This is a genomic window from Streptomyces sp. NPDC091387 (assembly GCF_044756945.1).
In the GTDB taxonomy this organism is placed as follows: domain Bacteria; phylum Actinomycetota; class Actinomycetes; order Streptomycetales; family Streptomycetaceae; genus Streptomyces.
The window spans coordinates 454,366-547,169 of the sequence record NZ_JBIVTZ010000003.1; the positions used below are offsets into that span (position 1 = coordinate 454,366).

The 92,804-nt window shown below is 71.6% G+C and carries 96 protein-coding genes, 1 pseudogene and 1 riboswitch (1 of these 98 running past the window's edge); of the genes and pseudogenes, 53 read left to right on the forward strand and 44 right to left on the reverse strand.

The window, feature by feature from the left end:
• From ACIQM0_RS08915 to ACIQM0_RS08940, 6 genes are all read left to right on the forward strand, one after another.
• On the forward strand, nucleotides 1–565 hold the 3' portion of the coding sequence (locus ACIQM0_RS08915; protein ID WP_401284843.1) for a DUF1349 domain-containing protein. 47 nt of this gene lie to the left of the window's left edge; only the last 565 of its 612 coding nucleotides appear in the window; its start codon lies beyond the left edge, outside the window; the stop codon is at nucleotides 563–565.
• Between the two features lie 155 nt (nucleotides 566–720).
• Complete coding sequence (locus ACIQM0_RS08920) at nucleotides 721–1,554, forward strand: NAD(P)H-binding protein (RefSeq protein ID WP_401284846.1); 834 nt, start codon at nucleotides 721–723, stop codon at nucleotides 1,552–1,554.
• Between the two features lie 177 nt (nucleotides 1,555–1,731).
• A complete protein-coding gene (locus ACIQM0_RS08925; RefSeq protein WP_401284849.1) occupies nucleotides 1,732–2,703 on the forward strand; it encodes a polysaccharide lyase family 1 protein in 972 nt (323 codons plus the stop codon).
• A gap of 132 nt (nucleotides 2,704–2,835) precedes the next feature.
• Nucleotides 2,836–3,327 (forward strand): GNAT family N-acetyltransferase, encoded by a 492-nt coding sequence (locus tag ACIQM0_RS08930; protein ID WP_401284852.1) that lies wholly within the window; start codon nucleotides 2,836–2,838, stop codon nucleotides 3,325–3,327.
• Nucleotides 3,328–3,452: 125 nt separating this feature from the next.
• On the forward strand, nucleotides 3,453–4,172 hold the full coding sequence (locus tag ACIQM0_RS08935) for a DsbA family oxidoreductase (protein WP_401284855.1): 720 nt from the start codon (nucleotides 3,453–3,455) through the stop codon (nucleotides 4,170–4,172).
• Between the two features lie 92 nt (nucleotides 4,173–4,264).
• Nucleotides 4,265–5,326 carry an aminotransferase class V-fold PLP-dependent enzyme gene (locus ACIQM0_RS08940; protein WP_401284858.1) on the forward strand — a complete coding sequence of 354 codons (1,062 nt, stop codon included), beginning with the start codon at nucleotides 4,265–4,267 and terminating at the stop codon, nucleotides 5,324–5,326.
• A 23-nt stretch (nucleotides 5,327–5,349) separates the two neighbouring features.
• Here the strand turns inward: ACIQM0_RS08940 and ACIQM0_RS08945 are convergent, their stop codons facing one another.
• Nucleotides 5,350–5,835: a MarR family winged helix-turn-helix transcriptional regulator gene (locus ACIQM0_RS08945; protein WP_401284861.1), complete on the reverse strand. Its 486-nt coding sequence runs from the start codon at nucleotides 5,833–5,835 to the stop codon at nucleotides 5,350–5,352.
• A 156-nt stretch (nucleotides 5,836–5,991) separates the two neighbouring features.
• On the opposite strand from ACIQM0_RS08945, the gene ACIQM0_RS08950 reads away from it, so the two are divergent.
• Complete coding sequence (locus ACIQM0_RS08950; RefSeq protein WP_401284864.1) at nucleotides 5,992–7,062, forward strand: alkene reductase; 1,071 nt, start codon at nucleotides 5,992–5,994, stop codon at nucleotides 7,060–7,062.
• A 223-nt stretch (nucleotides 7,063–7,285) separates the two neighbouring features.
• Here ACIQM0_RS08950 and ACIQM0_RS08955 read toward each other — a convergent pair whose 3' ends face one another.
• Nucleotides 7,286–7,642 carry a MerR family transcriptional regulator gene (locus tag ACIQM0_RS08955; RefSeq protein WP_401284866.1) on the reverse strand — a complete coding sequence of 119 codons (357 nt, stop codon included), beginning with the start codon at nucleotides 7,640–7,642 and terminating at the stop codon, nucleotides 7,286–7,288.
• A gap of 246 nt (nucleotides 7,643–7,888) precedes the next feature.
• On the opposite strand from ACIQM0_RS08955, the gene ACIQM0_RS08960 reads away from it, so the two are divergent.
• The gene (locus ACIQM0_RS08960) at nucleotides 7,889–8,794 is read left to right on the forward strand and encodes an NADP-dependent oxidoreductase (protein WP_401285115.1); all 906 of its coding nucleotides are present in this window, start codon (nucleotides 7,889–7,891) and stop codon (nucleotides 8,792–8,794) included.
• A 46-nt stretch (nucleotides 8,795–8,840) separates the two neighbouring features.
• Here ACIQM0_RS08960 and ACIQM0_RS08965 read toward each other — a convergent pair whose 3' ends face one another.
• The 4 genes from ACIQM0_RS08965 to ACIQM0_RS08980 form a co-directional block, all read right to left on the reverse strand.
• Nucleotides 8,841–9,866 (reverse strand): VOC family protein, encoded by a 1,026-nt coding sequence (locus ACIQM0_RS08965; RefSeq protein ID WP_401284869.1) that lies wholly within the window; start codon nucleotides 9,864–9,866, stop codon nucleotides 8,841–8,843.
• Nucleotides 9,867–9,960: 94 nt separating this feature from the next.
• On the reverse strand, nucleotides 9,961–10,170 hold the full coding sequence (locus ACIQM0_RS08970; RefSeq protein ID WP_401284872.1) for a DUF397 domain-containing protein: 210 nt from the start codon (nucleotides 10,168–10,170) through the stop codon (nucleotides 9,961–9,963).
• A gap of 211 nt (nucleotides 10,171–10,381) precedes the next feature.
• A complete protein-coding gene (locus tag ACIQM0_RS08975; protein WP_401284874.1) occupies nucleotides 10,382–10,591 on the reverse strand; it encodes a DUF397 domain-containing protein in 210 nt (69 codons plus the stop codon).
• On the reverse strand, nucleotides 10,588–11,430 hold the full coding sequence (locus tag ACIQM0_RS08980) for a DUF5753 domain-containing protein (protein WP_401285117.1): 843 nt from the start codon (nucleotides 11,428–11,430) through the stop codon (nucleotides 10,588–10,590). Before ACIQM0_RS08980 ends, ACIQM0_RS08975 begins: the two co-directional genes overlap by 4 nt.
• Nucleotides 11,431–11,522: 92 nt before the next feature.
• On the opposite strand from ACIQM0_RS08980, the gene ACIQM0_RS08985 reads away from it, so the two are divergent.
• Complete coding sequence (locus ACIQM0_RS08985) at nucleotides 11,523–11,780, forward strand: hypothetical protein (protein WP_401284877.1); 258 nt, start codon at nucleotides 11,523–11,525, stop codon at nucleotides 11,778–11,780.
• A 774-nt stretch (nucleotides 11,781–12,554) separates the two neighbouring features.
• Here the strand turns inward: ACIQM0_RS08985 and ACIQM0_RS08990 are convergent.
• From ACIQM0_RS08990 to ACIQM0_RS09000, 3 genes are all read right to left on the reverse strand, one after another.
• Nucleotides 12,555–12,989 carry a hypothetical protein gene (locus tag ACIQM0_RS08990; RefSeq protein WP_401284880.1) on the reverse strand — a complete coding sequence of 145 codons (435 nt, stop codon included), beginning with the start codon at nucleotides 12,987–12,989 and terminating at the stop codon, nucleotides 12,555–12,557.
• A gap of 123 nt (nucleotides 12,990–13,112) precedes the next feature.
• Entirely contained in the window at nucleotides 13,113–14,000 is an 888-nt protein-coding gene (locus tag ACIQM0_RS08995) for an oxidoreductase (RefSeq protein ID WP_401284884.1), read from the reverse strand.
• A complete protein-coding gene (locus ACIQM0_RS09000) occupies nucleotides 13,997–14,269 on the reverse strand; it encodes an Atu4866 domain-containing protein (RefSeq protein ID WP_401284887.1) in 273 nt (90 codons plus the stop codon). The genes ACIQM0_RS08995 and ACIQM0_RS09000 overlap by 4 nt, the downstream gene beginning before the upstream one ends.
• A gap of 128 nt (nucleotides 14,270–14,397) precedes the next feature.
• Between ACIQM0_RS09000 and ACIQM0_RS09005 the strand changes: the two genes are divergently transcribed.
• The 3 genes from ACIQM0_RS09005 (at nucleotide 14,398) to ACIQM0_RS09015 (ending at nucleotide 17,287) form a co-directional block, all read left to right on the forward strand.
• Nucleotides 14,398–15,240: a helix-turn-helix transcriptional regulator gene (locus ACIQM0_RS09005; RefSeq protein WP_363028396.1), complete on the forward strand. Its 843-nt coding sequence runs from the start codon at nucleotides 14,398–14,400 to the stop codon at nucleotides 15,238–15,240.
• Nucleotides 15,241–15,350: 110 nt separating this feature from the next.
• Complete coding sequence (locus ACIQM0_RS09010; RefSeq protein WP_401284890.1) at nucleotides 15,351–16,640, forward strand: MFS transporter; 1,290 nt, start codon at nucleotides 15,351–15,353, stop codon at nucleotides 16,638–16,640.
• Nucleotides 16,641–16,696: 56 nt separating this feature from the next.
• Nucleotides 16,697–17,287, forward strand: a complete 591-nt coding sequence (locus tag ACIQM0_RS09015; RefSeq protein WP_401284893.1) for a TetR/AcrR family transcriptional regulator — start codon at nucleotides 16,697–16,699, stop codon at nucleotides 17,285–17,287.
• A gap of 163 nt (nucleotides 17,288–17,450) precedes the next feature.
• On the opposite strand, the gene thpD is transcribed toward ACIQM0_RS09015, so the two are convergent.
• The 5 genes from thpD to ACIQM0_RS09040 form a co-directional block, all read right to left on the reverse strand.
• Nucleotides 17,451–18,344: an ectoine hydroxylase gene (gene thpD / locus ACIQM0_RS09020; RefSeq protein ID WP_401284896.1), complete on the reverse strand. Its 894-nt coding sequence runs from the start codon at nucleotides 18,342–18,344 to the stop codon at nucleotides 17,451–17,453.
• 6 nt (nucleotides 18,345–18,350) lie between these two features.
• Nucleotides 18,351–18,749, reverse strand: coding sequence for an ectoine synthase (locus tag ACIQM0_RS09025; protein ID WP_362961705.1), 399 nt, complete (start codon nucleotides 18,747–18,749; stop codon nucleotides 18,351–18,353).
• Between the two features lie 65 nt (nucleotides 18,750–18,814).
• Nucleotides 18,815–20,077, reverse strand: coding sequence for a diaminobutyrate--2-oxoglutarate transaminase (gene ectB, locus ACIQM0_RS09030; RefSeq protein ID WP_401284899.1), 1,263 nt, complete (start codon nucleotides 20,075–20,077; stop codon nucleotides 18,815–18,817).
• Nucleotides 20,078–20,162: 85 nt separating this feature from the next.
• The gene (gene ectA / locus ACIQM0_RS09035; RefSeq protein ID WP_363028386.1) at nucleotides 20,163–20,627 is read right to left on the reverse strand and encodes a diaminobutyrate acetyltransferase; all 465 of its coding nucleotides are present in this window, start codon (nucleotides 20,625–20,627) and stop codon (nucleotides 20,163–20,165) included.
• A 384-nt stretch (nucleotides 20,628–21,011) separates the two neighbouring features.
• Nucleotides 21,012–22,118 carry a pyridoxal-phosphate-dependent aminotransferase family protein gene (locus tag ACIQM0_RS09040; RefSeq protein ID WP_401284903.1) on the reverse strand — a complete coding sequence of 369 codons (1,107 nt, stop codon included), beginning with the start codon at nucleotides 22,116–22,118 and terminating at the stop codon, nucleotides 21,012–21,014.
• 115 nt (nucleotides 22,119–22,233) lie between these two features.
• Between ACIQM0_RS09040 and ACIQM0_RS09045 the strand changes: the two genes are divergently transcribed.
• Nucleotides 22,234–23,334, forward strand: coding sequence for an amidohydrolase family protein (locus tag ACIQM0_RS09045; protein ID WP_401284905.1), 1,101 nt, complete (start codon nucleotides 22,234–22,236; stop codon nucleotides 23,332–23,334).
• 343 nt (nucleotides 23,335–23,677) lie between these two features.
• Entirely contained in the window at nucleotides 23,678–24,718 is a 1,041-nt protein-coding gene (locus tag ACIQM0_RS09050) for an SCO1860 family LAETG-anchored protein (RefSeq protein WP_401284908.1), read from the forward strand.
• A 132-nt stretch (nucleotides 24,719–24,850) separates the two neighbouring features.
• On the opposite strand, the gene cobC is transcribed toward ACIQM0_RS09050, so the two are convergent.
• Together cobC and ACIQM0_RS09060 are read right to left on the reverse strand one after the other, a co-directional pair.
• The gene (gene cobC / locus ACIQM0_RS09055; protein WP_401284911.1) at nucleotides 24,851–25,945 is read right to left on the reverse strand and encodes an Rv2231c family pyridoxal phosphate-dependent protein CobC; all 1,095 of its coding nucleotides are present in this window, start codon (nucleotides 25,943–25,945) and stop codon (nucleotides 24,851–24,853) included.
• Between the two features lie 230 nt (nucleotides 25,946–26,175).
• Nucleotides 26,176–26,583, reverse strand: a pseudogene (locus ACIQM0_RS09060) (cobalamin biosynthesis protein); the annotation flags it as partial.
• 147 nt (nucleotides 26,584–26,730) lie between these two features.
• Between ACIQM0_RS09060 and ACIQM0_RS09065 the strand changes: the two are divergent.
• The gene (locus tag ACIQM0_RS09065) at nucleotides 26,731–27,453 is read left to right on the forward strand and encodes a ZIP family metal transporter (RefSeq protein WP_401284914.1); all 723 of its coding nucleotides are present in this window, start codon (nucleotides 26,731–26,733) and stop codon (nucleotides 27,451–27,453) included.
• A gap of 38 nt (nucleotides 27,454–27,491) precedes the next feature.
• On the opposite strand, the gene ACIQM0_RS09070 is transcribed toward ACIQM0_RS09065, so the two are convergent.
• From ACIQM0_RS09070 to ACIQM0_RS09100, 7 genes are all read right to left on the reverse strand, one after another.
• Nucleotides 27,492–28,859: a cobyrinate a,c-diamide synthase gene (locus ACIQM0_RS09070; protein ID WP_401284916.1), complete on the reverse strand. Its 1,368-nt coding sequence runs from the start codon at nucleotides 28,857–28,859 to the stop codon at nucleotides 27,492–27,494.
• Nucleotides 28,853–29,452 carry a cob(I)yrinic acid a,c-diamide adenosyltransferase gene (gene cobO / locus ACIQM0_RS09075; protein ID WP_401284919.1) on the reverse strand — a complete coding sequence of 200 codons (600 nt, stop codon included), beginning with the start codon at nucleotides 29,450–29,452 and terminating at the stop codon, nucleotides 28,853–28,855. Before cobO ends, ACIQM0_RS09070 begins: the two co-directional genes overlap by 7 nt.
• Nucleotides 29,452–31,488 (reverse strand): putative cobaltochelatase, encoded by a 2,037-nt coding sequence (locus tag ACIQM0_RS09080; RefSeq protein WP_401284921.1) that lies wholly within the window; start codon nucleotides 31,486–31,488, stop codon nucleotides 29,452–29,454. The genes cobO and ACIQM0_RS09080 overlap by 1 nt, the downstream gene beginning before the upstream one ends.
• Complete coding sequence (locus ACIQM0_RS09085; RefSeq protein ID WP_401284924.1) at nucleotides 31,485–33,095, reverse strand: cobyric acid synthase; 1,611 nt, start codon at nucleotides 33,093–33,095, stop codon at nucleotides 31,485–31,487. The genes ACIQM0_RS09080 and ACIQM0_RS09085 overlap by 4 nt, the downstream gene beginning before the upstream one ends.
• Nucleotides 33,092–34,105 (reverse strand): cobalamin biosynthesis protein, encoded by a 1,014-nt coding sequence (locus ACIQM0_RS09090; RefSeq protein WP_401284927.1) that lies wholly within the window; start codon nucleotides 34,103–34,105, stop codon nucleotides 33,092–33,094. Before ACIQM0_RS09090 ends, ACIQM0_RS09085 begins: the two co-directional genes overlap by 4 nt.
• A 144-nt stretch (nucleotides 34,106–34,249) precedes the next feature.
• Nucleotides 34,250–34,383: riboswitch (cobalamin riboswitch) on the reverse strand.
• Nucleotides 34,384–34,553: 170 nt separating this feature from the next.
• The gene (locus ACIQM0_RS09095) at nucleotides 34,554–34,787 is read right to left on the reverse strand and encodes a hypothetical protein (RefSeq protein ID WP_401284930.1); all 234 of its coding nucleotides are present in this window, start codon (nucleotides 34,785–34,787) and stop codon (nucleotides 34,554–34,556) included.
• A 12-nt stretch (nucleotides 34,788–34,799) separates the two neighbouring features.
• Nucleotides 34,800–36,077 (reverse strand): anion permease, encoded by a 1,278-nt coding sequence (locus ACIQM0_RS09100; RefSeq protein ID WP_401284933.1) that lies wholly within the window; start codon nucleotides 36,075–36,077, stop codon nucleotides 34,800–34,802.
• Between the two features lie 235 nt (nucleotides 36,078–36,312).
• Between ACIQM0_RS09100 and ACIQM0_RS09105 the strand changes: the two genes are divergently transcribed.
• From ACIQM0_RS09105 to ACIQM0_RS09115, 3 genes are all read left to right on the forward strand, one after another.
• Nucleotides 36,313–37,002: a class II aldolase/adducin family protein gene (locus ACIQM0_RS09105; protein WP_401284936.1), complete on the forward strand. Its 690-nt coding sequence runs from the start codon at nucleotides 36,313–36,315 to the stop codon at nucleotides 37,000–37,002.
• Between the two features lie 88 nt (nucleotides 37,003–37,090).
• Nucleotides 37,091–38,218 carry an alpha/beta hydrolase gene (locus ACIQM0_RS09110; protein WP_401284939.1) on the forward strand — a complete coding sequence of 376 codons (1,128 nt, stop codon included), beginning with the start codon at nucleotides 37,091–37,093 and terminating at the stop codon, nucleotides 38,216–38,218.
• A gap of 184 nt (nucleotides 38,219–38,402) precedes the next feature.
• Nucleotides 38,403–39,713 carry a hypothetical protein gene (locus ACIQM0_RS09115; RefSeq protein WP_401285120.1) on the forward strand — a complete coding sequence of 437 codons (1,311 nt, stop codon included), beginning with the start codon at nucleotides 38,403–38,405 and terminating at the stop codon, nucleotides 39,711–39,713.
• Between the two features lie 67 nt (nucleotides 39,714–39,780).
• Here ACIQM0_RS09115 and ACIQM0_RS09120 read toward each other — a convergent pair whose 3' ends face one another.
• Nucleotides 39,781–40,671 (reverse strand): neutral zinc metallopeptidase, encoded by an 891-nt coding sequence (locus ACIQM0_RS09120; RefSeq protein ID WP_401284942.1) that lies wholly within the window; start codon nucleotides 40,669–40,671, stop codon nucleotides 39,781–39,783.
• A 395-nt stretch (nucleotides 40,672–41,066) separates the two neighbouring features.
• Here ACIQM0_RS09120 and ACIQM0_RS09125 point away from each other — a divergent pair, with 395 nt between their 5' ends.
• The 3 genes from ACIQM0_RS09125 (at nucleotide 41,067) to ACIQM0_RS09135 (ending at nucleotide 44,173) form a co-directional block, all read left to right on the forward strand.
• Nucleotides 41,067–42,665: an ABC-F family ATP-binding cassette domain-containing protein gene (locus ACIQM0_RS09125; RefSeq protein WP_363028359.1), complete on the forward strand. Its 1,599-nt coding sequence runs from the start codon at nucleotides 41,067–41,069 to the stop codon at nucleotides 42,663–42,665.
• Between the two features lie 340 nt (nucleotides 42,666–43,005).
• Nucleotides 43,006–43,227, forward strand: a complete 222-nt coding sequence (locus ACIQM0_RS09130; protein ID WP_010987827.1) for a helix-turn-helix domain-containing protein — start codon at nucleotides 43,006–43,008, stop codon at nucleotides 43,225–43,227.
• Between the two features lie 154 nt (nucleotides 43,228–43,381).
• Nucleotides 43,382–44,173: an enoyl-CoA hydratase/isomerase family protein gene (locus ACIQM0_RS09135; RefSeq protein ID WP_363028357.1), complete on the forward strand. Its 792-nt coding sequence runs from the start codon at nucleotides 43,382–43,384 to the stop codon at nucleotides 44,171–44,173.
• Between the two features lie 118 nt (nucleotides 44,174–44,291).
• Here ACIQM0_RS09135 and ACIQM0_RS09140 read toward each other — a convergent pair whose 3' ends face one another.
• Nucleotides 44,292–45,026: a hypothetical protein gene (locus ACIQM0_RS09140; RefSeq protein ID WP_401284947.1), complete on the reverse strand. Its 735-nt coding sequence runs from the start codon at nucleotides 45,024–45,026 to the stop codon at nucleotides 44,292–44,294.
• A gap of 93 nt (nucleotides 45,027–45,119) precedes the next feature.
• On the opposite strand from ACIQM0_RS09140, the gene ACIQM0_RS09145 reads away from it, so the two are divergent.
• The 5 genes from ACIQM0_RS09145 to amaP are packed head-to-tail and all read left to right on the forward strand — an operon-like array spanning nucleotide 45,120 to nucleotide 47,467.
• Nucleotides 45,120–45,614 (forward strand): Asp23/Gls24 family envelope stress response protein, encoded by a 495-nt coding sequence (locus ACIQM0_RS09145; RefSeq protein ID WP_401284949.1) that lies wholly within the window; start codon nucleotides 45,120–45,122, stop codon nucleotides 45,612–45,614.
• Between the two features lie 32 nt (nucleotides 45,615–45,646).
• Nucleotides 45,647–45,838, forward strand: coding sequence for a hypothetical protein (locus tag ACIQM0_RS09150; protein ID WP_136330255.1), 192 nt, complete (start codon nucleotides 45,647–45,649; stop codon nucleotides 45,836–45,838).
• Nucleotides 45,839–45,843: 5 nt separating this feature from the next.
• Nucleotides 45,844–46,197 carry a hypothetical protein gene (locus ACIQM0_RS09155; RefSeq protein WP_401284953.1) on the forward strand — a complete coding sequence of 118 codons (354 nt, stop codon included), beginning with the start codon at nucleotides 45,844–45,846 and terminating at the stop codon, nucleotides 46,195–46,197.
• Complete coding sequence (locus ACIQM0_RS09160) at nucleotides 46,194–46,883, forward strand: DUF6286 domain-containing protein (RefSeq protein ID WP_401284956.1); 690 nt, start codon at nucleotides 46,194–46,196, stop codon at nucleotides 46,881–46,883. Before ACIQM0_RS09155 ends, ACIQM0_RS09160 begins: the two co-directional genes overlap by 4 nt.
• Nucleotides 46,880–47,467, forward strand: a complete 588-nt coding sequence (gene amaP / locus ACIQM0_RS09165) for an alkaline shock response membrane anchor protein AmaP (protein WP_401284959.1) — start codon at nucleotides 46,880–46,882, stop codon at nucleotides 47,465–47,467. Before ACIQM0_RS09160 ends, amaP begins: the two co-directional genes overlap by 4 nt.
• A 113-nt stretch (nucleotides 47,468–47,580) precedes the next feature.
• Here the strand turns inward: amaP and ACIQM0_RS09170 are convergent, their stop codons facing one another.
• From ACIQM0_RS09170 to ACIQM0_RS09195, 6 genes are all read right to left on the reverse strand, one after another.
• Nucleotides 47,581–48,336 carry an SDR family oxidoreductase gene (locus tag ACIQM0_RS09170; protein WP_401284961.1) on the reverse strand — a complete coding sequence of 252 codons (756 nt, stop codon included), beginning with the start codon at nucleotides 48,334–48,336 and terminating at the stop codon, nucleotides 47,581–47,583.
• Nucleotides 48,337–48,340: 4 nt separating this feature from the next.
• Nucleotides 48,341–50,152 (reverse strand): glycoside hydrolase family 15 protein, encoded by a 1,812-nt coding sequence (locus ACIQM0_RS09175; RefSeq protein ID WP_401284964.1) that lies wholly within the window; start codon nucleotides 50,150–50,152, stop codon nucleotides 48,341–48,343.
• Nucleotides 50,153–50,245: 93 nt separating this feature from the next.
• Nucleotides 50,246–51,061: an SURF1 family protein gene (locus tag ACIQM0_RS09180; RefSeq protein WP_401284967.1), complete on the reverse strand. Its 816-nt coding sequence runs from the start codon at nucleotides 51,059–51,061 to the stop codon at nucleotides 50,246–50,248.
• Between the two features lie 71 nt (nucleotides 51,062–51,132).
• The gene (locus ACIQM0_RS09185) at nucleotides 51,133–51,366 is read right to left on the reverse strand and encodes a hypothetical protein (RefSeq protein WP_363028340.1); all 234 of its coding nucleotides are present in this window, start codon (nucleotides 51,364–51,366) and stop codon (nucleotides 51,133–51,135) included.
• 64 nt (nucleotides 51,367–51,430) lie between these two features.
• A complete protein-coding gene (locus ACIQM0_RS09190; RefSeq protein WP_401284970.1) occupies nucleotides 51,431–52,438 on the reverse strand; it encodes a DEDDh family exonuclease in 1,008 nt (335 codons plus the stop codon).
• Between the two features lie 29 nt (nucleotides 52,439–52,467).
• Complete coding sequence (locus ACIQM0_RS09195) at nucleotides 52,468–53,136, reverse strand: TetR/AcrR family transcriptional regulator (RefSeq protein ID WP_401284972.1); 669 nt, start codon at nucleotides 53,134–53,136, stop codon at nucleotides 52,468–52,470.
• 125 nt (nucleotides 53,137–53,261) lie between these two features.
• Here ACIQM0_RS09195 and ACIQM0_RS09200 point away from each other — a divergent pair, with 125 nt between their 5' ends.
• The 8 genes from ACIQM0_RS09200 (at nucleotide 53,262) to ACIQM0_RS09235 (ending at nucleotide 61,135) form a co-directional block, all read left to right on the forward strand.
• The gene (locus tag ACIQM0_RS09200; protein ID WP_401284975.1) at nucleotides 53,262–54,062 is read left to right on the forward strand and encodes an acetoacetate decarboxylase family protein; all 801 of its coding nucleotides are present in this window, start codon (nucleotides 53,262–53,264) and stop codon (nucleotides 54,060–54,062) included.
• Nucleotides 54,059–54,943: an SDR family NAD(P)-dependent oxidoreductase gene (locus tag ACIQM0_RS09205; protein WP_401284978.1), complete on the forward strand. Its 885-nt coding sequence runs from the start codon at nucleotides 54,059–54,061 to the stop codon at nucleotides 54,941–54,943. Before ACIQM0_RS09200 ends, ACIQM0_RS09205 begins: the two co-directional genes overlap by 4 nt.
• 10 nt (nucleotides 54,944–54,953) lie before the next feature.
• Nucleotides 54,954–56,234, forward strand: a complete 1,281-nt coding sequence (locus ACIQM0_RS09210) for an amidohydrolase family protein (RefSeq protein WP_401284981.1) — start codon at nucleotides 54,954–54,956, stop codon at nucleotides 56,232–56,234.
• The gene (locus ACIQM0_RS09215) at nucleotides 56,231–57,499 is read left to right on the forward strand and encodes an amidohydrolase family protein (protein ID WP_401284984.1); all 1,269 of its coding nucleotides are present in this window, start codon (nucleotides 56,231–56,233) and stop codon (nucleotides 57,497–57,499) included. The genes ACIQM0_RS09210 and ACIQM0_RS09215 overlap by 4 nt, the downstream gene beginning before the upstream one ends.
• 25 nt (nucleotides 57,500–57,524) lie before the next feature.
• A complete protein-coding gene (locus tag ACIQM0_RS09220) occupies nucleotides 57,525–58,238 on the forward strand; it encodes a VIT family protein (RefSeq protein WP_401284986.1) in 714 nt (237 codons plus the stop codon).
• Nucleotides 58,239–58,469: 231 nt separating this feature from the next.
• Nucleotides 58,470–59,366, forward strand: a complete 897-nt coding sequence (locus tag ACIQM0_RS09225; protein WP_401284989.1) for a sterol desaturase family protein — start codon at nucleotides 58,470–58,472, stop codon at nucleotides 59,364–59,366.
• Nucleotides 59,363–60,070 carry a lysoplasmalogenase gene (locus tag ACIQM0_RS09230; RefSeq protein WP_401284992.1) on the forward strand — a complete coding sequence of 236 codons (708 nt, stop codon included), beginning with the start codon at nucleotides 59,363–59,365 and terminating at the stop codon, nucleotides 60,068–60,070. The genes ACIQM0_RS09225 and ACIQM0_RS09230 overlap by 4 nt, the downstream gene beginning before the upstream one ends.
• 21 nt (nucleotides 60,071–60,091) lie before the next feature.
• Entirely contained in the window at nucleotides 60,092–61,135 is a 1,044-nt protein-coding gene (locus ACIQM0_RS09235) for a zinc-dependent alcohol dehydrogenase family protein (protein ID WP_401284995.1), read from the forward strand.
• A gap of 282 nt (nucleotides 61,136–61,417) precedes the next feature.
• On the opposite strand, the gene ACIQM0_RS09240 is transcribed toward ACIQM0_RS09235, so the two are convergent.
• Nucleotides 61,418–62,953, reverse strand: coding sequence for a S8 family peptidase (locus tag ACIQM0_RS09240; protein WP_401284998.1), 1,536 nt, complete (start codon nucleotides 62,951–62,953; stop codon nucleotides 61,418–61,420).
• A gap of 290 nt (nucleotides 62,954–63,243) precedes the next feature.
• Here ACIQM0_RS09240 and ACIQM0_RS09245 point away from each other — a divergent pair, with 290 nt between their 5' ends.
• The 3 genes from ACIQM0_RS09245 (at nucleotide 63,244) to moaA (ending at nucleotide 66,418) form a co-directional block, all read left to right on the forward strand.
• The gene (locus ACIQM0_RS09245; RefSeq protein ID WP_363028317.1) at nucleotides 63,244–63,609 is read left to right on the forward strand and encodes a DUF485 domain-containing protein; all 366 of its coding nucleotides are present in this window, start codon (nucleotides 63,244–63,246) and stop codon (nucleotides 63,607–63,609) included.
• Complete coding sequence (locus tag ACIQM0_RS09250) at nucleotides 63,606–65,243, forward strand: cation acetate symporter (RefSeq protein ID WP_401285001.1); 1,638 nt, start codon at nucleotides 63,606–63,608, stop codon at nucleotides 65,241–65,243. The genes ACIQM0_RS09245 and ACIQM0_RS09250 overlap by 4 nt, the downstream gene beginning before the upstream one ends.
• 185 nt (nucleotides 65,244–65,428) lie before the next feature.
• Nucleotides 65,429–66,418: a GTP 3',8-cyclase MoaA gene (gene moaA / locus ACIQM0_RS09255; protein ID WP_363028313.1), complete on the forward strand. Its 990-nt coding sequence runs from the start codon at nucleotides 65,429–65,431 to the stop codon at nucleotides 66,416–66,418.
• A 6-nt stretch (nucleotides 66,419–66,424) separates the two neighbouring features.
• Here moaA and ACIQM0_RS09260 read toward each other — a convergent pair whose 3' ends face one another.
• Both ACIQM0_RS09260 and ACIQM0_RS09265 read right to left on the reverse strand, forming a co-directional pair.
• Entirely contained in the window at nucleotides 66,425–66,673 is a 249-nt protein-coding gene (locus ACIQM0_RS09260) for a hypothetical protein (protein ID WP_363028311.1), read from the reverse strand.
• Nucleotides 66,674–66,938: 265 nt separating this feature from the next.
• Nucleotides 66,939–67,313 (reverse strand): DUF3099 domain-containing protein, encoded by a 375-nt coding sequence (locus tag ACIQM0_RS09265; RefSeq protein ID WP_401285005.1) that lies wholly within the window; start codon nucleotides 67,311–67,313, stop codon nucleotides 66,939–66,941.
• 238 nt (nucleotides 67,314–67,551) lie between these two features.
• Here ACIQM0_RS09265 and ACIQM0_RS09270 point away from each other — a divergent pair, with 238 nt between their 5' ends.
• Complete coding sequence (locus ACIQM0_RS09270; protein ID WP_363028308.1) at nucleotides 67,552–67,830, forward strand: GlsB/YeaQ/YmgE family stress response membrane protein; 279 nt, start codon at nucleotides 67,552–67,554, stop codon at nucleotides 67,828–67,830.
• Nucleotides 67,831–67,905: 75 nt separating this feature from the next.
• On the opposite strand, the gene tyrS is transcribed toward ACIQM0_RS09270, so the two are convergent.
• The 3 genes from tyrS to ACIQM0_RS09285 form a co-directional block, all read right to left on the reverse strand.
• Entirely contained in the window at nucleotides 67,906–69,174 is a 1,269-nt protein-coding gene (gene tyrS, locus ACIQM0_RS09275; RefSeq protein ID WP_385041972.1) for a tyrosine--tRNA ligase, read from the reverse strand.
• 55 nt (nucleotides 69,175–69,229) lie between these two features.
• Nucleotides 69,230–70,624: a metallopeptidase TldD-related protein gene (locus ACIQM0_RS09280; protein ID WP_401285008.1), complete on the reverse strand. Its 1,395-nt coding sequence runs from the start codon at nucleotides 70,622–70,624 to the stop codon at nucleotides 69,230–69,232.
• 82 nt (nucleotides 70,625–70,706) lie between these two features.
• Entirely contained in the window at nucleotides 70,707–72,230 is a 1,524-nt protein-coding gene (locus ACIQM0_RS09285) for a TldD/PmbA family protein (protein WP_401285011.1), read from the reverse strand.
• Between the two features lie 238 nt (nucleotides 72,231–72,468).
• Here ACIQM0_RS09285 and fabG point away from each other — a divergent pair, with 238 nt between their 5' ends.
• The 3 genes from fabG (at nucleotide 72,469) to ACIQM0_RS09300 (ending at nucleotide 74,518) form a co-directional block, all read left to right on the forward strand.
• Entirely contained in the window at nucleotides 72,469–73,188 is a 720-nt protein-coding gene (fabG, locus tag ACIQM0_RS09290) for a 3-oxoacyl-[acyl-carrier-protein] reductase (RefSeq protein ID WP_401285014.1), read from the forward strand.
• Nucleotides 73,189–73,193: 5 nt separating this feature from the next.
• Nucleotides 73,194–73,961: an enoyl-ACP reductase FabI gene (gene fabI / locus ACIQM0_RS09295; RefSeq protein WP_363028298.1), complete on the forward strand. Its 768-nt coding sequence runs from the start codon at nucleotides 73,194–73,196 to the stop codon at nucleotides 73,959–73,961.
• A 170-nt stretch (nucleotides 73,962–74,131) separates the two neighbouring features.
• On the forward strand, nucleotides 74,132–74,518 hold the full coding sequence (locus ACIQM0_RS09300; protein ID WP_401285017.1) for a hypothetical protein: 387 nt from the start codon (nucleotides 74,132–74,134) through the stop codon (nucleotides 74,516–74,518).
• A 36-nt stretch (nucleotides 74,519–74,554) separates the two neighbouring features.
• On the opposite strand, the gene ACIQM0_RS09305 is transcribed toward ACIQM0_RS09300, so the two are convergent.
• The gene (locus tag ACIQM0_RS09305; protein ID WP_401285020.1) at nucleotides 74,555–75,229 is read right to left on the reverse strand and encodes a FadR/GntR family transcriptional regulator; all 675 of its coding nucleotides are present in this window, start codon (nucleotides 75,227–75,229) and stop codon (nucleotides 74,555–74,557) included.
• Nucleotides 75,230–75,349: 120 nt separating this feature from the next.
• On the opposite strand from ACIQM0_RS09305, the gene ACIQM0_RS09310 reads away from it, so the two are divergent.
• From ACIQM0_RS09310 to ACIQM0_RS09325, 4 genes are all read left to right on the forward strand, one after another.
• The gene (locus ACIQM0_RS09310) at nucleotides 75,350–76,636 is read left to right on the forward strand and encodes a CynX/NimT family MFS transporter (RefSeq protein ID WP_401285023.1); all 1,287 of its coding nucleotides are present in this window, start codon (nucleotides 75,350–75,352) and stop codon (nucleotides 76,634–76,636) included.
• A gap of 26 nt (nucleotides 76,637–76,662) precedes the next feature.
• The gene (locus ACIQM0_RS09315; protein ID WP_260147507.1) at nucleotides 76,663–76,773 is read left to right on the forward strand and encodes an SGM_5486 family transporter-associated protein; all 111 of its coding nucleotides are present in this window, start codon (nucleotides 76,663–76,665) and stop codon (nucleotides 76,771–76,773) included.
• Between the two features lie 153 nt (nucleotides 76,774–76,926).
• Nucleotides 76,927–77,133: a hypothetical protein gene (locus tag ACIQM0_RS09320; RefSeq protein WP_401285026.1), complete on the forward strand. Its 207-nt coding sequence runs from the start codon at nucleotides 76,927–76,929 to the stop codon at nucleotides 77,131–77,133.
• A 74-nt stretch (nucleotides 77,134–77,207) separates the two neighbouring features.
• Entirely contained in the window at nucleotides 77,208–77,726 is a 519-nt protein-coding gene (locus ACIQM0_RS09325; RefSeq protein WP_401285029.1) for a SixA phosphatase family protein, read from the forward strand.
• Between the two features lie 162 nt (nucleotides 77,727–77,888).
• On the opposite strand, the gene serB is transcribed toward ACIQM0_RS09325, so the two are convergent.
• Nucleotides 77,889–79,145: a phosphoserine phosphatase SerB gene (serB, locus tag ACIQM0_RS09330; RefSeq protein ID WP_385041782.1), complete on the reverse strand. Its 1,257-nt coding sequence runs from the start codon at nucleotides 79,143–79,145 to the stop codon at nucleotides 77,889–77,891.
• 288 nt (nucleotides 79,146–79,433) lie between these two features.
• Between serB and ACIQM0_RS09335 the strand changes: the two genes are divergently transcribed.
• Entirely contained in the window at nucleotides 79,434–82,034 is a 2,601-nt protein-coding gene (locus ACIQM0_RS09335; protein ID WP_401285032.1) for an FHA domain-containing protein, read from the forward strand.
• Nucleotides 82,035–82,127: 93 nt separating this feature from the next.
• On the opposite strand, the gene ACIQM0_RS09340 is transcribed toward ACIQM0_RS09335, so the two are convergent.
• Nucleotides 82,128–82,844, reverse strand: a complete 717-nt coding sequence (locus tag ACIQM0_RS09340; RefSeq protein WP_401285035.1) for a transglycosylase SLT domain-containing protein — start codon at nucleotides 82,842–82,844, stop codon at nucleotides 82,128–82,130.
• Between the two features lie 481 nt (nucleotides 82,845–83,325).
• Between ACIQM0_RS09340 and ACIQM0_RS09345 the strand changes: the two genes are divergently transcribed.
• Both ACIQM0_RS09345 and ACIQM0_RS09350 read left to right on the forward strand, forming a co-directional pair.
• Nucleotides 83,326–84,474: a GAF domain-containing sensor histidine kinase gene (locus ACIQM0_RS09345; RefSeq protein WP_401285038.1), complete on the forward strand. Its 1,149-nt coding sequence runs from the start codon at nucleotides 83,326–83,328 to the stop codon at nucleotides 84,472–84,474.
• Nucleotides 84,467–85,111 (forward strand): response regulator transcription factor, encoded by a 645-nt coding sequence (locus tag ACIQM0_RS09350; RefSeq protein WP_123469011.1) that lies wholly within the window; start codon nucleotides 84,467–84,469, stop codon nucleotides 85,109–85,111. The genes ACIQM0_RS09345 and ACIQM0_RS09350 overlap by 8 nt, the downstream gene beginning before the upstream one ends.
• Nucleotides 85,112–85,309: 198 nt before the next feature.
• On the opposite strand, the gene ACIQM0_RS09355 is transcribed toward ACIQM0_RS09350, so the two are convergent.
• Complete coding sequence (locus ACIQM0_RS09355) at nucleotides 85,310–86,089, reverse strand: hypothetical protein (protein WP_401285041.1); 780 nt, start codon at nucleotides 86,087–86,089, stop codon at nucleotides 85,310–85,312.
• Between the two features lie 200 nt (nucleotides 86,090–86,289).
• Between ACIQM0_RS09355 and ACIQM0_RS09360 the strand changes: the two genes are divergently transcribed.
• The 4 genes from ACIQM0_RS09360 (at nucleotide 86,290) to ACIQM0_RS09375 (ending at nucleotide 89,548) form a co-directional block, all read left to right on the forward strand.
• Nucleotides 86,290–87,087, forward strand: a complete 798-nt coding sequence (locus ACIQM0_RS09360; protein WP_401285044.1) for an ABC transporter ATP-binding protein — start codon at nucleotides 86,290–86,292, stop codon at nucleotides 87,085–87,087.
• A gap of 79 nt (nucleotides 87,088–87,166) precedes the next feature.
• On the forward strand, nucleotides 87,167–87,598 hold the full coding sequence (locus tag ACIQM0_RS09365) for an NfeD family protein (RefSeq protein ID WP_401285046.1): 432 nt from the start codon (nucleotides 87,167–87,169) through the stop codon (nucleotides 87,596–87,598).
• A gap of 154 nt (nucleotides 87,599–87,752) precedes the next feature.
• Complete coding sequence (locus tag ACIQM0_RS09370; protein WP_401285049.1) at nucleotides 87,753–88,718, forward strand: SPFH domain-containing protein; 966 nt, start codon at nucleotides 87,753–87,755, stop codon at nucleotides 88,716–88,718.
• Between the two features lie 62 nt (nucleotides 88,719–88,780).
• Complete coding sequence (locus ACIQM0_RS09375; RefSeq protein ID WP_401285051.1) at nucleotides 88,781–89,548, forward strand: sulfite exporter TauE/SafE family protein; 768 nt, start codon at nucleotides 88,781–88,783, stop codon at nucleotides 89,546–89,548.
• Nucleotides 89,549–89,609: 61 nt separating this feature from the next.
• On the opposite strand, the gene ACIQM0_RS09380 is transcribed toward ACIQM0_RS09375, so the two are convergent.
• The 3 genes from ACIQM0_RS09380 to ACIQM0_RS09390 all read right to left on the reverse strand — a co-directional run bounded on the left by ACIQM0_RS09380 (nucleotide 89,610) and on the right by ACIQM0_RS09390 (nucleotide 91,644).
• Complete coding sequence (locus tag ACIQM0_RS09380) at nucleotides 89,610–90,116, reverse strand: HNH endonuclease (RefSeq protein WP_401285053.1); 507 nt, start codon at nucleotides 90,114–90,116, stop codon at nucleotides 89,610–89,612.
• A gap of 137 nt (nucleotides 90,117–90,253) precedes the next feature.
• The gene (locus ACIQM0_RS09385; protein WP_385040529.1) at nucleotides 90,254–90,802 is read right to left on the reverse strand and encodes a YbhB/YbcL family Raf kinase inhibitor-like protein; all 549 of its coding nucleotides are present in this window, start codon (nucleotides 90,800–90,802) and stop codon (nucleotides 90,254–90,256) included.
• Nucleotides 90,803–90,861: 59 nt separating this feature from the next.
• Nucleotides 90,862–91,644, reverse strand: coding sequence for a sporulation protein (locus ACIQM0_RS09390; protein WP_123468992.1), 783 nt, complete (start codon nucleotides 91,642–91,644; stop codon nucleotides 90,862–90,864).
• A 73-nt stretch (nucleotides 91,645–91,717) separates the two neighbouring features.
• Between ACIQM0_RS09390 and ACIQM0_RS09395 the strand changes: the two genes are divergently transcribed.
• Complete coding sequence (locus ACIQM0_RS09395) at nucleotides 91,718–92,359, forward strand: DNA-3-methyladenine glycosylase (protein WP_401285056.1); 642 nt, start codon at nucleotides 91,718–91,720, stop codon at nucleotides 92,357–92,359.
• The last annotated feature ends 445 nt before the right edge of the window (nucleotides 92,360–92,804 follow it).

Here is a 92,804-nt window from a genome sequence, read left to right on the forward strand (position 1 = left end):
CCCGGCCACCGGGTGGAACTACGAGGACGGCACCCTGACCGCCCGCGCGGGCGCCCGGCAGGACCGCTTCGTCCCGCCGGGCGGCGCCGCCCTCGACTCCGAGAGCGACGCGCCCCGGCTGCTGGGCACCGCGCCGGAGGGCGACTTCCAGCTGATCGCCCGGGTGAGGGTCGGCTTCGCCGCCGCCTTCGACGCGGGGGTCCTCTACCTCCACGTCGGCGACCGCGAGTGGGCCAAGCTCTGCCTGGAGCTCTCCCCGGACCACCCCACCGTCTGCACCGTCGTCACCCGGGGCCACTCCGACGACGTCAACTCCTCCGTCGTGGACGGCGACAGCCACTGGCTGCGGCTGAGCCGTACCGGCAACGTCTTCGCCTGCCACGCCTCCGCCGACGGCGAGAAGTGGACCTTCGTCCGCGTCTTCGCCCTGGGCACCCCGGAGCAGGCGGCGGCCGCGTCCGTCGGCTTCCTGGTCCAGTCACCCACGGGGGAGGGGTGCGAGGCCTCCTTCGACCGGATCGTGTTCCGCCCGACGGGCCTCGACGACCTCCGCGACGGCAGCTGACCGAAGCCCCGCCGCGCGTACGCGCCGTGACGCCACTCGTCACGGCGCGTACGCGTGCGTCTGACGGGGCAGGGGCGAATGACGCCTTGACCTGAAGTCCGCTTGGGGTTCTAGCGTGTGGTCCGGTTCATCACCTGACGACGGGACACACACTCATGATCCTCGTGACCGGAGCCACCGGAAACATCGGCACCGCTCTGTTGAAGGAACTGCACGCACACGGCGCCGGTCCGCTCAGGGGGCTCACCCGTGACGCCTCACGGGTGACCTTCCCCGACGGGGTCCAGGCCGTGGAGGGCGACTTCACGGAGCCGGCGTCCCTGAAGCCCGCGCTGGAAGGGGTGCGCTCGATGTTCCTCGTGTCGCGCCTCGGCCCGGACGCCGACATCCTCGAAGCCGCCCGGCAGGCGGGTGTGGAGCACGTCGTGCTGGTGTCGTCGATCACCGTCCTGACCCACCCCCACCTCGGACCCGCCGGTGAGAACCTGGCGGTGGAGGAACTGCTCGGAGCGAGCGGCATGGCCTGGACGGTCCTGCGGCCGACGCAGTTCGCCTCCAACGCCCTCATGTGGGCGGCCTCCGTCCGCGGCCACGAGACCGTCCGCGCGCCGTACGCGGAGACCGCGCTGCCGACCATCCACCCCGCGGACATCGCCTCGGTGGCACGGGTGGCACTGACCGAGCCCGGTCACCGCGGCCGCGTGTACGCCCTGACCGGTCCGGAGCCGGTGAGCGCCCGCGGGCAGACCGAGGCCATCGCGGCCGTACTGGGCCGGGAGGTGCCCTTCGCCGAGATCAGCCGCGAGGAGGCCCACGCGCGGATGGCCGCCGTGTTCGGGGCCGAAGCCGCGGACGCGGTACTGGACGTCACCGGCGGAGACGTGAACGACGAGCTGCTCAGGGTGCGCGACACGGTCGCCCAGGTCACCGGAACACCGGCCCGCCCGTTCCGGCAGTGGGCCTCGGAGAACGCCGACGCCTTCCGCTGACCCGTCCGCCGGCCCCCTCCGCCGGCCCCGTCCGCGAAATTACGTCCCCGACCCGGCAACCCCCGGCTCCCCGGCGACGACAACAGGGAGACAGCGCCTCGCGAGCGGAGAGACCGCACCGCTCGCGAGCCGCCCAGCACCGCACCCTCCCGCACGTCGTCGTACCGAAGGGACATCATGCGCACCCACCTCCGCACCCGTAGCCGCAGTCTCACGGCCCTCGCCGCCGGAACAGTCGCCGTCGTCGCCGTCGCCCTGCTTCCGGGCTCCGCCGGAGCCGCCGAATCCTCCCCCGTGGGCTACGGGGCCGGCACGACCGGCGGCGGCAGCTCCGCCGCCGTGACCGTCACCAGCCTCGCCGCGTTCAAGACGGCCGTGACCGGCACCGCCGCCAAGACGGTCAAGGTCAGCGGCCTCATCTCACTGAGCGGCCAGGTCGACGTCGGGTCCAACACCACGGTGCTCGGCGTCGGTTCGTCCTCCGGGTTCACCGGTGGCGGGCTGCGGCTGAAGAACTCGACGAACATCGTGATCCGCAATCTCAACATCAGCAAGCCGGTGGCCCCCGCCGACGGGATCACCGTGCAGAAGTCCACCAAGGTGTGGATCGACCACAACACCTTCTCCGCCGACCGTGACCACGACAAGGACTACTACGACGGCCTGCTCGACATCACCCACGCCTCCGACCAGGTCACCGTCTCCTGGAACACCTTCAAGGACCACTACAAGGGCAGCCTGGTCGGCCACAGCGACAGCAACGCGAGCGAGGACACCGGCCACCTCCGTGTGACCTACCACCACAACTACTTCAACAACGTCAACTCCCGTATCCCCAGCCTCCGTTTCGGCACCGGGCACTTCTACGACAACTACGTCGTGGGCGCCTCGACAGCGGTGCACTCCCGGATGGGCGCGCAGATGCTGGTGGAGAACAACGTCTTCCGCAGCACCGGAGTCGCCATCACCACCATCCGTGACAGCGACAAGGACGGCTACGTCGTGGAGCGCGGCAACGACCTCGGCGGCGCGGCCACCGAGATCTCGCAGGTCGGCACGTTGACCCAGGTGCCGTACTCGTACACCGCGGAGCCGGCCTCCTCCGTCGTCTCCTCGGTGACCGGCGGGGCCGGCGCCGGCAAGATCTAGCCGATCAGCGGCGGAGGGCGCCCCCGCCCCGTCGGGGGTGCCCTCCGCCACTTCCGGCCATGCGGGCGGCCGTCCCTTCTGCACGGCGGACACGGCCGCAACCTCCGGACGGCCGGAGGCGTCCCCTTCACCATGATCAGAACCGCCACCCCCGCCGATCTCGACGCGATGGTCCACCTGCACACCGCGGCACGCGCCACCTACTACCGGGGCCACCTCCCGGAGGAGGAGTACATGGGCTCAGAGGAGGTCGGCCGCAGCCGGGAGGGCTGGGCGCGCGCCATCGACCGGGCCGAGTCCACCGTGCTCTGCGCCGAACGGGACGGTGTCCTCGCGGGCATCGCGGCCCACGCCGTGCGCGACGGCGTCATGCACCTCGCCCAGCTCCATGTGGCCCCGGCCCACTGGCGCCGGGGCATCGGGACGGAACTGCACGACGCGTGTGTGGCGGCCTGGCAGCGGGACGGCGTGGCGGAGGCCCGCCTGGAGGTCTTCGTCCACAACACCCGCGCCCAGTCGTTCTACGTGGCCCACGGCTGGGCCCCCGATCCGGCGCACCCCCGCGCGGGCACCCATCTGGTGCTGCGCCTGACGGTGCCGGCCGGCGCCCGCAGCGACGCGTAGGGGGCCCCGGCCGTCTCCCGGGCCCCGGGGGAATGACAGGGGTCCGGACACGCGTTCACCCGAGAGCGGAGGGTTCCTCCGTGCCGCGTCAGCGGCCGCCCGAGAGCCTGGAGAGAAGAAGAGTCATGCGCGTCGAGATCTGGAGCGACATCGCCTGCCCGTGGTGCTACATCGGCAAGGCCCGTTTCGAGAAGGGCCTGGCAGGGTTCGCCCACCGCGACGAGGTCGAGGTGGTGCACCGCTCCTTCGAGCTCGACCCCGGGCGCGCCAAGGGCGACACCGCGCAGGTCATCGACATGCTCGCGCAGAAGTACGGCCGTACCCCCGAGGAAGCCCGGTCCATGGAGGCGAACGTCGCGGCCAACGCGCACGCCGAAGGGCTCGGCTACCGCACCGAGGGGCGCGACCACGGCAGCACCTTCGACATCCACCGGCTGCTGCACCTGGCCAAGGCCCGCGGCAGGCAGGACGAGCTGCTGGACCTCGCCTACCGGGCGAACTTCGCCGAGGAGCGGTCCGTGTTCGACGGCGACGTGCTGATCGAGCTCGCCGTCGAGGCCGGTCTGGACGCCGACGAGGCGCGTGCGGTGCTCGCCGACCCGCAGGCGTACGCCGCCGAGGTGCGGGCCGACGAGCGGGAGGCGTCCGAGCTGGGTGCCGACGGGGTGCCGTTCTTCGTGCTGGACCGGCGGTACGGGATCTCCGGCGGCCAGCCCGCCGAGGTCTTCGCCCAGGCGCTGGAGCAGGCGTGGCAGGACCGCCCGCTGACCGCGATCGGCGGGGACGCGGCGGCGTGCGACGCCGACGGCGCGTGCGAGGTTCCGGCGACCGGCGGCAACGGCTGACCTCCGGCCACCCGCATACATAAGCATTGCTTGGGGTCACCCCTTAACTCTTGGTGATTGACTATGAGTCAAGGGGGCTTCAGGCTGGGCGCATGATGATCTCTTCGCTCAGTCGTGCGGTCGACGCCGAGTTCGCGCCGGAGACCGCCTACCTCAACACCTCCAGCTGCGGGCTGCTGCCCCGCCGCACCGTCGACGCGGTGAAGGCCCTCGCCGAGGAGAACGCCACCGGCCGCAGGGCCGGCGCGGGTGACGCGGAGGCGGTGGAGCGGGCCAGGGACGGATTCGCCCGGATCGCCGGTGTCGGCCCCGGCAGGGTCGCGGTCGGCAGCTCCGTCGCCGTCCATGTGGGCCTGATCGCCTGCTCGCTGCCGGCCGGGTCCGAAGTGCTCGTGCCCGAGGGGGAGTTCAGCTCGGTCACCAGCCCGTTCGCGGTCCGCGGTGACCTCAGGATGCGGTACGTCCCGCTGGCGGACCTCGCCGACGCGGTGCGCGCGCGGACCGCTCTCGTCGCCTTCTCCTCGGTGCAGTCCGCCGACGGCCGGCTCGCCGACCTGGAGGCGGTGCGGGCCGCTGCGGCCGCCCACGGCGCCCGTACGCTGCTGGACGCCACCCAGTCCGCGGGCTGGCTGCCCCTGGACGCGGGGACGTACGACTACACGGTCGCCGGCGGTTTCAAGTTCCTGCTCTGCCCCCGGGGCACGTCGTTCCTCACCGTCACCGAGGAGGCGCAGGGATCGCTGGCGCCGGTCTTCCCCGGCTGGGGCGCGGCGGCGGACGCGTGGAACAGCCTCTACGAACCGGTCCGGACCCTCGCCCCCGGCGCCCGCCGCTACGACGAAGCGCCCGCGTTCCTCCCGTACCACGGCGCCGAGCACTCCCTCGCGCTGCTGAACGAGATCGGCGTCGACGTCCTCCACGACCACGCCACCGGGCTCGCGGACCGGTTCCGGGCGGGGCTGACCGGGCTGGGGCACAAGCCGGTGCCGGGCACGACGGCCGTCGTCGCGGCGCCCGGACTCGGTGACCGGGCGGCGGACCTGGAGCGCGCCGGGGTGATGGTCTCCGACCGGGCCGGAAATCTGCGGGCGTCCTTCCACCTGTACAACACCGAGGCCGACGTGGACCGCGCGCTGGACGTGCTGTCCGGCTGACCCGCGCCGCGGGCGGGCGCGGGTCAGCGGTTCTCCGGGCAGTCCGCCGTCTCCCGGCAGAGGTTCTCCTCGACCTTGGCCAGCAGCCGGGCCAGCTCCTCCCGCTCGCCCCCGTCCAGGCCCGCGAGGGTGTGCTCCTCCAGATTCGTCCAGGCCCGCTCCACCTCGGAGAGCAGGGCGCAGCTGTTGTCGGTGGCCTCGACCAGGACGGCCCGGCGGTCGGCCGGGTCGGGGCTGCGGCGGACGTGCCCGGACTGCTCCAGGCGCTGGAGCATCTTGGTGACCGTGGACGGATCGAGATCGACGGCCTTGATCACCTCCGACTGGCGCACCGCGCCCGAGTCCCAGAGGTACATCATCAGGAACTCCTGGCCGGGGTAGAGGCCCGCGCTCTTGAGCAGCTTCCCCGCCGCGATCCGGTGGAGCCGCGCGAGCCGCGAGACGGCATGGCTGACCGGGCCGCCCCGGGCGGCGCTCGGTAGCTCGGTACAGGCGGGATCGGATGCCATCGGGACTCCTCGGGGTGGTGCGCGGCGGGCCCCGGGGCGGTCGCGCCGCGAGTGCCGGAGACGTCCTGGCAACATTACCTTGGTCGGCCAAGTAATGCGTTACAGTGGCACGCGTCGCAGATGCTTGGCCGACCACATAAATCTTGGGGGCTCTCCATGACCACCGCATTCGACCCGCTCGACCTGGCCGGCACGCAGCTCGCCAACCGCATCGCCCTGGCCCCGATGACCCGCAGCCGGGCGGGCGAGGGCGGCATACCGACGGAGCTGACCGCCGAGTACTACGCTCAGCGCGCCTCGGCCGGGCTCGTCATCACCGAGGGCGTCCAGCCCTCCGCCGTCGGGCAGGGCTACCCCAGCACCCCCGGGCTGCACAGCGACGCGCAGGTCGCCGGCTGGCGCAGGGTCACCGACGCCGTGCACGCCAGGGGCGGCACGATCTTCGCGCAGCTCATGCACACCGGCCGCATCGGCCACCCGGTCCTGCTGCCCGACGGGCTCACCCCGGTCGGCGCCTCCCCGGTCGCCGCGTCGGGCCAGGTCTACACGCAGGAGGGCCCGAAGGACTTCGTCACCCCGCGCGAGCTGACCGGCACCGAGATCCGGACCACGATCGCCGACTTCGTGACCGCCGCGCGCAACGCCGTGGACGCCGGGTTCGACGGCGTGGAGCTGCACGGCGCCAACGGCTACCTGATCCACCAGTTCCTGGCCCCCAACTCCAACCTGCGCACCGACGAATGGGGCGGCTCCGCGGAGGGCCGCATCCGGTTCGCGGCCGAGACCGTGCGCGCCGTCGCCGCCGAGATCGGAGCCGCGCGCACCGCGATCCGGATCTCGCCCGGAAACCCGTTCAACGACATCGACGAGCCCGCGCCGGAGGCCACCTACCGGGCACTGGTGCAGGCCATCGAACCGGTCGGGCTCGCCTATCTGCACATCGTCGAGGCCAAGACCGACGACCGGGCGCTGACCGCCACGCTGAGCAAGGAGTTCAACGGCACGCTCGTCCTCAACCCGGCGAGCGAGGGCCCGACCGGTCCCGAGGCGCTGGCCCTGGTCGAGGAGGGCGTGGCGTCGGTCATCTCGTACGGGGCGCTGTTCCTGGCCAACCCGGACCTGCCGGAGCGGCTGCGGGCCGGCGGCCCCTACAACCCCGCGGACCGGGCGACCTTCTACGGGGGCGACCACCGCGGCTACACGGACTACCCGGCACTGGGCGCGTGAGGACCGGACGGCGGCCGGCCGCCACGGCCGGCTGACCGGTGCGCAGGGCGAGTCGCGGCTGAGCTGACCGGTCCTGCGGTGTGCCGGCACCGTGGTCAGCCGCGGCCGGCCCTGCCCGGCGTGGCGGGAAGCGACGAACGCCGTTCCGGCGGCCTCCGGATACGCCTGGGGCTTCCCGGTAGATGCCGGACAGCTCGGGGCCCCGCCCCTCGCGACGCGTCGATCAGTCCTGCGCCACGGTCGCCGCGGTCACGTTCTCGATCACGCGGCCGAGCTTGGTCTTGGCCCGGGTCAGGTCCTGGATGCGTGCGGCGATGCGGTCGTGTTCGACGGTGAGCTGGTCGAGCATGGCGGGGGTCGCGACGCCGGTGCTCACGCACGGCAGGAGTTCGACGACGGTACGGCTCGAGAGGCCGGCCGCGAAGAGGTCCTGGATGAGCTGGACCCGCTCCAGGGCTTCGTCGGGATAGTCGCGCTGCCCGCCGGGCGTCCGCGCCGATTCCAGGAGCCGCTGTTCCTCGTAGTAGCGCAGGGCCCGCACGCTGACCCCTGACCGCCTGGCGAGCTGTCCGATGCGCATGACGCAGGACACTCCCTTCCCGCTCATACCTCACGTTCACGTCAGGTTCAGGCTAACAATGCCGGCTCGGGGGGCAGTCATGACCCCCGGGCTCACCCCCGCCCGCTCGGCAACCTCACTCATACGCGCCTGTCCTCTTCCGGCGGGCGGCAGTTGTGGCTTGCACCTCACGTCAACGTCAGGTTCTAGAGTGACGAGCGCCGGATGAACTCGTCATTCCGGCCCGTCGAAGTAAGGCAGACCATGATGCGCGCAGCCCGGTTCCACGAATACGGCGGAGTGGAGAATCTGGTGATCGAGCAGGCCCCCGACCCCCACCCCGGACCCGGTGAGATCCGTGTCCGCGTCGCGGCGGCCGGCGTCAATCCCATCGACTGGAAGCTGCGCGCCGGCGCCCTGCGCCAGCTGATTCCCCTGGAGCTGCCCGCCATTCCCGGGCGCGACGGCGCCGGTGTGGTCGACGAGATCGGCGACGGGGTGCAGGGGGTGGGCATCGGCGACCGCGTCTTCGGACTGGGCGGTGTCACCGGGGCGACCGCGGAGCTGCTCATCCTCTCGGCCTGGGCGCACACCCCCGCCGCGTGGAACGACGAGCAGGCCGCCGGTGCCGGTCTCGCGTCGGTGACCGCGATGGGTGGACTGAACGCGCTCGGCTCCCTCGCGGGGCGCACTCTCCTCGTCGAGGGCGCCGCCGGAGGCGTGGGCAGCGCGGCGGTCGAGATCGCGGTGGCGCAAGGTGCCACGGTGATCGGGACGGCCAGTGAGCGCAACCACGAGTTCCTCACCTCTCTCGGCGCCGTTCCCACCACCTACGGCCCCGGCCTCGCACAGCGCCTCGCCACCCTCGCTCCGCACGGCGTCGACGTCGTGCTCGACACCGCGGCCTCCGGCTCCCTGGACGACCTCGTCGCGATCGCGGGCGACCCGAAGCGCGTCGCGACGGTCGCCGACCACGCGGGCGGGCAGCGCCTGGGCGCGCATGTGGTCAACGCGGAGAACGATTCCGCTCTCCTGTCCGCGGCGGCGGAACTGGGCGGGCAAGGCCGCTACACACCCCGTATCGAACAGACCTACCCCCTGGAGCGGATCGCCGACGCCCACGCGCACGCCGAGCGCGGACGCACCCGAGGGAAGATCGTGATCTGCATCTGAACAGGCCGATCCGTGTCTGGACAGCCCACGTCCTGGCCCATGGCCGCTACGGCTGCGGGTTCTCCTCCAGCGGCGCCCCGTGCCACTTCCACGAGGTGACCCGCTCACGGCCCGGCAGATCCGCGCGGCCGGTGGACCACAGCAGTACGGTCCACCGGTCGCCGTCGTCCGGGGCGTCCGGGAAGAGCCGGGCCAGCACCCGGTCGCACAGCTCCGCGGGCGGCGTCCAGTCGACGCCGAGCCCCGCCGCGAGGTCATGGGTGTGCACCAGGGTCTCCACGATGCCCATCGCGGCGAATCCCTCCGCGTCGGAGATCCCGTAGCTGTGGTGAGCGCGGACCTCCGGGGCCGTCGAGCGGACCATCGCCGCCAGCATGGCCCCGGTGGCCTCCAGCGCCTGCAGGAGGCCCGCCGTACCGGCCGCCGGGTCGCCGAAGATCGCGTTGGCCGGTCCGCCCTCGCGGCGCACGGCCCAGTGGAACGGTACGTCCCGGTCCAACGGCGGTGACTGCGGCCCCAGTTGGCCCGCGTACGCGAAGAGGTCGTCGCTCAGATGCTCCACGGTCTCCCAGCAGGTCCAGGTGAGCGTCCCCGCCGGGGTGTGCCAACCCTCCGCCGGAGCCTCCTTGAGCACGGCCACCGCCAGCCGTACCGCAGAGGTCACGTCGTCCGCGGTGACCGGCAGCCGCGCCCCGGTCAGCAGCGCCCGCTCACGCGCACTGCACTCCACGCAGAACTCGTTGCCCTCCGGATCGGCCAGGGTCGCCCAGCCCCGCCCGTTGGGCCTGCGGTGATCCGCGACGAGCGTGGCACCGAGGGCGAGCAGCCGCTCGACCTCCTCGTCCCGGGTGCGGTCGTCCGGCTGGATGTCGAAGTGGAGGCGGTTCTTGGTGCTCTTCGGTTCGGGCACGGTGATGAACAGCAGCGCGGCACCGGGGGTCTCGACGAGGGCCTCGGGATCACCGGGGAAATCGTCGTCGGCGAGGGAGGCGCCCAGCACCTCGGCCCAGAACGTGGCGAGTTGGTAGGCGTTGCCGCAGTCGACGGTGACGTGATGTACGTGAGAAGTCATGGGCCACACTGTCGCCGGTGAGCGCCGCCGGGTCCAACGAGATACGCGGAGCCCCACCACGCGGTGCGTGACGGGCCTCCGCGCGCTCGGTTGTTCAGGCGGTGCCGAACTCTCCGGCCTTCACGCCCGCCACGAAGGAGGCGAACGCGTTGGCGGGGACGGTCAGCACGGGGCCGCTCGGGCGCTTGGAATCGCGGACGGGGACGGTGCCGGTTGCGTACGCGTTCGACGGGGCCCATTCGATACATGTGCCACCGTTGTCGCTGTAGCTGGACTTGACCCACTGGGGGGATTCGGTCGTCACGGTGTGCCCTTTCGTAGCTGCTTGAACATGGCCAGGGATGCCGTCTGGGAGGGCGATTCGGCTCTGTAGCTGATGCTAGGGCGCAAGCGCGGGCGCATGGATGCTGGTTTTCGGTCCAGTTGTCCTGGGGCCGGGCTGCGACGTGAGGGACTTCCGGGTGCAGCGGAGCCCCACCACGCGACGCATGACGGGGCTCCGCTGAACCGGTCGGTCAGACGGTGCCGAACTCTCCGGCCTTCACGCCCGCCACGAAGGAGGCGAACGCGTTGGCGGGGACGGCCAGCACGGGGCCGCTCAGATCCTTGGAGTCACGGACGGGAACCATGCCACGCGAGGTGGCGACGTTGGCGGCAACCTCGACGCAGGCGCCGCCGTTGTCGCTGTATGAAGACTTGAACCAGCGGGGGGAGTCGGTTGTCACGGTGTGCCCTTTCGTAACTGCTCGATCATGGCCACGGATGCCGCTTGCGAGAGCGCTTCAGCCTGCAACTGATGGTAGGCGGTCAACAGGGGCACCACGGAAGTGTTTTCCCGGTCGAGGTGGCCCTGCTGAGCGGACTCCGCGTACGACATGAGCTGGCGGTCCGAGAGCGTCAGGATGTACAGCGGCAGGTTGAACGGGCGGCGCTCCCCCATGCTGAACGGGGCGATCTGGAGCACGGTGTTCGGCAGCTCGGCGAATTCCACCAGCCGCGCCAACTGCGCTTCCATGACCGCTGATCCACCTACGGGGCGGCGGACGCAACTCTCGTCCAATACCACCAGGACAAGCGGCGGAGAGGACTTCCGTACGAGCGCGGCTTGCCGCTCCGCGACGAGGCTGACCCGCTCGTGCGCCTGCTCGGAGGTGATCGCCCTCCGCTTGACGGCGCTCTCGGCAAGGACTGTCGCGTACTCCGGGGTCTGGAGCAGACCGGGCAGGACGCCTACCTCGTACAGCCGGATCTCCGCTGCCCTGCCCTCGTATCCCACGTACTCCGGAAAGCCTTCCAGCAGACTGCCGTGCCGGATGTCCCGCCACTCGCGCTCGAAGGAATCAGCTGTTCCTTCGAGCCCCAGTGCGGCATCAACACCGATCGAGAACCTGCGGGTTGGCGGTTTACGACCATTCTCGACGCCGGAGACGTGCCGTCCGGTGTACCCGATCCGTCCACCGAGGTCGTCCTGCTTCCAGTCGCGTGCCTCTCGTGCCCTGCGTAACCGGGCACCGTACGCCGCTTCCGGTGACGCGTCCGGGTTCAACTCCTTGATGTTTACCAATGTGTTCTCCGTACCTGCCACGTTGAGTACCGCCCGACGTTAGGCCACGCTGGGCCGCCTTGGTAGTGGAACGGCTACGGAGAGGCACGATCGTGTGCACAGAAAACGTTTCTCTGAACGGACGACCTCACCACCTTCCCGCCCCCGGCGAACTCCTGGTGGACACCAGCCGTCAAGGCCGCGTGGGTGAGTTCCGAGGAGTCGCCGGCCCGTACTGGTCGCTGCGGCCGGTCTGCGGCGGGACCGAGTGGGAAGCCGAGCCCGAGCACGTGCGTCCCGCCGATGCCATAGAGCGGCTGCGAGCGGAGAACGCGCGGTGCAACGCGCGGAGCCGGGGTGAGGTGCTGTGAGCACTCCGGGCGGCACGGCCTACCTGGTGGAGGTCACGGCGACGGCCGGCGGGAGGGCGGTTTCGCTCGGCAGGGCGACCGTGGCGAACCGCCGGTTCGCGCTCCGGTGGCTTCGGCGACAGGCACATCGGCTCGCGGACGGGCCCGGCGCCCCCGATCTCACGCCTTGCGGCCAACGGGACGTCCGGCCGATCGGCTTTCGGAGTTCCGCCGCCCCGGACGGACTCCGGGCGTGGGCGCACGATCCGGACCAGCAGGAGCAGGCGATAGCGCGTCTGGAAGCCGGAGGGCCCGACGTGCTCACCGTGCTCGACCCCGCCGTCGGCCTGCTGGTGACGCTCGCCGGACGGCCGCTCCGGCCACGCCGCGCCGCAGACAGCCGGCCGCGCCACCACCAGCCCGTCACCGGCCGGGCCGGAATCGTCCACCTCAACGGGAGAACCCATGGTGATCCACTGCAACTCACCCGTCCGCCCGCCCTGGTTCCGGACCGCGCAAGCGCACTGCCGAGCGGAGACCGAGGAACTCCCCGACTGGCTCACCTGTGAACTCGGCAAGGGCCATGCCGGTGAGCACGCCGACTGCCTGGACAGCATGGGGCGCGGCACCTTTGACGTGTGGCTGCGCTGGAACGAGGGCGACTCCACCTACGTCTGCGCCGCGCCCTGCGAACAGGTGGATCCCACCATCGCCCCCCCGGCTGCGACAGGCGTGCTGGTTGTTCACCGGCCACGATCCCGGACACTCCTGGGAGTTCGAGGATCTCCCGCAGGACTAAGGGCTGTCCAGGCTGACCAGGATCTCCTCGGGTTCCGAGCCCCAGGGCCGCACCGGGAAGTCCTGGTACGTCAACCCGGTCAGCTCGCGCCCACCGGTCAGCGCGACCAGTAGCTCGTAGGTGTCGTTACCGGTCTCCCACACCACGATCGCGCAGCCGAGACGTGCCAGCACGCCGGACAGATGATCCAGCTGTCGGATCGGCACATCACCGCGGCGCAGAGTCGGGTCGGCCTCGGCCGCGTCGTGGACGACGCCGGTGTCGACGTCGGTCGGCTCCATCTCGAAGGCGCGTACCCGACCGGCCACGAACGCCGCCAGCTGGCCCGGGTGATCCTCACCGGTCCAGTCCATACTGAAGATCACACCGTCGACCAGGGCCCCTTGGGCCCGCTCGCCGGGGCTCAGGACCAGTTCTTCCAGCTCTGTCACGACGGTCACGCTATCAACCGAGGAGCGCGGGGGCCTGAGTCATTCGCGTATCCCCGGTCACCCCTGGGGACGCCGGGCCGGACAGCGCCTCGGCCCCCCGACTGCGACAGGCGTGCTGGTTGTTCACCGGCCACGAGCCCGGACACTCTGGGGAGTTCGAGGATCTCCCGCAGTCGGGAAGTCGGTGGAGAGCGTGAGGTCCTGCCAGGTGTCGAGGTCGTGGTCGACAGCTTCGCGGCCGGCGCGGACCAGGCGCAGCGCGTCGGAGCCGAGGACCAGGTGGGCGGGCGGATCGGGTGTGCCGAGGATGCGCAGGAGCGCCTCCGCGGCGCGGGCCGGGTCGCCGAGCTGGCGTCCGTCGGCCTTCTTGCGGGCAGCGCGGATGGGTTCGAAGACGTCGTCGTAGTCGGGGATGGTGCGCGGTGCGCGGGTCATCGAGCGCCCGGCCCAGTCGGTACGGAAGGAGCCCGGCTCGATGGCGGTGACATGGATGCCGAAGGCGGCGACTTCCTTGCCGATGGCTTCGAGGATGCCTTCGACCGCGTATTTGCTGCCGCAGTAGGCGGAGACGCCGGGGAAGCCGGCCAGGCCGCCCATGGAGGTGACGGCCAGGATGTGCCCGCGGCGCCGTTGGCGCATGAAGGGCAGGACGGCCTGGACGGTGGCTGCGGTGCCGAAGACGTTGACGTCGAACTGGGCGCGCAGGTCGGCGAGGGGAGTCTCCTCGAAGGTCCCTTCCAGGCCGTAGCCGGCGTTCGCGATCAGCACGTCGACGGGGCCGATGGCCTCCTCCACCTCGCCCGTCACGGCGAACACGGCTTCGTCGTCGGTCACGTCGAGGACGCGGGCGTGAGCGCGTTCCGGGTGAAGGGCGGTGAAGGCCGCCGCGTCGGTGCCGTTGCGGACGGTGCCGACGACGGTGTGGCCGGCCTCCAGGGCGGCGGTGGCGAAAGCGCGGCCGAGGCCGCCGCTGACGCCGGTGATCAGGACGGTCTTGGCTGTGTGGGTCACGCCTGGTCCTCCTTGTGCAGGACGAGGTGCTCGTGGAAGAGCACGCCGTCGCGGATGTCGCCGGTGGCGGTGAAGGCGGTGTCGTCGACGTAGTCGAGGTGGTTGCCGGTCACCGTGTAGCGGCCGGTGCAGGCGCTGGGGCGGTTGCCGCGGGCCTCGTCGTAGCGGCCGTCGGCGCGCAGTTCCTGGCGGATGTGTCCGTCCGCGGTCACCCACATACCGACCACGTCCGCCCGCTCACCGGCCGGGGCTTTTGGCTGCTGGCCCATCACGCTCTCCTTCGTCCGCAGGTGTCTTCGGACAAGCCTGTGCCGCGGCGGAGGGGGGAGCCAGGACAGGCTGTGCCTGGGTACGGCGCACCCAGGCACAGCACCGGGGGGCGGCATAGCCTGGACGGGTGACCCGCAACGATCTCGGAGACTTCCTGCGCGCCCACCGTGCCCGCCTGCGACCCGGTGACGTCGGCCTCGCCTCGTACGGCGCGCGCCGGGTGGCGGGGCTGCGACGGGAGGAGGTCGCCGTCCTGGCCGGAATGAACAGCGACTACTACGCCCGGCTGGAACAGGGCCGCGAGCGCGGCCCCTCCCCGCAGATCCTCGACGCGATCGGCCGCGCCCTACGCATGGACGACGCGGCGCGCGAACACCTGTACCGGCTGGCGGGCGTGGTACGGGACGACAACCGGGACCTGCCGAGGGAGGCGGTCGGTACACCGCTGAGGCAACTCCTCGACGGCTACACGAACGCCCCGGCGTTCGTCCTGAATCCGGCGAAGGACTTCCTCGCGGCCAACGCCCTGGCCGAAGCGCTGTTCTCCCCGTTCGAAGCGGTGGACAACCTCGCCCGCATGACGTTCCTCGACCCGGCGGCACGGGGATTCTTCACCCGCTGGGACAGATCGGCCGAGGCGGTCGTCGCCGGGCTGCGCCACGCCACGGGCCTCGGCCCCCACTACCCGCGTCTGTACGAGCTGATCGACACCCTGACCGGGGCGAGCGAGGACTTCGCCGCGCTCTGGGCCTCGCACACCGTCTACGGAAAGACCCAGGACGCCAAGGAACTCGACCACCCCGACGTCGGGCCGCTCTCGCTCACCTACCAGTCCTTCGATGTCCGCGGAGCGCCGGGACAGCTGCTGGTGATCTACCACGCCGAGCCGGACAGCGCCGACGCCCAGGCGCTCACCCTGCTCGGAAGCCTGCACGCCACCCGCCGCGGGGAGTCCGCCGGGGAGCGGTAGTCCCCGCGTCCCCGCCCGGGCACCTACCGCTTGACCTGAGTAGACCTGTCTGTCTAATCTGGTGCGCTATTGAACAGACAGGTCTACTCATACTTCGGACGGGAACGGTCATGACGAATCTCTCGGTCGTCCCGGCGTCCGGACCGGCGCGCACCTCGAACGCGCCCGTCGGCGCCCGAGCCGCGCGGGTTCGGCGGCTGCCGCCGAACGTGGCGCTGTACGTACTCGCCTCGATCACCATCTCGTTCCTGGCGGCCTCCAGCGCGCCGACCCCGCTCTACGCGGTCTACCAGGCCGAATGGGGCTTCGACCCGATCACCACCACCGCGGTCTTCGGCGTCTACGCGGTGGCCGTGCTGTTCGGGCTGCTCACCATGGGCAAGCTCTCCGACCACGTCGGCAGGCGGCCGGTGCTGCTGGCCGCGCTGGCGGCGCAGGCCGCCTCCATGGTCGTGTTCGCCACCGCCGACGGCGTGCCGGGACTGATGGTCGCCCGGATCGTCCAGGGACTGTCCACCGGCGCCGCGCTCGGCGCGATAGGGGCCGGGATGATGGACATCGACCGGCCGCGCGGCACGATCACCAACGCGGTCGTCCCCGGCATCGGCACGGCGACCGGCGCACTGGTCTCCGGCCTCGTCGTCCAGTTCCTGCCCGCCCCCACGCACCTGGTCTACCTCGGGCTGCTGGCGGTCTTCGTCCTCCAGGCCGTCGCCGTCGCGCTGATGGCGGAGACGGTGACCCGCAAGCCGGGGGCGCTGGCCAGCCTGGCGCCGGAGATCAAGCTGCCGCGCGCCGTACGCCGCCCGATGCTGGTGGCCGCGCCGGTGCTGTTCGCCGTCTGGGCGCTGGCCGGGCTGTACGGGTCGCTCGGCCCGTCCCTCGCGCGGCAGCTGACCGGTTCCAGGTCCGAAGTCCTCGGCGGGCTGAGCCTGTTCGTGCTCGCCGGGGTGGCTGTCGTCTCGGTGCTGGCCCTGCGGAAGGCGGCGACCCGGACGGTGATGCTCACCGGCATCCTCGCGCTGATCGCCGGGGTGGCCCTCACCCTCGTCTCGATCCGCGGATCCTCTCCCACCGGCTTCTTCGTCGGCACCGCCATCGCGGGCGTCGGCTTCGGCAGCGGGTTCCAGGGCGGCATCCGTACGGTGATGCCGCTGGCCCGGCCGCACGAGAGTTCCGGGGTGCTGTCGCTGCTCTTCGTGGTCTCCTACCTGGGCATGGGGGTGCCCGCCGTGATCGCCGGGTTCCTCGTCGTCCACGCGGGCGGACTGACCGCCACCGCACAGGAGTACGGCGTCGCCGTGATCGTCCTCGCGGCGTTCGCGCTGCTCGGGCTGGTGCGCGGCGGCCGGGACGCGGCGGTGGCCCTGCCGGGCGAGCGGGTCGGCGGCAACGCCTGAGGGTGGGTGCCGGCCGGGGCATAATGTAGACAGATCTGTCTGAAGGAGTGACCGTCATGGCGCGTGTCCGGAGCACCGCGAAGCCGTCGGCGCGTGAGCGCCTGCTCGCCTCCGCGAACGAGCTGTTCTACGCCGAGGGCGTGCAGAGCGTCGGGATCGACCGGGTCATCGAGCACGCGGGCGTGGCCAAGGCGTCGCTGTACAACACCTTCGGCGGCAAGGAGCAGCTCGTCCGGGCGTACCTCGACGCCCGGCACGCGGACACCGTCGACCGGATCACCCGGGCCGTCGCGGAGCGCGACACGCCCCGCGAGCAGATGCTGGCGGTCTTCGAGTCCCAGGGACGGCAGTTCGACCGGCCCGACTTCCGCGGCTGCGCCTTCATCCGCGCCGGCGCGGAGGCCGGCCCCGGCGGGATGGTCCAGGAAGCGGCGGACGCCTTCCGCCGCTGGATGCGCGAACTCTTCACCCGCCTCGCCGCCGAAGCCGGCGCCGCCGACCCCGACGCCCTGGGCCACCAGCTCCAACTCCTCTACGACGGCGCGGGCATCTCCGCCCTGATGGACCACGACTCCGCGGTGGCCGCGGCCTCCCGCGCGGCGGCGACCGCCCTGATCGCGGCGGCGACGGGCTCCGCCGAGGCATGAGCGGCGCCCGGCACGCACGCGGGCCGGGCGCCGCGAGCGTGCACCGCGCAGGCCGCTCGGCCGACGTCTGCACGCCGGTGTCCCGACGCGGCACCGCCACGGGACACGGCGGAGGGGGTGGGACGGCCTCACCGTCCCACCCCCTCCGCACCGCGGACCGGGCCTACTTCACCGGCGTGAAGTCCCGAGCCCCGATGAACTCCGGGCGGCGGATCGGAGCCGCGAAGGGCTCCTCGGCCTTGTTCTCCACGCTGTTGAACACGATGAAGACATTGCTGCGCGGATACGGGGTGATGTTGTCCCCGGAGCCGTGCATGCAGTTGCAGTCGAACCAGGTCGCCGAACCCGCCCGGCCCGTGAAGAGCTTGATGCCGTGCCGGTCGGCCATCTTCGTCAGCGCCTCGTCGGACGGGGTGCCCGCGTCCTGCATCTGGAGCGACTTCTTGTAGTTGTCCTTCGGTGTCTCGCCCGCACACCCGAGGAACGACTTGTGCGAGCCGGGCATGATCATCAGCCCGCCGTTGGTGTCGTAGTTCTCGGTCAGCGCGATCGAGACGGACACCGCCCGCATGTTCGGCAGACCGTCCTCTGCGTGCCAGGTCTCGAAGTCCGAGTGCCAGTAGAACCCGGAGGCACCGAAGCCCGGCTTGACGTTGATCCGGGACTGGTGGACGTACACGTCCGAACCCAGGAGCTGGCGGGCCCGGCCCACCACGCGCTCGTCGCTGACCAGCCGGGCGAACACCTCGCTGAGCCGGTGGACCTCGAAGACCGACCGTACGCTCTGCGACTTCGGCTCGATGACCGAGCGCTCGTCGGCGCGGACCGCCGGATCGGCGATCAGCCGCTCCAGCTCGGCGTGGTAGCCGGCCACTTCGTCCGGCGCGATCAGCTGGTCGACGGTGAGGAAACCGTCGCGCTCGAACCCCTGGAGGTCCTTCGCGGCGACCGGACCCGGTGCGCCGGGCGCGGACCAGATGACCGGGTCCTGGCGGGGAGTGGTCATCTCGGCGGCGCCGCGCGATGGGTACAGGTCGGCGCGTACATCAGCGGTCATGATGGTTCAGCCCTCCTCGGTCAGCAGCGGGTAGACACCGTTCTCGTCGTGGTCCTCCCGTCCGGTGACGGGGGGGTTGAAGACGCACACGCAACGGAAGTCCGTCTTGGGGCGCAGGGTGTGGTGCTCGTGCCCGTTCAACAGGTACATCGTGCCGGGGGCGATCCAGTGCTTCTCACCGGTGTCGTCGTTGGTGAGCTCTGCCTCGCCCTCCGTGCAGAGCACGGCCTCGATGTGGTTGGCGTACCACATCGACGTCTCCGTGCCCGCGTACAGCACGGTCTCGTGGAGCGAGAAGCCCACCTTCTCCTTGGCGAGCACGATGCGCTTGCTCTCCCAGGTGCCGGAGGCGGACTTCACATGCCGGTCGGTGTTCTCGACGTCACTGAACGATCGGACAATCACGGTGGGTCGGTGCCTTTCTCTCTGCAGCGGTGTATCTCGTCGGGCCCGCCCGGGGCGGCCCCGGGTCAGGCGGTCTCGCGGACGCAGCGGGCCAGCGTGCGCAGGCCCTCGTCCAGCTCCTCGGGGGTGATGGTCAGCGGCGGCAGCAGCTTGACGACCTCGCTCTTCGGACCGGAGGTCTCCAGCAGCAACCCCAGCTCGAACGCGCGGGCGCAGATGGCGGACGCGCGCTTCGGGTCGTTGAACTCCATGCCCCACACCAGTCCGCGGCCGCGGAACTGCGCGCTGTCGTGCTCGCCGCAGATCGCCAGGAGCGCCTGCTCGACCTGCTCGCCGCGGGCCAGCGTCTGCTTCTCCATCTGGCCGTCCGCCCAGTAGGCGTCGAGCGCGGCGGCGGCGGTGACGAACGCCGGGTTGTTGCCGCGGAAGGTGCCGTTGTGCTCGCCCGGCTCCCAGATGTCCAGCTCGGGCTTGAACAGGCAGAGCGACATGGGCATGCCGTAGCCGCTGATGGACTTCGACAGCGTCACGATGTCCGGCGTGATGCCGGCCTCCTCGAAGGAGAAGAAGCCGCCGGTCCGGCCGCAGCCCATCTGGATGTCGTCGACGATGAGCAGCATGTCCTGGCGGTGGCACAGCTCCTGGAGCGCACGGAGCCACTCGGCGCGGGCGACGTTGATGCCGCCCTCGCCCTGGACCGTCTCCACGATCACGGCGGCGGGCTTGTTGAGCCCGGAGCCCTGGTCGTCCAGCAGCCGCTCGAACCAGAGGAAGTCCGGAACGGTGCCGTCGAAGTAGTTGTCGAACGGCATCGGCGTGCCGTGCACCAGCGGGATACCGGCGCCGGCCCGCTTGAAGGCGTTGCCGGTGACGGCCAGCGAGCCGAGCGACATGCCGTGGAAGGCGTTGGTGAACGAGACCACGGACTCGCGGCCCTTCACCTTGCGGGCCAGCTTCAGCGCCGACTCGACGGCGTTGGTGCCCGTCGGGCCGGGGAACATCACCTTGTACGGCAGGTCGCGCGGCCGCAGGATGACGTTCTGGAAGGTCTCCAGGAAGGCCCGCTTGGCGGTGGTCGCCATGTCGAGGCCGTGCGTGATGCCGTCGCGCTCGATGTAGTCGATCAGCGCGCGTTTCAGCACCGGGTTGTTGTGGCCGTAGTTGAGCGAGCCGGCTCCGGCGAAGAAGTCGAGGTACGAGTGGCCGTCCTCGTCCGTCAGCCGGGCGCCCTGCGCGCGGTCGAACACGGCGGGCCAGCCGCGGCAGTAGCTACGTACCTCGGACTCCAGGGTCTCGAAGACACTGAGGGCGGGCGGGGTGATGGTCACAGCGGGTCTCCTGCGTGAGGGGGGTGTGACGGGCGGCGGTGAAGGGATCGCGACGGGTACGGCGCCCGTCGGCGAAAGTGCGCGCTCAGGCGTGGAACGGGCCTATGCGGTAGAGCACTTCCGGCAGATGAGTGCCCTCCGGGAACAGGCCGCCGTCGAAGAGCACCTCTTGTTCCAGTGCCACGTCGTGGCGCTGGGCGTAGGAGGTGAACAGGCGGTCCGATGCGGTGTTGTCCGGCGTGATGGTCGTCTCGACCGAGGCGAGGCCCTGGTCCGCGGCGACCCGTGCGGTCAGCTCGTCCAGCAGCTTCGCCGCCAGGCCGGTGCCGCGGTGGCCGTGGTCGACGGCCACCTGCCAGACGACGAGCGTCTCGGGGCGGTCTGGCCTGATGTACCCCGTCACGAAGGCGACCGGGCTGCCGGTCTCGTCGCGAGCGACCACGGAGGTCGCCGCGAAGTCACGACACCACAGCAGGTAACTGTACGAGGAGTTGAGGTCCAGAACCTTGGAGTCGCGGGCAATGCGCCAGATCGCGGCTCCGTCCTCCACTCGTGGGGTGTCGATAGTGATGAATTCGCTTCGGGCACGTGCAAAATCTGCTGGTGCGGCGGTCATGGGAATTGAATTTACCCAGCAAGTTTCGAAATTGCATCGAGGAAAGGGGTTGGGTGAAGAGCCTTGTTGTGCTATCACGCGGGTGCGCGCCCCAGCGCGAATCGCCTCCTCTTCCTCCCGATTTGACCGGCATTTATCCGGCAAAACGCCCTTGGTGTGGAGTCGGTCACAAGGTGGTAACTCTCGTGAGACATCACTGAATTGAGTGAGAAGGACCTGTGAAAACTGGGGTGTTTAGCCTTCGAAGGAGCGGGAAGAAGAATGTGGGGAGCTGCTCTCGATGAGGCAGCTCCCCACATTCTTGGATTGCGTCGGGATTTATTCGCTGGGCCAGGTTTCCGAAACCGTCTTGCGGGCAGCTTCGAAATTGACCTGCCGGCCCGCATCGGCCAGCGCCGCCCCCAGAGCCGCGAGCGAGGAGAGCACCGCGCCCCGCGTCGCATCCACCCCGTAGTGATTGACCCGGATCATCTCCCCGGACAGCGCCCCTCCGCCCGCGATCAGCGGCAGCGACGGGTCCGCGGCGAGCGCCCGTGCGACCAGACCCGCGGCGTCCACCCCCTCCGGGGTGCGCAGTGTGGTCGCCACCGGCGCCGCGTCCTTCGCCTCGCGCACGTACGGGGCCAGACCGCCGCCCAGCGCGAGCGCCCCGGCCCGGGTGGCCGCGGCCGCCGCGGAGTGACGGGCCATGAGGGCGTCCGGGCCCTCCGCCTCGATCCGCTCCACACAGGCCTCCAGCGCCAGCATCTCCAGCTGGGCCGGCGCGTGCGGCAGCGCCTTGCGGCCGCCGTCGATCCAGCGCTCCTTCCAGTCCAGCAGCGAGAGGTAGGAGCGGCGCGGGGCCTGCGGGTTGGCGGCGAGCCGCTCCCAGGCGCGGGCACTCACCGACACCGCGGACACCCCGGCCGGACCACCCATCGCCTTCTGCGCGCCGATCACGCACAGGTCGACGCCCCACGCGTCGGGCAGCAGCGGCTCCGCGCCCACGGAGGCGACGGCGTCCAGCATGAACAGCGCCCCGTGCGCGCGCACGACCTCGCCGATCTCCGCGACCGGGTTGGTGTTGCCGGTCGCCGCCTCCGCGTGGACCAGCGAGACGAAGTCGATCTCCGGGTGCGCGGCCAGCGCCTTGGCGACCTGGTCGGCGGTGACGGCCGTGTGGAAGGGCACCGCCAGGTCGATGACCTCGGCGCCGCAGTCCCGCAGCCAGTTGCCGAAGGTCTGCCCGTACGGACCCGTCACCACGTTCAGCGCGGTCGAACCGGGCCGGGCGCCGCCCCGGATGCAGCCTTCGAGGGGGAGCAGGGCCTCGCCCTGCATGATGACGACATCCTGCTCGGTGGCGAGGAGACCGGCCACCCGCCGCTCGACGGCCGCGAAATGCGCGGGGGTGAGCGGGGTGAGGTCGAGGAAGGGGTGCGTCACGGTGGTGCTCTCTTCGGGGTCGGATCGGTGTGCGGCCGGCCTGCGGACCGGGCCCGCACCGAGGGTACCCAGCACCTCGCGAACGGCCTTGCGGGTCCCTCGTACAGTGCTGTGCATGAGTGATCACGAGGCGCCGAGGGTGCTGCATGTGAAGGGGCGGGTGCTCGTCGGCCCCGACGAGGTCAGGGACGAGCTCTGGGCGGTCGACGGACGCGTCTCGTACGAGCGGCCCGCCGGTGCGGACGGGGCGGCGGTCCTCAGCGGATGGGCGCTGCCGGGTCTGGTCGACGCCCACTGCCACGTCGGGCTCGACCACCACGGGGCCGTCGACGCGGCGACCACGGAGAAGCAGGCCGTCGACGACCGGGAGGCCGGTGCGCTGCTCCTGCGGGACGCGGGTTCGCCCGCCGACACCCGGTGGATCGACGGCCGCGAGGACCTGCCGAAGATCATCAGGGCCGGCCGCCACATCGCCAGGACCCGGCGGTACACCAGGAACTACGCGTACGAGATCGAGCCGGACGAGCTGGTGGCGTACGTGGCGCAGGAAGCGCGCCGCGGCGACGGCTGGGTGAAGCTGGTCGGCGACTGGATCGACCGGGAGGTGGGCGACCTGACGGCGTGCTGGCCGCGCGAGGCGGTTGGGGCGGCCATCGCGGAGGCGCACCGGCTGGGCGCCCGGGTCACCGCGCACTGCTTCGCGGAGGACTCGCTGCGCGATCTCGTCGAGGCCGGGATCGACTGCGTCGAGCACGCGACGGGGCTGACCGAGGAGACGATCCCGCTCTTCGCGGAGCGCGGGGTCGCGATCGTCCCGACACTGGTCAATATCGCCACCTTCCCCTCGCTGGCGCAGGGCGGCGACGCCAAGTACCCGCGGTGGTCCGCCCATATGCGCCGGCTGCACGAGCGCCGCTACGACACGGTGGGCGCCGCCCATGACGCCGGTGTCCCCGTCTTCGTCGGCACCGACGCGGGCGGTGTGCTCGCCCACGGGCTGGTGGCCGACGAGGTCGCCGAGCTGGTGAAGGCGGGCATCCCGGCCCTGACCGCGCTGTCCGCCGCGACCTGGGGTGCCCGCGCGTGGCTCGGCAGGCCGGGACTGGAGGAGGGCGCTCCGGCCGACCTGGTGGTGTACGACGAGGACCCGCGGGCGGACGTGCGCGTGCTGGCCGCGCCCCGCAGGGTCGTGCTGAACGGGCGCGTGATCGGCTGACGGGCGGGCCCCGGGCTCGGACCGGCCCGGGTGTGCACCGTGTTGACCGGCAGTTACCGGGGGTCGGTCCGCTCGTTGAACATATCCGCGTGCGCGCCGGGCGGTCGCCTTCGAGCCGCCCACGCTCAGTGAAACGGGTGAAACGGGTGAACCCGAGGAACGCACGTGCCGAGATATTCGAATACAGACACGAAAAACCCCCTTTGGGGTGAACTCACCTCAGGTATCCGCCAGTTCACCCTCTGTGCGTAAAGATTCACGGAGTCGAGGCCACCGGTGCCCGCGATGTCCCCCATTGGACGGCGCCGGTGGCTCCAAAGTCTCTTGTGGGGGTTCCACCATCTTGAACAGCAACACCTTCCGCCTCGCCGCCCTGGCGATCGCCGCCGCTCCCGTCGCACTGCTGGTCGCCGTCCCCGCGCAGGCCGCCACCGCGACCACCGCCACGACCACCGGCGGCGGGAAGGCGAGCGCGGTAGTGCTCCGTACCGCACTCGACGTCTCGCTCCTGAACAAGTCGATCGAAGTGCCGCTCGCGGCCACGCTCAACGAGGTGCACGCCCCGGCCACCGCGAAGGAGACCGCGCTCAGCGTGCGGCTCGACGGTGTGGACGAAGGACAGCCGGTCCACGTGCTGCGTGCCGATGTCGCGACGGCGAACGCGACCGTCGACAAGCACCGTGCCGAGGGCTACACCAACATCGTGAAGGCCCGGCTCCACCTGCCCGGTCTGCCGCTGCTCCCACTGATCGAGGTCGAGCAGGTCACGTCCAAGGCGGTCTGCGAGGTGGGCCACAAGCCGGTCGCCGAGTCGGACGTGCTGGGGTACGTGAAGGTCCTCGGCCAGCGCGTCACCCTCACCGCCTCAGGCACCACCCAGGTCAAGGTGCCGGGTGTCGGCGAGGTGACGCTCGACCTGTCGAAGACGCACACCACCTCACGCACCGCGGCGGCCTCGGCACTTCAGCTGAAGGTCTCGGTGAACCCGCTCAAGCTGAACGTCGCCGACGTACAGGGCGAGGTCACCCTCGCCGAGGCCACCTGCGAGACGCCGAAGGCGCCCGCGCCGGGCGGCTCCACCGGCGGCTCGTCGGACGGCGGTTCCACGGACGGCGGCTCCAGCGACGGCGGTTCGACCGACGGCGGCGGCACCAGCGGCACCAGCGGTTCCGGCAGCTCCGGCAACGGGGGTTCCACAGCCGGCGGCTCCGGCGGCGATGTGAAGACGCAGACCGGCACCGGCAACGCACCCGCGGCCTCCGGCGCCGATCTCGCAGAGACGGGCTCCAGCTCCAGCACGCCTTACATCGCGGGCGGTGCGGCGCTGCTGCTGGCCGTCGGCGCCGGCGCGATGGTCGTGACCCGGCGTCGTGCGCGGGGCTGACGCGCGGGAGACCGTGTCAGGGCCCGAGGGGGCGGCCGGGGGGCCGTAGGGGGAACAGGGGGCGGGGAGCGGTGCTCCATGAGTGGAGCATCGCTCCCCGCCCCCGACGCGACACCGGACCGGGCGGGGCCGTCACCGGCTGACGGCGGTCAGCGCCTGGAGCGCCTGGTCGAGCACCTGGAGGAAGCGATTGGTCGTCGTACGGTCGCGCACGGCCAGCCGCAGCCAGTCGGTGCCGAGCCCCGGGAACGTATCGCCGCGCCGGGCCGCGAAGCCGAGCATCCGCATCCGCTCCCGTATCTCGGCCGCCCGCTCCAGCCGGACCAGGACGAACGAGCCCTCGGCCGGCTCCACCACGTGGATCTCGGTGAACTCGCGGAGCCCCGCGACCAGATGGCACCGGTCCACCGCGATGCGGTCCGCCGCGGCCGCCGCCTCGGCCAGCGCCCTCGGCTCCATGCACGCCTCCGCGGCCGTCAGCGCCGGTGACGACACCGGCCACAGCGGCTGCGCCTCCGCCAGCCTGCGCACGGTCTCCGGCGCGGCCGTGACGTAACCGATCCGCAGTCCGGCGAGCCCCCAGGTCTTGGTGAGGCTGCGCAGGACGACGAGCCCGGGGACGTCGGTGCGGCCGCACAGCGCCTCCCGCTCACCGGGCACCGCGTCCATGAACGCCTCGTCGACCACCAGGGTCCGCCCGGGGCGAGCCAGTTGCTCCAGCACGGCCGCGGGGTGCAGCACGGACGTCGGGTTGGTCGGATTGCCGACCACCACCAGATCCGCGTCGGCCGGAACGGCGGCCGGATCCAGCCGGAAGCCGTCCTCGGCCCGCAACAGCACCCGTCCCACCTCGTGCCCGGCCGCGCGCAGGGCGGCCTCGGGCTCGGTGAACTGGGGATGGACCACCACCGGCCGCCGGGCCGGCAGCGCGCGTGCGATCAGCACGAACGCCTCCGCCGCACCCGCGGTCAGCAGGACCCGCTCGGGCGGCAGCCCGTGGCGCGCGGCGACCGCCGCGAGCGCCGGGCGTCCGTCCGGGTAGGCGGAGAGCGCGCCCAGCGACGCGGCTATCCGCTCCTTCAGCCAGGCCGGTGGGGTACCGGCCCGTACGTTGACGGCGAGATCGGTCAGATCCCGGCCCCGTCCCCGTACCTCCGCGTCACCGTGATGCCGCAGATCGTGCGCGCCCGCGCCGGTTGCGTCGGGGCTCTCAATGGGAGTGTGCATGACCGCCATGGTGGGGGGTGGTGGTGATGGCCGTCGGCGTCAGGGTGGAAGCGCGGCTGGTGCGGCGGTCCCACCTTGTCCTCGAGGCCCGGCAGTGAGATCGGTACACGCGGGAGTCGCCGTTCATCCGCGGATCGCTCCTGACGGCCTCCCGGTGGCGCCGCCGGTGCAGAGGAAGTACGGCAGAACGACTATGCGCCCCGCACCCGGCTTCACGCAACGGTCCAGGCCCTGCCGTGCACCGGGCGCGGCAGGCGGGCCACCGCGCAGGTGACCATCGCCGCGCGCCCTTTGGGCTGCGACTTCCGTTTCGGCACCAGGAGTTCGCCGCCGGCGGCGAGCGCCGCGGCCTCCGCCACCGAGGGCGTGCCGACGGCGGCGAACGGCGCTCCGGACGGATGCGGCACCTCGACGCGGGCCAGCTCCTGGGCCGTATACGTGCGCAGCGGCACACCGAGCCGTGCGGCGGCGGCCACGATCCCCGGCTCCTCGGCCCTGGCGTCGACGGTCACCAACTCCGCGACGCCCGACGGCGAGAGCCCGGCCCCGGCCAGGGTGTCCCTGATCAGCCCGGACACCTCGTCCGCGGGCGCGCCCCTGGACGCGCCGACCCCGACGGCGAGCGAGGCGCCCTCCATCGGGCCCCCCACCGCGTCCGTCGCCAGCGTCACGGCCGCGGCGACTGTTTCGGTCATGGAGCGATCCTTTCTGGACGGGTGAGGGCGGGGCCTGACGGAGGGCGCCCTGAGATGCGGGCACCGGGGTCCATCGGCTAGCAAGAGCCCATGGCGGTGTTCGTCGCGCTCGGCGCGTTCCTGATGACCCTGGCCGGCGGCTGGGTCGCCCAGCGCGTCACCGACCGCCGCCACCTCGTGCTCGGCTTCGCCGGCGGACTGATGCTCGGCGTGGTCGGCCTGGACCTGCTGCCGGAGGCGATCGAGGCCGCCGGCGGCCTCGTCTTCGGCGTACCGGCGGCCCTGCTGCTGTTCGTCGGCGGCTTCCTGGCCGCCCACCTGGTGGAGCGGCTGCTCGCGGTACGCCAGGCCGCACACGGCGCGGGCGAGGAACGGGTGCCCCAGGTCGGGCTGACGGCGGCGGCGGCGATGGTCGGCCACAGCCTGATGGACGGCGTGGCGCTCGGCGCCGCCTTCCAGGTCGGCGGCGGCATGGGCGCGGCCGTCGCCCTCGCCGTCATCACCCACGACTTCGCGGACGGCTTCAACACGTACACGATCACCAGCCTGTACGGGAACGCCCGCCGCAAGGCCCTCACGATGCTCTACGCGGACGCGGCGGCGCCCGTCGTCGGCGCGGCGACGACGCTTCTGTTCACCCTTCCGGCGGAACTCCTCGGCTGCTATCTCGGCTTCTTCGGCGGAGCGCTGCTCTACCTCGCCGCCGCCGAGATCCTGCCCGAGGCGCACCACGACCACCCCGCCCGCTCCACGCTGCTCTGCACGGTCGCCGGAGTGGGCTTCATCTGGCTGGTCGTGGGCATCGCGGACTGACCTGCCCGCCGCTTCCCGCCCCGTGCGGTGCCCGGGGCTCATTCCGCGCACCGCTCGACGAACCGGCGGGCCGTACCGGGCGCGGAGGCCCAGTGCGTGTGCAGATAACTCGCGTGCACGCCCCGCCGCACGAACCCCTCCACGCGCCGCTCCGGCCGGTGCATGCCCCAGGCCGGCTCGTCCCCGGCGCCCGGCTCCAGCACGGTGCGGTGGAACTCGTGCCCGCGCATCCGCGTACCGGCCGCCGCGAGCACGTTGTCGGAGAGCGCCACGGCGTCCCGGTAACCGAGCGTCAGCCGCTGGGACATCCGGCCCTCGGCGTTCAGCACCCCGCACATGGGCAGCCCGTCGAGCGACCGCGCCAGATACAGCAGCCCCGCACACTCTGCGGCCACCGGTGCCCCGGACGCCGCGAGCTCCGCGACGGCCCCGCGCAACGGCTCGTTGGCGGACAGATCCGGCCCGTACACCTCGGGGAACCCGCCCCCGATGACCAGCCCCCGGGTCCCCTCGGGCAGCGCCTCGTCCCGCAACGGGTCGAACGGCACCACCTCGGCCCCGGCGGCGGTGAGCAGCTCACTGTGCTCGGCGTAGGAGAAGGTGAAGGCGGCCCCGGACGCGACAGCGACCCGTACCCCTCCCGCCCCCGGAACAGGCCCGCCGCGGGCGGCCACGGCCCCCGCCGCGTCCCACACCTCACTCGCCACGGACGGCGCGGACCGGGCCAGCGCCAGCAGCGCGTCCAGATCGCACCCCGCCAGCACCTGCTCCCGCATCGCCGCGACGGCGGCCACCGCGTCGCCCCGCCGCTCGGCCACCGGCACCAGCCCCAGGTGCCGCGACGGCACCGCCACCTGCTCGGCCCGCCGCAGCACCCCCATGACCGGCACCCCGGACTCGTCCAGGGCCTCGCGCAGCAACTCCTCGTGACGGTCGGAGCCGACCTTGTTCAGGATCACCCCGCCGATCCGCACCCGCGGGTCCCACGAGGCGAATCCGTGCACCAGCGCCGCCACCGACCGCGACTGCGACGACGCGTCCACGACCAGCACCACCGGCGCCCGCAGCAGCTTCGCGACGTGCGCGGTGGACGCGAGCTCGCCGAGCCCGGAGGCCCCGTCGTACAGCCCCATCACCCCTTCCACGACCGCCAGGTCACAGCCCCGCGCACCGTGCGCGAACAGCGGGGCGACCAGCTCCGGCCCGCACATGTACGCGTCGAGGTTGCGCCCCGGCCGCCCCGTCGCGAGGGTGTGGTAGCCCGGGTCGATGTAGTCGGGCCCGACCTTGTGCCCGGACACGGCGAGCCCCCGCCCGGCGAAGGCGGCCAGCAGACCCGTCGCGACGGTGGTCTTGCCGCTGCCGGACGACGGCGCGGCGATGACCAGGCGGGGAACCGTCACCACTCGATGCCCCTCTGGCCCTTCTGTCCGGCGTCCATCGGGTGCTTGACCTTTGACATGTCGGTCACCAGATCCGCCGCGTCCAGCAGCGCGGCGGGCGCGTTGCGCCCGGTGATCACCACGTGCTGCGAACCGGGCCGGTCGCGCAGCACCTCGACGACCTCGTCGGTGTCGACCCACCCCCAGTGCATCGGGTAGGCGAACTCGTCGAGCACGTACAGCCGGTGCGTCTCGGCGGCGAGATCACGCTTGACCTGCTCCCAGCCCTCGCGGGCCGCGGCCTCGTTGTCCAGCTGCTGGTCGCGCTGGACCCAGGACCAGCCCTCGCCCATCTTGTGCCAGACGACGGGCCCGCCCTCGTCGCTCGCGCCGAGGACCTTCAGCGCGTTCTCCTCGCCGACCTTCCACTTCGCCGACTTCACGAACTGGAAGACCCCGACCGGCCACCCCTGATTCCAGGCGCGCAGCGCCAGCCCGAAGGCCGCCGTCGACTTGCCCTTGCCGATACCGGTGTGCACCATCAGCAGCGGCCGGTTGCGGCGCTGCCGGGTGGTGAGTCCGTCGTCCGGCACACTGACCGGCTGTCCCTGCGGCATCAAGCAGCCCTCCTGCTGTTGTCCCGAACATCCTTGACCAGCCCGGCGATCGAGTCCGCCCGCAGCTCGTCGAGCGTGACGGCGGTGCCGCCCAGCTCGTCCGCGAGACTCACCGCGAGACCGAGCCGCACCGGACCCGACTCGCAGTCCACGACCACGGACGCCGTGCCCTCGATCTCGTGCAGCCGGGCGGCCCGCCAGGCCAGTGCCACCGGCTCCGGCCCCCCGGTGGCCCGCCCGTCGGTCACCACGACCAGCAGCGGCCGCCGCGACGGATCGCGCAGCCGCTCCACCCGCAGCACGTCATGGGCCTTCAGCAGCCCGGCGGCCAGCGGGGTGCGCCCACCGGTCGGCAGTGTCTCCAGCCGCGCGGCCGCCGCGTCCACCGACGAGGTGGGCGGCAGCACCACGGCCGCCTCCTTGCCCCGGAAGGTGATCAGACCGACCTTGTCCCGCCGCTGATAGGCATCCATCAGCAGGGAGAGGACCGCGCCCTTCACGGCGGCCATCCGCTGCCGGGCCGCCATCGACCCCGACGCGTCCACGACGAACAGCACGAGGTTCCCCTCGCGCCCCTCCCGCGTCGCCTGCCGCAGATCGTCCCGGCGCACCACCAGACCCGGCCCGGACCGGCCCCGCGCCCGCTGGTGCGGGGCGGCGGCCTGCACGGTGGCGGCCAGGTGCAGCTTGGTGAGCGCGCCCTTCGGACGCCGCGCACCGGTGGTACGCCCGTGCTCGGTACGCGCCCGGGAGCGCCGCCCCGCCGCGCCCTCGCCCAGGCCGGGCACGCTCAGCATCTTCGTCCGGAACGGCTCACCGGCCCGCACGGGCTGCTGCTCACCGCCCCCGCCCGGCCGGGGCTGCCCCGGTTCCTGCTCCCCGCCTTGCTCCCCGCCCTGCTCGGGCACGGATGGCGTGGGCGTGTCGTCGGCGCCGCCCTCGGGCCGCGGCGGCGTGTCGGGACCGTCGCCCCGCGGCGGCGGGCCGCCGCCACCGGGGCCGTCCGGGTCCGGATCGTCGTCCTCGCCGCTGTTCTGCTCCAGCGTGTCGTCGAGCTTGTCCTCATCGAGCCCCGGCGCGTCGAACGGATTGCGCCGGCGCCTGTGGGGGAGCGCGAGCAGGGCGGCCTGCCGGACGTCCTCGGCCAGCACATCGGTACGCCCCGCCCACGCGGCCAGCGCCGTGGCGGTCCGCGCCATCACGATGTCGGCCCGCATCCCGTCCACCTCGAAGGCCGCGCAGGTGGCCGCGATCTGCCGCAACGCCTTGTCACCGAGGCTCACTTCGGGCAGCAGTGCCCGCGCGTCGGCGATCCGGGCCCGCAACGCGCCCTCCTCTTCCGCCCACCGGGCGGCGAAGGCGGCCGGATCGTCGTCGTACGCGAGGCGCCGGCGCACCACCTCGACCCGCAGATCGGTCTCACGGGACGCGGCGACCTCGACGGTCAGCCCGAACCGGTCGAGCAACTGCGGCCGCAGCTCGCCCTCTTCGGGATTCATCGTCCCGACGAGCAGGAAGCGCGCGGCATGGCGTACGGAGACGCCCTCGCGCTCCACGTACGAGGCGCCCATGGCGGCCGCGTCCAGCAGCAGGTCCACCAGATGGTCGTGGAGGAGGTTGACCTCGTCCACGTACAGGATTCCGCGATGGGCGTCCGCGAGGAGCCCCGGCTCGAAGGCCTTCACGCCCTCGGCGAGCGCCCGTTCGATGTCGAGCGCCCCGACGAGCCGGTCCTCGGAGGCGCCGACGGGCAGCTCGACCGTCCGCGCCGCCCGCGACACGCCGGACGCGGACGCGTGGGGGCCGTCGGGACACGCCGGATCGGGTGACGCGGGGTCGCAGGAGAACCGGCACCCGGGGACGACGGAGACCTCAGGCATGAGCGCGGCCAGCGCGCGCACCGCGGTGGACTTGGCGGTGCCCTTCTCGCCACGCACCAGCACCCCGCCGACGGCCGGCGAGACGGCGTTGAGCAGCAGGCCGAGGCGGAGATCGTCCTGTCCGACGATGGCGGTGAAGGGGTACGGCGTACTCACAAGGCCTCCTTGGTGGCGGCGGGTTCCAGCGGTTCGGGCGCCGCGGGCGCTCCGGGGACGGTGCGTGCTGCGGGGACCGCGGGCGCTCCGGGCGGGATGAAGGGGAGTCCCGCCGGTGCGCCCGACTCGATGAGCCGCCACAGCGCGTCGGTGTCCGCGTGTTCTTCTATGAGGTCACCGAGGCGGTCGAGCTGCTCCTCGCGCAGCTCGGCGAAACAGGTGCCGGGGGCGGGCACGAAGCGGCGGCCGGCGGCCCGCGCGATCTCGGTCAGGAAGCGGCGGCGGAACGCGTCGCTCTCCAGGGAGCCGTGCCAGTGGGTGCCCCACACGGCGCCGGACCGGCAGCCGTCGAGGCGCTGCCCCTGTCCGTCGGTGAGGAACGGCTCGCCGCCCCGCACGTCCGCGACGCCGTGGTGGATCTCGTACCCCTCGACGGGGGCGCCGAGCGCCTCGCCGGCCGGCCGGGCGAGGGTCTTCTCGCGGGCGAACCGGACGCGTACGGGCAGCAGTCCGAGCGCGTCGACCCGTCCGGCGCGCGACTCCACCTCGTCCTCGATGTGTTCGCCGAGGATCTGGTAGCCGCCGCAGATGCCGAGGACCGGGCGGCCCTCCGCGGCGCGCCGCAGCAGCGCGTCGGCGAGCCCGCGCTCGCGCAGCCAGGCCAGCGCCTTCACGGTGCCGCGCGTGCCGGGCACGATGACGAGGTCGGCGTCGGACAGTTCCTCCGCGCGGTCCACGAACCGCACGACGACACCCGGTTCGGCGGCCAGCGCGTCGACATCGGTGAAGTTCGACATCAGGGGCACCGCGCACACCGCGACGCGCAGGACGTCCTCGCCGTGCGGCGGGGCGACGGCCGACTCCCGCACGGTGCCGCGCAGCGAGACCCGCAGCCCGTCCTCCTCGTCGATGCCGAGGCCGTGGGCGAACGGCAGCACCCCGTACGTCGGCCGTCCGGTGAGATCGCGCAGCATGTCCAGGCCGGGTTCGAGCAGCGACACGTCACCGCGGAACTTGTTGACCAGGTAGCCGGCGATCAGCGCCTGGTCCTCGGCGGCGAGCAGCGCCGTCGTACCGAAGAACGACGCGAAGACCCCGCCGCGGTCGATGTCGCCGACGACCACCACGGGGAAGCGCGCCGCCCGAGCGATGCCCATGTTCACGATGTCCGTGCGCCGCAGATTGATCTCGGCCGGACTGCCCGCCCCCTCGCAGATCACCGCGTCATACGTGCTCCGAAGCTGCTCCAGGCAGTCCACGACGGTGGACAGCAGCGCTTCCTGCCTGCCGCCGTGGTAGCCGCGGGCGCTCATCTCGCCGACCGCGCGCCCCATCAGGACGACCTGGCTGGAGCGGTCGCTGCCGGGCTTGAGCAGCACCGGGTTCATCAGCGCCGTCGGCTCCACCCGGGCCGCCTGGGCCTGCATGGCCTGGGCGCGGCCGATCTCGGCGCCCTCGCGGGTGACGAAGGAGTTCAGGGACATGTTCTGCGCCTTGAACGGCGCGACCTTCACGCCCCGGCGCACCAGCCAGCGGCAGATGCCCGCCGTGACGACGCTCTTGCCCGCGTCCGAGGTGGTCCCGGCGACCAGCAGCCCGCCGCTCATGTCGGTCTCCGTCCTGAGGTGCGCGTACCCGGGGCGTGCGGCCCCGAGCCGTGCGTCGAGGCGATCCGTCGTGCGGCCGCGGCCGCGCCCAGGCGGGCCGCCACGCTCACGCCGAGGGCCAGCGCACCGATCCGGCGCGACAGCCGTACGGCGCGTTCGATGTCCTCGGTCTCCACGGCCCGGCCCGTCTCCCCGTTGAGCACGGGGCGGTGCTCGACCCGGCCGCCGTAGGCGAGGGTGCCGCCCAGGCGGACGCCGAGGGCGCCCGCGAAGGAGGCCTCCACGGGGCCCGCGTTGGGGCTCGGGTGCTTGGCCGCATCCGCCCGCCAGGCCCGCAGCGCCCCCCGGGGCCGTCCGCCCGCGGCCACGGCGAGCAGCGCCGTCAGCCGGGCGCCCGGCCAGCCCGCGAGGTCGTCGAGGCGGGCCGAGGCCCAGCCGTAGCGCAGGTAGCGGGGCGACCTGTGGCCGACCATGGCGTCGAGGGTGTTGGCGGCCCGGAAGCCGACGAGTCCGGGGACCCCGCCCAGCGCACCCCAGACCAGGGCGCCGACCACGGCGTCCGAGGTGTTCTCGGCGACGGACTCCACCACGGCGCGGGCGATCTGCGGTCCGTCCAGGGACTGCGGGTCGCGGCCGCACAGGTGGGGCAGCCGCTCACGGGCCAGGGCGAGGTCCCCGGCGGCCAGGGCGTCCCCGATGGACCGGGCCTCGCGCCCCAGCGACGTACCGCCGACGACGGACCAGGTGGCGGCGGCGGTCAGGGCCACGGACGCGGCGGGACGGCGGCGCAGCGCGCGGGCGGCCAGCGCGGCACCCCCCGCGGCGCCTCCGGCGCAGACCAGGGTGTGCAGTGCGCCCCACCCGCGGTGGTCGCGCCACAGACGGCGTTCGACGTCTGCCGCGGCCCGCCCGAAGGCGGCGACCGGGTGTCCCCGGCGGGGATCACCGAGCAGCAGATCGCCGATCAGACCGGCCGTGGCGCCGTACGCGAAGATGCGATCGGCACGCACGGTTCAGCCGGCCGTCACGCCTCGAAGGACCTTCGTGCGGGCAACGGGTGGAAGGGGCGGCGCAGATACGGACGCACGGCGGCCGGGCATGGCGATATGTCCTCACTCAGGGTCCGCGCCCTGGTTCGACGTGACCGGCGACGAGAGTCTCCTGGCTCCCGGATCCGCAGTTCCCCCGGTCTTCCAGTCCACGTGGCGTGGACCGTGACTTCCGGTGGTGGGGGACTGCTCCCCGGTGACAGTGGCGGGACCGCGCCGGATTCGCACCGGCTTCCTCTGCTGTCGCCGTAATGGCTCCGGCAGTCCACCACGCTCCGCGAACGTCAGTCAACCTGCCGTTGACCTGCGACGGTGCAGTGTGCTGAGACCCACATCGGGCCGGACGCACACGAGGTGCGTCCGGCCCGATGAGCAGGAGCGGGAAGGGCCCCGCGGGGCCCTCCGGCCGTCAGGCGACGATCATGTAGATCCCGTAGGCCACGGCCGCCGCGCACAGCCCGAAGCAGACGTACGCGCCCGCGCGGGCCAGCATCAGGGACCCGCCGGCCTGCCCGCCCTGCGCGGCCGGTTCCGGCTGCCTGGAGAGGCCGACGATGCCCAGCGTGAAGAGGCCCACCAGGGCGACGGTGGCGACGAGAGAGACACCGAAGACGGTGCCGAGGGCTGCCCAGTCGATGTTCATGGGGATGTGTCCTTACACCGTGGCGGGTCGCGCCGGGTCGGCTACGGGTCCGGCCGGGGCCGGGATGGTGGTCTTGAGGTCCTGCTGCGCCTGGGCCGCGGTGGGCGGCGGGCTGACGGCCGCTATGGCGGCGGTGACGACGCCCGCGGGTTCGGCGTCCCCGGCAGTGCCGTTCCGGCCGCCGGGTGCGACGTCGTCCTGGCCGACCGGCTTGCGGCGCGACAGGACCCAGATCGCTCCGGAGCCCGCGACCAGCAGCACGGCGACGAGCACGACGCCCCAGGTGCCCTGCTGGGTGAGGAACTCCGCCCCCGCGCCGACCAGACCGGCGGCCGGCAGGGTCAGACCCCAGGCGACGAACATCCGGGTGGCGGTGGACCAGCGGACCACACCGCCCCGGCGGCCGAGGCCCGCGCCCATCACGGCGCCGGAGCAGGACTGGGTGGTGGAGAGGGAGAAGCCGAGGTGCGAGGAGGCCAGGATGACCGTCGCCGCACTGGTCTGGGCGGCGAAGCCCTGGGGCGGCCTGAGCTCGGTGAGGCCGCTGCCCATGGTGCGGATGATGCGCCAGCCGCCCAGGTAGGTGCCGAGCGCGATGGCCAGACCGGCGCTGACGATGACCCAGACCGGCGGGTTCGAACCGGGGGAGAGCACCCCGCCGGTGACCAGGGCGAGCGTGATGATGCCCATGGTCTTCTGTGCGTCGTTGGTGCCGTGGGCGAGGGAGACCAGCCCGGCGGAGGCGATCTGCCCGGCGCGGTAGCCCTTGGCGGTCGCCTTCTCCTGGGCGCCGTTACGGATCTTCCCGCCGATCCGGTACGTCAGCTTGGTGGCCAGGAACGCGGCCAGACCGGCGACGACCGGAGCGGCGACCGCGGGGAGCAGCACCTTGGTGACGACCGTGCCGCCGTCGACCGAAGACCAGCCCGCGGACATCACCGCGGCGCCGATCAGACCGCCGAAGAGGGCGTGGGAGGAGCTGGACGGGAGTCCGACCAGCCAGGTCAGCAGATTCCACAGGATGGCGCCGACGAGCGCCGCGAAGATGACCTCGGTTCTGAGGCCGTTCTCATTGATGATCCCGCCGGAGATCGTCTTGGCGACCTCCACCGACAGGAACGCGCCGACGAGGTTGAGAACGGCGGACATCGCCACCGCTGTCTTGGGTTTGAGTGCGCCGGTCGAGATGGTCGTGGCCATCGCGTTGGCGGTGTCGTGGAAACCGTTCGTGAAATCGAACACTAGAGCTGTCACGATCACAATCGCGAGCAGCAGCGTGATGTGTTCCATTTACCCAGGCAATCGTTCGACGTCAGTGGCACGTGGACCGTAGGCAACCTGGGTGAACGGAAGATGAACTGAACAGGGCGTTGTGGTGACTCCCATCGGAGGCCCGCCGCTCCACTTGGCCGTGCTCCGACAGCCCCGGACGGTCACGGGGCGGTGTGGGCCCCGAATCCGGCTCCGGACGATCTTCCGGGGCGGCCGAAAACATGGACCGCTCATCAGTGGAAAGGATCTTCGTATGAGCGATCAGCGGCGGGGCCCGGTCGAACAGGCCGGGGACATCGAACAGACCTGGGACGCGGTCGTCGCCACCGCCCGCAGGACGGCGGCCGACGGCCTGGTCGTCGGGACGTCGGGCAATGTGTCGGCACGGGTCGGCGGCACCGTCCTGGTCACCCCGAGCGGCGTGCCCTACGACCGGCTCCGCCCCCAGGACGCGGTCGGCGTCGACCTGGAGGGCAACCAGGTCCTCGGTGAGCTGGCCCCGACCAGCGAACTCCCGCTCCATCTCGCGGTCTACCGGAACACGGCGGCCGCCGCCGTCGTGCACACCCACGCGGTGCACGCCACGGCCGTCTCCACCCTGGTCGCGGAGGTCCCGCCGATCCATTACGCGGCCGCGCTGCTGGGCGGCCCCGTCCGGGTCGCCGCCTACGCCCGGTACGGGACCGACGAGCTGGCCGCGAACATGCTGACGGCCCTGCGGGACCGCACCGGCTGTCTGCTCGGCAACCACGGAACCGTCACCTACGGATCCACCCTCGACGAGGCGTACGACCGCACCGCCCAGCTCGAATGGCTCTGCCGCCTCTGGCTCGCCGCGAGCGCCGTCCCCGGCCGTTCCCCGGCCCTGCTCACCCCGGACCAGCTGGGCGACGTCCGGGAGGCGCTGAAGGGGTACGGGCAGCCGGACCGGGGCCGTCCGTGATTCATCCCGCGCCCCTCCGGACGGCGGGTCGCCACCGGACGGCCCCCGCCCGGTGGCCGACTCCGTGAGCGCCCAGGAGACTGAAGCCGTGCGCCCGGCCAAAGCGACGGCAGCAGTCGTCACCTCCCTCCTCGGCGCCGGTGCGGCAGCGGTCGCGGCCGGCCGGTACGCCGGCGACGTCGCCCTCCGGGCGCCGTCCGGACGTCCCTTCCCCGCCGACCGCAGACTCACCGTGCACGCGACGGCGGCGGGACAGGTCACCCTGACCCGGTCCTTCGCCGCGCTGCGGCCCGGCACCTACGGGCTGGTCGGTGACGGCGTCCACGCCGTCGTCGGCCCGGTGATCGACCAGGCCCACCAGGCCCCCGACACCGTCGTGCGCCGGCTGGAACGCGTCAACCGCGGCACCCTGCGCCCCGGGGCCAAGGTCCGCATGACACCCGAGCTGCACAGCGGCGACCCCACCACGGCCCTCGGCCTGGACCACCGCGAGGTCGAGATCACCGGCGAACTCGGCGCCCTTCCCGCCTGGTTCGTGCCCGCCCCCCGCGATACCTGGGTCATCACCGCGCACGGCATCGGCACCACCCGGGAACATCCCCTGAACCTGCTCGGCTTCCTGAACGGACAGCAGCTTCCGGTGCTCGATCTCGCCTACCGCGGCGACGCCGGCGCCCCGCGCTCCCCGGACGGCCTCAGCCACCTCGGCGAGTCCGAATGGCGTGACCTGGACGCGGCCATCCGCTTCGCCGTGCGCTACGGCGCCGAGCGGGTCGTGCTGCACGGCTGGTCCACCGGCGCCTCCATGGCCCTGCACGCCTCCGTCAACTCCGCGCTCCGGGACCGGATCTGCGGCCTCGTCCTCGACTCCCCGGTCATGGACTGGGCCACCACCCTGCGCGCCCTGGCCGTCGCCCGCGGGGTCCCCTCCGCCCTGCTGCCCCTCGCCGTCCGCGCCGCCCAGGGACAGACCGGACTGCACGGCGCCCGGCTCCTGGACACCTCGCTGCCCCGGACCCTGCACGTCCCCACGCTGATCTTCCACGGGCCCGACGACACCCTGGCGCCCTGGCAGCCCTCCCGGGCGCTCGCCGCCCGCCGCCCCGACCTGGTCGCCCTGCACCCCGTACCGCACGCTCCGCACGCGGCGATGTGGAATGCCGACCCGGCCCACTACGAAGAGACGCTGCGGCGCTTCCTCACGCCCCTGATGTGAGCTGATGTGCCGCTTCGGCCGGTTGGTCCCGGAGGTACGGACGCCCCGGGACACCGGTGATCCGGGTTCCGTTTGGGCTTTCGGGCTGTCAGAGGCAAGACTGCTCCCCGTGACGTCCCGTACCCCGCGCGACTCCAGGCTGCGACTTGTCCGCCCGCGACCCCTCGCCACCGCTCGCAAGGCCGTGATCACCCGGCGCACCAGGCCGGCGCCCCGCCCGCCCGAGGGCACCCCGCCCCGGGCGGAACTGGCCCGCCAGGCCAGGGCGGCCCTCGCCGACGCCGTGCGGATCGCCCGCTGGGCGGCCGGCGGCTCCCGCCCCGGCATCCCACCCCTGGCCGCCACAGCCCTCGAACGGGCCTCTTCGGAGCTGGAGTTGTCCCCGGCCCAGGTGCGCTCCGGCTGGGACCGTGCCAGGCTCGCCGGTCTCGTCGAACTGCACGGCGACACCGCACGGCCCGGCTGGCGGCTGCGCGCCTGGGACCGCGACGACTCCGCCGTGCTCCGCGGCTGGGTGGCGCTCTTCGACGCCTGGTCACTCGTCCACCCCGCGCCGCAGGACATCGAGTCCACCGCCGTCGCCGAGGCGGTCGAGGCCGTGCCCCAGGTGCTCTCCCTCCTCCAGCTCTCCGCGGGCCCGGTCACCGTGCCCGCACTCCTGGACCTCCTCGGCCAGCGCGTCGCCGAGCTCCACGAGGAGCGCTGCGAGGTGCCGTACGGGCCACAGGCGTTGCCCGCCCCCGCGGAGGAGGCCCCCGCCGCCCACCCGGAGGCCCTGTTCGCCCTCCTGCTGGACTGGGCCCTGGAGGGGCTGGCCGCAGTCGGGGCGCTCACCCTCGGCTCCGGGCACGCCACCCTCACCCCGCTCGGCAACTGGGCGGTCTGGGTCAAGCTGGAACAGATCTGCGTCGCCGCCCAGAGCCCGGCCGGGAACATCGAGCAGTCCGCCGCCGACATGCTGCTCGGCTGCGCCCGGCTCACCCCCGGACCGGCCCGTGCCGAGTACCGCGCCTGGCTGGCCGCCCGCCCCGTCGGCAGCGCCGTCGCCGAACTCCTCGGAGTGGCCAGGGGAGAGGACGCGCTGCTGCGCGGGCTGGCCTTCGAGGCGCTCCGCGTCGTCGGCGCACCCGCTGAGCCCGAGGTGCGCTCCGTCGTCGCCGACCCGTCGCTGCGCCCCTACGCGCTGCTCTGGCTCGCCGAGTACGACGGGGCCGACCCCGAGGACGCCCAGGAGGTCCTCAGCCGCGAGGAGGCCACCTGGCTCTGGGTCGACACCGCGGCGGCCGTCGCCGACCACGGCGAGACCGGACTGCTGGTCCGCCACCTCGACTCGGCCGTGCAGGGCAGCGTCCCGGCCCTGCTCGACGAGGTACGGGCCGTCGGCCATCCGCGCACCGTCCAGGTCCTGGTGGCGCTGGCCGCCGCACACCCCGACCCCGCGCTCGCCAAAGCCGTCCGCAAAGCGGCGTTCCAGGTGCACACCGGCGGAGCCTGACCGGGCGGCCCGGCCGGCCGGGGGAGACCCCGGACCGGGCCGGACCGCCCCCAGCCCGCCGCCCCCGTCAGCGGAAGGTGTCGCAGCCGGCCATGTCACCGCTGCGGAACCCGGTGGTGAACCACTGCCGGCGCTGCGCCGCCGAACCGTGCGTCCAGGACTCCGGGGTGACCCGGCCCCGGAACCTCTCCTGGATCCGGTCGTCCCCGACCGACGCGGCCGCGTCGAGCCCGTCCCGGATGTCCGCCCCGGTCAGCTCGGTGATCAGCGGCCGCCCCGTCGACCCGTCGGGCGTCGTCGTCGCGTGGTGCGCCCAGACCCCGGCGTAGCAGTCCGCCTGCAGCTCCATCCGTACCGCGTCGCTGTTCTCGCCGGTCCGCCCGTCCCGCGACCGGCCCGGCGTCCCCCTCTGGTGCTGCACGTGGTGTCCGTACTCGTGCGCCACGACATACGCCTGGGCGAACGGCCCGGCGCTCGGACCGAACTCCGTCCGCAGCTCGTCGTAGAAGCCCAGGTCCAGATAGACCTGCCGGTCCCCGGGGCAGTAGAACGGCCCCACGGCCGAGGTCGCGGAGCCGCAGGCGGTGCTGACCCGGTCGGTGAACAGGACCGTGCGGGCGTTCCCGTACGTCGCTCCGCGCCGGGCGAACTCCTGCTTCCAGTAGTCCTGCACACTGTTGACCACCGCGACCGTCCGGCAGTCGTCCTCGGTATCGGCGTCCCGGCCGGTCCGGCAGGACCGCTCGACCCGGGCGGCCGACGACGCGGCGGCGATCGGGCCCGAGCCGCCGGAGGAGAGGCCGAGCTCGTCCGGCCCGACGCCGAAGAGCAGCCCCAGGACCAGCGCGATGACCGCCGCGATGCCGCCGCCCACGGTGGCCCCGCCGCCGGGGACGCGGCTGCCGCGCACGTCCCGGACCTCTGACGTGTCCGGACCGGCGTCGTCGTCGAACCGCATGGCACCACCCTCCGCTCGGCCCGCGGCTGCGCGCGGCCCTGCGCCGAGTATCAGATAGTTCACACCCAAACGCCCCCTTTCGCTCACGGGGCGGAGCCGGTCAGGAGCGCTGGGCGAGCTTCCGGCGACCGCGACGGGAGCGGGCGGAACAGTGATTGGACACCGCCAGTAGACTGGTCCTCATGGCAACTCTCCTTGTGCGTGTGCGTGAGTAGCGGCGTTCGAGTCGTGAATCGCTGAGGGCTGTCCCGCAATTCCTGGCGGATCAGCCCTCAGGGCCTGTCGTGCGCATCAGGCCGGGCTCGCGTGCCCCGGCACCGCCCCTGATCCGGCCTGATGCAGACGACAGGCCCTATCCGTACCTCCGCCGTCCATTCCGCCCTGGAGTTTTACCCGTGATCACCGCCTCCGGCATCGAGCTGCGCGCCGGCGCCCGCATGCTCATCGAATCCGCCTCCTTCCGCATCGCCAAGGGCGACCGCATCGGCCTCGTCGGCCGCAACGGAGCGGGCAAGACCACCCTCACCAAGTGCCTCGCGGGTGAGGGCACCCCCGCCGCCGGCACCATCACCCGCTCCGGCGAGGTCGGCTACCTCCCGCAGGACCCGCGCACCGGCGACCTCGACGTCCTCGCCCGGGACCGCATCCTCTCCGCCCGCGGCCTCGACGAGATCCTCCGCAAGATGCGGGAGAACGAGGAGCGGATGGCGAACGGCAAGGGCGCCACCCGCGAGAAGGCGATGAAGAAGTACGAGCGCCTGGAGACGGAGTTCCTCACCAAGGGCGGTTACGCCGCAGAGGCCGAGGCCGCCACCATCGCCGCGGCCCTCAGCCTGCCCGACCGGGTGCTCGCCCAGCCGCTCCACACCCTCTCCGGTGGTCAGCGCCGCCGTGTCGAGCTGGCCCGGATCCTCTTCTCGGACGCCGACACCCTGCTCCTCGACGAGCCCACCAACCACCTCGACGCCGACTCCATCGTCTGGCTGCGGGACTACCTCAGGAGCTACCGCGGCGGCTTCATCGTGATCTCCCACGATGTCGAGCTGGTCGAGACCGTCGTCAACAAGGTCTTCTACCTCGACGCCAACCGCTCGCAGATCGACGTCTACAACATGGGCTGGAAGCTCTACCAGCAGCAGCGTGAGGCCGACGAGAAGCGCCGCAAGCGCGAGCGCCAGAACGCCGAGAAGAAGGCCGCGACGCTCAACGCCCAGGCCGACAAGATGCGCGCCAAGGCCACCAAGACCGTGGCCGCGCAGAACATGGCCAAGCGCGCCGACCGGCTGCTCTCCGGCCTGGAGGCCGTGCGGGTCTCCGACAAGGTCGCCAAGCTGCGCTTCCCGGACCCCTCGCCGTGCGGCAAGACCCCGCTGATGGCGGAGGGCCTCTCCAAGTCCTACGGGTCGCTGGAGATCTTCACCGACGTCGACCTCGCCATCGACAAGGGCTCCCGAGTCGTCATCCTCGGCCTCAACGGCGCCGGCAAGACCACGCTGCTCCGGCTCCTCGGCGGCGCGGAGAAGCCCGACACGGGCGACATCATCGAGGGCCACGGACTCAAGCTCGGCTACTACGCCCAGGAGCACGAGACCCTCGACCCGAACCGCACCGTCCTGGAGAACATGCGCTCCGCGGCGCCCGACCTCGACCTCGTCGCGGTCCGCAAGACGCTCGGCTCGTTCCTCTTCTCCGGGGACGACGTGGACAAGCCCGCCGGAGTGCTGTCCGGCGGTGAGAAGACCCGGCTCGCCCTGGCGACGCTGGTGGTCTCCTCCGCCAACGTGCTCCTGCTCGACGAGCCCACCAATAACCTCGACCCGGCCAGCCGCGAGGAGATCCTCGGCGCGCTGCGCACGTACAAGGGCGCCGTCGTCCTCGTCACGCACGACGAGGGCGCGGTCGAGGCGCTCCAGCCCGAGCGCATCATCCTGCTGCCGGACGGCGTCGAGGACCTGTGGGGTGCGGACTACCGGGACCTGGTCTCGCTGGCCTGACCGGACCGCCCGCCCACTGATCCACTCCCACTGGATCATTCGGCCTACGCGTGATCCATCATCTGCGTGAGTACGTCTCGTACCTCGGCGCGGCGCCCGGCAGATAGCTGCCGGGCGCACTCATTTATGGGCGCGGCCGCTGTGCGGCCCTGACCTGGACGTTCCCTCCGGGGCGCTCCCCACAGACCCTCCCGAGCCTTACGGAATTCGAGATTCCGATCAGTCCGGCGCACTCCTGGGGCGCGAATCCGGTTGCACGGACCTTGCCGAATGGGTGGCCAGGAAGCTCCGGAGGGGTGATCATGAGAGTCCAGAGCGCACTTCCCACGAGGAGGCACGGGTGGCCGAGACTCTGAAGAAGGGCAGCCGGGTAACCGGCGCCGCGCGCGACAAGCTCGCGGCAGACCTGAAGAAGAAGTACGACTCCGGTGCGAGCATCCGGGCGTTGGCCGAGGAAACCGGCCGCTCCTACGGATTCGTCCACCGGATGCTCAGCGAGTCCGGAGTGACGCTGCGAGGACGCGGCGGCGCGACACGAGGCAAGAAGGCCACTACGGCCTGACAGAGCCGTCGGCGGATCGGAGCAGGCCGTCCGGCCTGCTCCGGGGCTCACCGGTTTCGGCGGTGGCCACCCGGTCGATCGTGCGGTCGATCGGGTGGTTACTGTTCAGTCACTTAGCTCCATGTGCTGACTGCACCCGAACCGGAGGCGCTCCATGACCTCGCTCGACTCCGTGCTCGACAAGGACGGCGTACGACTCACCGTCGACGACGCGATTGCCACGGTGACCCTCACCAACCCGGCCAAGCGCAACGCTCAGTCCCCCGCTCTGTGGCGGGCGTTGACAGAGGCCGGACGGGCTCTGCCCGGCAGTGTGCGGGTCGTCGTGCTGCGCGGCGAAGGTGTGTCCTTCTCCGCCGGTCTCGACCGGCAGGCGTTCACCCCGGAGGGTTTCGACGGCGAGCCGTCGTTCCTCGACATGGGGCGTGGCCCCGAGGCCGAGCTCGACGCGGTCATAGCGGAGTACCAGGAGGCGTTCACCTGGTGGCGCCGCAACGACATCGTGTCGATCGCGGCCGTCCAGGGACATGCCATCGGCGCGGGCTTCCAGCTCGCTCTCGCCTGCGATCTGCGGATCGTCGCCGAGGACGTGCAGTTCGCCATGCGCGAGACCAGCCTCGGTCTGGTGCCCGACCTCACCGGCACGCACCCCCTGGTGCACCTGGTGGGGTACGCACGCGCGCTCGAGATCTGCGCCACCGGCCGCTTCGTGCACGCCGCCGAGGCCGAGCGCACCGGGCTCGCCAACCTCGTGGTGCCCGCCGAGGAGCTCGACGGCGCCGCCCGCGACCTGGCCGGCGCCCTGCTGGCCGCCCCGCGCGACGCCCTCGTCGAGACCAAGGCCCTGCTGAGCGGTGCCGTCACCCGACCGTACGAAGAGCAGCGCACCGCGGAACGGGCCGCGCAGGGCCGCCGGCTGCGCGACCTCGCGGGCCTGTCCGACTGAACCCATCACCCGACTGAACCCATCACCCGGCTGACACGTCACCCGGCCGGGGGCACCCACCGCCTCCGGCCCCGCGGCGCACCCGGCCCGTCGCGTGCGGCCGTCCGCCGTGCCCGGTTCAGCCCTCCGGGGCTTCCGGCGCGCCGTCCGGCGCCGGTTGCCCCGTCACCGCCGTGACCAGCACCGCGACCGGCGGATGCCCGTCCACCGCTTCCGTCACCGCCGCCCGCACCGCGCGTGCCACGTCGAGCGCGCGGTGGCCGCCGTCCGTCGCCAGCTCGACCCGTACGTGGTCCGCGCCCGTGTGCACCGCCGCGCCCAGCACCCGGGTCAGCGTCGCGACACCGGCCACCCCGGCGGCCGCCCGGCCCGCCGCGTCCTCCGGCTGCGCCGCCCGCACCCCGTCCGGCTCCGGCTCGTCCGGCTCCGGCGCGGTGTCCAGCAACTCCGTCACCTGGAGGTCCACCTCGGTGACCACCAGGCCGAGCCGCCGCGAGGCCGCCGCCAGCAGCGCGGAGCGCAGTGCCGCGGCGGCGACGGGCAGGGGCTGGTCGGCCGTCGCCGCCATGGTCGCCTCGATCCTCAGCGGGCCCGGGGGCAGCGCACTCGGAGGTGCCGGCACCTGTGGGGCGGGGGCCGCCCCCGGATCCGCCACCGCGATCCTCAGCTCACCGAGCACGGGCCCGGCTCCTGGGCCGCGCACCGCCCGGCGCAGCACCGCGACCGCGGCCCGTTCCGAGATCCAGGCCCCGTCCGCGGGACCGCCCAAAGGGAGCAGTCTGCCCAGACCGAGTCGCTGGCGGACCGCAGCTGTCCATCCGTCGGCCCTGTTCGGGCTGTCAGCCGTCGTCATTGCCCCAGCCTGCCGCATCCACGGCGCGAGACGGGGCAAGCGCACTTAATGTGGGCAAGGAAGTCCATTCCTGCCCCGAAGGGAAGAACGGCGATGACCGACACCCCACAGCGGAACCGGCCCGAGAACCCCGACAAGGACACGGCGGGTGGCGACAGCAGGACATCGCCACTGACCAGGCGCGGCGGCGGAGACCCCGCCACGCGCGGCCGTACGACGATCGCCGACGGCGTGGTCGAGAAGATCGCCGGAATGGCGGCACGCGACGTGGTCGGCGTGCACGCGATGGGCAGCGGTCTCTCCCGCACCTTCGGCGCGGTGCGCGACCGGGTGCCCGGCGGCGGCAAGTCCGTCACCCGCGGCGTGAAGGCGGAGGTCGGGGAGTCGCAGACCGCCCTGGACCTGGAGATCGTCGTGGACTACGGCGTGTCGATCGCCGACGTCGCCCGTGACGTACGGGAGAACGTGGTCGCCTCGGTCGAGCGGATGACGGGTCTCGAAGTCGTCGAGGTCAACATCGCGGTGAGCGATGTGAAGCTGCCCGATGAGGAAGACGACGACGATCAGCCCGAGCCACGACTCCAGTAGTACTCCCGTCCGAGGTAGTTGAGGAGCGCACGATGAGCATGGCTGTGGTCGGCATGGTGGCAGGCATGGCGCTCGGGTTCGCCGGATATTTCGGCGGGTTCGGTGCCTTTCTGCTGGTGGCCGCGTTGGGGGCGATCGGCTTCATCGCCGGTCGCTTCCTCGACGGTGACCTGGAGCCCGGTGACTTCTTCCGGAGTCGCGATCGCGGCGACCGACGGCGGTGACGGCCGTGTCGGGGGAGAGCGGCCGGGTCGCCGCAGGAGAGCGCGGGGAGACCCGGATCGCCGACCGGGTGGTCGCGAAGATCGCCGCGCAGGCGGCGAAGGAAGCGGTCGACGAGCCGGCGAAGGACGGCGCGTCGCCGCGCGCCACGGTCACGGTCCACCGTGACACCGCCCGGGTACGGGTGAGTCTGGAGCTCGGGTATCCCAGCGACATCGGCCGCCAGTGCGGTGCGGTGCGTCACCGGGTCGCGATGCGGGTAAAGGCGTTGGCGGGGATGGAGGTGCCCGAAGTGGCCGTACAGGTCGAGCGCCTGCACCCCTCAGGAACGAGCCTCGCGGCGCAGGGGAGGATCCGATGACCGAGCCCCAGAACCCGGAACACGGCAGTACGCAGCGGCTGCCCACGGTCCAGCCGGTGGAGCACGGGGACGTGCGCGAACTCGACCAGTCCGCGTCGTCCGCCGCCTACGACCCGGTGCCCGCCAAGGAGCGGGGCGAGGGCGGCGCGGGCCGCTTCTGGTCCGCCCGCCGCATTCCGGCCGGCATCCTCGCCCTGGTGGTCCTCGGCGGCTCCGGACTCCTCCTGTACGACGTGGCGGCGGTCCGGGCCGGCCGTCCGGCGATGCAGTGGCGCCGCTCGCTGGCCGACGAGCTGGCCCGGCGGCCGCTGAACGACGTCTGGGTGCTGACCGGTGCGGCGGTCGCGACGGCGATCGGCCTGTGGCTGATCGTCCTCGCGCTCACGCCCGGACTCCGTGACCTGCTGCCGATGCGCCGCGACCGCCCCGGCGTACGGGCCGCGCTCGACCGGACCGCGGCCGCGACGGTCCTGCGCGACCGGGCCGTCGAGGTGTCCGGCGTGCAGTCGGTCCGGGTCCGGATGGGCCGCAGGAAGGTGGGGGTGCGGGCCGTCTCGCACTTCCGTGAACTCGACGACGTACGGGCCGATCTGGACACCGCGCTCTCCAGGGGCATCGGGGAACTCGGACTGTCCAGGCCGCCGAGCCTGTCCGTCCATGTCCGCCGTGCGGCGAGGAAGGGATGAGCGGCGTGCTCAGAACCGTCAACCGGGTACTGCTGGGGCTCGCCGGGCTGGTGCTGGTCTGCGTGGGCGGCGGCGTGCTGGCCGCCGCGACCGGGCTCTCCGTACCGTCCTGGTGGCCCTGGTCCGGCAAGAACGACGTCCTGCTCAGCGAGTCCGGCCGGGACCGCTGGCGCTCGGAGGGCTGGTGGTGGCCGACGGTCATCGCGGTCCTCGCCGTCCTCGTCGTGCTCGCCCTGTGGTGGCTGCTGGCCCAGCTGCGCCGCGCCCGCCTCTCCGAGGTGCTGGTGGACAGCGGGGACGGCGAGGGCGCGCTGCTGCGCGGCCGGGCTCTGGAGGGCGTGCTCGCCGCGGAGGCGGAAGCGCTGGACGGAGTGGCCCGCGCCCAGGTCGTACTGACCGGGAAGCGCAGCACACCGAAGGCCAGGATCCGGCTGCTGACGGAACCCCACGCGGCGCCGGAGGCGACGCTCGGCCGGCTGACCGACGAGGCGCTGGCCCATGCCAGGGACTCCGCGGGCCTGGCGCGGCTGCCGGCGGAGGTCCGGCTGAAGGCGGTCAAGCACCGCGCGGAGCGGGTGAGCTGATCAGAGCTTGTATGGGGTTGTCCCGTGACGCCGCGGGACAACCCCATACAGGCCCTAAGGGCGCGGACACGCCGGGCGCTCCGCCCGGCGTCGTCCACCCCCGCCCCGACGGTTCAGAAGCCGTGCCGCGAGCCGCCGTCGACCGGGACCATGATGCCGGTCAGGTACGAGGCGGCGGGCGAGAGCAGGAAGGCCGCGGTCCGGCCGAACTCCTGCGGGGTGCCGTAGCGGCGCAGCGGGATGCGCGCCTCGTTGGCCGTGCGCGAGGCCTCCGCGTCGCCCGAGAGCGCGTCCAGTTCACGGACCCGGTCCGTGTCGATCCGGGCCGGCAGCACGCCCACCACCCGGATGCCCCGCGGACCGAGCTCGTCGGCCAGTGACTTGGCGAACCCGGCCAGGCCGGGGCGCAGACCGTTGGAGATGGTCAGTCCGGCGATCGGCTCGTGGACGGAACCGGAGAGCACGAAGCCGATGACCCCGCCCTCGCCGAGCGCCGCGGCCGCCGCACGGGCCAGCCGCACCGCGCCCAGGAAGACCGACTCGAAGGCCGACCGCCACTGCTCGTCGGTGTTGTCGGCGGCGGAACCGGGCGCCGGACCGCCGACGCTGATGAGGACGCCGTCGAGCCGGCCGAACCCCTCCTGCGCGGCGTCCACCAGTCGCTGCGCCACGGACGGGTCGGCGTTGTCGGCGGCGAGCCCGACCGCGTCCGGGCCCAGCTCCTCGGCGGCGGCCCGGACGGTCTTCTCGTCCCGGCCGGTGATGATCACCTTCGCGCCGTCGTCCACCAGCGCCTGCGCCGCGGCGTTGCCCAGCCCCCGGGTCGCTCCGGTGACGACGTACACGCGGTCCTTCAGTCCAAGATCCATGGCCCTATCCTGCCGCCTCGTCCGGTGCCGTGTCCTCGGGGGTGCAGGCCTCGGCCAGCGCGACGGCCGTCCCCACCAGCCCGATGTGGCTGAAGGCCTGCGGGAAGTTGCCGAGCTGGCGCATGGCGGCGGTGTCGTACTCCTCGGCGAGCAGCCCCACGTCGTTGCGGAGCGCCAGCAGCCGCTCGAACAGTTCGGTGGCCTCCTCGGTGCGCCCGGTCATCCGCAGCGCGTCCGCGAGCCAGAACGAGCAGGCCAGGAACGCGCCCTCACCGCCGGGCAGCCCGTCGATCGAGGTGCCGTCGGTGCTGTAGCGGCGCACCAGCCCGTCGCTGCCGAGCTCGTCGCGGACCGCGTCCACCGTCCCGATGAGCCGCGGGTCGTCCGGCGGCAGGAACCCGGTCCTGGCGATCAGGAGCGTCGCGGCGTCCAGGTCCCGTGACCCGTACGACTGGGTGAAGGTGTTGCGCACCGGGTCGTACCCCTTCTCGCACACCTCCCGGTGCACGGCGTCCCGCATCGCCCGCCAGCGGTCGGCGTCGCCGGTCAGCGACGGGTCCTCCTCCAGACTGCGCACGGTCCGGTCCGCCGCCACCCACGCCATCACCTTGGAGTGCACGAAGTGGCGGCGCTGACCGCGGATCTCCCACAGCCCCTCGTCCGGCTCGCGCCAGGTGGACTCCAGGAAGCCGAGCAGGCTGAGCTGGAGGTTCCAGGCGTGCGGCTTGTCGCCCAGACCCGCGTCGTGGGCCAGCCGCAGCGAGTCGATGACCTCCCCGTACACATCGAGCTGGCGCTGGCGGACCGCGGCGTTGCCGATCCGGACCGGGGCGGAGTTCTCGTACCCGCGCAGCCACGTCAGTTCCGACTCGGGCAGTCTGCGCTCGCCCGCGAGCCCGTACATGATCTGCAGATCGGCCGGGTCCCCGGCGACGGCGCGCAGCAGCCAGTCCCGCCAGGCGCCGGCCTCCTCCAGATAGCCGGCCGAGATCAGCGCGCCGAGGGTGAGGGTGGAGTCCCGCAGCCAGCAGAAGCGGTAGTCCCAGTTCCGTACGCCGCCGATCTCCTCGGGCAGCGAGGTGGTGGGGGCCGCCACGATGCCGCCGGTCGGGCCGAAGGTGAGCGCCTTCAGGGTGATCAGCGAACGGATCACGGCCTCCCGGTAGGGCCCCTGGTACTTGCAGCGGGCGGCCCACTCGGCCCAGTCGGACAGGGTGTTCTTCAGCGCCTCGTACGGGTCGACGAGATCGGGCCGGGGCGAGTGCGAGGGGTGCCAGGTCAGGACGAACGCCACCTGGTCGCCCGCGGAGACGCTGAACGAGGAGCAGGTGGAGAACTGCTGGCCCCAGGTCTTGACCGGCGGTTCGCTGCGCAGCCAGGCGGAGTCCGGCCCCGCGACCGCCACCCGGTGGCCCTCCGAACGGCGCACCCAGGGCACGACCGAGCCGAAGTCGAAGCGCAGCCGGAGCACGGAGGTCATGTCGACGGTGCCGCTGACCCCCTCGATGATCCGCATCACATCGGGTTCCTGGTCGCGCTGCGGCATGAAGTCGATGACCTTGACCGTGCCGGTGCGGGTCTCCCAGAACGTCTCCAGGACGAGGGAGTCACCGGCGTAGGCGCGCCGGGTGCAGGTGTCCGCACCCTTCGGCGCGATGCGCCAGTGGCCGTTGTCCTCGTCACCGAGCAGGGCGGCGAAACAGGCGCCCGAGTCGAAGCGGGGCAGGCAGAGCCAGTCGACGGAACCGTTCTTCCCGACCAGGGCGGCTGTCTGGAGATCGCCGATGAGGGCGTAGTCCTCGATGAGTGGTGTCACGCTCTGGCGTGTTCCCGAACCTGGCCCTCGCTAAGCAGCCGTTGTCCGACGTGAGTCGGGAGCCACCCCGGCGGGCGAGGTGCGGACACGCCGTCAGGCCTTCGCGGGCTCGGGCTTCCCGGGCTCCGCCGCGGCGTCCCGCGCTTCGGCGGCGGCGGACGCGGCCGCCACCAGGTCGCGCTTCTCCCGGCGGGCCAGCACCACGTAGCCGACCGGAACACCGGCGGCGAACAGCCACCACTGCACGGCGTACGCCATGTGCGGGCCGATGGAGCTGTCGTCGGGAGCCTCGATCAGCTCGGGGGTGTCGCCGGGCGGCACGGGCCCGGTCTGCTCCAGGTAGCCGCCGAGCACCGGCCGGGAGAGCAGCTTGGCCTGCTCGGCGCTGTTGATCAGCATCACCTGGCGGTCCGGCAGGTCCGAGAGATCCTTGATGCCGCTGCTGCCCGTCGTCTCGTCGGCCTTGAGCCGCCCGGTGACGGTCACTTCGCCCTTCGGCGCGGCCGGTACGTCGGGGAAGGCGCGCTGGTCGTCGGCGGTGGGGATCCAGCCGCGGTTGATCATGACCGTGCCGCCGCCCTTGAGGTCGAACGGGACCAGCACGTGGTAGCCGATGCTGCCGTCGGTGGACGTCCTGCGCCGCACCACGACCTCGTGCTTCTCGTCGTACGTCCCGGTGGCCTTCACCGCACGCCAGTAGTCGGAGCGCGGAACGGTGTGGCCGGGCGAGGTGAGCGCGGCGACCGGCACCGGTTTCGCCTTGAGGTTGTGCGAGATCAGGGAGTTCTGCGCGACCTTGTGCTCATGCCGGTGCAGCTGCCAGAAACCCAGCTCGACCATCGTGGGAATCATGACGAGGGCGAGGAGGGCGAGGATCAGCCACTGCCGGGTCAACAGGAAGCGGTACACCCCATGACGGTACAACCGTGGCATGGGGTGCATCGCGCAGGGGGTGGGGGAAGGGGGGCGGCGCCCGGTGCTCAGACTTTGTCGACGATGCCCGCCTTCCCCTCCGCGCGGGCGCAGTGACCGCCGCAGAACCAGTGCCCGTCGACCTCGACCCCCTGGCCGATGACCTGGACCCGGCAGTGCTCACAGATCGGCGCCATCCGGTGAATCGCGCAGGAGAAGCAGTCGAAGACGTGCACCGCGCCCTGCGCGTGCACTTCGAAGGACATCCCGTAGTCGTTTCCGCATACCTCGCAACGTGCCATGCGCCACAGGGTGGGACGCGAGGGCGGCGGCGGGCGAGCGGTGAGCGGGCGAGTCGCCCCCGGTTCACTCCGATGACGGCGCCGCCGACGGTCCCTTCGACGCCGCGGCCACGTCCCTCAGGAGATGGGTGAACGCGCTCTCCTCCAGGATCGGGGTGCCGAACGACTTGGCCTTCACCGTTTTGGACGTCGCCGCGTCCGGGTCGTTGGTGACGAGCAGACTGGTCAGCCGGGACACGCTGGTCGCCACGTGCAGCCCGGCCTCCACCGCCCGGTCCTCCAGCAGCTCGCGGTCGATCGAGGTGTCCCCGGAGAACGCCACCCGCATGCCCTGCATGAGGGGTTTGTCCTTGTCGTAGCGCCCCGGGTTCGGATAGGGGCAGGCCGCACGCTTGCGCGAGGGGCGCCAGCTCGCCTGGCCGCCGCCGTACGGGGCCTGGTGGCCGACCCGCGGGGTGACGGGGGAGTCCGACCACTCGGTCAGCGGCCGGCACTCCAGCAGCGGCAGCCGCAGCCCGCCGTCGGCCGCCGCGTGCAGACTCGGGCGGAACGCCTCGGCCAGCACCCGGGCATCGTCCAGCGCGTGGTGCGCGCGCTGCTGCACGACCCCGAAGTGCGCGGCCAGCGACTCCAGCTTGTGGTTGGGCAGCGGCAGCCGCAGCTCCTTGGAGAGCGCGATGGTGCACAGCCGCTGCTGGACCGGGGCGATCACCGAGGCCCGCGCGTACTCCCGGGCGAGCATCGACCAGTCGAAGGCCGCGTTGTGCGCGACCAGCACGCGGTCGGCGAGCCGCTCGGAGAGCTGGGCGGCGACCTCGGGGAAGAGCGGGGCGCCTTCGAGCACGTCACTGGTCAGCCCGTGGATCCACACGGGGCCGGGGTCCCGCTCCGGGTTGACCAGGGTGTACCAGTGGTCCTCGACATTGCCCTGTGCGTCCAGGCGGTAGACGGCGGCGGAGATTATCCGGTCGTCCCGTGCGAGGCCGGTGGTCTCCACGTCGACGACCGCGTACCCCTGCGGGTAGGCGGTCGGCCACGGTGCTGCGGTCTGGCGGTCGTCGAGCATGGTCACAGAGAATACGGGCCACGACCGACAGTCCCCTATTCGGCCGTCACCCCCGGGCCCTTTCCGGCCGGTCGGCGCTCCCGCGAGGAGCCCGCCAGCAGCCCGTCCACCAGCGCCCGTACGGAGGTGGTGAACAGCCGGTCCGGGTCGGCGGGCCGGGCCAGCGCGCGGGCCAGCGCCGGATCGCCGCCGGCCGTCGACCCGCTCCACAGATCGCCCTCGGCCGGTGACTGGACGGGGGACCGCTCCCGGTTGCGCTCCACCAGCAGGAAGCCGACGGTGTGGAACTGCACCGCCCGGACCGCGGCCGCCGCCCGCGCGCCCCGGAGCCCGGCGGCGTGCACCTCGTGGACCAGCGCCCGCTGCGCCGGCAGGAACATCCGTTCCGTCAGTCCCCGTTCGTGGACCATCGCGATCAGATGCGGCCGGGCGCGCAGCTCGCGGCGCAGCCCGCGGGCCACGGAGACGATCCGGGCGGCCGGGGTCCGGCCGGTGGGACGCAGGGTGCCCATCTCCTGGACGGTGCGCTCGACGAGGGCGTCCAGCAGAGACTCGCGGTTGCCGACGTGCCAGTAGATCGAGGTGACGGCGGTGCCCAGTTCGGCGGCCAGTCTGCGCATGGTGAGGGTCTGCGGACCGTGTTGCCGCACCAGTGCGGCAGCGGTCGCGAGGACCTCCTCGCGGGTCAGCGCCGATCGCGCCACAGCTCCTCCAGATTCCAGAACTCCGTTACACGCATGCCTATTTACCCTTCATCTTCGTCGGTGTAACTGTGTTACAGAGCCCGGCGGAGGGCCGGGCCACGGACGACCGAGAAGGGTGGCACCGCATGGCACGGGTACGGTACGGCGCGCGCACCGAGGCCGAGATCGCGGCATCCCGCGAGGCCCGCTCCAGGCTCCCCGACATCTGGTCCACCGGCGTCACCGCCGTCTGGGAGAGCGACCCCGACGCGGTGGCGGCCGTCCTCCCGCCGCCGCTGAAACCCTCGGGGCGCCCGCTCGTCCGGGCGAGCATCAGCAAGGTCGACCTCCCCGGCTATCCGCTCGGCGCGGGCTCCGTCTCCGTCGCCGCCGTCCACGACGGGCACGAGGGCTGGTACCCGCTGGTCATGCCGATGACCCACGAACGGGCGCTGACCGGCGGCCGCGAGGTGTTCGGCGAACCGAAGAAGCTCGGTGAGGTGAGCGTCGAACGCGAGGGCCTCGTCGTGCGGGCCGGGCTGGTCCGCCACGGCATCGCGTTCGTCGAGATCCGCGGCGCGGTCGACGGCCCGCTCCCGCTGCCCGAACCGGTGACGAAGCTCGACTTCTACTTCAAGTTCCTGCCCGCCGTGGACGGCGAGGGCTTCGACTCCGGCCCCGTACTGATCCACTGCACCCGGCACGAGAAGGTCCGCAAGCTGGAGCGGATCACCGGCGACGTGGTGCTGCGCGAGTCGATGTACGACCCGGTCGCCGACCTCCCCGTCCGCAGGCTGATCGGCCTCACCATCGGCGAGAAGACCAGCGACCAGCAGGGCAGGGCCGTGGAGCGGGTCAGCGCCGACGCGCTGCTGCCGTACGTCCACCAGCGCTACGACGATCCCCAGCAGATCCACGACGGACCGCCCGAGGGGAGCGTCCGATGAGGCTGGAGGAGGGCCAGACCGCCGTCGTCACCGGGGCCGCGAGCGGCATCGGCCTCGCCCTGGCCCGCCGGTTCGCGGCCGAGGGCATGAACGTCGTGCTCGCCGACGTGGAGGAGGACGCGCTCGACAGGGCCGCCGCCGAACTGCGCGAGGACGGCGCACGGGTGCTGGCCCGGCCCGTCGACGTCAGCGAACGCGACTCCGTGCAGGAACTGGCCGAGGCCGCGTACGACACCTTCGGCGCCGTGCACGTGCTGTGCAACAACGCCGGCGTCGGATCGGGCGCGGAGGGCCGGATGTGGGAGCACGAGCCGAACGACTGGAAGTGGGCCTTCGCGGTCAACGTGTGGGGTGTCTTCCACGGCATCCAGGCCTTCGTGCCGCGCATGCTCGCGGGCGGCGCCCCCGGCCACGTCGTCAACACCTCGTCCGGCGACGGCGGGATCGCCCCGCTGCCCACCGCCTCCGTGTACGCGGTCACCAAGTCCGCCGTCGTCACCATGACCGAATCGCTCTACGCGCACCTGCGGGCGGAGGACGCCGCGGTCGGCGCCTCCGTCCTCTTCCCCGGCCCGCACATGCTCCGCACCGGGCTGTGGGAGTCGCACCGCAACCGTCCCGAGCGGTACGCCAAGGAGCGCCCGCGCCGGACCCCGTACCGCAGCCTCGGCCAGTGGGAGGCGGCGATGAGAGCGGCGGGTCACGACGTGGAGTTCACCCCGGTGGAGGAGGTCGCGCAGACCGTCGTGGACGGCATCCTCGCCGACCGCTTCTGGATGCTGCCGGACAGCGAGCACAGCGACCGGCAGATCCGCGCCAGGTCGCAGTCGATGCTCGACCGGGCCAACCCGTCGTACCTGGAGAAGTTCGTACTCGACTGAGGAGTGAGCGATGACCGACGACGACCCGTACCTGATCATCTCCTCCGACTGCCACGCCGGACTGCCCACCGAGGAGTACCGGCCCTACCTCGACAGCCGCTTCCACCGGGAGTTCGACGACTTCCTCGCCGGCCGCGACCGCCGCCGCGAGGAGATGACCCGACTCGGGGTCCGCAACGAGGCCTTCGCCGACAAGTGGTTCCAGGACAACGAGGAGGGCCTCAGGGGCGGCTGGGACGCCACCCAGCGGCTCAAGGAGCTCGACGGCGACGGGGTGGCGGCCGAGGTCGTCTTCCCCGACGCGGACGCCGTCGACAGCCGCACCGCCGCCCCCTTCGGCGTCGGCCTCGGCCTCTCCGGCGACCAGGACCCGGACCTGGGCATGGCCGGCGCGCAGGCCCACAACCGCTGGCTCGCCGACTTCGTCTCGCAGCACCCCGAACGCCACTGCGGTGTCGCCCTGCTGCCCGTCACCGGCGAGACCGGCCGGGTCGTCGCCGAGATCCACCGGGCGAAGGAGTCCGGTCTCGGCGCCCTGATGATCCCCTCCATGTGGGTGGACAAGGCCCCGTACCACGACCGCCGGTACGACCCCGTCTGGGCGGCCGCCGCCGAGACCGGGATGCCGATCGTCACCCACTCGGGCGCGGCACCCCGCCACGAGTACGGCGACCACCTCGGGATCTACGTCTCCGAGGTCACCTGGTGGCCGTCGCGCCCGCTCTGGTTCCTCCTCTGGTCGGGCGCCTTCGAACGCCACCCCGGGCTCAGGTTCGGCGTCGCCGAGTCCGGCTGCTGGTGGCTGCCCAACCTGCTCTGGTTCATGGACCGCCTCTACCTCGGCGCGCACGGCGGCAAGAAGCTCTCCCCGTTCGCCGAACTCAAGCGCCCGCCGCACGAGTACCTCGACCGCCAGGTGTTCATCTGCGCCACCAACACCAAACGCCGCGAGCTCGCCCAGCGGTACGAGATCGGCGTCGACAACATCCTCTGGGGCAGCGACTTCCCGCACCCCGAGGGCACCTGGCCGAACACCGCGAACTGGCTGCGCGATACCTTCCACGACATCCCCGTCACCGAGACCCGCCGGATGCTGGGCCTGGCCGCCGCCGAGGTCTTCGGCTTCGACACGGACAGGCTCGCCCCCGTAGCCGCGCGCATCGGTCCCACCCCCGCCGACCTGGGCCAGAGCACCGACCAGAGCGCGGTCGAGGCCTCCTGGGCCCGCTCGCGCGAGGTCGGCAGGCACTGGCTGACGGACCACGACTTCCCGGTCCTGGGGACGTCATGACGGGCCCCGAGGGCGCGGTGACGGGGCCTGAGGGCTCCACGGCGGACCGCTACACCGTCATCTCCGCCGACTGCCACGCCGGCGCCGACCTCCTCGACTACCGGCCGTACCTGGAGTCGGAGCACCACGACGACTTCGACGCCTGGGCGGCCACCTACGTCAACCCGTACGAGGACCTGGTGGCCGACACCGCCGACCGGAACTGGAACTCGGACCGCAGGCTCGCCGACCAGGAGGCGGACGGCATCGTCGCCGAGGTCGTCTTCCCCAACACCATCCCGCCCTTCTTCCCCTCCGCCTCCCTGATGGCACCCGCACCCTCCCGGGCGGAGTACGAACAGCGCTGGGCCGGGCTGCGCGCCCACAACCGCTGGCTCGCCGACTTCTGCGCGGCCGCGCCCGGCCGGCGCGCGGGCGTCGCGCAGATCCTCCTCAACGACCCGGAGGAGGCGGCCCGCGAGGTCCGCCGCACCAAGGAGGCCGGACTCACCGGCGGCATCCTGCTGCCCGGCGCCCCGCCCGGCTCCGGCGTCCCGGAGCTGCACTCCCCGGCGTACGACCCGCTCTGGGCGGTCTGCGCCGAGCTGGACGTACCGGTCAACCACCACGGCGGCTCCGCGTCCCCGCCGCTGGGCGACGAACCCGCGGCCCGCGCCGTCTTCATGGTGGAGACCACCTGGTTCTCGCACCGGGCCCTGTGGCACCTGATCTTCGGCGGGGCGTTCCGCCGCCACCCCGGGCTGAGGCTCGTCCTCACCGAACAGGGCTCCGGCTGGATCCCGGGCATCATGGAGATGCTCGACTACTACCACGGCCGACTGGTCGCCTCGGCCTCCCGCGCGGCCACGGCGGAGTCCAAGTTCGGTGCGGGGCTGGCCGGTTCGATGGGCGCGAGCCCCAGCGAGGTATGGCGCGAGAACTGCTACGTGGGCGCCAGCTTCATGCGCCCCCACGAGGTGCCGCTGCGCGACCGGATCGGCCTCGACAAGATCATGTGGGGCAGCGACTACCCGCACGACGAGGGCACCGCCCCGTACTCACGCGAAGGCCTGCGGATCGCGTACGCCGGGCTGCCGCCCGCCGAGGTCGCCGCGATGACCGGCGGCAACGCCGCCCGCGTCTACGGATTCGACCTGGCCGCCCTGGACCGGATCGCCGCCCGCGTCGGCCCGACGGTCCAGGAGATCGCCGAACCCCTGAAGGAGGTCCCCGCGGGCGCGACCAGTCCCGCGTTCGCCCGGGGCGGGTCGGTACGCGTCTGGTGACACCACGAGGTGAGACCATCCCCGGATGAGCGATCCCCAGGCGCACCACGAACCGCACAGCACGGGCATGGGAGCACGGCTGAACTGGCTGCGCGCCGCCGTGCTCGGGGCCAACGACGGTGTGGTCTCCACCGCCGGTCTCGTCGTCGGCGTCGCCGGGGCCACCGACGACCGCGGCACCCTGCTGACCGCCGGCCTGGCCGGGCTGCTGGCCGGGTCCATGTCGATGGCCGCGGGCGAGTACGTGTCGGTCTCCACCCAGCGCGACTCGGAGAAGGCCGCACTCGCCACGGAGAAGCGCGAGCTCCAGGAGATGCCGGAGGCGGAACTCGCCGAACTCACCGGACTGCTGGAGGGCAAGGGGCTGAGCCACGAGGTCGCCCGCGAGGCCGCTGTCCAGCTCACCGAACGCGACGCGCTGCGCGCCCACGCGGAGGTCGAGCTGGGCATCGACCCGGACGACCTGACGAACCCCTGGCACGCCGCGGGCGCCAGCTTCCTCGCGTTCACGGTGGGCGCGCTGCTGCCCCTGCTGGCGATCGTGCTGCCCCCGGTCTCGCTGCGGCTGCTGGTGACCGTGCTCTCGGTGCTCGCCGCACTGGCCCTGACGGGCTGGTGGAGCGCCCGGCTGGGCGAGGCGGCGGTGGGCCCGGCGGTGCTGCGGAACATGGGCGGGGGAGCGCTGGCGATGGCGGTGACGTACGCGGCGGGGGAGTTGCTGGGGGCGGCGGGGGTTTAGCCCGGCTGTGCGTCGGGGGACCTGGCCACCGTGCCGAGCACCGTCGTCGCGAGCCGGTCCGGTGCAACTTCCTTACCCGCCACCGCGGTTCCTCCCCCTGTCGGACCGGGTGGAGGGATCGTGCGACGGCCGTGCTGTCGGAAGTCACCAAAGATCGCTGACAGCGCGTCTCGCATACTTGTTGGTAACAACGTCTGGTCGCGGGCCGACCTGCGGCTCTACGGTGCTGACATGCCGACGAACCTGCCCGATGTAGTGCTCTGGTCCATACCGGCCTTCGTCCTGCTCACCGTCCTGGAAATGGCGCTCCACCACTTCCACCCCGACGAGGAGGCCGCCGGTTACGAGGCGAAGGACGCCGCCACCAGCATCACCATGGGGCTGGGCAGTCTGGCCTTCGACCTGCTGTGGAAGGTGCCCATCGTCGCCGTCTACTCGGCGGTGTACGAGCTGACGCCGCTGCGCGTGCCCGTCCTGTGGTGGACCGTCCCGCTGATGCTGCTCGGGCAGGACTTCCTCTACTACTGGTCCCACCGGGGCCACCACGTCATCCGGATCCTCTGGGCCTGCCACGTGGTGCACCACTCCAGCCGGAAGTTCAACCTCTCCACCGCGCTGCGCCAGCCCTGGACCTCGCTGACCGTCTGGCCGTTCTACCTCCCGCTGATCGCCTGCGGTGTCCACCCGGCGGCGCTCGCCTTCTGCTCCTCGGTCAACCTCGTCTACCAGTTCTGGGTGCACACCGAACGCGTCGACAAGCTGCCCCGGCCCTTCGAGTACGTACTGAACACGCCCTCCCACCACCGGGTGCACCACGCCTCCCAGGGCGGCTACCTCGACCGGAACTTCGGCGGCATCCTGATCGTGTGGGACCGGTGGTTCGGCTCCTTCACGGCGGAGACGCAGCGCCCCGTGTTCGGGCTCACCAAGAACATCGACACGTTCAACCCGCTGCGGGTCGCCACCCACGAGTACGCCGCCATCGCCCGCGACGTACGCGCGGCGGGCAGCTGGGGCGAACGGGCCGGGCGGGTCTTCCGCGGGCCCGGCTGGCAGCCCGCGGGCCGGACGGCCGCCCCTGTCACCGCCACCCCTGCCGCCGCCCCCGCACGCGAGCGCACCGGATGAGCGCCGGGCCGCTGACGAACGCCGGACCCTTCCCCGACCGGCGGGAGCGTCTCGCACGCCCCCTGCTCATCGCCTTCCTCGCCGTCTGCGCCGCCGACCTCGTCGCGGTCCTCGCCGACAGCGGTACCGCACACCTCGTCGCCAAGCCGCTCCTGATGCCGCTGCTGGCCGGGTACGCCGCCGCCCGGCGCGGGCCCCGGCTCCTGATCGCGGCACTCCTCTGCGGCTGGGTCGGTGACGTGTTCCTGCTGGCCGACGCCGACCTCGCCTTCCTCCTCGGGATGGGCGGCTTCGCCGCAGGGCACCTCTGCTACCTCACGCTCTTCGGACGGGCCCGTGGCACCCTGCTGCCCGCGATCCTGTACGCGGCCGCCCTGGCCGCCTTCACCGCCCTGATCTGGGGCGGGCTGCCGGCCGGGCTGCGGCTCCCGCTGGTGGGCTACAGCCTGCTGCTCACCGCGATGGCCTGCCGGTCCGGCGTCCTCGGCCGGTACGCGGCCGTCGGCGGCGCGCTCTTCCTGCTCTCCGACGCCCTGATCGCCACCGGCATCGCCGACCGGCCGCAACCGCCCGCACCCGACTTCTGGGTGATGCTCACCTACGTGGCGGCCCAGCTCCTGCTGACCCTCGGAGCGCTCGCCCCGGATGCGCGACGGCCCGGTGCCGGCCCCGGGGCGTACCGTGGACGCGGTATCAGCATCTGAGATCAGCAAGGACCCCCACGCATGCGCGCCACCGTCATCCACGCACCCCACGACATCCGCGTGCAGGAGGTCCCGGACCCGGCGATCCAGCAGCCCACCGACGTGGTGCTCCGGGTCCTGCGGGCCTGCATCTGCGGCAGCGACCTGTGGGCCTACCGCGGCGAGTCCGCCCGGCAGCCCGGCCAGCGCATCGGCCACGAGTTCCTCGGCATCGTCGAGGAGGCCGGCTCAGGGGTCAACGGCTTCGCTGTCGGCGACCTCGTCGTCGCCCCCTTCGTCTGGTCCGACGGCACCTGCGCCTACTGCGCCGAGGGCCTCACCACCTCGTGCCCGCAGGGCGGCTTCTGGGGCTCGGTCGGCTCCGACGGCGGGCAGGGCGAGGCCGTACGCGTGCCCTTCGCCGACGGCACACTCGTCAAGCTGCCCTCCGCCGCGGCCTCCGACGACCGCCTGCTCACCGCGCTGCTGGCCCTCTCCGACGTCCTCGGCACCGGCCACCACGCGGCCGTCGGCGCCGGTGTGAAGCCCGGCACCACGGTCGCCGTCGTCGGTGACGGCGCCGTCGGCCTGTGCGGCGTCATGGCCGCCAAGCGGCTCGGCGCCGAGCGGATCATCGCGCTCGGCCGCCACACCGCGCGCACCGACATCGCCCGCGCCTTCGGCGCCACCGACGTGGTCGCCGAGCGCGGCGACGCGGCCGTCGCCGCCGTACGGGAACTGCTCGGCGGCGAGGGCGCCCACGCGGTGATCGAGGCCGTCGGCACCGAGCAGTCGATGCGCACGGCCGTCGGCATCACCCGCGACGGCGGCTCGATCGGCTACGTCGGCGTACCGCACGGCAGCGGCACCGGACTGGACCTCGGCGTCATGTTCGACCGGAACATCGCCCTGCGCGGCGGGGTCGCCCCCGTACGCGGCTACATACCGGAGCTGCTCCCCGACGTCCTGTCCGGCACCATCGACCCGTCGCCCGTCTTCGACCTGGCCATCGGCCTCGACGAGGTCCCGGCCGGCTACCGGGCGATGGACGAGCGGACCGCGCTGAAGGTCCTCATCAAGCCGTGAGCCGGGCGGCCGGGCACTCCCGGCCGCCCGGCCCGGGTGGTGGGGGGGGCGGGGGGGGGCCCCCCCCCCCCCCCCAACCCCCCCCCCCCCCCCCCCCCGCGGGGGGGGGCCCCCCCCCCCGCCCTGAAAACCCGGTGGGGGGGAGGGGCCGGCGGCCCCCCCGGCCCGCGGCGCCCCCCCCCCCGGGGGGGCGGGCGGGGGGGGGGGCGCCCCCCCCCCCCCCCCCCCCGGGGGGGGGGGGGGGGGGGGGGGGGGGCACCCCCGCCCCCCGCACCAAACCCGCTACCAGCGGACCGCGTTCAGGGCGTTCACCACACCGGCTCCGTAGAAGCCGTTGCGGTGCTTGCCGCCTTCGCAGACCGCGTCGACGGTGCCGTCACCGTCGATGTCGTACGGCGCGCCGCACGCGGTGGCGTCGGCCTCCGCCAGCAGCAGCGCCTTCACCGCGAGCGCCGACGCGTGCGGGTGCTTCGACTTGATCAGGGCCAGCACACCCGCCACGTGCGGGGAGGCCATCGACGTACCGGCCATGTAGCCGTACGCGCCGCCCGGCAGCGTGGACAGGATCAGCCCGCTCGTCGCCGGCGGCTCGGGGCTCTGGTAGGACGTCGAGTCGCCGCCCGGGGCGGCGACGTCGATGACGCCGTTCCCGTAGTTCGAGTACGAGGCCTTCAGCCCCTTCGCACCCGTCGCCGAGACCGTCACGACACCCGGCAGCATGGTCGGGATGTCGAAGCACTTCTTCGGGTCGATCGTCCGGGTGACCGTGTCACCGTCGTTCGGGCTGGTCGAGTCCTCGATCGTGTCGGCGGCCAGGTCCTCGGCCGAGTTGCCCGACGCGGCGACATTGACCGTGCCCTTGCGCTCTGCGTACCGGGTGGCACGGGCGACCGACTCGACCAGTGCGCCCTGGTCCGGGTCGTCCTTGCAGTTGAACAGCCACGGGTCGGTGTAATAGCTGTTGTTGGTGACATCGACACCGTGGTCGGCCGCCCACATGAAGCCGCAGACGACGGACTCGGTGTAGAAGTAGCCGTCCGGGTTCGCCACCTTGATACCGGCGACCTTCACACCCGGGGCGACGCCCGTCACCCCGACGCCGTTCTTCGCGGCGGCTATCGTGCCCGCGACATGAGTGCCGTGCGGGCTCTCACCGGCGTTCGGACGCCAGGAGCCGGCCGTGGTGTCCGGTGCGCCGGTCACACAGTTCGCCGAGGCGTTCCGGTCGAAGTTCGGTGCGAGGTCCGGGTGGGTGTCGTCGACACCCGTGTCGATGACCGCGACCGTGACCTTCCGGCTGCCCAGCGACTTCTGGTGCGCCTTGTCCGCCTTGATGGCGGGCAGGTCCCACTGGAGCGGCTCCATCGGGTCCTGGTCCGCCGTCGCCCGCGCCGCGGCGCTCCGCTCCTCCTGGGCCGTGAGCGGCTGCTCGACCCCGATGTCCTTGGTGGCCTGCGGGACGATCGGGTTGGTACGGGTGGCGCCCGCCGAATCCACGCCCCTGGCCCCGCGTATGGACCGCGCGAAGTCCGGGTTCTGCGAATGGACGACGAGGACACCTATCCGGTCGTAGGCGATCACGACCGTGCCGCCGGCCCGCTCCACCGCCTTGCGCACCTGCTTGACGGTGCCGGGACCGCCTTGCGTATTCACGACGTACGACAGCTTCGGTCCGTCCGTCGACACCGCTGCCGCGGGACCGCCGTCGACCGGCGAGGCGGTCGCGGCGCCCGTCGGCAGGAAGCCGAGCGAGACGGTGAGGGCCAATCCGACGGGCAGCGCCAGTGCGCGCGTCCGTCTGGATCCCAGATGAGCCATGGGGTCTCCACTTCATCCGTGTCAGTGGACTGGACACGGGCGTGTCCAGTCGCGTACATGACGAGTGAAGCTATCGCTGATCATCCCGGCTCATCAATGAGTTCACGAGAACCCGTCTGCGCCGAGGCGTCCGAAGGGGTGACCCGGAGAAGGGCGCAAGAGTGGTGAACCGCTTCGCCGCGCGCCGCGTGCCGTTGTCAGGGGAGGCGCACCACCACCCCCCGATACCGAGGTCCGCAATGAAAACCACCGTCCCCACCACTACCGCACCCGCGTCGCGAGGAGATTCCGTGGCTACCGATGCACCGCCGCCCGAGGGCAGTACGGAGAAAGGGCCGGCCCAGCCCACGACCGAGGCCTTCATCGCGGAGCAGGAGAGCGCGGAATTCGGCGAACTGCGCCGCTCGTACCGCTCGTTCGCCTTCCCGCTGACCGCCGCCTTCATCCTCTGGTACCTGCTGTACGTGCTGCTGTCCAACTACGCCGGCGGCTTCATGGGCACCAAGGTGTACAGCAACTTCAACGTGGCCTTCGTCTTCGGCCTCGCCCAGTTCCTCACCACCTTCCTCATCGCCTGGTTCTACTCGCGGCACGCCGCGGCGAAGCTCGACCCGAAGGGCGAGGCCATCAAGTCCCGTATGGAGGCCGACGCATGAGCGCCGCGTACCACTCCCACACCGCCGTGCTCGCCGCCTCCTCCACCACCGAGCACCGGCCGCTGATCATCACGCTCTTCGCCGTCTTCGTCGCGGCGACCCTCGGAATCACCGTCTGGGCCGGCCGCCAGACCAAGAGCGCCTCCGACTTCTACGCGGGCGGACGCCAGTTCACCGCCTTCCAGAACGGACTCGCGGTCTCCGGCGACTACATGTCCGCCGCCTCGTTCCTCGGCATCGCCGGAGCCATCGCCCTCTTCGGATACGACGGCTTCCTCTACTCGATCGGCTTCCTCGTCGCCTGGCTGGTGGCCCTGCTGCTGGTGGCCGAACCGCTCCGCAACTCGGGCCGTTACACCATGGGCGACGTCCTCGCCTACCGGATGCGGCAGCGCCCGGTGCGCACCGCGGCGGGCGTCTCCACGATCGTCGTGTCGATCTTCTACCTGCTGGCACAGATGGCCGGCGCGGGTGTACTGGTCTCCCTGCTCCTCGGCATCACCAGCGACGCGGGAAAGATCCTCATCGTTGCGCTGGTCGGCGTACTGATGATCGTGTACGTCACCATCGGCGGCATGAAGGGCACCACCTGGGTCCAGATGGTCAAGGCCGTGCTGCTCATCGCGGGCGCCATCCTGATGACCTTCATGGTGCTGTGGAAGTTCGACTTCAACGTCTCCGACCTGCTGGGCACCGCCGCGGAGAAGAGCGGCCACGGCGCGTCGTTCCTGGAGCCCGGACTCAAGTACGGGGCCACCGGCACCTCGAAGCTGGACTTCCTCTCCCTCGGCATCGCCCTGGTGCTCGGCACCGCGGGCCTGCCGCACATCCTGATCCGCTTCTACACGGTGCCGACCGCCAAGGCCGCCCGTAAGTCCGTCAACTGGGCCATCGGCATCATCGGCGGCTTCTACCTGATGACGATCGCGCTCGGATTCGGCGCCGCGGCCCTCATCGGCCCGAAGGAGATCATCGCGAAGAACCCGGCGGGCAACGCGGCGGCCCCGCAGCTCGCCGAGTACCTCGGCGGGGTCGGCACCACCGGCGGCGCCGTCATGCTCGCCGTCATCTCCGCCGTCGCCTTCGCCACCATCCTCGCCGTCGTCGCGGGCCTCACCCTCGCCTCCTCGTCCTCCTTCGCCCACGACATCTACGCCAACGTCATCCGCAAGGGGAAGGCCAGCGAGAAGGAGGAGATGCGCGCCGCCCGCTGGGCCACCGTCTTCATCGGCGCGGCCGCGATCCTGCTGGGCGCCTTCGCCCGCGACATGAACGTCGCCGGGCTGGTGGCGCTCGCCTTCGCCGTCGCCGCCTCCGCCAACCTGCCGACCCTCCTCTACAGCCTCTTCTGGAAGCGGTTCACCACCCAGGGCGCGCTGTGGTCGATCTACGGCGGCCTGGCCGGCTCGGTGATCCTGGTGCTGTTCTCGCCGGTCGTCTCCGGCAACGAGAAGACCTCGATGTTCAAGGGCGTCGACTTCGCCTGGTTCCCGCTGGAGAACCCCGGTCTGATCTCCATCCCGCTGGGCTTCCTGCTCGGCTGGATCGGCTCCCTCCTGTCGAAGGAGGAGCCGGACAAGGGCAAGTACGCCGAGCTGGAGGTCAAGTCCCTCACCGGCATCGGAGCCCACTGAGAGCAGGAGTTCACCCAGGAGTCCGTCTCCCGCACCACGCCTTTCCCGCGGCCGCGTCGTAGAGTCCTACGACGCGGCCGCGCCGTCCCTCGTGCCAAACGCGCCCCTGCGATGTCACACGTCTCGCGTAGTCTCGAAAGAGTCAGCGACCGCAACCGGGAAGTCAGCCGGAGGAGGGGGCCACCGTGCTCATTGACACCTACGACCGGGTCGCCACCGACCTGCGCGTATCGCTCACCGACCGCTGCAATCTGCGCTGTACGTACTGCATGCCGGAGGAAGGCCTGCAGTGGCTGGCCAAGCCGGACCTGCTCAGCGACGACGAGATCGTCCGGCTCGTCCGCATCGCCGTCACACAGCTCGGCATCACCGAGGTCCGCTTCACCGGCGGAGAGCCGCTGCTGCGCCCCGGGCTCGTCTCCATCGTCGAACAGTGCGCGGCCCTGGAGCCCCGCCCGAAGATGTCGCTCACGACCAACGGCATCGGGCTGAAGCGGACCGCCGCCGCGCTCAGGGCCGCGGGTCTGGACCGGGTCAACGTCTCGCTGGACACCCTGCGCCCCGACGTGTTCAAGACCCTCACCCGCCGCGACCGGCACCACGACGTCCTGGCCGGCCTCGAAGCCGCCCGGGACGCCGGGCTCACCCCCGTCAAGGTCAACACCGTCCTGATGCCGGGTCTCAACGACGACGAGGCCCCCGACCTCCTCGCCTGGGCCGTGGACAACGCCTACGAGCTCCGCTTCATCGAGCAGATGCCGCTCGACGCACAGCACGGCTGGAAGCGCGACGGCATGATCACGGCGGGTGACATCCTCGACTCGCTGCGCACCCGGTTCGACCTCACCCCGGAGGGCCGGGACGAGCGCGGTTCCGCCCCCGCCGAACGCTGGCAGGTCGACGGCGGACCCCACCGGGTCGGCGTCATCGCCTCCGTCACCCGGCCGTTCTGCCGGGCCTGCGACCGCACCCGGCTCACCGCCGACGGACAGGTGCGCACCTGCCTGTTCGCCCGCGAGGAGACCGATCTGCGCGGCGCACTGCGGTCGGACGCCTCCGACCAGGAGATCGCCCGGATCTGGAGGCTCGCGATGTGGGGCAAGAAGGCCGGGTCCGGCCTGGACGACCCCTCCTTCCTCCAGCCCGACCGCCCGATGTCGGCGATCGGCGGGTAGCGCGTCCTAGCGGGGCGAGTCCGGAGACTCCCACTCCGCCAGCGTCACCACATCCTTGAGGAAGCCCCGCACATCCAGGAACGAGGAGAGATGCTCCCGGTGCTCGTCACAGGCCAGCCAGGTCTTGCGGCGGTCCGGGGTGTGCAGCTTCGGGTTGTTCCAGGCAAGCACCCACACGGCGTCGGCACGGCAGCCCTTGGCGGAGCAGACGGGGGCTTCGGCAGCGTTCTCGGCCGCGGATTCAGGGGAGTTCACGGACTCAACCCTAGAGCCTGTCGTGAAGCGGTGGGCCGGCCGCTGGGCGGCTGACCTGGCGCATCCCCTGCCGGAGAAAGGGCGACGCCGAGCAGCCACGGGGGGAGCTGCCCGGCGTCGGTCCGTCGCTCCGACGGGGGATGCGGAGCGCTATCGAAGTATGTCACGCAGACTGGGGTGCGGTGCACTGGAACTTCATGATTGATCTGAGCTTTTCTTGAGCTTGGATCCCCCGTGAATCCGGTCGAAACCCGGGCGTACGGGCTCAGCCGTGCCCCTGCGGATCCGAGGCGCGGAAGGTCTGGCCGGTCTCCGGGCCCGGTTCGGCCGGGCCCGCCACCGGTGCGGCGCCGAGCGCCGGGCGCGTCGGGGCCGGGACGAAGGTGGAGGGCAGCGAAGGGGTGTTCTCCCGGCCCGCGTTGGCGATGACGACGGCGACGTAAGGGAGCAGGACGCCCAGCGCCAGCCCCACGATCGCCACATAGCGCTCCACGTTCCACAGGGCCGCCGCGGCGACCACGGAAAGCGTGCGCACGGACATCGAGATCACATAGCGCCGCTGTCTGCCGCGCACATCCTCCGCGAGACCCTGCCGGGCCCCCGTGATCCGGAAGACCTCCGCACCGCTCTGCTTCCGCATCCCGTCTCCACCAATCTTCCCCGAGCCCGCGAAGGAACCGGGGGACGCCCCGTTCCCGCGCCGGACACTCCTCGGACCGGACCGCTCCCACGGTACGCCCGGCATCCGGCGCGTTCGAGAGCGGGGCGCGCCGGGAACCCGCTCCCGCCGCACGTTCGGACCCCTCCGACATGCGGGGCGCACGCCCAGCGCCGAGACTGATCGGACATCGCGACACCGCGTCGCACGAGGAGGCGGCATGAGCTGGTTGTGGGCAATCATCGTGGGCCTGGTACTCGGCCTGATCGCCAAGGCGATCCTGCCGGGGAAGCAGCAGATCCCGCTCTGGCTGACGGTCATCTTCGGCATGATCGGCAGCATCCTCGGCAATGCTGTCGCCACCTGGCTCGGTGTCAACGACACCAAGGGCATCGACTGGACGCGCCATGTGCTCCAGCTGATCGGTGCCGTGGTGGTGGTCGGCGTCGGCGACATGCTCTGGGCATCGATCCGCGGTACCAAGCGACAGAAGACCTGAGGACCGCCGGGCACCCAACGGCAGCGGCCGGACACGCGTGACGCGTGCCCGGCCGCGGTGCTGTCCGGTGCCGGCTCAGCCGGCCGTGACCTCGATGGCCGCGAGGTTCTTCTTGCCCCGGCGCAGCACCAGCCAGCGCCCGTGCAGCAGCTCCTCGCGGGCCGGAGCCACCTCGCCGTCGGCGACCTTGACGTTGTTCACGTACGCGCCGCCCTCCTTGACGGTGCGGCGCGCGCCCGACTTGCTCGGCGCCAGGCCGACCTCCACCAGCAGGTCCACCAGCGGACCCAGCTCGGTGACCCGGGCGTGCGGCACCTCGGAGAGCGCCGCGCCCAGCGTCGCCTCGTCCAGCTCGCCCAGCTCACCCTGGCCGAACAGGGCCTTCGACGCGGCGATGACCGCGGCGCACTGGTCCGCGCCGTGCACCAGCGTCGTCAGCTCCTCGGCCAGCGCGCGCTGCGCGGAGCGCGCCTGCGGCCGCTCCTCGGTGACCTTCTCCAGCTCCTCCAGCTCGGCGGGGCTCAGGAAGCTGAGGATGCGCATGTAGCGGGAGATGTCCCGGTCGTCGACGTTCAGCCAGAACTGGTAGAACGCGTACGGCGTCGTCATCTCCGGGTCCAGCCAGACCGCGCCGCTCTCGGACTTGCCGAACTTGGTCCCGTCCGCCTTCGTCATCAGCGGGGTCGCCAGCGCGTGCACCTCGGCGCCCGGCTCCAGGCGGTGGATCAGGTCCAGGCCCGCGGTGAGATTGCCCCACTGGTCGCTGCCGCCCTGCTGGAGGGTGCAGCCGTGACGCCGGTACAGCTCCAGGAAGTCCATGCTCTGGAGCAGCTGGTAGCTGAACTCGGTGTAGCTGATGCCTTCGTCGGACTCCAGCCGCCGGGCGATGGACTCCTTGGTGAGCATCTTGTTGACCCGGAAGTGCTTGCCGATGTCCCGCAGGAACTCGATCGCGGACATGCCCGCGGTCCAGTCCAGGTTGTTCACCATGACCGCGGCGTTCTCGCCCTCGAAGGACAGGAACGGCTCGATCTGGGACCGCAGCCGCGCCACCCAGGCGGCGATCGTCTCTGGATCGTTCAGCGTGCGCTCGGCGGTCGGGCGCGGGTCACCGATCTGACCGGTGGCCCCGCCCACCAGGGCGAGCGGCCGCAGACCGGCCTGCTGGAGCCGGCGCATGGTGAGCACCTGCACCAGATGGCCGACGTGCAGACTCGCCGCGGTGGGGTCGTAGCCGCAATAGAACGTGACGGGACCGTCCGCGAGAGCCTTGCGCAGTGCGTCCTCGTCAGTGGACTGGGCGAACAGCCCGCGCCACTTCAGCTCGTCGACGATGTCCGTCACGGTTCCGTGTCTCCTCAGATACGTGTACTGAATTGCAACGGCCAGTCTAGGCCGGTCACACCCCCGGGCTCACCGAGCTCATGTTGAAGTCGGGGATGCGCAGCGCGGGCATCGCGGCCCGGGTGAACCAGTCGCCCCACTCGCGCGGCAGCGTCCTCTCGGTGCGTCCCGCCTCCGTGGCCCGCGACAGCAGGTCCACCGGGGACTCGTTGAAGCGGAAGTTGTTCACCTCGCCGACGACCTCGCCGTCCTCCACGAGGTACACCCCGTCGCGGGTCAGCCCGGTCAGCAGCAGCGTCGCCGGATCGACCTCGCGGATGTACCACATGGAGGTCAGCAGGAGCCCGCGGCCGGTCGTCGCGGCCACCATCTCCTCCAGGGACCGCTCACCGCCGCCCTCCAGCACCAGGTTGTCGGCCGCCGGGGCGAGCGGCAGCCCGGTCAGGCCCGCCGTGTGCCGGGTGGTCGTCAGGTGTTCGAGCCGGCCGTCCCTGATCCAGTCGGTACGGGCCAGCGGCAGCCCGTTGTCGAAGACCGAGGCGTCGTCCCCGGAGGAGTGGGCGACGACGAACGGCGCCGACTCCAGACCCGGCGCGTGCGGATCGCTGCACAGCGTCAGCGGCAGCGCGGACAGCGTCTCGCCGAGCCGGGTGCCGCCACCGGGCCTGGAGAACACCGTCCGGCCCTCCGTGGCGTCCCGGGCGGTCGAGGACCACAGCTGGTAGATCAGCAGGTCGGCGACGGACGTCGGCGGCAGCAGCGTCTCGTACCGTCCGGCCGGCAGCTCGATACGGCGCTCCGCCCAGCTCAGCCGCCGGGCCAGCTCGGCGTCCAGCTCGGCCGGGTCGACATCCTTGAAGTCGCGGGTCGCGCGCCCCGCCCAGGCCGAGCGCGACCGGTCGGGCGACTTGGCGTTCAGCTCCAGCGTTCCGTTCGGCTGGTCGTGGCGCAGCCGCAGCCCCGTCGACGTACCGAGGTAGGTCGAGGTCATCTCGTGGTTGGCGAAGCCGTACAGCTCACGGCCGCCGGACCGGGCCCGCGCGAAGGCGTCGCCGAGCGCGGGCGCGAACGCCGCGAACACGTCGGAGTCCGTCTCCGCGGGCGCGTCCGTGAAGTCGGGCGAGGCGGGCACCCCGGTGACCAGCGGCTGCGCGTCCTCCGCCGGACCGGCCCCGCGTGCGGCGGCCTCCGCGGCCCGCACCAGCGGCTCCAGGTCCGCGGCGGTGACGGCGGACCTGGACACCACGCCGGACGCGGTGCCCTCGGCCCCGTCGACCGTGGCGATGACGGTGAGCGTGCGGCCCCGGGTCACCCCGTTCGTGGTGAGCGCGTTGCCCGCCCAGCGCAGATTGGCCGACGACTCCTCGTCGGCGATGACCACACAGCCGTCGGCGGTGGACAGTTCGAGCGCGCGCTCGACGATCTCGTACGGCTTGCTGGCGCGGCTCATCGTCCGGCCTCCTGCGTCGTGTTGGGACTGTGCTGCCCCGGGGGGCGACCCCCGGACCCCCGGCCGGTTCCGTGCGCGCCGCTCATCGTCCGGCCTCCTGCGTCGTGTTGAGGATGTTCACGCCCCGGAAGAGGGCGGAGGGGCAGCCGTGGGAGACGGCGGCCACCTGGCCCGGCTGGGCCTTGCCGCAGTTGAAGGCGCCGCCCAGGACGTAGGTCTGCGGGCCGCCGACCTTCTCCATCGAGCCCCAGAAGTCCGTCGTCGTCGCCTGGTAGGCGACATCGCGCAACTGCCCGGCGAGCCTGCCGTTCTCGATCCGGAAGAACCGCTGACCGGTGAACTGGAAGTTGTACCGCTGCATGTCGATCGACCAGGACCGGTCACCGACCACGTAGATCCCGCGCTCCACCCCGCCGATCAGATCGTCGGTGGAGAGGCCGCCGGGATCCGGCGCCAGCGACACGTTCGCCATGCGCTGCACCGGGACGTGGCCCGGCGAGTCCGCGTACGCGCACCCGTTGGACCGGCCCAGGTCCGTCAGCTTCGCGATCCGGCGGTCCAGCTGGTAGCCGACCAGTGTGCCGTCCTTCACCAGGTCCCACGACTGGGCCTCGACGCCCTCGTCGTCGTAACCGATGGTCGCGAGCCCGTGCTCGGCCGTGCGGTCGCCCGTCACGTTCATCACCGGGGAGCCGTACGCCAGCTTCCCCAGCTTGTCGAAGGTCGCGAACGAGGTCCCGGCGTACGCCGCCTCGTACCCCAGCGCCCGGTCCAGCTCGGTGGCGTGGCCGATCGACTCGTGGATGGTCAGCCACAGGTTGGACGGGTCGACCACCAGGTCGTACGTCCCCGCCTCGACACCCGGGGCGCGCATCTTCTCGGCCAGCAGCGCGGGGATGCTCTCCAGCTCCGCGTCCCAGTCCCAGCCGGTCCCGGTCAGGTACTCCCAGCCGCGCCCGACCGGCGGCGCGATCGTGCGCATCGAGTCGAACTCGCCGCTCGCCGCGTCCACCGCCACCGCGGTGAACTGCGGATGCAGCCGCACCCGCTGCTGGGTGGTGACCGTGCCCGCCGTGTCCGCGTAGAACTTGTTCTCGTGGACGGTCATCAGCGAGGCGTCCACATGCGCGACGCCCTCCGCCCGCAGGAGCCGGGCGCTCCACTCGGCGAGCAGCCCCGCCTTCTCCTCGGCCGGCACGTCGAAGGGGTCGACGTCGTACGCCGACACCCAGCTCCGCTCCCCGTGCACCGGCTCGTCGGCGAGCTCCACGCGCTCGTCGGAACCCGCGGCCGCGATCACCTTCGCCGACAGCTTCGCCATGGCGACGGCCCGCGAGGCCACCTTCGCCGCCGCGTCCATCGTCAGATCCACCCCGGAGGCGAACCCCCACGCCCCGCCGTGCACCACCCGTACCGCGTACCCGAGGTCGGTGCTGTCCGACGCCCCGGCCGGCCGGGCGTCCCGCAGCCGCCAGGTGGCACTGCGCACCCGCTCGAAGCGGAAGTCGGCGTGCACGGCCCCGAGCGCCCGCGCGCGGGCGAGCGCCGCGTCGGCCAGCGGCCGCAGCGGAAGCGCCAGGAACGACTGATCTACCTCATGGGGCACGAGCGGCCTCTCCTCTGCGTCACATACCCTCGGATCTTTCACGAGGCAGTGAAGCATGACGGAAGCGGCGGCACAGTCGAATTGCGGGCGGGGCGGGGCGAGGGCCCGTCCGGCCCGGGCGGCACTGTAGGAACCCGACAGTGCCCGGCGAGCGGTGCTGTCAGAGGCCGATTCCTCGGGAAGCGGACGGTACCGATAGGTTTTCGAGGTACCAGACAGCTATGGAAAGGGTGATCCGTTGAGCCGCTCGGTTCTCGTCACCGGAGGAAACCGGGGCATCGGCCTCGCCATCGCCCGCGCTTTCGTCGACAACGGCGACAAGGTCGCGATCACCTTCCGTTCCGGCGAGCCGCCCCAGGCGCTTACCGAGGCCGGTGTTCTCGCGGTCCGCTGCGACATCACCGACGCCGAGCAGGTGGAGCAGGCCTACAAGGAGATCGAGGAGAAGCACGGCAACGTGGAGGTGCTGGTCGCCAACGCCGGTATCACCAAGGACCAGTTGCTGATGCGGATGTCCGAGGAGGACTTCACGTCCGTACTCGACACGAACCTCACCGGCACCTTCCGGGTCGTCAAGCGTGCCAACCGCGGCATGCTGCGCGCCAAGAAGGGCCGCGTCGTCCTGATCTCCTCCGTCGTCGGCCTCCTCGGCTCCGCGGGACAGGCGAACTACGCCGCCTCCAAGGCCGGTCTGGTCGGCTTCGCCCGATCGCTGGCCCGCGAGCTGGGCTCGCGGAACATCACCTTCAACGTCGTCGCGCCCGGCTTCGTCGACACCGACATGACGCAGACGCTCACCGAGGAGCAGCGCAAGGGCATCGTCGCCCAGGTGCCGCTCGCGCGCTACGCGCAGCCCGCGGAGATCGCCGCCGCGGTGCGCTTCCTCGCCTCCGACGACGCGTCGTACATCACTGGAGCCGTCATCCCTGTTGACGGCGGATTGGGCATGGGTCACTGATCACCATGAGCGGAATTCTCGACGGCAAGCGCATCCTCATCACCGGGGTGCTGATGGAGTCGTCCATCGCGTTCCACGCCGCCAAGGTGGCCCAGGAGCAGGGCGCCGAAATCATTCTGACCGCCTTCCCGCGGCCCACGCTGACCGAGCGCATCGCCCGGAAGCTGCCCAAGCCGGCCAAGGTCATCGAGCTGGACGTGACCAACGCCGAGCACCTGGACCGGCTCGCTGGTCTCGTGCGCGACGAGCTCGGCACGCTCGACGGCGTCGTCCACTCCATCGGCTTCGCGCCGCAGGACGCGCTCGGCGGCAACTTCCTCAACACCCCGTTCGAGTCGGTCGCCACGGCGATGCACGTCTCGGCGTTCTCGCTGAAGTCGCTCGCCATGGCGTGCAAGCCGCTGATGAGCGAGGGCGGTTCGATCGTCGGCCTCACCTTCGACGCGCAGTTCGCCTGGCCGCAGTACGACTGGATGGGCCCGGCGAAGGCCGCGCTGGAGGCGACCTCCCGCTACCTCGCCCGCGACCTGGGCAAGGACGGCATCCGCTGCAACCTGATCTCGGCCGGGCCGCTCGGCTCCATGGCCGCCAAGTCCATCCCGGGCTTCAGCGACCTCGCCGAGGTGTGGAACACCCGCGCGCCGCTGGCCTGGGACATGTCGGACGCGGAGCCGGCCGGCCGCGGCATCGTCGCGCTGCTCTCGGACTTCTTCCCGAGGACGACGGGCGAGATCATCCACGTCGACAGTGGCGTGCACATGATGGGTGCCTGACCCTCGTACCACCGCGTTCGGAAACGGCCGCGCACCACTTCTGCGGAGGTGGTGCGCGGCCGTTCTCCTTGTCGCGCCCGGCCTCCCGGCGCTCAGGTCGAAAACCTGGCCGATCCACCGCAGAATGTGGAGGAACCGGACTCTGGTCAGGCTGAGGGGAGGAGATCGCTGTGCGCGGCACACGTCACCGAACCCGGTCCCTGCTGGTGGCCTCCGCGGTCGTCGCCGGACTGCTCGTTCCCGGGGCCCTGTACGCCGCGGGCCATGTCGGGGCCGCCGGCGCGGCCGCGCCGCCCGCACCGGACCCCGAACCCTCCGGCTCCGAGTGCCGTACGTCGGTCCAGGGCTCCAGGGTCGTCGCCTACTGCCACAACCCGTACCCGTCCGCGGACCGCGTCCAGCTGCACACCGAGTGCGCCCGCTGGTGGGACATCGACGCGGACTCCAGGCCGGTCGACGTCGGACCGGGGCGGACCGTACGGCTGGACGACCGCTGCTGGAAAGAGGTCGGCGCCGTGTGGGTCACCCACGGGAACGAGACCGGCGCGGCCTCCTGAAGCCGCGCGAGCCCGCCATGTTCCGGACGAGCGGCCCTACACCCGGTCCACCAGGCAGTCGAGCGCGTGGCTCGCGGCCTCGGACGCCGCCGTCTCCGCGTCACCGGCGCGGATCGCCTCGACCAGCCGCGCGTGGTCCATGTGGTCCTCCGGCCGCAGCTCATGACCGACGTCGACCCGGAGGTAGTCCCGCAGGAGATCGCCCAGGTCGGCGTAGAGCCCGGTCAGTACGTCGTTGTGGGAGGCGGCCACCACGGCGAGGTGCAGCGTCGCGTCCGCCGCGACGAAGGCCTCCGCGTCCCCCGCGGCCCAGGTCTCCTCCCGGCGCCGCATCAGCGCGTCCAGCTGCTTCAGGTCCCGGTCGGTACGACGGGCGGCGGCCAGGCGCGCCGCCGACGACTCCAGCGTCGAGCGCAGCTCGGCGACATGGCGCGGGTCGGCGGTCGCGAACCTGCGGTGCATCACCCCGGCCAGCTCGCTCGTGGCGGCCACATAGGTGCCCGAGCCCTGCCGGATGTCGAGCAGACCGTTGTGCGCGAGCGCGCGCACCGCCTCGCGGACGGTGTTGCGGGCCACCCCCAGCTGCTCGACCAGCTCGGGTTCGGTGGGGATGCGCGAGCCCACGGGCCACTCGCCCGTAGTGATCTGGTTCCTCAGCTGGGCAATCACCTGGTCGGCGAGTGCCGAACGCCGCGGGGACGTCAGCGCCATGGTGCTCCTTGCTCGGGTGTCCGGGTGCGGGGACCGTCCCGCCGTTCTCGGGGTGTCCGAAGGTTCTCAGGGGATCAGCGGAATGGACAAGTAATCATCCCATGATTCTATGATGGCCCCATGCGTGACGACGAAACCCCTCCCCAGACCCCGACCGGGACGCTGAGTCCCGCCACCCCGGCGACCCCCCGTACCGATGTCCCCGCCCCGTCGGCCGGCCCCGCGCCGTGGCTGCTCCGCCTGGTCGTCGTCGGGCTCGTCCTCACCGCACTCAACCTCCGCCCGGCCATCACCAGCCTCGGCGCCCTCCTCGAAGAGGTGCGCGACGGGCTGCACATGAGCGGCAGCGTCGCGGGGGTCCTCACCTCCGTACCGCCGCTCTGCTTCGCGGTCTTCGGCATCATGGCGCCGCGGCTGGCCCGCCGCTTCGGAGCCGGCGCGGTCGTCTGCGCGGGCATGGTCGCCATCACCGCGGGGCTGCTGATCAGGCCCCTCATCGGCGGCACGGCCGGCTTCCTCGCCGCGAGCGCGCTCGCCCTGATGGGCATCGCCGTGAGCAACGTCCTGATGCCGGTGATCGTCAAGCGCTGGTTCCCGGACCGGGTCGGCTCCATGACCGGCCTCTACTCCATGGCGCTGGCCCTCGGCACCTCGCTGGCCGCCGCCGTGACCGTCCCCATGACCGAGGCGATGGGCGGCAGTTGGAAGGCCGGCCTCGGTATCTGGGCCGTGCTCGCCGCCGCCGCGATCCTGCCCTGGATCCCACTCGTACGGGACCGGAGCGGCGCCCCCGGACAGCCCTCCGCCCGCCGGGCGCAGGCCCCGGAACTCAGGATCACCCGCAGCCGTACCGCCTGGGCCCTGGCCTGCTTCTTCGGCCTCCAGGCCACCGCCGCCTACATCACCATGGGGTGGATGCCGCAGATCTTCCGGGACGCCGGGGTCTCGGCCGGTACCGCGGGCGTCCTGCTCGCCGTCACCATGGCGATGGGCGTCCCGCTCGCCTTCGTCATCCCCCGGGTCGCCGCCCGGATGCGGAACCAGGGCGCGATCGTCGTCTTCCTCGGCGCCTGCGGCCTCGTCGGCTACGCGGGCCTCTACCTCGCCCCGTCCGGCGGCGCCTGGGCCTGGGCGCTGCTCCTGGGCATCTCGAACTGCGCCTTCCCGCTCGCCCTCACGATGATCGGCATGCGCTCGCGCAGCGGCGCCGGAGTGGTCAGGCTGTCCGCGTTCGCCCAGTCCACCGGCTATCTGATCTCGATCCCCGGACCGCTCCTCGTCGGCGTGCTCTACCAGCACAGCGGCGGCTGGGGGCTGCCGATCGCGCTGATGGCCGCCCTGATGGTGCCGCAGATGGCGGCGGGCATCCTGGCCGGCCGGGACCGGACGATCGAGGACGAATGCTGAGATGCGAGACTGAGCCCATGTCTCCTGTGCTCGACCCGAATCCCCAGAACGGTCAGAAGAAGCTCCTGCTCGTCTTCGGGGCGATGGTGCTGATCTCGATCGTCATCGCCGTCATCGCCACCCTCGCCTCCCCGTAATGGTCCGGGCTCACCGAGGGACGATGGTGGGGGTAGCCCCACCATCCCCTAGGGGGCCAGGGTCAGGGTGAAGTGGGTGGGTCACCGGATGGGCCGGACATCCCCGGTTCCGTAGGTTTTCGGGTACAGACCCGACGACCCACGGAGGCGGACATGTCGGCCCGTACACACCCCCGGTCCACCCGCCCGGATGCGGGCGGTGTCGAGATCAGGCTGCCGTGGTGGGCCGTGGCGCTCCCCGCCGTCGCCTTCGGCGCGCTTCTGCTGCTGATCGTCGGACCGGGGCAGGCGCAGGCGGCCACGGACGATCCGGCGATGGGCCAGTTGCTCGCGCGAATCGTGGACCTGCTGAGCCGCTGACGGCCGTCGCCCGTGGCGGATCAGCCCTCCAACACCCTGAGCCAGGTGGCACATTTCGTGCGAAGCTGAGGTGTATGAGCGTCGATACACCTCGCAGGATCGTCCTTCTCAGGCATGCAAAGGCGGAATGGTCGCAGGACTCCGACCATGAGCGGCCGCTCGCGGAACGCGGCCGCAAGGACGCCCCCGTGGCGGGCCGCAAACTCGCCGATTCCGGGATCGTCTTCGATCTGGCCCTCTGTTCCACCGCCGCCAGGACGCGCGAGACATGGAAACTGGCCGTGCACGAGATGCCGGAGCGCCCCAGGACCGTATACGAGGAGCGGCTGTACGAGGCCTCGCTCGGCGAGCTGATCGCCCTGGTCAACGAGACCCCCGACGAGATCCGCGACCTCCTGGTGATCGGCCACAACCCGGGTATGCACGCACTCGCCGACGCCCTCTCGAACGCGGCGGAGGGCGACGCCCTGGCCCGGATGACCCGCGGCGGCTTCCCGACCGCGGCGTTCGCCGTGGTCGAGTTCCCCGGGACCTGGAAGGCCGTGGAGCACGGCGTCGGCAAGCTCACCGAGTACTGGACGCCGAACGACTGAGGGACGACCGGCCCCACGGGCTCACGACGACCGGCCTCACCGGCTCGTGGTCCCACCGGCTCATGAGGAGGGCCCCGGTGCGCACGCTTCGGCTTGCGCACCGGGGCCCTCCGTGCTTCCGGGTGACGGCCGGGGCCCTCGACCCCGGCATCGGGCGGCTCCCTACTCGACGAGACCGTCGGCGGCCTCGACCTCCTCGCGCGTGATGCCCAGCAGATAGAGCACGGTGTCCAGGAACGGCACGTTCACCGCCGTGTGCGCGGCCCTGCGGACCACCGGCTTGGCGTTGAAGGCGACGCCCAGTCCGGCCGTGTTCAGCATGTCCAGGTCGTTCGCCCCGTCACCGATCGCCACGGTCTGCGCCAGCGGCACCCCGGCCTCCGCGGCGAAGCGGCGCAGCAGCCGGGCCTTGCCGGCCCGGTCGACGATGTCTCCGGTCACCCGGCCGGTGAGCTTTCCGTCGACGACCTCCAGAGTGTTGGCAGAGGCGAAGTCGAGCCCCAGCCGCTCCTTGAGATCGTCCGTCACCTGGGTGAACCCGCCGGAGACGACGCCCACTTGGTAGCCGAGCCGCTTCAGCGTACGGATCAGGGTGCGGGCGCCCGGCGTCAGCCGTACCTCGGCGCGCACCTTCTCCACCACGGACACGTCGAGGCCCGCGAGCAGCGCCACCCGGGCGTGCAGCGACTGCTCGAAGTCGAGTTCGCCGCGCATCGCCTGTTCGGTGACGGCGGCGACCTCGGCCTCGCAGCCGGCATGGGCCGCGAAGAGCTCGATGACCTCGTCCTGGATGAGCGTCGAGTCGACGTCCATCACGACGAGCCGCTGCGCGCGGCGGCTCAGCCCGGCCGAGACCACGGCCACGTCGACGCCGATCTCGGCGGCCTCGGTGGCCAGCGCGGTCCGCAGCTCCTCGGTCCCGGTGCCGGACACCGCGAACTCCACGGCGGTGACCGGATACTTCGCGAGCCGGAAGATCCGGTCGATGTTCCCGCCGGTCGAGGTGATCCTGGCCGCTATGGCGGCGGTCGACTCCGCGGTCAGCGGGTGCCCGAGCACCGTCACATGGGAGCGGCCGTCGCCACGGGGGCGGTTGTCGCCCGTGCCGGAGATGATCTCGGCCTGCAGTTTCAGCGACTCGGCCCAGCTGTGCACGGTGGCCCGCAGGTCGCCCGCGGTGGTTCCGCCCGCGACCGGGGCGGTGACCAGCGCGCACAGGACGATGCGGCCACGGGTGACGACCTGCTCGATGTCGACGACATCGACCGAGTAGGCGGCGAGGGTGTCGAACAGCCCGGCGGTGATGCCGGGACGGTCCTTCCCGAAGATCTTCACGAGAAGGGTCGGTGCGTCGATGCCCTGACGTGACTCAGGGGACTCAGGAGACGGTGAGGACTGAGGTGGCTGAGATGCGCTCATGGTGTGCCCACCGTATCGGTCCACGACACGCGGCCGACGGCCTGTCCCGAGTGCCGGACAGCACACCCCGATACCCCCCAACCACATAATTCCGCACGATCCACAATCATTCATGGCCAGTTATGGCGGTAGGTGACTGTTTCGTCGGCGTCAATGCCGTAACAGTGCAGGTCTGGGCAGGGTCAAACCCCCGCCCGGCTTTCGTATCGGGGACTGCTCCTGGAATAGTTCGCCACGATGTTCAGCATCCCTAGACTCCCTGCGACGGGGGTAATCGGGGGACAACTAGTGGGGCGCGGAGTGCCGGAACTCGTACTGGAATTGAATGGAAGGACCTGGACGCTCGATCCGTCCAGGTCGTACACCCTCGGACGTGATCCGCAGGGCGACATGACGATCGACGACGCCAGGGTGTCGTGGCGGCACGCCACGATCAGCTGGAGTGGCCGGGGTTGGTTCATCGAGGACCACGGCAGCACCAACGGCACGTATGTGCAGGGCCGGCGAATCCAGCAGATGGAGATCGGGCCCGGCTCCGCCGTGCACCTGGGCAACGCCACCGACGGGCCCCGGCTGAATCTCAGCGGTGCCGCGGCCGGCGCCGATGTGTACAGCGGGCAGGGCGCCGCGGGGGCCCAGGCCCCCGCCCAGCAGCCGCAGCAGGCCCCGCCGCCGCAGCCGCAACCTCAGCAGGGAGGACCCGGCCGGCAGGGCCAGCAGCAGAACGCGGGGCCGCCGCAGGTTCCGGGACAGCAGCCGCAGGCCTGGCAGCAGGCCCCCCAGGCACAGCAGCAGCCCCATGTCCCGCGGCAGGGCATGGCGAACACCCCCGGAAGTGGCGGGGCCGGCGGCGCGGCGGGGGCGCCACCGGTCTACGGCGACCGCAGCCCGACCACCTTCCACCAGGTGGCTCTCGGCCGGGTGATGCGCATCGGCCGTGCGCTGGAGAACGAGCTGGTCGTCTCCGACCTCCAGGTCTCGCGCAACCACGCCGAGTTCCACGCGGCGCCCGACGGCCGCTTCGAGATCCGTGACCTCGGATCCCACAACGGCACGTACGTCAACGGTCAGCCGCTCTCGAAGTCCGGCTCCGCGCTCATCGGCGCGAACGACATCGTCGGCGTCGGCCACTCGACGTTCCGCCTGGTCGGCGACCGGCTCGAGGAATTCGTCGACACCGGCGAGGTCTCCTTCGCCGCCCGCCACCTCACGGTGACGGTCGACGGCGGCAAGCAGATCCTCAAGGACGTCTCGTTCGGCGTCCCGGAGAAGTCGCTGATCGGCGTCATCGGCCCGTCCGGCTCCGGAAAGTCCACCCTGCTCAAGGCGCTCACCGGCTACCGGCCCGCCAACCAGGGAGAGGTCCTCTACGACAACCGGAACCTCTACAAGCAGTTCGCCGAGCTGCGCCAGCGCATCGGCCTGGTTCCGCAGGACGACATCCTGCACAAGGAACTCACGGTCACCAAGGCCCTCAAGTACGCGGCCAAGCTCCGCTTCCCCGCGGACACCACGGAGGCCGAGCGCCAGTCCCGGATCCTGGAAGTCCTCGCCGAGCTCAAGCTCGACATCCACAAGGACAAGAAGGTCACCTCGCTCTCCGGCGGCCAGCGCAAGCGCGTCTCGGTGGCCCTGGAACTGCTCACCAAGCCCTCGCTGATCTTCCTGGACGAGCCGACCTCCGGCCTCGACCCGGGCATGGACCGCGATGTCATGCAACTGCTGCGCGGGCTGGCCGACGACGGCCGTACGGTCCTCGTCGTCACGCACTCGGTCGCCGAGCTGGCCATCTGCGACAAGCTCCTGGTGATGGCGCCCGGCGGTGCCGTCGCCTACTTCGGTCCGCCGGAGGAAGCGCTCAACTTCTTCGGCTACACCACCTGGGCCGACGTCTTCTCCGCGTTCGAGAACTACCGCGACTACGACTGGGCGGGCCGCTGGCGCGGTTCGCAGCACTACCAGATGTACGCCGCGGACATCGACTCCGTCGCCGTGCAGTCCGTGCACATGCCGCCGCCGCAGCAGATGCGTCCGCCGAAGCCGCAGGGCTGGGGTACGCAGCTGTGGACCCTGATGCGCCGCTACCTGTCGGTGATCGCGTCCGACAAGGGCTTCATGGGCCTGATGGTGATCCTGCCCGCGGTACTCGGCGTCGTCAGCGTCGTCATCCCGGCGGACTTCGGCCTGGGCCCGCCCAAGCCGCCGTCCCGGTTCAACAGCGACGCCGGAACGATCATGCTGATCCTGGTGATCGGCATGACCTTCTCCGGTGCCGCCAACTCCGTACGAGAGCTGATCAAGGAACGGGTGATCTACGAACGGGAACGGGCCACCGGCCTCTCCCGCTCCGCCTATCTGATGTCCAAGGTGATCGTGCTCGGCCTGATCACGGCCGTCCAGGGCGTCATCATCTGCGGCATCGGCTTCGCCACCCGCGATCTGCCGGCGGAGGGCCTGATCATGCCGCCGGCCGTCGAGCTCTGCGTGACGATCATCGCGCTCGGCTTCACCTCGATGATGTTCGGCCTGGTGATCTCCTCGCTGGTGAAGACCTCCGAGAAGACCATGCCGCTGCTGGTCATGTTCGCGATCGTCCAGGTCGTGTTCACCGGCATCCTCTTCCAGGTCTACGGATCGCTGGGCCTGGAGCAGTTCGCCTGGCTGATGCCGTCCCGCTGGGCCATCGCGGCCGCGGGCTCGACACTCGACCTCGCCCACCTGATGCCGCCGTGGGACCAGAAGAACCCCACGGACCTGGACCCGCTGTGGGAGCACACGGCGAGCCAGTGGGGGATCAATATCGGGATACTGGTCTTCCTCGGTGTCATCTGCGGGTTCGCGGTCGCGCGGCTGCTGCGCCGCCACGAGCCCGAGGTGATGCGCAAGTAGCCGCCGCGCGGCTGCGCACCGTACGACGCCGAAGGGCGGCACCCCGCACGGGGTGCCGCCCTTCGGCGTGTGTCACGGCGTACCGGAGTGGACTCAGTACGCGCTGTTGACGTTGTCGATCGAGCCGTACTTGTCGGCGGCGTAGTTGGCCGACGCGGTGATGTTGGCGATCGGGTCGTACTGGTCGTGGGGGGTGCCGTTGACGTGGTAGGCGTCGAAGGTCGGCTTGATGATCTGGAGCAGACCCTTCGACGGGACACCGTTGACCGCGTTGACGTCCCAGTCGTTGATGGCCTTCGGGTTGCCGCTGGACTCACGGATGATGTTGCGGTGCAGGCCGTCGTACGTGCCCGGGATGCCCTTGGCCTTCATGATCGACAGGGATTCCTTGATCCAGCCGTCCAGGTTGTTCGAGAAGACCGGGGTACGGGACTCGGAACGGCTGGCCGACTGCTTGCCGCGCTTGGCCGCGTCCTTCTTCGCCTTCGCCTTGGCCTTCTTGGCCTTCTCCTTCGACGCGGACTCGGCCTTCTTGGCCTTCGCGGCGTCGGCGGTCTTGATCAGCTGCTCGGCGGTGGAGTGCTGCTCGATGACGCTGGCCTGGATGGTCTTGGCCTGCGGGGCGCCGGCGGCGGACGCGAAGACGACGGGGGCGCCGGAGATGGCCTGCGGCTCGGTCTCGGCCTCGGCATTACCGGGCACCAGCGACAACGAGAGCGCAGTGGCGGCGACGGCGGAGATTCCCGCCACGGAGAGCTTCTGGGTCTTGTTCAGACGTCGGAGACGGTCGGTAATGCTGGACGCGGACATGCAGGTACCTCTTCGAATCGCGGGGGTCCTCACGGAGGACGAAGACGGGAGGCGACATCGCTTCTCCGTCGGGGACAAGTGCAATTCTTAGCGACCGCAAAATGGTGTGGCAAAGGTGTGACGTACGAAGCCGGGTAGTGGGCCGGGGTCGCGCTCGGACGGGGTGACCTGCGCTCATGCCCGCCCGTTCCGTCCTATTTGTCCACTAGGTGGCTTCGTAAGTGACGCAGGTCCTATGCGCGGGCTCACATCGGCCGTGTACCAATCTCACCAACCGTTGCGTCAGCAATGCGGAGTGTGAGGTTCCGTTTCCTTCGAAGGCATGAAGCGGGTCGGAGCGGGCCTGAGCTGCTCGGAGCCGCGCGCAGCGGTCTCCCGGGGCGAGCCACTCCACAGGGCACATGGACCTAGTCCCCGCGCCCTAATCGGTGGCCGTCCACAGGCCGATACGGGGCCGGTGGCCCGCCGGTACGGTGAGGCCATGACCCATCGCCCACCCTCGGGCGGCCTCGCAGCAGTGAGTGCCGCGCTGCTCGCCATGAGCCGGCACCTGGAAATGCGGGACGTCCTCAAGACGATCGTCGCCTCGGCCCGCGAGCTGCTCGACGCCGAGTACGCGGCGCTCGGGGTCCCCGACGACCACGGCGGCTTCGCCCAGTTCGTCGTCGACGGCGTCAGCGACGAACAGTGGAAGGCCATCGGCCCGCTTCCCCGGCAGCACGGCATCCTCGCCGCGATGCTGCACGAGGCGAAGCCCGAGCGCCTGGCCGACGTCCGCAAGGACCCGCGCTTCGAGGGCTGGCCCGCCGCCCACCCCGACATGTCCGACTTCCTCGGCCTGCCCATCAGGGACGGCGACGAGACCATCGGGGCCCTCTTCCTCGCCAACAAGCGCTGCCCGAAGCCCGAGGGCAGCTGCGGATTCACCGCCGAGGACGAGGAGCTGCTGGCGATCCTCGCCCAGCACGCGGCGATCGCCCTCACGAACGCCCGGCTCTACGAGCGCAGCCGCGAGCTCACCATCGCCGAGGAGCGCTCCCGCCTCGCCCACGAGCTGCACGACGCGGTCAGCCAGAAGCTGTTCTCCCTGCGGCTCACCGCCCAGGCCGCCGCCACCCTGGTCGACCGCGATCCGGCACGGGCCAAGGACGAGCTCCAGCAGGTCGCCGCCCTGGCGGCGGAGGCGGTGGACGAGCTGCGGGCAGCCGTCGTCGAACTGCGCCCCGCGGCGCTCGACGAGGACGGCCTGATCGCCACCCTCCGTACCCAGGTCCAGGTCCTGGACCGTGCCCACACGGCCCGGGTCACCTTCGAGAGCCTGGGCGTACGGGCGCTGCCCGCCGCACAGGAGGAGGCGCTGCTCCGGGTCTCCCAGGAGGCCCTGCACAACGCCCTGCGCCACTCGGGGGCCGCCCACGTGGACGTCAGCCTCGTCCGCCGCGGCAGCGGCACGGTGCTGCGGATCACCGACGACGGCCACGGCTTCGAGCCGACGGCCACCCGCCAGGCGGGGCGGCACCTGGGCCTGGTCTCGATGCGGGACCGCGCGAGCGGTGTCGGAGGGGCACTCAGCGTTGCATCGGCGCCCGGCAAGGGCACCACGATCGAGATGGAGGTACCCGGTGGCTGACCGGATCATCAGGGTGCTGCTGGTCGACGACCACCAGGTGGTCCGCCGCGGTCTGCGGACGTTCCTGGAGATCCAGGACGACATAGAGGTCGTCGGAGAGGCCTCCGACGGAGCCGAAGGGGTGGCCAGGACCGAGGAGCTGCGCCCCGACGTGGTGCTGATGGACATCAAGATGCCGGGCACCGACGGCATAGAGGCCCTGCGCAGGCTCCGGGAGCTGGAGAACCCGGCCAAGGTGCTGATCGTCACCAGCTTCACCGAACAGCGCACCGTCGTCCCCGCCCTGCGCGCCGGCGCCTCCGGCTATGTGTACAAGGACGTCGACCCGGACGCGCTGGCGGGAGCCATCCGCTCGGTGTACGCGGGCCATGTCCTGCTCCAGCCCGAGGTGGCGGGAGCGCTGCTCGCCCAGGACGACCCCGGCAGCGGTACGGGCCGGGGGAGCACCCTCACGGAACGGGAGCGGGAAGTGCTGGGCCTGATCGCCGACGGCCGCTCCAACCGGGAGATCGCGCGGGCACTGGTCCTCTCCGAGAAGACCGTCAAGACGCACGTCTCGAACATTCTGATGAAGCTGGACCTGTCGGACCGCACCCAGGCCGCGCTCTGGGCGGTCCGGCACGGGGCCGCGGGCTGAGATTCGTACGCTCCGGTGGCGGGACCGTTCTCCCTGGCGTCGCTGCGACGGCCGGCCGCAGCGACGCCAGGCGGTGCGGGCGCCGGCCCTCACCGGGGCCCGCCCGGCACCTCAAGCCCGCCCGGCGATTGAGGGCATCTTTCCAGCCCGTCCGACGCTTGAGGACAAGGCAGCCTCAACCGCATCCCGGCCCCGCCCCTACCGCGCCCGCTCCTCCACATACGCGTTGTACGCGGCGACCTGCGCCCGCCGGGCCACCCGCTCCACCGGCCGCAGCGCCTCACCCCGCGCCGCCATCTCCGACGCGCTCACCGCCCCGCCGTGCCCGTTCTCGTACGCCACCGCGACCAGCAGCCCCACCCGCTGCGCCAGCTCCAGCACCCGCACCGCCCGCGGCGGGTACCCCGGAGCGAGCACCTCGCGTTCCCGTTCCGCCCGCGCCCGGTACGCGTCCAGCGCCGCCTCGGCCACCGGCCCGGACCCGGCGACGTCGAGCCGCGACAGCGCCGCCGTCGCATCCCGCAACGCCTCGGCGAGCTCCCGCTCCGCCTCGCCCAGCGACGGCACATCGGCCGGCGGCGCCTCCCGCACCGCCAGGCAGTGCCATGCCACGGCGACGTGGAGATCCCCGTCCGGCCCCGACTCGCGCACCTCGGGCACCAGCCCGAACGGTGCGCCGTAGGTCACCACGGCCTCCTCGGCCTCCAGCGCCCTGGCATTGAACTCCGCGGGGCCGCTGAGCCCCAGCGGATGCCCCGGGACCGGCAGCGCGACCCGGAAACCGGTCACCCCGAGCCCCCGCAGCCGCCCCAGCGCGAGCGTGAGACCGACCGGCCCCGCCTCGTCCGGCAGCCCCTCGACGCGGTGCACCGCGTCCTCCCCGACAATGGCGAGTGCCGCGTCGTCCGGTGAGACGAGGCCGGCCAGCAGCGCGTTGCCCCAAGCGGCCAGTAGCCCTGAGCGTGGTTCCGAAAGCATGACGACAGCCTAGGGAACGGACCCGGCCCCTGTCGTCACCCCGCCCGGACCCGTACCTCCGGGCGGGCGGGGGACCCGCGCCGACCCTGCGACGACGGGCCCAGCGCCGGAAGCGCTCGCGCAGTGGCGTAGGTTTTCCCTGGGAGCTGTGCCTACAGGCACGCGACGATCACGAAACTGCATGGGGAGACAACGCGCTCATGAGCGATGTACTGGAGCTGGTGGACGTATCCGTGGTCCGCGACGGACGCGCTCTGGTGGAAGACGTCTCCTGGTCGGTCAAGGAGGGGGAGCGCTGGGTCATCCTCGGCCCCAACGGCGCCGGCAAGACCACCCTCCTCAACGTCGCGTCCAGCTACCTCTTTCCGACCAAGGGCAGCGCCACGGTCCTCGGAGAGCTGCTCGGCGGCGTCGGCACCGACGTCTTCGACCTGCGCCCCCGCATCGGGATCGCGGGCGTCGCGATGGCGGAGAAGCTTCCCAAGCGGCAGACGGTCCTGCAGACGGTGCTCACCGCCGCCTACGGCATGACCGCCACCTGGAACGAGAACTACGACGCCGTCGACGAGGACCGCGCCCGCGCCTTCCTCGACCGGCTCGGCATGACCGACTACCTGGACCGCAAGTTCGGCACCCTCTCCGAGGGCGAGCGCAAGCGCACCCTGATCGCCCGCGCCATGATGACCGACCCCGAACTGCTGCTCCTCGACGAGCCCGCCGCCGGACTCGACCTCGGCGGCCGCGAGGACCTGGTCCGCCGCCTCGGCCGGCTGGCCCGCGACCCGTACGCCCCCTCCATGATCATGGTCACCCACCATGTCGAGGAGATCGCCCCCGGATTCACCCACGTCCTGATGATCCGCCAGGGCAAGGTGCTCGCCGCGGGCCCCATGGAGACCGAGCTCAGCTCCCGCAACCTCTCCCTCTGCTTCGGTCTGCCGCTCGTCGTCGAGCACCAGGGCGGCCGCTACACCGCCCGCGGACTGCCGCTCTCCTAGGGCCTGTCGGGCGCTCGGGGAGAGTGCCCGCCCGCCTGCGCCCTGTCGGCGGAGGTGCCTGCGGCCATACGATGGCGGGGTGGACATCATCGACGCATGGGTGTGGTGGCTGATCGGCGCGGTGGGATTGGGCATCCCCCTCGTCCTGACCGCGATGCCCGAGTTCGGCATGTTCGCCGTCGGGGCGGTCGCCGCGGCGGTGGTCGCGGCTTTCGGCGGCGGAATCGTGGCCCAGGTCCTGGTCTTCGTCTTCGTGTCGGTGGCGTTGATCGCCGTGGTCCGGCCGATCGCCAACCGGCACCGCTCGGACCGGCCCCATCTGGCCACCGGGATCGACGCGCTGAAAGGCCGTCAGGCCGTCGTCCTGGAACGGGTCACCGGCGACGGCGGGCGGATCAAGCTGGCCGGGGAGATCTGGTCGGCGCGCGCCCTCGACGCGGAACTGAGCTACGAACCGGGCCAGCAGGTCGACGTCGTCGAGATCGACGGGGCCACTGCCGTCGTCATGTGACCGAACAGCCCACACGGCAGAGCCCGTTCTGTCACACTCGATGTCGATCATCATGAGAACCGGAGCGGCAGGACAACCGACCTGACGCACGGCCCCTCACGATCTCGACCTCGATCATCGCGATCCGTCGGCAACCGAAGGGCACGAGGAAACGATGCAACCGATCATCATCGTCCTGATCATTCTGGTGGTGCTCGTCTTCATCGCTCTGATCAAGACGATCCAGGTCATCCCACAGGCCAGCGCCGCCATCGTGGAACGTTTCGGCCGGTACACCCGCACCCTCAACGCGGGCCTGAACATCGTCGTTCCGTTCATCGACTCGATCCGTAACCGGATCGACCTCCGTGAACAGGTCGTGCCCTTCCCGCCGCAGCCGGTGATCACCCAGGACAACCTGGTCGTCAACATCGACACGGTCATCTACTACCAGGTGACCGACGCCAGGGCCGCGACGTACGAAGTGGCCAGCTATATCCAGGCCATCGAGCAGCTCACCGTCACCACGCTCCGCAACATCATCGGTGGCATGGACCTGGAGCGGACCCTGACCTCCCGCGAGGAGATCAACGCCGCCCTGCGCGGAGTCCTCGACGAGGCCACCGGCAAGTGGGGCATCCGTGTCAACCGCGTCGAGCTGAAGGCGATCGAGCCGCCCACCTCCATCCAGGACTCGATGGAGAAGCAGATGCGCGCCGACCGCGACAAGCGCGCCGCGATCCTCCAGGCCGAAGGAACGCGCCAGTCCGCGATCCTCACCGCGGAGGGCGAGAAGCAGTCCGCGATCCTGCGTGCCGAGGGTGAGGCCAAGGCCGCCGCCCTGCGAGCGGAGGGCGAGGCCCAGGCGATCCGCACGGTCTTCGAGTCCATCCACGCCGGCGACCCGGACCAGAAGCTCCTCGCGTACCAGTACCTCCAGATGCTGCCGAAGATCGCCGAGGGCGACGCCAACAAGCTCTGGATCGTGCCCAGCGAGATCGGTGACGCACTCAAGGGCCTCAGCGGCGCCTTCGGGAACCTCGGCACCAGCGTGCCCGGCTTCAACACCAGCAACAACGGCAACAACGGCAGCGGCAACGGCGGTAACAAGGAACGTCGCGAGGATCCCCCGCTCGACTGACGTGTACACCCTCTCGTGCATGATCAATGCACCAAGCACCGATCAGGCACGGGGGGTTCGGGATGACCATGTGGGAGATGCTCGCCGTCTTCGTCGCGGGCATCAGTGCGGGCACCATCAACACGATCGTCGGCTCGGGAACGCTGATCACCTTCCCGGTGCTGCTCGCCACAGGTCTGCCACCGGTCACCGCCACCGTCTCCAACGCACTCGGTCTGATCCCCGGCTCCATCAGCGGGGCGATCGGCTACCGCAAGGAGCTCGCGGGGCAGCGCCCACGCGTTCTCAAGCTCGCCGTCGGCGCGCTCGTCGGCGGACTGACCGGCGCCACCCTGCTGCTGGCACTGCCCTCCACGGCGTTCGAGACCATCGTGCCGATCCTGGTGGCCATGGCCCTCGTCCTGGTCATCCTGCAACCGCGCATCAGCAAAGCCGTCCAGCGCCGACGCGAACACACCGGCGTCCCGGCCCGCCCCGACGGCGGCCCGCTGCTCTTCGTCGGCCTGATGCTCGCCAGCGTCTACGGCGGCTACTTCACCGCCGCCCAGGGGATCATCTACCTCTCCCTGATGGGCATGCTGCTCGACGACACCATGCAGCGCCTCAACGCCGTGAAGAACGTCCTGGCCGCACTCGTCAACAGCATCGCCGCGCTCTTCTTCCTCTTCGTCGCGGACTTCGACTGGACCGCCGTCGTACTGATCGCGGTCGGATCCGCACTCGGCGGCCAGATCGGCGCCAAGGTCGGCCGCCGGCTGAGCCCCGTCGTCCTGCGCGCCCTCATCGTCACGGTCGGTACGGCCGCCATCGTCCAGCTGCTGCTCCGCTGACACACGGAAGCCCGCCTCCGCACGGAGACGGGCCTCGGCTACGACAGCGGGCGTACGGCGGCTACGCCGCGGACCGGTCCAGCCACTCCGGCAGCGCCGACCGGCTACCGGCCCCCAGCGCCAGCAGCATCGCATCCGCCGGAGACGGTACGAACGGCTGCCGCAACAGCGGCATCCCCGCCTGCTCCGGCGTACGGGCCGCCTTGCGGTGGTTGTCCTCGGCACAGGAGGCCACCGTGTTGAGCCAGGTGTCCTGACCCCCCTGGGCACGCGGCACCACGTGGTCGACCGTGCTCGCCCGCCGCCCGCAGTACGCGCACCGGTGCTGGTCCCGTATCAGCACCCCCCTTCTGGACCACGGCGCCTGTCTTCGGAACGGCACCCGTACGTACCGGCAGAGCCTGATCACCCGGGGCACCGGAATGTCCACGGCGGCACCGCGCATACGGAGGCCGGGATGCGACTGCTCGACGACGGCCTTGTCCTGCAGGATCAGCACCACCGCACGGTTCAGCGTCACCGTCGACAGCGGCTCGAAGCTCGCATTCAGCACCAGCGTGTCCCGCATCCCGCCCACCTCCCGTGTGCCGCCCGCCACCTGGCAGGCCCGGATCAACTCTGGCTGGGCGGGCCGTGATGGACAACGCAATAAAAAACGCCCTGCCCTGATCTCTCCAGGACCAGGGCAGGGCAAACAGGGTGGAACTATCGACTTGTCGTGCTTTCTGCGGGCTCCGCGTACTCACCGATCAACTGGGCACGGCCCAGCGTGTGGAACCGCAGGTTGAAGCCGACCACCGCCGGCGACACCTCGCTGTCCGGCCCGAGCTTCTCGCTGTCCACCGCGTACACGGTGAACACGTACCGGTGGTTCTCGCCGGGCGGCGGCGCGGCGCCGCCGAAGTCCTTCGACCCGTAGTCGTTGCGCACGTGCACGGCGCCCGGGGGCAGCCCCTCGAACGTCCCGCCGCCCGCACCCGCCGGCAGCTCCGTCACCGACGCAGGGATGTCGAAGAGCACCCAGTGCCAGAACCCGCTGCCGGTTGGAGCGTCCGGGTCGAAGCACGTCACCGCGAAGCTCTTCGTCCCCGCGGGGAACCCCTCCCACCGCAGCTGCGGCGAGGTGTTCCCCGCCGCCTGCACCTGTGCGTCCGCAAGCACGGCCCCCGGCGCGAGGTCCTCGCTCACCACGGTGAACGAGGGGACCTCGGGATGGAAGTCGTGCGGCAACGGTGCCCTCTTCGGCTCGGTCACGTCAGCACCTCTCCTGTTGGCGGTTGGCGGTTCCGGTGTCGGCAGATCTCCCACCGACCCTAGAGCCAGTTGCGCTGACCGCCGACCTGGGCGAGCCACTGGTTCAGGTATGCCGCCCAGTCGGTCCCCTGGAAGTCGTTGAGACCCACCTTGAACGCGCGGTACGAATCGCTGCCCTCACTGAACAGACCCGGCTTCTTGTCCATCTCCAGCACGACGTCCATCTCGCGGTCGTCCGCGACGAACGTCAGCTCGACCTGGTTCAGCCCGCGGTACTGCGACGGCGGGAAGAACTCGATCTCCTGGTAGAAGGGCAGCCGCTGACGCGTACCGCGAATGTGACCGCGCTCCATGTCGGCACTGCGGAAGCCGAAGCCCAGCTGCCCGAAGGCGTCCAGGATCGCCTGCTGCGCCGGCAGCGGGTGCACGTTGATGGGGTCCAGGTCCCCGGAGTCCAGCGCCCGTGCGATCTCCAGCTCCGTGGTCACCCCGATGTTCATCCCGTGCAGGTGCTGGCCCGCGAACATCGTGATCGGCGTCTCCCAGGGGATCTCGAGCCCGAACGGCACGACGTGCACCGCACCCGCCCGCACCTCGAACGCGCCCCCGAGCCGCAGCTTGGTGAACTCGATGTCCTGCTTGGTCTCCTGCTCCTGGCCCTCGACCTCGACCCGGGCCTGCAGCCCGACGGAGAGTCCCTCGATCTGCTGGTCCACCGATCCGCCCTGGACCCGCACCTCGCCCTGGACGACCCCACCCGGTACGACGTTGAGCTCGGTCAGCTCCGTCTCCACCGAGGCACCGCCGGCACCCATGCTCGCGAGCAGCCGCTTGAAGCCCATGTCTTCTCCTCCTAGGTCCTGACCCCTACATACGCGCCATGACCGTAGTCGGTTCCCGGTAGCCTCGGACTTCATGATCGAGGGCCAGGACCGTACGCCGCTGACGCGGGACTTCTTCGACCGCCCCGTGCTGGACGTGGCACCGGATCTACTGGGCCGGACACTGGTCCGCAGTACGCCCGACGGCCCCATCGAGGTGCGCCTCACCGAGGTGGAGGCGTACGCGGGGGAGATCGACCCCGGCTCGCACGCCTTCCGCGGCCGGACCCCGCGCAACAGCGTGATGTACGGGCCGCCCGGCCACGCGTACGTCTACTTCACCTACGGCATGTGGCACTGCCTCAACCTGGTGTGCGGTCCGGAGGGCATGGCGAGCGGTGTACTGCTCAGGGCCGGCGACATCCTTACGGGCGCCGACCTCACCCGTAAACGTCGAGTCTCGGCCCGCAACGACCGAGAACTGGCCAAAGGGCCGGCCCGGCTCGCGACGGCTCTCGACATCGACCGCGCGCTCAACGGCACCGATGCCATCGCCCACCCGGGCGCCGTCCTCTCCGTACTGCACGGCACCCCGCCACCCCGCGACCAGGTACGCAACGGCCCGCGCACCGGAGTGGGCGGGGACGGGGCCACCCACCCGTGGCGCTTCTGGGTGGACGGTGACCCGACAGTGAGCCCGTACCGGGCACACGCACCACGGCGCCGGTCAACTTGACTCGCCCATGCGGGGCACCTAATGTAGTCCGAGCCGCTTGAGACGGTTACAGCCAACGGTTTGGTCCATCGGACCTGATGCCGGGCAACTCGAAGCGGCCAACCACTACCTACGACTCACCCCAGCGGGTGCGAATTTCGGCGTGCCGAAATTCAAGCCCATTGACTCGATTATGAGTCACCGGGGAAATCGGCTAAAGTAGTGAACACGCCGGAAGGGAAAGCGCGAAAGCGAATTCCTAGAAAGCATTCCCGCTTCGACCGGGAATCGGACACGAAAGAGTCTGATAGAGTCGGAAACGCAAGACCGAAGGGAAGCGCCCGGAGGAAAGCCCCAGAAAATGTTCTGGCGGTGAGTACAAAGGAAGCGTCCGTTCCTTGAGAACTCAACAGCGTGCCAAAAGTCAACGCCAAATATGTTGATACCCCGACCTGCTTCGGCAGGT

Bases quoted from the DNA above. Each gene is read 5' to 3' on its own strand.
- ACIQM0_RS08920 (WP_401284846.1), top strand. From the start codon at position 721: ATGATCCTCGTGACCGGAGCCACCGGAAACATCGGCACCGCTCTGTTG.
- ACIQM0_RS08925 (WP_401284849.1), top strand. From the start codon at position 1,732: ATGCGCACCCACCTCCGCACCCGTAGCCGCAGTCTCACGGCCCTCGCC.
- ACIQM0_RS08930 (WP_401284852.1), top strand. From the start codon at position 2,836: ATGATCAGAACCGCCACCCCCGCCGATCTCGACGCGATGGTCCACCTG.
- ACIQM0_RS08935 (WP_401284855.1), top strand. From the start codon at position 3,453: ATGCGCGTCGAGATCTGGAGCGACATCGCCTGCCCGTGGTGCTACATC.
- ACIQM0_RS08940 (WP_401284858.1), top strand. From the start codon at position 4,265: ATGATGATCTCTTCGCTCAGTCGTGCGGTCGACGCCGAGTTCGCGCCG.
- ACIQM0_RS08945 (WP_401284861.1), bottom strand. From the start codon at position 5,835: ATGGCATCCGATCCCGCCTGTACCGAGCTACCGAGCGCCGCCCGGGGC.
- ACIQM0_RS08950 (WP_401284864.1), top strand. From the start codon at position 5,992: ATGACCACCGCATTCGACCCGCTCGACCTGGCCGGCACGCAGCTCGCC.
- ACIQM0_RS08955 (WP_401284866.1), bottom strand. From the start codon at position 7,642: ATGCGCATCGGACAGCTCGCCAGGCGGTCAGGGGTCAGCGTGCGGGCC.
- ACIQM0_RS08960 (WP_401285115.1), top strand. From the start codon at position 7,889: ATGCGCGCAGCCCGGTTCCACGAATACGGCGGAGTGGAGAATCTGGTG.
- ACIQM0_RS08965 (WP_401284869.1), bottom strand. From the start codon at position 9,866: ATGACTTCTCACGTACATCACGTCACCGTCGACTGCGGCAACGCCTAC.
- ACIQM0_RS09000 (WP_401284887.1), bottom strand. From the start codon at position 14,269: ATGGGCCAGCAGCCAAAAGCCCCGGCCGGTGAGCGGGCGGACGTGGTC.
- ACIQM0_RS09010 (WP_401284890.1), top strand. From the start codon at position 15,351: ATGACGAATCTCTCGGTCGTCCCGGCGTCCGGACCGGCGCGCACCTCG.
- ACIQM0_RS09015 (WP_401284893.1), top strand. From the start codon at position 16,697: ATGGCGCGTGTCCGGAGCACCGCGAAGCCGTCGGCGCGTGAGCGCCTG.
- thpD (WP_401284896.1), bottom strand. From the start codon at position 18,344: ATGACCGCTGATGTACGCGCCGACCTGTACCCATCGCGCGGCGCCGCC.
- ACIQM0_RS09045 (WP_401284905.1), top strand. From the start codon at position 22,234: ATGAGTGATCACGAGGCGCCGAGGGTGCTGCATGTGAAGGGGCGGGTG.
- cobC (WP_401284911.1), bottom strand. From the start codon at position 25,945: ATGCACACTCCCATTGAGAGCCCCGACGCAACCGGCGCGGGCGCGCAC.
- ACIQM0_RS09065 (WP_401284914.1), top strand. From the start codon at position 26,731: ATGGCGGTGTTCGTCGCGCTCGGCGCGTTCCTGATGACCCTGGCCGGC.
- cobO (WP_401284919.1), bottom strand. From the start codon at position 29,452: ATGCCGCAGGGACAGCCGGTCAGTGTGCCGGACGACGGACTCACCACC.
- ACIQM0_RS09085 (WP_401284924.1), bottom strand. From the start codon at position 33,095: ATGAGCGGCGGGCTGCTGGTCGCCGGGACCACCTCGGACGCGGGCAAG.
- ACIQM0_RS09095 (WP_401284930.1), bottom strand. From the start codon at position 34,787: ATGAACATCGACTGGGCAGCCCTCGGCACCGTCTTCGGTGTCTCTCTC.
- ACIQM0_RS09100 (WP_401284933.1), bottom strand. From the start codon at position 36,077: ATGGAACACATCACGCTGCTGCTCGCGATTGTGATCGTGACAGCTCTA.
- ACIQM0_RS09105 (WP_401284936.1), top strand. From the start codon at position 36,313: ATGAGCGATCAGCGGCGGGGCCCGGTCGAACAGGCCGGGGACATCGAA.
- ACIQM0_RS09120 (WP_401284942.1), bottom strand. From the start codon at position 40,671: ATGCGGTTCGACGACGACGCCGGTCCGGACACGTCAGAGGTCCGGGAC.
- ACIQM0_RS09135 (WP_363028357.1), top strand. From the start codon at position 43,382: ATGACCTCGCTCGACTCCGTGCTCGACAAGGACGGCGTACGACTCACC.
- ACIQM0_RS09140 (WP_401284947.1), bottom strand. From the start codon at position 45,026: ATGACGACGGCTGACAGCCCGAACAGGGCCGACGGATGGACAGCTGCG.
- ACIQM0_RS09145 (WP_401284949.1), top strand. From the start codon at position 45,120: ATGACCGACACCCCACAGCGGAACCGGCCCGAGAACCCCGACAAGGAC.
- ACIQM0_RS09150 (WP_136330255.1), top strand. From the start codon at position 45,647: ATGAGCATGGCTGTGGTCGGCATGGTGGCAGGCATGGCGCTCGGGTTC.
- ACIQM0_RS09160 (WP_401284956.1), top strand. From the start codon at position 46,194: ATGACCGAGCCCCAGAACCCGGAACACGGCAGTACGCAGCGGCTGCCC.
- amaP (WP_401284959.1), top strand. From the start codon at position 46,880: ATGAGCGGCGTGCTCAGAACCGTCAACCGGGTACTGCTGGGGCTCGCC.
- ACIQM0_RS09170 (WP_401284961.1), bottom strand. From the start codon at position 48,336: ATGGATCTTGGACTGAAGGACCGCGTGTACGTCGTCACCGGAGCGACC.
- ACIQM0_RS09185 (WP_363028340.1), bottom strand. From the start codon at position 51,366: ATGGCACGTTGCGAGGTATGCGGAAACGACTACGGGATGTCCTTCGAA.
- ACIQM0_RS09200 (WP_401284975.1), top strand. From the start codon at position 53,262: ATGGCACGGGTACGGTACGGCGCGCGCACCGAGGCCGAGATCGCGGCA.
- ACIQM0_RS09205 (WP_401284978.1), top strand. From the start codon at position 54,059: ATGAGGCTGGAGGAGGGCCAGACCGCCGTCGTCACCGGGGCCGCGAGC.
- ACIQM0_RS09210 (WP_401284981.1), top strand. From the start codon at position 54,954: ATGACCGACGACGACCCGTACCTGATCATCTCCTCCGACTGCCACGCC.
- ACIQM0_RS09215 (WP_401284984.1), top strand. From the start codon at position 56,231: ATGACGGGCCCCGAGGGCGCGGTGACGGGGCCTGAGGGCTCCACGGCG.
- ACIQM0_RS09220 (WP_401284986.1), top strand. From the start codon at position 57,525: ATGAGCGATCCCCAGGCGCACCACGAACCGCACAGCACGGGCATGGGA.
- ACIQM0_RS09225 (WP_401284989.1), top strand. From the start codon at position 58,470: ATGCCGACGAACCTGCCCGATGTAGTGCTCTGGTCCATACCGGCCTTC.
- ACIQM0_RS09230 (WP_401284992.1), top strand. From the start codon at position 59,363: ATGAGCGCCGGGCCGCTGACGAACGCCGGACCCTTCCCCGACCGGCGG.
- ACIQM0_RS09235 (WP_401284995.1), top strand. From the start codon at position 60,092: ATGCGCGCCACCGTCATCCACGCACCCCACGACATCCGCGTGCAGGAG.
- ACIQM0_RS09240 (WP_401284998.1), bottom strand. From the start codon at position 62,953: ATGGCTCATCTGGGATCCAGACGGACGCGCGCACTGGCGCTGCCCGTC.
- ACIQM0_RS09250 (WP_401285001.1), top strand. From the start codon at position 63,606: ATGAGCGCCGCGTACCACTCCCACACCGCCGTGCTCGCCGCCTCCTCC.
- ACIQM0_RS09265 (WP_401285005.1), bottom strand. From the start codon at position 67,313: ATGCGGAAGCAGAGCGGTGCGGAGGTCTTCCGGATCACGGGGGCCCGG.
- ACIQM0_RS09270 (WP_363028308.1), top strand. From the start codon at position 67,552: ATGAGCTGGTTGTGGGCAATCATCGTGGGCCTGGTACTCGGCCTGATC.
- ACIQM0_RS09280 (WP_401285008.1), bottom strand. From the start codon at position 70,624: ATGAGCCGCGCCAGCAAGCCGTACGAGATCGTCGAGCGCGCGCTCGAA.
- fabI (WP_363028298.1), top strand. From the start codon at position 73,194: ATGAGCGGAATTCTCGACGGCAAGCGCATCCTCATCACCGGGGTGCTG.
- ACIQM0_RS09305 (WP_401285020.1), bottom strand. From the start codon at position 75,229: ATGGCGCTGACGTCCCCGCGGCGTTCGGCACTCGCCGACCAGGTGATT.
- ACIQM0_RS09310 (WP_401285023.1), top strand. From the start codon at position 75,350: ATGCGTGACGACGAAACCCCTCCCCAGACCCCGACCGGGACGCTGAGT.
- ACIQM0_RS09320 (WP_401285026.1), top strand. From the start codon at position 76,927: ATGTCGGCCCGTACACACCCCCGGTCCACCCGCCCGGATGCGGGCGGT.
- ACIQM0_RS09325 (WP_401285029.1), top strand. From the start codon at position 77,208: ATGAGCGTCGATACACCTCGCAGGATCGTCCTTCTCAGGCATGCAAAG.
- serB (WP_385041782.1), bottom strand. From the start codon at position 79,145: ATGAGCGCATCTCAGCCACCTCAGTCCTCACCGTCTCCTGAGTCCCCT.
- ACIQM0_RS09340 (WP_401285035.1), bottom strand. From the start codon at position 82,844: ATGTCCGCGTCCAGCATTACCGACCGTCTCCGACGTCTGAACAAGACC.
- ACIQM0_RS09345 (WP_401285038.1), top strand. From the start codon at position 83,326: ATGACCCATCGCCCACCCTCGGGCGGCCTCGCAGCAGTGAGTGCCGCG.
- ACIQM0_RS09355 (WP_401285041.1), bottom strand. From the start codon at position 86,089: ATGCTTTCGGAACCACGCTCAGGGCTACTGGCCGCTTGGGGCAACGCG.
- ACIQM0_RS09360 (WP_401285044.1), top strand. From the start codon at position 86,290: ATGAGCGATGTACTGGAGCTGGTGGACGTATCCGTGGTCCGCGACGGA.
- ACIQM0_RS09370 (WP_401285049.1), top strand. From the start codon at position 87,753: ATGCAACCGATCATCATCGTCCTGATCATTCTGGTGGTGCTCGTCTTC.
- ACIQM0_RS09375 (WP_401285051.1), top strand. From the start codon at position 88,781: ATGACCATGTGGGAGATGCTCGCCGTCTTCGTCGCGGGCATCAGTGCG.
- ACIQM0_RS09380 (WP_401285053.1), bottom strand. From the start codon at position 90,116: ATGCGGGACACGCTGGTGCTGAATGCGAGCTTCGAGCCGCTGTCGACG.
- ACIQM0_RS09390 (WP_123468992.1), bottom strand. From the start codon at position 91,644: ATGGGCTTCAAGCGGCTGCTCGCGAGCATGGGTGCCGGCGGTGCCTCG.
- ACIQM0_RS09395 (WP_401285056.1), top strand. From the start codon at position 91,718: ATGATCGAGGGCCAGGACCGTACGCCGCTGACGCGGGACTTCTTCGAC.